The sequence below is a fragment of the Sulfitobacter sp. D7 genome (genome assembly GCF_003611275.1).
Taxonomy (GTDB): Bacteria; Pseudomonadota; Alphaproteobacteria; order Rhodobacterales; family Rhodobacteraceae; genus Sulfitobacter; species Sulfitobacter profundi.
In genome coordinates this window covers 1-104,922 of the sequence record NZ_CP020697.1, presented here as the reverse complement: position 1 = coordinate 104,922, position 104,922 = coordinate 1, and the positions used below count along the sequence as shown (strand labels likewise).

Below are 104,922 nucleotides of genomic sequence, written 5' to 3'. Positions count from 1 at the left end.
ATGCACTCCCGCAGCACGATCGAGTCTAGATGCGGCGACAAGCTATAGTGAGCGGCGAAAAAGGCGGCCCAACATATGGAACCAACGGTGCGGCCTTCTGCGCAGCACTCAACTCGAACGGCGCGGTAAAAATACTTTAACCTACTGTTTTAAAATACATTTATGTAACTGCACGGCTGTCAAACGGCACATGGCTTGAAGCGTCGAAACGCCTAGCGGATCCGCAAACACGACAGCCACGCAGCGAGCTGCATCAGAAAAGTTCTACATCTGAACCGTGGTCACTTGGTTCCGTCAAACACATCGCCCATGCCACTCCAACACATAATAAATCGTGTCAGTGCCATAGGAGACAACGAGAATCGGCTGGGTTGCCCCAGCCGATTCTTTGCGTCACGCGGCGTCTTTGGGGCCCCAGGGGATGATCGCCTGCAGGGACAGATCGTCCTGGCTTGCCGCCTTGCCGAGGTTGGCGTTGAAGCCGTGGTCGCGGATGGTCAGCGTGTAGTAGTCTGCGCCGGTCTCCTTGTTCTGCTTCTTCCAGATGCCGCCGCATTCGACCAGCTTGCCGCGCGGGGAGCGGCCGAGGACGCGGTGCGTGGGGGCCATCGGGTTCGAGCTCGCGACGGGTTCGACCGTGATGTCGAGGTCGAAGGTCAGGGTCGAGATGGAGCCGACGCCTTTGGCGGTTTCGATGTCGGCGCTGGTGAATTTGATGCAGTTCGTGGTCATTGCTCTTCTCCTTGTTTGCGTTGCAATGATGGTCAACTTGCAGCTGGCCAAGGCCCGGCCACACCGAAGGCGAAGCGCAGCGGAGAGGGGCAGGCGCCGATCTTTTTGCCGCGCGAGGATTGGCCCACCCCTGTTCTTTGGTGGGTCAGGGGAAAAAGATCGGCGACAACCTTTGTGGACGGGACGACAGCTGCGACCAGCATGTCATGCAACTCAGACATCGGGAGAAGTGCGGTGGCCGCGAAGGAAACTGGGTGAACAGCCGAGGGAGTTGCCACCAGAATCTTGGCTTCTTACTAACTCACAGAAGATGAGACATCGTCCAGACGTCAAAGTCGCATCCCCAGGATCACTAACGTGCCGATAGTCTTCGCTGAAGCGCCCAAGATGCGGAGGAGTGCTCGACGCGAACAGAGCGTGGAACGAAAGGCCGGGTCGCCACGAGACACCGCAACCATCCAATAGCCCTAAATGACAGCCCGTCTGGTTGGTTCGGTCAGAAAATGCGACAAGATATTTGGTCAAGGGCCGCCGGTACCAACGGACAGAGCATACTGCCTAGCTCTAGCATCAGTTGCCAACTTGCCCTTCCAGTGCGCATACTATACGTCATTGACACATACGCCGCCAAAACCTATATGGAACTGACGATGACGCGATTGCAGACAGTGGTCGAACTGCCCGAATTCCAAAGGCGCGCCAAGGCAATCATGTCGGACCAGGAGCGTGAGGCGGCGATCAACTTCATTGCCGCCAATCCGGAAGCGGGCGTCTCTCTTGGCGGCGGATTACGCAAAGTCCGCATCCCGAGAGAGGGGAGCGGCAAGAGTGGCGGCTTCAGGACGGTGTATGTCTTTGGCGGGACCCATATGCCGATCTTTCTGATCACGGTCTTCGCCAAGAATGAGAAAGCCAACCTGTCAAAGACCGAACAAGCTGCTGCGGTAGAGATGAGCAAGGCGCTTGTCGCGAAATATGGAGACGCAACATGAGTGCATTTGAAACCGTATCCAAGGGCCTCGAAGAGGCTCTGGCCTTCGCGAATGGCGATTTGGCCGACGCCAAAGTGCATGAAGTTTCCGTGGCGGAGGTCGATGTCGCCGAAGTCCGGCAACGGACGGGCCTGTCCCAGGCCGAGTTTGCGAAGAGCATTGGCGTCGCGAAAGGTACGCTCCTGAACTGGGAACACGGGCGCCGGCACCCGACAGGCCCAGCACAGGTTCTGCTGGCATTGATCGCCAAGAAGCCTTCCGTCGTACAGGACCTCTTGCGCGGGGCGTGAACCGGGGCCTAAGCCCCGATCCTCTTGATGCGGATTCCGAGCTTGCGGGCCTTGTCGACGATGTTCTCGGTGATGCCCGAACCGGGCGTGGCAATCAGACCCTGTGGCATGGTTTCGAGCATCTTGTCGTTGCGCTTGAAGGGGGCGGCCTTGCCGTGGCTCTTCCAGTCGGGCTTGAAGACCACCTGGGTGATCCCACGGGTATCTGCCCAGCGGGCCGCGATCATCTCGGCGCCTTTGGGCGTGCCACCATGCAGCAGCACCATGTCGGGGTATTTCGCATGGGTGGCATCGAGGACGGACCATATCAGATCGTAAGCCTGATAGTCCCCGCCTGAGAAAGCGATCCGCGTGCCTTCGGGGCAGTGCACCTCGGTCTCCTTGCGACGCTTGGCCGAGAGATAGGCCCGGCTGTCCACCACGGCGGAGGTGAGGCCGCGATGTGAGACCTTGGATCCGGTGCGGGGGAGCCAGGGCGAACCGGTGGCGGCCGAGAAGTGGTCTACGGCCAGATCGCGCATCTGCTCGAAGGCGTCGCGATGGTCCCAGAGCTTGAGCCCGATCATCTGGAGGCGCTCGAGTTCGACCGAGGCGACCTCGGAGCCGTCCTGTAGCCCCAAGCTTTCCCTGACCTCGAATTCGTTGTCGTCGAGAAGCTTCTGGATATGGGTGAGCCGACGATGGAAGATCGAGGTGAGGGACCAGAGCATCTCTTCGAGATTGTCTTCCAACTGGCTGCCAGTGAGGAGGCCGATGGTGGTGTCAAAGAGGGTCGCCATGGCGAGTTCGACTTCGTCGGGCTGGGGCAGGGGGCGGTGATCGGTCTCGCCGGGTCCCGGTGTTGCGCCGTGAAGTGCCAGGTGGTCGAGGATGCCGGAGGTCACGCCGGTCTCCTCTTGGATGTCTGTCTGATGGGGCATTGTCTGGTTCCTCTGTTTGATCTGACCCGATTTGGATGGGGCGATATCAGGACCGGCGGCGACCGGGCCGCATCCGTCAGGATCGGAGCGCAGCGGAGAATGCGCCCAAGGCCGGAAAATTGCTCCCGCGAGGAATGGCCCGAAGGGGCAGGGGAATTTTCTGGTTCGGGGGGCATTGCTGCCCGGGCGAGGGGCACTCTGCCCCGACCCGCCGGTCCATCGCTCCCCTTATCCAAACGGGATCAGATCGAACCCGCGGAACCTTTGCCCTGTCCGGCATCACCGGGGAGACTGGCGCTCATCCGTCCTCGATCTCCAGACCGTTTGCCTTCATGGCCCCTAACAGAGACCGGCGCAGCGCATCTCTGCCAAATGTCCGCAGATCATCGTTGAAATCGCCCAGTTCAGGGACGAGATAACCGCAGGAAATTCCTCGATATTCCAGTTGGTTACGCAATCTTATGGATGCATTGCGTCCGGCATCGTCATTGTCCCGCGCGATCCAGATGCGCTGAATCCCCGGCGATGGAATGAAGAGGCCGAGATGGGTGGCGGTGAGACAGGAGGCGAGGTCGAACTCCGGGAGAGCCGTTCCGATTGAGAGGGTGTTTTCGAGCCCTTCGCCGACGATGAGATCCGAGCGACCCGCGCCGGCCCAGAAGCGGATGGCATGGCCGTGCAGCTGCCCAAGGATCCGTTTGGGTCTCTCGATCGTGGCCAACCCGTCGGTAGACGGGTCGAGATAGACCCGCGCGCATCCGGTGATCTGGCCCCGTTTGTCGGTGATCTTTGCGAGCAGGGCAGGGGCCCTTCGCGGCTGATCGGGATCGTCCTCGCCCTGCCGCAGGAAGACTCGAGGGTGATAGCGCAGGGCAGGTCCAAGCCGTGTGATGCCGCGCCCCTGCAGATAGGTGGCGGCCGGGGTGCCAAGCACCGGCTTGCCAGCGGCAAAGAGCTTCCGCGCCCGCGCGATGCGTTTGGCGGAGGCTGCATCAGGGCGCTCAGCCCTTTGGGTGTCTCGAGGTGCGGCAGGGCAGGGGGCCTCGCCGAGAAAGGACCGGGCCTCCCTCAGCGTCTCCTTGAGCGTGACCGACCCAAGCCGTTCCTGCAGCAGGTCGATGAGATCGCCATATTCACCCGTCGCGAAATCTTGCCAGGATCCGGCCTTGCGCTCACCTTGAGCTTGCAGACGGATGGCGAGGCTTTGGCCCTTTGCACCGGACGTGTCGCCGACCTGCCAATAATTGCCCTGCTTACGACCCTCGGGGAAATACTGGCGGCAGAAACTCTCGGCACGGTCTGCCAGAGCGGCCGAGAGGTCTGCGATGCTGCGCCGCGCGCTCATGCGGCGACATCCGCTGCGCTGGCACCCACCGGGTGCTCAGCCAGAACCCGCGCCAGCACGTCAGTGCCATCCACTGGGATGAACACCCGAGTCTTCCACTGGATCACCTCGGCAAAACAACCCATCGCTTTCAGACGGGGCAGGGCCGCGCCCGACGCGCCGATCAGCTCAAGTCTCGGCTGTCCCATGACCAACGACCGGCGCAACTGGTAGCCGCCGAGGAGGTTCAGGGTCGTCCTGGCTTCCATCACCGCGCTGAGCACTTCCTGCGGCGACATCTCGATCTGACAATCGAGACCAAGGCGTGAATAGACATTCAGGAGCTGCTCCTGACTGACGAGACGGCCGATAGCGCGCTCCCCGTCCTCGGCCTGCAGGCGGTAAATGCGCATGTTGTCGGCAGGAAGCCGGTCCCAGATCGGCAGGAGGAGGCCGCAGATCAGCGTGATCTTCGATGTGGTGAACTGCGGCACCGCGTCGACCTCAGCCTGCCAGAGCTGTTCGAACATCGCATCGTCTATCTCTTCCCAGTGCGATTTCGAGAACTCGGTGAGGGCGAGGATCTCGGTCGCCATGGGCCGTAGCAGTTTCACCCGCAGGATCGGTACGCCATCCTCATCCATGAAGGCCGGCGCCTTCACCATCAGGGCCGCGCGTTTGGAGGTCTTGTTCCAATAGAGCGTCGCGCCTTTGTTATCAGCGCAGATGGCTTTCACGCGGGACAGGGTGAGCGGATCGTTTCGATCCGTACGCTCAACGGTCAGGGCGGTGGCCGTCGCCCCCGTCGCCTCATGTTCGAAGATCACCTTGCGGTCGACGATCTCGAATTTTTCGGCGCGCAGGGTCTCTAGCCCGACGTCCAGCGTGCCAGCCTGCCGTGCGTCCTCGATGATGGCCGAAAGTAACCCGCCGAAAGCCTCGAAGATCGCGTCCTGCATGTCGATCCGCAGTGCCAGACAGCGGTTCAGGAACTGCTGGATAGGCGGCAGATTCTCTTTCATCGTGCCATCCGCCTCATCGAGTGTCAGCCCGGTCATCTCCTGGAACCTGGCATATGAGCAGGCGTCGATCTTGCCCGCCCGCAGCTTGTAGAAGAACTGTCGCAGCGCCGCGCGTGCGTAGGGGCTCTCAAGATTGTCCTCGGCGCGGAACATGTTCTGGCCGCCGGTTTCGCGCTGCCCCTTGGTGATCGCCCCGAGCGTGTCGAGGCGGCGCGCGATGGTGGAGAGGAACCGTTTCTCACCCTTCACGTCTGTTGCGACGGGTCGAAACAGCGGCGGCAGCGCCTGATTGGTGCGGTTGGTGCGCCCGAGCCCCTGGATCGCATTGTCGGCCTTCCAGCCGGGCTCAAGGAGGTAATGCACCCGCAGGCGCTGGTTCTTGGCCCCGAGATCGGCATGATAGCTGCGCCCGGTGCCACCGGCATCGGAGAAGATCAGGATGCGCTTGGCATCATCCATGAAGGCCTGGGTTTCTCCGAGGTTGGAGGAAGCGGGACGCTTCTCGACCTTGAGCCGCCCCTCCCGCGTCTTCACGATGCGCCGTTTGCGCCCCGTGACCTCGGCCACAGCCTCCCCTCCGAAATGCCAAAGGATCTGGTCGAGAGCACCCTGTACTGGGGCGAGGGCACCGAGATGCTCGACAAGCTCGTCCCGCCGCCGCTCCGCCTCGCGGCAAATGATGTGATTGCCATCGCCATCGACGGCCGGGCGCGAGCGCAGATCCCCGCTCTCGTCGGTGTAAGGCTCGAAGAGCCGCGTCGGGAAGGAATGCATCAGGTAGTCCATGATGTTCTCGCGCGGCGTAAAATCGACCTGCAGATCATCCCACTCCGAAGGCGGGATCTCTTCGAGACGCCGTTCCATCACCGCCTCGCTGGTCGACACCACCTGGATCACCGCCGAATGTCCCGCCGCCAGGTCCGCCTCGATGGCGCGGATCAGCGAGGGGCATTTCATGGCGGTGATGAGGTGGTTGAAGAAGCGCTGCTTGTTGCTCTCAAACGCCGAGCGTGCGGCGGATTTGGCCTGAGGGTTCAAGGTGCCTGTCTCAGACGAAATGCCAGAGGCTTGTAGGGCAGCCTCAAGGTTGGTGTGGATGATCTGGTAGGCATCAGCGTAGCTGTCGTAGATCGCGACCTGGGCGGGCGTCAGCTCATGGACCAGCATCTCGTATTCGACCCCGGCATAGGAGAGGGACCGCGCGAGATAGAGCCCAAGCGCCTTCAGGTCGCGGGAAATCATCTCCATGGCGGCGATGCCCCCGGCCTCCATCGCGGCGACAAATTCTGCCCGCGTCACGAAGGGGAAATCTCCCGTGCCCCAGAGACCGAGGCGCGAAGCATAGGCAAGATTGCCAACGACCGTCGCCCCGGTGGCCGAGACATAGAGTACGCGGGCGTCGGGCACGGCGTTTTGCAGCGCGAGGCCCGCAAGGCCTTGTTGAGAGGCCTTTTTGTCGCCGCGGTCGGACTTTTCGCCGGCGGCATTGGCCATGGCGTGGCTTTCATCAAAAGCGATGACCCCGTCGAACCCCTCGCCGAGCCAGGAGGTCACTTGCTCGAGGCGGGCAGCCTTGCCCTCACGTTCAGCCGAGCGCAGCGTGGCGTAGGTAACGAAGAGGATGCCCTCGGGCAGGCGTATGTCGCTGCCTTGGCGGAATTTTGAGAGCGGCACGATATCGCTTTCACGCCCGCCGAGCGCCATCCAGTCGCGTCGCGCATCCTCGATGAGCTTGTCGCTCTTCGAGACCCAGACCGAGCGGCGACGCCCCTGCAGCCAGTTGTCGAGAATGATACCCGCGACCTGTCGCCCTTTACCGCATCCAGTGCCATCACCGAGGAACCAGCCCTTGCGCAGGCGGAAGGCGCCTTCGTCACCCTCAGCCGCTGCAATCAGTTGGCCTTCGATCTCGCCACGCTTGAACAAGCCTTTGAGATGCGTCTCGTGTGCATTGCCCGCGTAGATCACGCTTTCGAGCTGCGGCGCAGAGAGGAGACCGTCTCGAACGAGGGTCTTCGGCAGAACGGGGCGGTAGCTCGGCACGGGCGGCGGCACCGAGGCCATGGCGGCGGATTGCACAAGTGCTGTCGGATGCTCCGCCGCGCCGTCGATCCGGATCGCCTGCAGGTCATAGACCTCGTAGACCGTGTCCTGCAACGTGCCATAGGGTTCGCTCCAGGCTTTTGGCAAGTAGTCGAGCGGGGCCGTCTCGATGTCGTCGAACGGATGCTTCGCGCGTTCCTCGGCGAGCGCACGGGTTTCTTTGCGTGCTGCGTTGCGCAGGGCGTGGAGGTTGGTGCGGGTCGGCTGAGACGGGACCGAAAGGGCCGATGTGGTGGGGCAGGGCGGGGGGCTGCGGCGTTCCGGGCAATGGGCGAGTACTACGGAGAGAAGATCACTCGTGGTCGCGCAGATCGGATGATAGGCGGCGTCAATATCAGCCGGTGCGGTCTCTTCAGCACCAGCCGCGCGCTTATCGATTACCGTCAACCGCGTGTCGATCGTGGTGCCATGCCGTGCGAAGACCTTGCCGTCGATGGGGGCCGAAAACACGACATCGGCGCTCTGGCCGATCCGCTGAAATGTCGACTGGAAGGATTTCAAAGAGGGACGGAAGCTTTCGCCGGTGATGACGACAAGCCGCCCACCAGGCGCGAGGCGTGCCAGGGCGGAAAGCACATGCTGACTGGTCGCTTGCCTAAACCGGCCCTCGACATGGTTGGCAGCGGAAAACGGCGGGTTCATCACCACGACCGAGGGCGTGATCGAGCGATCAAGACGATCGTCGATCGAGGCAGCATCGTGGTCAGATACGGCGGCATCGGGGAACAACTGCCCCAGTAGGGCGCGGCGCGTGTCGGCAAGTTCATTCAGCGCCAACCGTGCACCAGCGATCTTTGCAAAGATGGCCAGCATGCCCGTGCCCGTCGACGGCTCGAGCATCAGGTCGTCGTCCCGAAACCCGGCGGCCTGCGCGACGATGGCCGCGAGGGGCAAAGGCGTGGAAAACTGTTGCAGACGGATACTGTCTTCGGAGCGGCGCGTGTGAGACGGGGCCAGAGCCGTGAAACGTTCGATCATGGTGAGGAAGGCCTGCGGCGACAGTGCCTGACGCTGCATCAGCGCGCCGTAGCGCGAGAGTATAAGGATTTGGGCGACCTCGGCCGCCTCATAGGCGTCTTTCCAGACCCAGGCACCACTTGTGTCACTGGCACCGCAAGCATCTTCCATCGCGGCGCGAAGTGCGGCGGCGTCGATGGACCTGCCTGCCTCGAAAACGGGGACGAGGATTTTCGCAGCCTGCATCAGGTTTTGGGCGAAGCGTGGGGCATCCGGCAGGGCAGGGGCTTCGGGCTCGGTTGCAAGTTGGACGGAATGGGGGTGAGCGTTCATCGGCAATCTCCGGGGTTGAGGGTTGGCCCCGAGCCCCGCGTGCACTCTCTCACCCGGGAGGGGTCACCCCTCCCGCCCTGTCTCTCACTCTTTCATGGCCTCGAAAACTGAAGTCTTGGCAGCGAAAACTTATCCACAAAATCTGGGGATGACGCTGTGGGCGTTGTCGCGCAAACCCATGCCAGGCTGCTGGGACACGGCCGTGCCTGCATTTTGGGCACCTCCAGCGAAACGGACCCGACACACAGCAAGCTCGGGGACCGAATGGTCAACGAGGAGAAATCGCAAGAGCTCAGAATGGGGATCTGCAAATAAAAAGGCGACATCCGGGAGGAGGTGGATGCCGCCGATTATTCCGGATCGGCTCAGGGAGGAGGAGAGAACCGATCACAAGAGCGAACATAGGAGCAATGCTGCAGTCGCACAATGGGCGGGCTATGACTTTTCTGCAATGCAGCAATGCATGTCCGCGATCGGGTGCTGCCCATAGTTCCGGTGTGTGGCGGCGAGTTATTCTATGGATATGCGGTCAATGCACCGGTCGCGGGTGGCGCATGGGGATCGGACCGAGGAACGGCATTCCGCGCCTCCGGCAAACAATGCGTCTCATAGGCGCCAACAAACCCCCAGCAAGCGTCGATCTCCTCGCCACCCTGTTCGACGATGTAACCATAGACACGCCCACCAAGGTAAGAATCGTAGTCGGCGGTCTCACCACGTAAGATGTCTACAGCCTGTTCGCGCAGGGCCTTGGTCACGCGTTTTACACCGAATTCCTTTCGGACCGCTTCGAGCGTCACGTAGACGTAACCGACCTGCCCAGAATCCCACGGGCAGTGGAACCCGACGGTGTTCATCGCGAGACCGGAATGGTCATAGAGAAACACAGGCAGAATGATTGCCTTCCGCTCGGCGCGGTCCCGCAGACGATCCATCGAGAGATCGCTCTGATCCGAGACGCCCGCAAGATCGCGCAGGAACGCCTCAGGGCTGTCGTACTGATGGCTGTCACCCAGCCGATAGCGGCGGTGCCAGCAGATCAGCGTACCGAGGTTGCACCACTCTCGTGGGTCCTCAGCGTCGGGGTCGTGGTAGATCTTGATCGTGTGGCCCTGGTGGACCTCCTCGTAGACGGGATCTTGCATGTCCATGTCCTTTCTCGAAACGCAATCGACCCGCCAAGCCGGTTGTGGCGCAGGCGGGTCGATCTGGATGGGATCAGATGGTTGGTGAGTTTGCCGCCCGGCGGATCAGGCGGCGGCGCGATTCTGGCGATGCTGGACGTGCTCGACAGAGACCTTGAGAAGCCAATCCTCAAAGCCAAGAATGGTCTGGTGACCCGCAACCGCCTGGACCCAGGCCGCACGCGGATCGCTGCCGATCTGCGTCGGGTCGTTGTCGATCCGGCCATTGGCCATCCACGGTTCGGGTTGTATGCGTCCGAGCCAGTCAGCCAGTGACGGGATACGCCCCTGGCAGTCTTCGCGCACATGCTGCTCGCCGATCCAGCGGATCGGAACGACCCGGCCCGCGCTGTTGATCAGGCTGCGACCGAACACCCGCTCGGCATCATAGATCCCGACCGTATGATGTTTTTGGGCTCTGTGAACAAAGAGACCTAGGTGCTCTTTAGATGAGTCAAACCAGTCATGCACATGTTGGTAATCATCTGGAACACCGCCAAATCTACGGGCCGAGCTTTCGGCGTGGTGGAGAGGATGTGCCATGTCAGAGCCCCTCATGTTCTGTGGTGTCGGTCTCGATGAAGCGGTTCGAGTGGCTGACATCGATCTTGTCCGTCTCGAGCGCCCAGGTCAATTCGCCATAGCCGCCCTCGTTGTTTTCGAAGCCAGGGCTCAGCGCATAGGCAAAGTCCCAGCCGAAATCTTCGACCCGTCGCCGCAGCTCTTCTGTCAGGGTAATCGTGTCAGGCGTCACGACGACCTCCTCGACATTGCCGGAATCGCCATAGCCTTCATATTGCACGTCGAGGCCGGTCACGCCGAGGCCGCGCAGTTCGGTGAGAAGGGCTGCGCGGGTCTCGACCCGCTGTTCGGCTGCCCGTCTCTGGGCTTCGAGCATCTGCGCGTAGAAATCATTTGCTTGTGTCATATCTTCGGTCCTTTGGAATTGAGGGAGGGTGAGGGCGACCGTCTTGCAGGCCGCGCCCCGGAGGTTTCCTTTGGGGGGCTTCAGGCCGCAGCGTCGCCGCGTTTCTCAGCCGTCCGGTCAACCAGGTTGAAATACAAATTCTCGGTCGCGCGCTTGAACCCCGGCGGTTTGCGCGGAGCGAGGCAGCGCACCGAGGCGCTGCAGCTCTCGCCGTGCTCCATCGCGAACTGCGTCACTTGGTCGATCAGATCATCCATGCCCGCGGCCTCGATGCGCTTTTCGGGGTAGTTCGCCAGCATCTGGAACTGGGTGACGACGAAGGCGCCATCGCGATGTGCGGGATAGAGGGTGATCTGGTAGTCGAGTGTCTTGGCCATCTCTGGTCTCCTGCGGCAGGCCGGACACGATCATCGCGCCCCTTGGAACCCGCCAGCCCGAAAGGACCGCCCTTTGTGCAAGGGCGATCCGTGGCGATGTCGGTGAAAAAGGGGCGTCAGTATTCCGACGGCAGAAGCAGGGTCAGGACCCGGCGCGTCTGATCAGGATCGGAGGGCTCAGGCGAGCCATAGGTGTAGTCGACGTCGTACAGGTCGATCTTGAACCAGACCTTCGTGCCGTCGAGGTCGATGACGCCCATCTCGTGCCATCCTTGCGGGTCGCTGTCAGCGTTGAACGCGTCAAATGAAGCCACGCTGCGGGTGAGAGCAAGCTGGGCATCGGGCCCAAGCGCTGCAACGCCACGGGTCATCACGAACTGGCCCTGCGGGGCATCGGTGACGAGGATATTGCCAAGGATAGAGCGACGAAAGGCGTCATTCTGCGAAGCGACGAGTGCGGCTTCCTTAACGGGATCGAGGTCAAGTGTGGTGGTCATGGGATATCTCCGGGACGGGCCCGCCGATCCGATATCGGCTGTTGGTAACCCGTCAGCCGGAAAGGGCCGCCCTCGATGTGAGGACGGCCCAAGGCTCATGTCGTGATCAGGTCAGCGTGCGGCTCGTCAAGCCGCATCCTCGCTGAGGAAGGCGGGCAAGGACGACGGTTCATCGCTCTCGGCGTCGCTCAGAGAATCTTCGGCGGACACATCCCCCTCCTCGGTCTCCGGCGCTTCGCCTGCCATGTCGGCAACAGCCTCCGCCGCACCGGCAAACACCATCCCGTCGGGCAGCCAGCGCGTCGTCCTGACAACCGTTGCGGCGTCGAACCCTTCCGTCTCGCCGGCCGTTTCCGCGAAGGCCCGCTCCATCGCGGCCGCGATATCGCCCTTACGCTCGCGATTGCGATCTTCGGCGTAATCGTCGCCAATGAGCTTGCGCGCGGTAGCGACCGCATGCCCCTTGTTGACCCGACCCCAGTAATTCTGAGCAGTCGGGCGCCAGCAGGCCGCCACATCGACGTCAAGACGCGCGCCGATCTCCTCGATGATCGGGGAGGGGCGATTGTCGGAGGAAAGCTGCGGCTTGACTGCCAGACCCGTCGCCCAGGCGAAAAGCGCCTGCTTGGCGGCAATGGGCAGCGCCGACATCGCCCGGAAGTTTTCGGGCTTCTCCAGCGTAATCCAGTCGGTGGCGAGGCCCTGCTCCAGCGCCTCGAGCATCTTCTGGGCAACAGTATCCGAATGCAGCACCTCGCGGTTCTGCGCCTGGAAGGGCCGGATCGAGATATCGAGCGCCTCGTTGTTGTAGGACCGCCCCAGAGCCTGCTCGCAGAGCGCGTAGAGCATCGCATCGAACGCCACCTCGAAATCCGCCGCCAGATGCGCCCGAAGGATATGCTGACGCGTCGCGCGCAGATCGTCGGCGAGGCTCGCCGAAATCCCGTTCGCCTTGCGCAAGGTCGCGGCCGGGTCGGAGGTGGGCACCGGTGTCGAGGAGGTTGGCGGCGTCACGTTCGGGCGGACAGGAGACGGGGCATCACCCGCGTCAGCACTATTTTCGCTCGGGACGACCGCAGCGGGGATATCTTCTGGCCGCACGAGGCCTTTCTCGACACGCAGCGCGCCGTCATGACCGATGGTCAGAACCACGCCCGCGATGGCACGATCTTCGTCCGCGTAAGGCTGCCGTTCGCGTTGCAGGGCCTCGATCTCGCGCAGGCGCGGCTCGATGGCATAATATTCTTCCGTCTCCGCGTCCGTCCAGTCCTCGCCGTCATTCTTCGCCGCCAGTTCTTCCTCGCGCGCAATGAGACGTTCTTCTTCGGTGAGCAGGTCCGGATCGGGGTCGATGTCCTGCGGATAGACCCGCCCGAAGCTGCGAAACGCGCCGTAATCCACCGAGAGATGCACCTCGACCCATTTCCACGTTCCCTCGAAGGTTTTCGCCGCAGCCTGCAGCTTTTCGATGGCGAGACGCTCTAGGAGTTCGGGGTTCTCCATATGGGCGCTGGCGCGGTCGTCGAAGAGATCGCGCAGCAGAACACCACCCGCCGCCTCATAGGCCTCAATGCCGACAAAGCGCCCGATGGCCGAGTTCGCCGAATGGGCGGTCTCGGTAAGATGGCGTTTGATGCTTTGCGGATGGATGTGATAGCCGCCCTTCACTGCGTTCCAGACCGCCAGCTGGCGATCATGGTCGTCGGTCAGTGTGAAAGCCATCACGCATTCAAGGGTCAGATCACCCGCGCGGAACTGCTCGATGATCTCGGGCGCGACACGGGCGAGTTTGAGGCGGCGGCGCACCAGGTCGACGGAGACGCCGAATTTGAGCGCGATCTCGTCTTCGCTGCGGCCCTCGGCGATCATCGCCTCAAAAGCCTCGAACTGGTCGGCGGGGTGCATCGCCGCGCGCTGGAGGTTTTCAGTTGCAGAAGTAAGGATGGCGTTGCGCTTATCATCGACGAGGCAGGGCACGGGGTGATCGGCGGGGATGACGCTGTCCTCAGCGAGCTGCTTCAGCGCCTTGAGGCGACGACCGCCGGCATCGACTGCAAAACGTGTCTCTGACAGCGCATGAACCACCAGATTCTGTTTAATTCCGGTCTCGCGGATACTGACGAGGAGCTCAGCATCGTCGCTGGCGCTGGCCGCAACTTTTCGAACGTTGAGCGGGCTCGGCTCCAACTGGTCGAGCGGGATCATCCGGATGTCGGTCCCGCCGCCAGGCACGGACAACTCAGTGGCTTCGGTTTTCTTCGCAGTGGCGGGTTTCGGGCGGGTTGTGGTCTTGGCCATGGTCAGGGTCCTTGTCACGCCGGACCCGGAAGAGCCTCTCTCTATCCTTTCAAGCCCGGCACCCGGGCTTCCCTTTCTCTGGCTTTTTCTTGTGTTCCCTTACATGAGATCGTTTTGCACAGGCTTTGCTGTCTCCAAAGCCTACAGGCCTAGCTCACTGTTTGATTTTCCGAACCCACTTCCGCGAGCAAAATCTGCCGAATTGAGCTTTCAATTTTGACTTTACCAAATGTTGAAGCATCTCGGAAAACTGACTTCGTTTCGCATTCGAAGCAAATCAAGTCATGCTGACGGCCGACAACTTTTAGACCAACTGAACTTTCCCCGACATGGACCACATAGACCTCGCATGCTAGGTTCGCGCCTGCTTTCACCGGCGCATGGAATTGTAGGTCCATAGAGACAAAAGGCATGGCCGTGTTTCTTTCCGTGAGTAGAAAAAGCCAGCCCCGGCCTGAAAGCAAATCGTCCCAGAAAGTCTCGATCGCTTCCAGCGCGAAATTCGTAATCCGGCCAGTAAAGGCGATTCCCAGCTGGTCACAGTCGCCAAAGAAAATCCTGCGTTCGAAGGCAAATCGTGGTTTAAATTCTGTTTCTGGTACATTCATTGCAGCGTTACGGGCTCAACATTTCTTTGTCTCTGGTGCGTGACAGCGATAGGAAGGAATAGTTTTCCGGTCATTATGCCATGCGCCGGAATTCGGCGGGGGTCGCGCCTGTCATTTTTCGAAAAGTTCGACTAAAATGACTCTGATCTGCAAAACCGCAGTCAAGCGCGACCACTTTCAGGGGGGCATTACCCTTTCTCAGCATCTCCTGGGCCTTCGATATTCGCTTGCGCAAAACATATGCATACGGTGCCAACCCAAACTCCGCCTTGAACTGACGCGAAAAGTGAAACTGGCTGAAACCGATAGATGCGGCCATGTCTTCCAGACTGAGGTTTTCACCTAAGCAGCTTTCAACGAGATCGATGATTCTCTGCCTTTGAGCAGGGCTGAAGTTCGAGTTTGCGTCGCTGGTCAAAGAGACCTTGGCGTACTTACGCAGAAGGTGAACGGCGATCTGGCTGCGCAGGGCGTCGATGATCAATCTCTGGCCGATTCCACCGTTCTTTAGCTCATTCTCTAGCAATTGGATGCAGTTCAGGATACAGGGGTCCTTCGCAGATAGCCAATCATTGATCTCAATGGACTTCGGGTCACGATCAAAGACCGAAAGGGCCGTGTTTTCGAGTTCGCTGTGATTGAGATAGACGTGTCTAACCGTGATAGGCTCGGACCAACTCCAAGTGGATTCCTCTGCACGCGTGAGCAAGGAAATCCTACCTTTCTCTACGCGCGCGCTTTGCCATGGGCCGCCACTCGTGCGGCGCATAGTGGTTGGCGCGCCATCATATGCAACAATCATATAGTCGCGCATGGGGGGAATTGCCGCGTCTTGTCGCTCATAACGATAGCCCTTCAGGGTAATGCCGTTCCAGTTGCACCCGGAACTGTCCAACGTAGTCGTGCCGGGAATCCATTCGGGTATCCGGTCCGGTGATATGAGCAGTCTTTCCATCTTGGCCTCCCTGAACTTTTTCACGATCGTCCGCTTGAGCTGAAATTTCGGCTTAGGTCGTCTCGCGCATCCGCGGTTCTTCTCGAACGATATCCGCTTGAGTCAATCTATCGATTTCAGCTTCTGTCAGTCCAGCCTCGCTAAGCAACTGCCTACTATGCTGCCCGAAGCGAGGCGGTGCCGCGCGAACCGCTCCGGGGGTACGCGACAAGCGTGCTGGCACGCCGGTGCCGCGGTAGGTACCAACTGATACCACCATGCCGCGATGTCGGGTGTGTGGATGCTCCAACGCTTCATTCACATTCCGAACGACTCCGGCGGGAATCCCAGCTTTCAAAAGCACCGGCTCAAGTTTGAAGGCGTCATGTTGCACCAGGCACTCTGACAAGACCTCTGTCATCTCTGACCGATGCGCAAGACGCGCGGCATTGTCGGCAAATCGTGGATCGCAGGGCACCTCAGGTAGGCCAAGCACGTCACAGAGTTTTGCGAACTGACCATTGTTACCGATAGCCAGATAGAGTTTGCCATTACTTGTTTCGAACATGTCGTATGGTACGATATTTGGATGCCCATTGCCGGTCGCCATTGGTATCTGTCCGGACATGAGGGAATTAGCCGCTTGGGGATGCATCATGCTGATCGCGCAATCATATAGCGGCACTTCGATGGCTTGGCCCAATCCGGACCGGCCCCGTTCCAAAAGTGCGGCGAGAATAGCGTTACAGGCGATCAGACCGGTGCCGATGTCCACGATGGGCGTACCCATGCGTGTCGGGCCTTCGGAGGGATTGCCGTTGATGCTCATGAGGCCCGTCATAGCTTGTACCACGGCGTCATAGCCGGGAAAACCGCCAAGTGGGCCATCGGAACCAAATCCAGTCACGTGGCAGAGTACCAGTCTAGGAAAACGTGCCCTGAGAACATCATCATAACCAAGCCCCCATTTTTCAAGAGTACCAGACTTAAAATTGTGAACTAAAACATCTGCATCCTGAAGAAACCGCAATATCAGGTCGCGCCCTTCCGGTTGCTGCAGATCGATAGCGATGGACCGCTTGTTGCGGTTGGCGCCAGAGAAATAGGCGCTGAGTTCATCATTGAAAGGCGGGCCCCAACTGCGGGTCTCGTCGCCCAGAGGCGGCTCCACCTTGATGACCTCAGCGCCATGATCCGCAAGCATTTGGGTGCAGTAAGGCCCGCCCAGCACGCGGCTGAGGTCGACCACCTTGATCCCGTCCAATGAGCCAGCCATCAAAGCGCCTCCTGATAGAGGCGCGACACATCTTCGGCTGTCATGTCGCGCGGGTTGGTCTCCAGCAATCGCGTGATACCGGTCACGACCTCATTAGCCATTCCGGGAATGGCTGCCTCGGTCACTCCGACACCAGAAAGTCGAGACTCAAGTCCGCTTTCGACTAGCATCCGTTCCATCTCGTCGATCAGGCCATGGGCCGCAGCCGCATCAGAGTTAAAAGGCCGCGAGGGCAGTAGTAACCGCGATAGACGAGCATATTCAGCTTCTGCAACGGGCATGTTGAACCTCATCACTGGTCCTGCGACCAGAGCGTTTGCGTGCCCGTGAGGAACCTTGAAACCTGTTCCCAGTGGGTATGACAAGGCATGAATCGCCCCCACGCTGGCATTAATGAAGGCCATCCCAGCCAGTGTCGCCCCCAACAGCATGGCCTCTCGCGCTGACAGGTCCGAAGGCGTTTCCATGACGATTGGTAAGTTCTGACCGAGAAGCACCAGCGCTTTGTCCGCCATTCCATCGGAAATGGGATTCTTTCTGGTGCGACTGGTTACTGCCTCAATGGCGTGAACCATTGCGTCTAACGCCGTGGCCGCTGTGATGTGACGAGGCATTCCCAATGTTAGCTTTGCATCTAGCAAGGCAACGTCAGGCAGAAGCTGCGGTGCATATACCGCTTTTTTTTCGTGGCTTTCCGAAGTCAGCACGGACACCCATGTTACCTCTGATCCGGTCCCTGCCGTGGTTGGCACCTGAATCAGTGGCAAGCGTTTATCGGTGACCTGATTGATCCCGATCATGTCCGTAATCGGTTGATCGTTGGCTACCGCCGCTGCGATGACCTTGGCAGTGTCCAGTGAACTGCCGCCGCCAAGTCCGATGATTCCGTCAGCACCAAAGGCCCGCGCGACCTCTACCGCGGCCTCGACGACAGCGATCGGGGGGTCCGCTTTGACTTTATGAAAAATCTCAACCTCGATGCCAGCAGCCCTAAGTGAGGCGGCTGCCTCGTCCGCAAAACCACAGGCCAATATGCCCGGGTCCGTCACGACCAGCGCACGGGTGCAAGACAAATCTTGCATCAGGCTGCCGATCCGGCCAAGCCCACCGCTCTCGCAGACGATCCTCGGGGTGGAAAGGAAATTGAAGTCCATAGTTTGTCTTCGCTCCTGTTAAGCTGCTGCAGTGCGGATCATATTCCGCGCGATCAGTATTTGCTGAATCTGGGTTGTCCCCTCGTAGATGCGGAAGAGACGCACATCGCGATAGAAGCGCTCGACCGCATATTCGGCCATGTATCCTGCACCGCCGTGGATTTGCACTGCGCGATCGGCCACTCGACCTACCATCTCACTGGCAAACATCTTGCAGCAGGCAGCATCAGTCGACACGTTCTGACCAGCGTCCTTGCGGCGTGCTGTTTCTTCGATCATGCAACGCGCTGCGAAGGCCTCGGCGCGACTGTCAGCCAGCATGGCTTGGATCAGTTGCTTTTCAGCGATGGGTTCACCGAATTGTTTGCGTTCAATCGCATAGGATAGGCTGTCACGGATCAGCCGTTCGGCGGCGCCCACACAGACGGCAGAAATATGCAGTCGGCCCCGATCAAGGACTTTCATTGCCGTTTTGAAGCCCTTGTTCAGACGGTCCGGCCCGCCGATGATGTTCGAGGCAGGCACGCGGACATTGTCAAGGATGACGTCGCATGTGTGCGAACCCTTCTGCCCCATCTTCCTGTCAGGCTGGCCAAGCGTTATGCCCGGCGTCCCTGCCTCGACGAGAAAAGCGCTTACGCCGGCAGAACCTTTCACCTCTGGACTGGTCCGGGCAAAAACCGTGAATAGATCGGCACGCGGCGCATTGGTAATGTAGCGCTTCGTGCCGTTCAGTAGGAAATCGTTTCCATCACGCCGCGCAGTGGTGCGCAGACCGCCAGCATCCGAACCAGCATCTGGCTCGGTTAGGGCGAAGGATGCGATCATATCTCCGGAGGCGAGAGCTGGTAGATACTTCGCCTTCTGCTCGTCGGTTCCATCGATGATGATTCCCTGCGAGCCGATCCCGTTGTTTGTGCCAACTAGCGACCGGAACGCAGGCGAAGCCTGGCCAAGAACGAAAGCGGCTTGCACTTCCTCTATCATCGACAAGCCAAGCCCGCCGAAATCCTCCGGGATCGACATGCCGAAAAGGCCCATCGTGCGGATTTCATCGACCAGCATAGGCGGAATCACATCTTCATCGGCGACGCGATCCTCGTAAGGGATTAGTCGCTCTTTCACGAAGCGGTCGAGCGCGTCGAGAAACTGGGAAAGGGTATCTGTATCAAGGGCCATTATGCTCTCTATTGTTCAGGGTGCGACCGCCGCAACGCGGCGGACAAGATCGACAAGGCGGTGCGCGACGTCGCTTTCGATCCAATCGCGCGTAAGGGTTTGCGAAGGACCGCCGCAGTTGAAGGCAATGATGGGTGAGCCGTCCGTCGGCACGAAGGGCACTGCTACTGCGTTCACATCACGCTTCCACTCCGTGAAGGACGTGCAATAACCGTACTGTTGGTAGTCTTCGATAGCTGCTTCGATTCCGGGCTGCACATTCGGCCAGTTGTCACCCTCATGTTCCTCCACAAGGGCCAGAATTCTGGCCTGCTCATCCGGGCCGTGTGCCGCTATGCAGGCGCGACCAACCGCGGTAGTGGCCAGTTTAATATGGGCACCAACCTCAATCGCCAGCGTGACGGCGTTGGTGCCCTTGCACCGCTCTAGATAGACCATCGATAGTCGGTCACGACTGGCCATGGCCGCCGGCATACCTGTGTAATCGGCTAATTCCTGCATAAAGGGCTTTGCGAGTTGCCGCAGCGGAATCCCTGCAAGGCAGGAGAAACCCAGCGAAAGCACTGGAGGGGCCAGTCGATAGCGTGCTGTATCCGGATCGTAGCTGAGGTATTCCAGCTTGTTCAGTGTATAGGCCAGCCTTGAGACCGTCGATCTGCTCAGGCCAGTGCGCTCGGCCAACTCACCATTCCCCAGAGCTTCCCCTTCCCGCCGAAAGGCCCGCAACAGCTCCAAGCCGCGCGCCAACGCCGTGACAAAATCGCGGTCCTGTCTCTCGGCGTCCTTGGTGCGGTCTTTCCTTGGTCTCACGACATCCCTCCTCGGGAAGAATTATGCGTCTTGAAACACATCTAAACGATCGATAACGTCCGCGTCAATACTGCGGTAAACTTTTCCGCTATGCGGAAAACTAAAGTCGTCCATCTGGTCCCCTTCGTGCCGGATCCTGCGGATGACACAACTGAGCGAGGGCATAACGCCATGAAAGAAATGAATTATCCGACCATCCAGCACCTCATCGGACGGGACTGGATCGCTTCTCCCACGCCGGAGGATCGTGCAGTCATAAACCCTGCAAACGGGCAAACTATCGGACAGATTCCGCAGGCTAGCGCCGCAGATCTGGACCATGCGGTTCACTCGGCCGAATCAGCTTTTCGCCGATGGAAAAACAGCTCTCCCATGGAACGAAGTGCAATTTTGCGACGGTTTGCCGACCTGCTGCGCCAAAATGACAGACTGATCGCTGGCTGGATCACTCTCGATGAAGGCAAGCCGCTGGCTGAGGCCTTGGCTGAGGTCCGCGCCTCAGCTGACCACGTCGACTGGCACGCCGAGGAATGTCGGCGCATTTATGGGCGCATCATTCCATCGCGCAGCCCGGGGGTACAGCAGCTTGTCGTGCGCGAACCGATAGGCGTCTGCCTTGCCATCACGCCTTGGAATTTTCCGCTGAGCCAAGCGGTACGCAAGGTCGCGGCGGCGCTTGCGTCAGGTTGCACGATGATCTTGAAAGCCCCGGCAGAGGCTCCGGCGGGCTGCATGGCAATTGCGCGCTATCTGCTGGATGCAGGCTTGCCCGAAGGCTGTCTGAACCTTGTCTGGGGTAATGCGGCCTTCATTTCGGAAACTCTTATTGCGCGCCCCGAGGTGCGCAAGATCACCTTCACCGGTTCGGTCGAGGTGGGCAAGCATCTGGCAGAATTGGCTGGCCGCCACATGAAGCGGGCGACGATGGAACTCGGCGGTCACGCGCCCGTATTGGTGTTCGACGACGCCGATGCCACGGCCGCGGCGCGCGCCTTGGCGGGCAACAAGCTGCGCAATGCAGGCCAGGTGTGCATCGCCCCAACCCGGTTTTACGTACAACAAGGCATCTACGACCGATTTCTGTCCGAGCTAGTTTCAGCATTTGAGAGCGTAAAGGTGGGCGATGGTTTAACCGAGGGCACACAGATGGGGCCATTGTGTCATCGCGGACGCGTGAATGCGATGGAAAAGCTCGTCGAGGATGCCCGCGAAAACGGTGCACGGGTGTTGACGGGAGGCAAAAGGGTTGGGAATCATGGTAACTTCTATGCCCCGACAGTCGTCGATACGCCCAACGACGACATCGACTTGATGCGCGAAGAACCCTTCGGCCCGATTGCTGTCGTCTCGTCTTTTCGTGAAATAGAGGACGGACTGTCGCGGGCCAACGGGCTACCCTTCGGGCTGGCGTCCTATGTCTTTACCAATTCGTTGGAGCGTGCAGATAAAGCAGCTGCGGGTTTGCAGGCAGGTATGGTAAGCATCAACCAGTTCGGCCTGGCTCTGCCCGAGACTCCGTTTGGCGGCGTAAGAGACAGCGGCTATGGGACTGAAGGCGGGACAGAAACCTTCGAAGGCTATCTCAATACCAAATTTATCTCGCGCAATCGAGCGCCAGTGCTGTGAGGATGCCCATGCCTGTTGAATTAAGCTTCTCAAATGGCGCAGCAATTCTGACCATAGACAATTCGCCGCTTAACCTAATCAACGCGGAGGTTCGGGCTGGAATACAACAATGTATCTTCCAAGTCCTCGAAACTGGCGCTACCAGGCTGATTATCACCGGCGCAGGAACGACGTTCGTCGCGGGCGCGGATGCGAAGGAATTCGGACAGTTGCCTGTTGATCCACAACTAAATGACGTGCTGTTGCAACTTGCGCACCTTCCGATTCCGACTATCGCAGCCATCAACGGGGCTGCGCTTGGTGGGGGACTAGAGATTGCTCTGGCTTGCTGCTATCGCATCGCCTCAACTTCTACCAAACTGGGCCTGCCAGAGGTAAACTTGGGGATCGTGCCTGGCGCAGGGGGAACCCAAAGACTGCCGCGACTTATCGGTATTGAAGCTGCGCTTGACATGATCGTCACCGGGAAGGCTGTTTCCGCCGAGCAGGCACTGAAAATAGGACTGATCCAGCTGCTAGCCGATGACCCGCTTGGCGCGGCCATAGCTCTCGATGACGCTGTTCTAGAGGCGGCACAGGCACCCGACAATCTTCCTTCACCAATGCCAAACCACTTCGCAGCGGAAGTCGCCCGCGCGCAGGTAGCGCGGCGTATGCCTGGCCAGAATGCCCCGCATGTTGCGGTGGACCTGGTCGCGGCCAGCGCGATGACGCCGCTGCACGACGCACTGGCCAGCGAGCGCGCTGCGTTTTTGGACCTTCGTGCCTCGGATCAGGCGCGGGCCCTTAGGCACGTTTTCTTCACCGAGCGTACCGCAACCAACAAGGGGCGCACCTACCCCCGACCTTCCCGAGATGCTGAAACCGCCATCGTGGTCGGTGGTGGTAATATGGGAGCAGCTATTGCGTACACGCTAGCGACCGCAGGGATCTCGGTGACTGTCGTCGAACGCAGTGCCTCGTCCGCAGAGTGGGCCAGAGAAAACCTGCAAAAGCTGATTGATCAGGGTATCAGTCGCGGCATTCTGTCCCCCGATGCGGGAAAGGCGGTTGAGGACCGGCTGGTTACGGTCTCAGGCTATGACGCTCTGCCACCAACCGATCTAGCAATCGAGGCGGCCTTCGAGGATTTTGCGGTCAAGAGCGCGATCTTGACCGAACTCGAAGGTGCTCTGCCGCCCGAGACGATTATTGCCACAAACACATCCTATCTCGATGTAAATCGGCTTTCTGATGGGTTGAAGCACCCAGCACGCTTTGTAGGGATTCATTTCTTCAGTCCTGCGCATATTATGAAGCTTCTGGAAGTCGTCAGGAGCGACCGAACGTCAGACGATACATTAGGTGCAGCATTTGTGCTGGCGCGCAGGCTTGGTAAAATCCCGGTACTGTCTGGTGTTTGCGATGGCTTCATCGGAAACCGAATTTTGTCTAGCTACCGTCACGCCGCTAATCGCCTTCTGGTGAAGGGGGCTATTGTCGACGAGATCGACGCGGCTATGCGCGGATTCGGTATGGCGATGGGTCCATATGCTGCACAGGACATGTCGGGGCTGGACATCGCCTACGCGAATATCCGTCGCAAGGCCGCTGCAGAAGGGAACTGCTGTGGTCACATGCCCTTGGTCGAGCGGCTGGTCGAAAAGCACAAACGCCTAGGACGCAAATCGGGCGCCGGATGGTACGACTATGGGCCGGACGGCAAACCCTCACCTTCGGAGCTGGTCGCTAGCGAAATACTCCGTGTCTCAGAAGAAATGAACTTCACTCGCCGGGAGTTCTCAGCTGACGAAATCGTAGAAAGGCTCTTGCTCGCAATGGTGGCGGAAGCCTGCGATATCCTTGACGAAGGCGTCGCAGAAAAACCGCAAGACATCGACCTAGTAATGATTCACGGCTACGGATTTCCCCGCTGGCGGGGAGGCCTGATGCACCACGCCAAAAATATCGGCAAGGATCGGTTGGCCGCGCTGTTTAGCGCGCTTGTCAAAGAGGACCCTTGCGACTGGAGGGTGCCTCGTTATTTAGAAAGGGTTTTCGCGACCTGACGGTCAAAGTCCCGCGCCATAAGGCGCTGCCCCAGCAACTTAACACAGTGCATCTTCGTCTCGACGCGGCTTAGGCGGTGATGGTCTTCCAAGACTTTGCGTTCTTACCTGGTGGGATAACGGCGTGGACGCCACGGTCCGCAATCGCGTCCTGGCATTTTCGTGTGTCATACGCACCGTCAGCCGTGACACTGCTGGTCTGCCGGGATCTGTTCAAGAAGGTTGGGTAACACTGGAGCGTCACCGATGTGGCTCCCGGTGATCTGAACAGCGCGCACTTCCAACGTTTGCTCGTCGATCCCGAGGTGGATCTTGCGCCAGACCCGTCGCTTGGGGCCGCCATGCTTGCGGGCATGCCACTCACCTTCAAGCTTGATCCCCGTGCTGTCCACCAACAAGTGCAACGGCCCTTTGGAGCCGCGATACGGGATGTTCACGGCCAGGGTCTTCTGGCGCCGGGACAGGGTGCTGAAGTCGAGCACCGTCCAGTCGAGACCGATCAGCCGCAACAGGCTCTCGACGAACCCGGTCGCCTGTCGCAAGGCCATGCCGAACAGGACCTTCATCGAAAGACAGGTCTGGGTCGCGGCGTCGCTGTAACTCTTCTGCCTGTCGGCACGGCCTCCCAGCTCATCTCGGGGTCAAACCAGATCGTCAGCGAGCCACGGCGCTTGAGCGCTTCGTTATAAGCGGGCCAGTTCATGGTCTTGTATGTCGGGGTTGTCGGTCTGCTCATGCACCTCAGCTACCACGCTGGATTCATAAGATGAGTCCGACACGGGATTTGTGCATGCATGCCCCCATTGGTGCAAGTGATTTTTTGAACGGCGCGAGCGTGTGATCGGGTGCGGTCATGTATCAGGCCTCTGTGTGCGGCGCTGATGTAACCGCGGGCCGGTATGGCGATGCGCGGACCAGAGGCATATCAACAAACCGAGCTCGGTGGCTCCTGCACAAATGCTGCTTTCTCTGACCCGGATCTGATCGATCCTTCGCCCTTACTTTTCAGTGACCTCCTCACACTCCCAACTTACCGGGACGTCGTGGCATGCCGTCTTCGCTATGCCATCGCCGCCACCGGATTCCGGTAATCCTCTTGTTTCATTATGATGGCCCAGAGGCCACGCGCCATCTTGTTGGCCAGCGCAATCGCGGCGACCCATGCGCGGCTTGCGGGTTAGTAGGCGTTTCAGCCAGCCATTATTCGGTGTGTTAAACCGCTCGACAGCCTGGAGGACAGCCATAGCGCCAGAGACCAAGAGTGTCCGGAGTCGCGCTGTCGCATCTTCGAGGTCTTCCCGAGCCGGGCTTTGCCGCCCGTCGAGTGCTGCTTCGGCACAAGCCCAAGCCAGGCGGCAAAATCGCACCCGCGCCGGAAGGTGGCCAGGTCACGGGCAAATGTCTCGATCGCAAGCGCCGTGACAGGAACCACGCCCGGCATGGTTTGTGTTCGGCGCACCAAGTCGGCTTTCTTGGCGGCACATCGCATCTTCGCGTCAAGCTCTGCAACACGCGTATTCAGCCCCTCAATCTGCCCCAGATACATCCGGCCGAGGTCACGAACCTCAGCATGCAGCGCGGTGTCATCACCTGCGATTGCGTCCGCGAGTCGCTTGAGATGGGCAGGCCCGCGGGCCGCGACCAATCCGTGTTCGGCGAGGTGGCCGCGTAAAGCGTTGATCATCTGGGGGCGCTGGCCGACAAACATCTGCCGCGTGCGAAACAGCATGGCACGGGCCTGCTGATCTTCCGTCTTCACTGCGAAAAAGCGCATGGTTGGACGCAATGCAGCCTCCAAGATGGCCTCTGCATCGGTCGCATCATTCTTCTGGCGTTTGACGAACGGCTTCACATAGACCGGCGGTATCAACCGCACGTCGCACCCCAGCTTCTCAAATTCGCGGCCCCAGCCATGCGCCGTGGCCACGCCTCCATGGCGATCATGCATTTGGGTTGCTGCGCCACGAACGCGAGAAACTGGCCTCGTGAAAGCTTTTTGCGAAACGCGACTGACCCATCATTGTACGCACCATGCAACTGGATAACGCGCTTTGCCAAGTCGACACCGATAATTTTAATTTCGGACATAGATGCTCCTTCCTTCTGTGATGGCTTTTAACGCTCATCATAGTGGCACATTGCGATGCCGTCGGGAGGGGGTATCCACGCCATCAACAGAGCCTAGTAACGGGCATATCTGCCTCACGACAGGCTGAGCACGATCATACTATTTCCAAAGCGGTATTGTTCAATACATGGCGCATTTTTCGCCCTTACTCTGAGATAATTGGCGTATGCCGTTGACCGTTTGACGTCTTCGAGATTGGCGACGTCAGTTGGTGGCTTTGCCAAATGTTATGCTTGGGAGGATAAACATGGAAATCAGTAGAGAAGCCGATACGCTGCGGGCGCTTTATCAGAATTGGACCGATCAGATGGTCGAGAACCCAGACCTGACGATCGCGAACCTGCGCAGCATGTTCGATGAATGGGGGCAGCCCGCACTAGAGCCGGAAAACGTTAGCTACAAAAGCGATCATGTCGGAGGAGTTGAGGCTATCTGGGCCCTACCAGCCGGGGCAGATACCTCGCGTGTAATTGTTTACACTCATGGTGGCGGCTTTGCCGTCGGCTCAGCCGATAGTCATCGAAAAATGGCAGGGCACCTCGCTAAGGTGCTTGGGGTTACGTCGGTGATCCTGCACTATCGGCGCGCACCCGAGCACCCATTTCCGGCGCAGATCGAAGATGCAGTAGCCGCATACAAAGCGCTGCTGGATAAGGGTTTCAAGGCAAGAAATATTCTGACGGCTGGCGACAGTGCTGGCGGCAATCTTGCCATCGCCAGCGTGCTGAAGTTACGCGAACTTGGGTTGCCACTGCCCGGAGCGGTCATCGCCTATTCGCCCTGGCTCGACATGGCGATGCGCGGGGAAACACTGGAAACCAACGCGGAAACCGATGCGCTAGTCGGCAAACCGATCCTCGAAGCGATGGCGGGGATGTTCCTCGGTGAAGGCACGGATCCGCTTAATCCGTTGGCCAACCCGCTGGAGAACGATTTCACCGGTTACCCGCCGCTCTATATCAATGCCGGAGGGGCCGAGACGCTTAAGAGCGATGCCGAACGGTTGCACGAAAAGGCCAAGGCACAGGGCGTAAACGTGACCCTGTCTATCGTCGAAGGCATGCAGCATGTCTTTCCCGCGCTTTCGGGACGCGCGCCCGAGGCAAACGAGGAACTTGGTCGCATCGCCGCATGGTATCGGGCCCTCTGAGACCTGTACTCGCACTGCATTGCGGTGCGGTGCGAGACAAACCCCTACGAAACATTCATCTAGCATCTCACCCGCAATCTGCGGGGCGGAGCGGTCTTACTCTGGGAGGAGTGATATGAACATTCAGACTGAGAATACTAAAACGGTCGGAGCGGATTTTGACGCAGTCGTCATTGGCGCGGGCTTCGGCGGGCTTTACGCTGTCCACAAACTTCGCAACGAGCAGGGACTGAACGTCCGGGGCTATGACAGCGCCAGTGACGTTGGCGGCACCTGGTGGTGGAACCGATATCCCGGTGCGCTGTCAGACACGGAAAGCTATGTCTATCGCTATTCTTTTGACAAAGAGTTGCTTCGAAAAGGCCGCTGGAAAACCCGGTATCTGACCCAGCCCGAGATCCTCGAATACATGAACGAGGTAGCGGATCATCTCGATCTTCGACGCAGCTACAAGTTCGACACCAAAGTGGATGGCGCGCACTATAATGAAAAAACCGGTCTCTGGAACGTGATCACTGATAGTGGTGAGACAGTTACCGCAAAATACCTTGTCACTGGCCTCGGTCTCTTGTCCGCAACGAATGTTCCAAAATTCAAGGGCATCGATGATTTCAAAGGCCGTATCTTACACACAGGTGCCTGGCCCGAGGGAGTGGACTTGAGCAACAAACGCGTGGGCATTATCGGCACCGGCTCGACGGGTGTTCAGGTTATCACTGCAACGGCACCAATTGCAAAACACCTGACTGTTTTTCAGCGCTCTGCACAATATGTCGTGCCGATTGGGAACACCCCGCAAGACGATGCTACCATCGCCGAGCAAAAGGCGAACTACGATAATATCTGGAATCAAGTGAAGAATTCTGTTGTGGCCTTCGGCTTCGAAGAAAGCGCCGAACCCGCCGAAACCGCCTCGCCCGAGGAACGGGAGCGGGTCTTCGAAGCCGCCTGGCAGCGCGGCGGTGGTTTCTATTTCATGTTTGGCACCTTTTGCGATATTGCGACCAGCCAAGTGGCCAATGATGCGGCCGCTGACTTCATCAAGGGCAAGATCAAGCAAATCGTGAAGGACCCCAAGGTCGCAGAGAAACTGACGCCGAAGGACCTTTACGCCAAGCGCCCGCTTTGCGGAAACAACTATTACGAGGTCTACAACCGAGACAACGTGACCCTCGCCGACGTGAAGGCCGATCCGATCGCAGAGTTCACTCCGAACGGCATTCGTCTCGAAAGCGGCGAGGAGCATGAGCTTGACATCGTAATCTTTGCCACTGGTTTCGATGCGGTCGACGGCAATTACGTCAAAATGGACCTCCGCGGACGCGGAGGCGTGACCATGCGCGACACTTGGAAGGAAGGCCCACTCGGTTACCTCGGCATGATGGAGGTAGACTTCCCTAACTTCTTCATGATCCTTGGCCCTAATGGCCCCTTCACTAACCTGCCCCCCAGCATTGAGACGCAAGTTGAATGGATCGCTGACACGATTTGCGCAATGGAAGAAGAGGGGGTTCAAAGTGTGGAGCCAACCGTGGAGGCGCGCGACGCTTGGGTTGGCACCTGCCGTGAAATCGCCGACATGACACTCTTCCCCAAAGCTGAAAGCTGGATCTTCGGCGCAAATATCCCCGGAAAGAAGAATGCGGTGATGTTCTACATGGCCGGGATTGGCAATTATCGCAATGCCATTAGTGCGGTTAAGGAGGAAGGTTATACATCCCTGATCCGCGACCGCACTGCCGAGAAGGTGTAAAGAATTCCGTCGGGCATTAAGAAAACCCGGCGGAAACAATTAAATTTGTTCATGAACACTCAGGAGAGAACTATGGGACGGGTATCCGGAAAAGTCGCACTGGTAACAGGTGGCGCCATGGGCATGGGAAAAGCCCATTGTGAAACGCTGGCACGTGAAGGCGCGCATGTATTTGTAACCGACCGTGATACGGAAGCGGGTGAAAGCGTAGTAAAAGGTATCATTGGAGCCGGAGGGAAGGCGGAATTCATTCAGCATGACGTGACGCTTGAAGAAGATTGGAAGAATGTCATCTCCACGGTGCAATCAAGTGCTGGTCGACTTGATGTGCTAGTGAACAACGCTGGCATTCTCATTCTGAAGCCGCTCCACGAAACCTCGCCTGACGAATTTGACATGACGATCAACGTCAATGTACGCGGTGTTTATCTCGGTATCCGAGCCGCGGTTCCATTGATGAAAGAGACCGAAAAAGCATCAATTATCAATATTTCTTCAATCTATGGGATTGTTGGTGCCGCTTCGGCGGGAGCCTACATTGGATCCAAAGGCGCCGTACGGATGTTGACCAAATCCTGCGCAGTCGACCTGGCCGAAAGTGGCATACGTGTCAATTCGATCCATCCCGGTGTCATCGATACTCCCATGACAAAAGATCTGCTACACGCCGACGAAGAGACCCGGCAGGCAATTCTGGGGGCCACGCTGCTCAAGCGGCCAAGCAAACCTGAAGAGGTTTCGAATGCGGTCCTGTTCCTCGCATCGGATGAGTCATCGTTCGTTCACGGAGCAGAGATTGTAGTAGATGGCGGTTATACTGCGAATTGACAGAGACACATCCCAAGTAACGGCCTGGAACCCGGGCCGTTACTGCCATTGCAAATTTCCAAGACGATAAACGCCAATGAAAATAATTGCACCTATAAAACACCTAATTGATTACAACGTGAAGGTTCGCGTTAAGGCGGACGGTAGCGGAGTTGGTCTCGCGAATGTGAAGATGTCGATGAACCCGTTCGACGAGATTGCGGTTGAAGAGGCGATCCGTCTGAAGGAAGCGGGCAAGGCGGACGAGCTTGTCGTCGTGTCGATCGGCGTGAAACAGGCGCAGGAAACGCTGCGCACGGCGCTGGCGATGGGCGCGGACCGGGCGATCCTCGTCGTGGCCGCCGACGACGTGCACCAAGATATCGAGCCGCTGGCGGTGGCCAAGATCCTAAAGGCCGTGATCGACGCCGAGGCGCCGGGCCTGGTGATCGCGGGCAAACAGGCGATCGACAACGACATGAACGCGACCGGCCAGATGCTGGCGGCGCTGCTGGGCTGGGGTCAGGCGACCTATGCCTCTGAGGTTGCGATCGAGGGCGAGCATGCCGTCGTGACCCGCGAAGTGGACGGCGGTCTGCAGACCATCAAGGTGAAGCTGCCGGCGATCGTCACCGCCGACCTGCGCCTGAACGAGCCGCGCTACGCCTCGCTGCCCAACATCATGAAAGCCAAGAAGAAACCGCTGGACGAAAAGACCGCCGCCGATTTCGGCGTCGATGTCACGCCGCGCCTGACCGTCGTCAAGACGGCAGAGCCCGCCGCGCGTTCGGCCGGGGAAATGGTTGGCTCGGTCGACGAGCTGGTGTCGAAGCTGAAAGAAAAGGGGATCGTGTAATGGCTGTTCTTCTCCTTGCAGAAATCGCCGGTGGTGCACTGGCGCTGGACGCCACCGCCAAGGCGGTGACCGCTGCCAAATCGCTGGGCGATGTGACCGTTCTGGTTGCGGGCCCCGCTGCCGCAGGCGAGGCCGCGTCGAAGATCGACGGCGTGGCAAAGGTTCTGGTGGCGGATGACGCCGCCTATGCCAACGGCCTGGCCGAGCCGGTCGCCGATCTGGTGGTCAGCCTGGCAGGCAATTATGAACATATCGTTGCTCCGTCCACGGCGAGCGCGAAAAACATCCTGCCGCGCGTCGCGGCGCTGCTGGACGTGATGGTTTTGTCGGACGTCACCGCCATCGTGGACGGGTCCACGTTCGAACGCCCGATCTACGCGGGCAACGCGATTCAGACGGTAAAATCCAACGATTCCAAGAAGGTACTGACCGTCCGCACCACCGCCTTCGACGCGGCTGGCCAGGGTGGTTCGGCCGCCGTCGAGGCCATCGCAGCGGCCGGCAACGCGGGCCTGAGCGCCTGGGTCGAGGACAAGGTCGCGGCGTCGGATCGTCCGGAACTGACCTCGGCCAAGATCGTGGTCTCGGGCGGTCGCGGCGTCGGTTCCGAGGAGAACTTCGCGATCATCGAGGGCCTGGCCGACAAGCTGGGCGCGGCGGTCGGCGCCTCGCGCGCGGCGGTGGATAGCGGGTTCGCACCGAACGACTGGCAGGTCGGCCAGACCGGCAAGGTCGTGGCGCCCGAGCTGTACATCGCGGTCGGGATTTCCGGGGCAATTCAACACCTTGCAGGCATGAAGGACAGCAAGGTCATCGTCGCCATCAACAAGGATGAAGAGGCCCAGATCTTCCAGGTCGCCGACTACGGCCTGGTCGCAGACCTGCTCGACGCCGTCCCGGATATGACAAAGGCACTCTAAGAATGACAAACGTCTACATCTGCGATTACATCCGCACACCAATTGGTCGCTATGGCGGCGCGCTTTCTTCTGTGCGAGCCGACGATCTTGGTGCAATCCCACTCAGGGCCCTGGCCAGCCGAAACCCGAAGCTAGATCTAGCGGCCATTGACGAAGTGATTTTCGGCTGCGCCAACCAGGCGGGCGAGGACAACCGCAACGTCGCACGCATGTCGCTGCTACTCGCGGGATTTCCGGATTGTGTCCCTGGCACGACGATGAACCGGTTGTGCGGATCGGGTATGGACGCCGTAATCACAGCCGCCCGCGCGATCAAAGCTGGAGAAGCCGATCTCATTGTTGCTGGCGGTGTGGAAAGCATGTCTCGTGCTCCGTTTGTGATGCCAAAAGCTACAACTGCATTCTCGCGCGAAAATTCTGCTGAAGACACCACCATCGGCTGGCGCTTCGTCAATAAACAGATGAAGAGTCAATACGGCGTCGACAGCATGCCTGAAACGGCCGAAAACGTAGCGGAAGACTTCAGCATCAACCGCGCCGACCAAGATGCCTTCGCCATGCGTTCGCAGCGAAAGGCGAGAGATGCCATGGCGAACGGTCGTTTGGCCCGTGAAATTGTCCCGGTAGAGATTCCTCAGCGAAAGGGGGAGCCAAAGATCGTCGTACAGGATGAACACCCTCGCGCGGGTACGACTTTGGAAGCGCTCGCCCAACTGAAAACTTTCGTAAAAGCGGACGGCACTGTAACCGCTGGGAATTCTTCGGGCGTGAACGATGGTGCCGCAGCATTGATCCTTGCCACCAGCGACGTCGCAAAAAAATTTGGCCTCACACCGATCGCAAGGGTCTTGGGCGGCGCAACCGCGGGCGTCGCACCGCGCATCATGGGTTTCGGGCCGGCACCGGCGTCGGAAAAGCTGATGGCGCGACTTGGACTGAAACAAGAAGACTTCTCGGTAATCGAACTTAACGAAGCCTTTGCTTCGCAGGGTCTGGCCACACTACGGCACCTGGGGATCGCGGATGATGACGCCCGCGTGAACCCGAACGGCGGCGCTATTGCTCTCGGCCATCCGCTTGGCATGTCAGGTGCCCGCATCACTGGTTCAGCGATGCTGGACCTCAAACCTGGAGAAAAGTCGTTATCGACCATGTGTATTGGCGTGGGACAGGGGATTGCAATCGCGCTCGAAGCTGTCTGAGGTGCCGCGACAACCACAAAACTAACATAAGTTCTCTTATGCGATTTTTGGCCAACCCCAAATTTCCTCGTAGAATTCGTCCTCTCCAACCTCCCTGTGGACGACCGACTGGCGGCACCGGTATTGCCGGTGTCGCCCTTTTCCGAAAGAACGATTGAACGACCCAGTATGTTTGCGAGACGGATCATCCCGTGACCTGCGTATCGGCAGGCATCCCATTCCGGCGATCTCGCGCCGTACCAAGAATTCTTCTCTGCACCTCCGAATGTAACATATATCGCGTGGCGATATTTCGCGCAGCGTGTCCGTTTCGCGGGCATGAACTTGCGGGACCGTGTAGCACTGAACATCCAGGAATTGAGACGCGCCCGCGGCCTCAGCCAAGAGGAGCTTGCTCATCGGGCCGATGTGAGCCGCGGCCATATGGGCAAGGTCGAGAACGCCAAGTTTGCGGCCTCCCTCGACCTTCTCGAACGCATCGCCAAGGCGCTCAATGTCGACCCCGAAGTACTCTTTGCGAAGCGCTAGTTCGTTTCCTGAGACTTTGATCCTATCCCCCAACACGAAAGATTCGAACGGCAAGAACGGTACGAGCGACACGGGTACATGACGAAGAGAAAGACAGGCTGGCCTTTCCAGGAAGGGTTTCTGAACGCCGGTACACAGGAGATTCACCTGTTCACCGATTACCGTTGGAATGATGGCTCGGTGAGCCGCCGCTGGCATGTCGATCCGGAACGCTTTGATGCAGATCTTGCCGAGCTTCGCTCAATTTCCCTGGTGGCATCGGACCGTTCGGATCAGTAGGAAAACCACTCCGAGTGGCCCATGTTGCCCTCGAAGTCGCCGTACTCGACCATGATGCTGCGAGAATAGAAGTGCCAACGGCCACCACCACTCGGATAGGCGATCTCCTGCCCGCTTTCCGAGACGAATGTCGCGGGCCAGGGCGTGTGGGATCCGTAGACCCGCTGGATGTAGCGGCAGGTCCGGTTCTCGCGATCGCAGGAGCGGATCGACCAATCCCACTGACGCGGCTCGTCGCGCGGCTCGTAGGAGCGCCCGGTGAACCAGATCACATGGGTCCGGTTCAGCCACTCGTATTCCGGCAGATTGGTGTCCAGCTCGCCCTCTCCTCCGGGTCCGCCCAGCTCGACCGGCACATGGGCGAACGTGCAGACCCCGAAGGGCGGCAGGCTCGGCCAGGGCGTGATGCGGTGGATCATGGTGCGATAGGCGCGCGCGCAGACCGCGCTCGGGGGGAAACCGCCCGCCATACAGAGCATGATGGCGCAATCGATGTCATAGGCCTGCGCCTTCTTAGGGGCTCCGAACACCGCCATCACTCCCATTGCAGCTGCCATCGCCTGTCGTTTCATGTCGCTCTCCCGCAAAAGTTGCGGCAACTATCGTGCAATATGTCTTTTTCTGCAATATGTCGTATTGACTCCATATGACTTTATGGCCTTAGTGTCGTGAAGTAGAAGGGCTCTCGTGGGGAGAGTCCGAACATGCCGATAGCGCGCAACCAGATCCTGATCACCATCGACGGTGTCAAAGACCTGTCCGAAAAGGGCATCGCGTTCCGCTGCCGGTATGAACTCGTGGGGTTCACGGACGATGGCAAGCCGCGCTACCAGTGCATCTACCTGCGCGAGGGCGAGCCGGAAGCCATTCTGGTCTCGACCCGGATCACCCCGCACGGGCCAGAGCCGCGGTATTTCAACATATGGCCGGGCCTCTTCAAACATCATCTCGAGTTCGGTGACGGGCGCGATCTGCGCTTTGGTCCTGATTACAGCATCACCCTCGAGGAGCGCGGCTGACGTCATCGCCTTCGGTCGCGACGGCACGGCACGGACCTCAGGCTGGACCTTTCATGGCGAACGACCTGCCTGGGCAGGGCTGGATGATAGCACTGAGACCGGAGAGGTTCTCGCCTCGCTGGATGCCACACCGCCGTCCGGACGCGACGACATCCTCTCCCTGATCCGCACGACTGCTGACCGGCACCAGGGGAACCGTGCCCTGCGGCACGTCGGTCTCGATGAGGACGACTGGCTGGTCCTTCTCCAGGCCTTGGTCGAGGCCGAAAGCAGCTACAATCCGACTGCCGTCAGCCCCAAGAGTGCCTACGGTCTTGGCCAGCTGATGCCGGATACTGCCCGTGCGCTCGGCGTCGATCCGCGCGATCCCTCTCAGAACCTCGACGGCGCCGCACGCTATCTCCTCGCCCAGCTCGCCACGTTCAAGGACATCAACCTGGCGCTCGCAGCCTACAACGCCGGGCCGCACCGCGTGGTCGAGTATTCCGGCATCCCGCCTTTCATCGAGACCCGCGACTACATCGCGCGCATCCATCAGATCCGGTCCCGGCTGTCGGGCACGCCCGTTTCCGCGCCGGACATCCGCATCGCAGATCGGGCCCCAGCCCGCGCGCCCGTCCTCATCGATCTTCAGTAAAACATGGGAACTTCGCATGCTCAGACATAGCCTCAGCCGCCTCTTGCCCATCGCCACAACCCTGGCGGCTTTCGCAACGCCCGCTCTCGCGCAAGACTTGTCGCCGATCCAGACCATGCTGGAAACTGTCGAGGCCGCGCTGACCGGTCCGATCGGGATCGCGGTCGCCACCCTCGCGGTCATCGGCACCGGCTTCATGTGCATGATGGGACGGCTGAACTGGGGTTGGTTCGCCTCGGTCATCATCGGGATCGTGCTGATCTTCTCGGCCGGCACCATCGTCGACGGCTTCTCCTGAGAACCGAATAGAGCAGTGGCAGAACGATCCCCCCTTTTTCTGGGCCTCGCCCGTCCGCCCAAGTATCTGGGTCTCCCTGTCGGATACCTCGTGGTGCTGGCGACCGGGGTCGTTCTGCCGTTCATCTGGACCAAGTCCATGGTCTTCTTCCTGATTGGCCTCGTCGCCTATCCGATCCTCTGGTTCGTCGCCGACCGCGAGCCGCATTTCTTCGAGGTCCTGCGCGTTTCCTTCGGCTCGGTGCGTCCGACAAAGAACCGGGCCCTGCATGGAGGCGACAGCTTTGGCGCTTGATGCGGGCACTCTTTCCACTCACGGATCAGCCCTGCATCAAGCGGGCGGCAGGGAGTTCGCGCGGGAGAGTTATCTCGCGGAACACCTGCCGTACTTTGCCCTCGCCGATGACGATGTGATGGTCCTCCGCGAGGGCGACCTCTTGGCGACCCTGCGCCTTGATGGTCTGAACCCGATGACAACTGAGGACGCCCGGCTCGACGCGCTCAAACGCGCGGTCGCGGCCATCGTCGCCCAGACCGGCAACGCCTTCGGTTTCTACATCCACCGGATCTCCGTGCCGCAGGATCTCGGAATGCGCCCCATCGAGGAATACAGCTTCGCCGCCGCGATCGACGCGCGCTGGCAGGCCCACGTCAAAGACCTGCGCCCGGCCAAGCGCCAACTCTATCTCAGCGTCATCCGGCGCCCCGACATCTCGGCCCGCATTCCGCTCTTGCGCGCGCTGGCCCGCAAGGCCTGGGTCAAGGACCGCGCGACACGTATGCAGGAGCTGAACGAGGTCATGGGCTTCTTCGAGGTGGCGCTTGCCTCGGCCAACCCGGTCCGACTGACCCGCACGGGCGGCGAATGGCTTGGCTATCTCAACACGCTGAACGCAGGCAGCTTCTCCCCCATCGCCTTCGGACAAAACGCTCTGCCTCTTTCACATACTTTGAGCAATTGCCGCGCGACCTTCGACGGCGACGTCGTCACCCTGAACGACGCCGTGACTGGGCGGGTCAAATACGGCGCGCTCTTTTCGATGAAGACCTACCCGGCGCTCACGGATGTCACGCTGCTCGACGCGCTCGACCTGCCGCTCGACATTGTCCTGACGAACTCCTTCAGCCCGATCCCGAACAACATCATGGCCGAACGCATCCAGCGGATCATCCGCCAGATGCAGGCTTCCGACGATGCCGCCGTCTCCCTGCGCGAACAACTCGGCCAGGCAGCAGACGATCAGGAGGCAGGACGCATCGCGTTTGGCGATCATCACCTCTCGATCGCGGTCTATGCCCCGGATCGTGACACGCTCGAACGCGCCGCCGCCCAGATCAAGCGCGTGGGCCAGGAGATCATGTCCGTCATCGTGCGCGAGAACATGGCGCTCAAAGCCACTTACTTCGCGCAGTCGCCAGGTAACTTCGGCTACCGCGCCCGCAAGACGCCGATTTCCTCGATCAACTTCGCCGACTTCGCGGCCCTCCATGGCAGCGTCGAAGGGCGTGGTCCGGACCAATCACCTTGGGGTCAGACCATTTCGGTCCTGCCCACGGTCAGCACCTCGGGCTATCGCTTCAATTTCCACGAGGCGGGAGCCCCAAGCAAGGAACCGACCGTTGGCCATACGCTGGTTCTAGGGCGCACCGGCACCGGCAAGACGCTGACCACCGCCTTTCTCGCAGCGCAGGCGCAGCGGGTCGGCGCACGGCTTTTCTTCTTCGACAAGGATCGGGGCCTCGAGATGGCTGTCCGCGCCCTTGGTGGCCGTTACAACGAAATCCGCGCCGGGGTGCCCTCGGGCTTGAATCCCCTCGATACCGAAATCGACGAACGTGGCCGCGCCTGGCTCTCGGATTGGCTTGCGACACTTCTCACACGCAATGGAACCCTCACGGGCGAGCAGTCACGACACATCCAAAGCGCGGTCTCGCAAAATGCCCATGCCGAGGGCTCGCTCCGGCGCTTCGCGAGTTTCGAGACCCTGTTTCAGTCGCTCGATGACGATGGCGAGCTACAGTCCCGCGTCGCCGAATGGGCCCCGGGCGGCCGCTACGGATGGGTCTTCGATGAGCCGGAACAGGGTGCCGGGCTTGAACTGGCCTCCGACATTATCGGCTTCGACATGACCGAAATCCTCGACATGACCACCGAGCGCATGGCGGTGCTCTCCTACATCTTCCGTCAGATCGAACGCGTGGTCGAGGATCGCCGCCCCACGATCATCGTGCTCGACGAAGCCTGGAAACTCCTGGACGATCCGTATTTCGGGGCGCGGCTGGAGAACTGGCTGGTGACGCTACGCAAGATGAACTGTGTCGTGATCATGATGACGCAGTACCCGAGCCAGCTCCGGGACAGCCGCGTTGGCAAGACCATCGTCGAGACGGTGCCGACCCAGATCCTCTTCCCGAACGATCGCGCTACGGTCTCGGATTACGACTTTCTTCGCGTGAACGCCAAGGAGGCGGCCCTTCTCGTCCAGCCCACAATCGGCCAGCGCATCGCGCTTGTCCGCTCGGCCGGCGACAGCGTCTTCGTCGATGCGGACCTCTCCGCCTTGGGCGACCTCCTCCCCATCCTTGGCGGCGGTGCAACCGGCGAGGCCCGTGTACCCGCCGATTGGCGCGCCAATCCCGATTTCTGGAGACATCTGATATGAGTTCAAAACCCCTCCTCGCGCTTTGCGCCGCCGCAAGCCTTCTCGCCGCTTGCGAAAAGTACACCGAGAAGACCTCGCCCTGCTTCGGACGCAATGGCGAGCCGCAGGTCACGCGCGCCGCGCTTTCCTTCTCGACCATGGGCGCACCAGTTCAGGAGACGACCAAACCCGACTGCCGTTTCGAACCCCTGCCCCGTCCGGAATGAGCCGCGCCGCGATCATATCCGTCGGGCTCTGCCTCGGCGCCCTGCCCGCGCATGCCCAGGGCGTGCCGACGCAGGACAATTCCGCGATCGGCCGCGCCATCGCGCGGGTGACGGCGCTGGCCGAAGATCTGGGCGTCCAGCAGGACAAGGATCGAACCGAGTCCACGCTTTCCGAGGTTCAGGCCGACCAGCTGCGCGTGCTCGAGGAGATGACGGCGGCCATCACCGGTCCGGGATTCGACATCCGTGCGCTCGAGGGTAATGCGGATTTCGGGGTGGCGGCGGTCTACCCGAACACCGATCCAAGCCCGATGAACAGCCGCCTTTTCGGCGAGGGCCGAGAGACGGTCGAGATGATGATTGTCGAAGTTGCGAGCGAGTTCGCAGGCGCTCCCGGTGTGGCCCGGGCCGGGCTCTCGGCCACGCAGTGGCGCTGCCTTTTCCAGGCGCTGATCAAGCAGGAAAGCCGGTTCAATGTCGCGGCCGAAAGCCCGGTCGGGGCCTATGGTCTCACGCAGCTCATGCCCGGCACCGCGTCTGACCTCGGCGTCGACCGCTATGACGTGAAAGACAACCTCCGCGGCGGCGCGCGCTATATCACCACCCAGCTCAACCGCTTCGGCAACATACCCCATGCGCTCGCGGCCTATAACGCGGGGCCGGGTCGGGTCATCGAATATGGCGGGGTGCCGCCCTTTGCCGAGACCCAAGGCTACGTGCGCAACATCTCGAAGTTCTACAACGAATACCTCGCCGTGGTCGGTGGCGCCGACGCGCTCGGAACACTCTCTCCCTCGGACTTTGCGCTCGCCGAATATGCCAGCATCTCCGAGGCGGGCGTCTATTACGCCGCCGACAGTTCGGCAACGACCGAGCAAGTGATCAACCGCCTCCGCGCGATCATCCTGCAGATCGATGCGCAACCCAACGCCAAGGCGGCCTGGGAGCTCAACACCTACGCCAAGGCCGAGATCGGCCGCATCCTCAATCTCCGCGTCCGACTGATGGCGGCAAACCAGCAGCGCGAGGCGGCCTATGCGCAGCACCTCGTGGCCGACCGGCTGGCCGAGCGCGACTTCATGCAGATGGGAGTTCCCGAATGAGACACCTTCTCCTGACCCTCGCGGCGGTCACCACACTCGGGTTTGCCTCGCCCGCAACGGCCCAGGGCGTACCAACCTTTGATGGCTCGCAGCTTGGTCAACTCGTGGCCCAGCTCGAGCACATGGCCAAGGACCTGAATGTTCAGATGCAGCAGCTCGCGACCATGCGGCTGGAATTGGAAACCCAGCTCTCGCAGCTCACCAACCTCGAGGCGCAACTGACCTCGCTCATTGAAGGCAGCGGGCTCGGAGAACTCTTTGCCACGGTCGAAGAATTCCGCGCGCTGCGTGGCAAGCTGGTCGCCCCCCTCAACACCGCGCAGTCCTTGGCCAGCGGCGATTTCCTGAGCGGCTTCAATCCCGGCGCGGAACTCTCGGCCTCGGTCGAGCGCGTGCTTTCGGGCAGCGGCTTTACCTCGGAACGTCTGAGCACGCTCTCTGGATCCGATCAGCCCGCCGACAAGCGCATCGCCACCTCGGCCGGGGCCAGCGCCATGTTGTCCGTCGCGGCGCAGGAGAGCCACGAAGAGGCGGGCCAAAGCCTCGAACGACTCGAGACCATGGTCGGCCTCATCGATGATCAGGACGGGCTGAAAGCCGCCGTCGATCTCAACACCCGCGTCACCGCAGAACTTGGCATCATCCTGACCCAGATCTGGCGGCTGGAAGCGGCGCAAGGCGTGAGCGCCGGCCAGCTTGGTGTCGTCGATGCCGCAACCCTCGCGGACGAGCGCAAGTTCCGCTCGATGGCGGTGGATCCATGAGGAAGTCCATGACCCACCGGTTGGCACCAATTCGGGCGCGTTGTCTCGCAGCACTTGTCCTGACTGCCCTGCCTTGTGTCGCACTGGCCCAGACTCCGAACACGAGTTCGTCTGATGACGCGCCCTTCAACTCGATGGCCATCGCGCGGGACGAGACCGATGATTGCCGGGTCCCGAAACCCCCAGTCGATCTCGCCGAGACCGCCTATCTCCGCAACGGCTACCGCGCAATCCTGCGCATCCTGATTGCCGAGGAGGCGCTCGCCTCGGAAACCTGCACCTGCCTGCTGGATCAGTTCACCTGGGATCAGGCACTCACCGCCCTGCCCCGGTTCCAGACCTCGGACAACCCGCGTCTGCCCTTCAACGTGCTCGAGCTCTACGCGCAGGCCGACGCGTTCGAGGCCCAAGTTGCGGAGGCCTGTGTAAAGTAGATGGGTGTTATTCGCGACATCCTCAGCCAGGTCGATGCCGCGGTGGATACTGTGGCGCAAGACGGCTTTGTCTCCTCGGCAGGTGCTGTCGGTGACGTGATCTCGGCAGGTGCCGCGCTCCTCGTCGTGCTGCTCGGGATCAATGCCGTGATGCAACTCCGGCCCCTGCCCTTCGGTACCGGCTTTGCCTTCGGGATGAAGGTGGCACTGGTAGGCATATTCGCACAAAGCTGGGACAATTTCAGCGTCATCTATGACATCGTCACGCGGGTTCCGGACTCCGTCGGTGCCTCGATCCTTGCCCTCACCGGCTCGGGCGACGAGGCCGGGGTCTATGAAAGCCTCGACAACATGGTCGCCCGCATCACCGCCTATGGCGATACGATCGGCGACCGCGCGGGCTGGGTCTTCGGCGCGGTCCTGGGTGCCATCTTCTTCGTGCTTTCCGCCGTATTCGCCGCTGTCACCGCCGGCATTATAGCCTTCGCCCGCATCGTCTTCGCGCTGATGATCGTGATTGCCCCCTTCATGATCGTGACCTCGCTCTTCAAGCCGACCCAATCCCTCTTCGAGGCCTGGACCCGCGCCACCATCGGTTACGCGCTGATGCCAGTCGCCGCCGCAGGGGCCGCGGGCATCATCGTTGCCATCGCCGAGGCGATCGGAGACGCCTCCGCCGATCCAGGTGACGTCGAGACCGTCAGCCTCATCCTGCCCTTCCTCGTGATCCTGATCCTCAGCGCCGGGATCATGGCCTCGGTCCCCTACATCGCCTCCAACCTCACCGGCGTTGTCGGCATTGCGTCCAATGCCGTGGGCCTCACAGGCCTTGCGCGCCAGGGGTTCGTGAACACGCGCCAGTATGGCACCGGCACGGCCGCGCGCCTCGTCACCGGAAAATCTCCGCACGAGCTGAACCATATGGCCAATACCGGCGTCGTGAAAACCGGCGAGATGATCCGCCAGAGCCCCGGCGCGCTTCTCTCCGCCGCCAAGGCCTTCCGCAAACCCTGATTTGAAAGACGACGACTTTGAAGAAGCTTGTGACCAGTTCCGCAGCTAGTGACCGCGACGCTTTCGAGGTGGATTTCATCTACGGGCCAAGACGGCGTGAGCGTTTCGCCTGGTTCGTTGCGGCGGCCGGCGTACTGGTCGGCGTCGCCGGCATGGTCGCGGGCGCGAGCCTCTTTCCCCTCAAATCGACCGAGACCTTCGTCGTCGTGGTCGACAAGGAAACCGGCCAGATGGACCGGGTCGCTGCCGTCCAGGCACTGACGCTGTCGGAAAGCGACGCCATCATCCAGGCCAATCTCGTGGCCTATGTTGACGACCGTGAAACCTACGACCTGACCGACGGCGAGCAACGCATCAACTCGGTGCTCGACCGCTCGGATGGTGATGCCGCCCGCACGCTGCGCGATCTCTGGTCCTCGACCAACGAGGATTACCCGATCACCGTCTATGGCCGCGACGCCAAGATCGAGGTGGTGATCAAGTCCGTGAACCAGATCGAGCGCGGGGTGGCCCAGGTCCGCTTCACCCGCACGCTGCGGCGCCCCCGCGACACCCGCACCGTGACCCGGTCTTACGTCGCCACCGTCGGCTACGACTTCCAACCCGAAACCCGCCAGCGCCTTCAGGACGTCTGGGCCAACCCCTTGGGCTTCGTGGTGACCTCCTACCGCGTCGACGCCGAGACCCTGGAGAACTGACCCAAATGAAATCCCTGCCTGCGCTCCTCACCACGTTTCTCCTGGCGCTTGCCCTTCCTGTTGCCGCCAATGCCGAAGCCACCCCCCAAGGCGGCCCGCTCGATATCCGCATCCGCACCGCCGTCTATAATGAAAACCAGGTCTACCGGATCGAGACCGATCTCAGGCATTCGACCACGATACATTTCGGGGCGGCGGAGCGCTTCGAGGCCGTCATAGTCGGCGACACCGAAAGCTTCCAGGTCGACCCGATCCCGGAGCTCGGCAATGTGCTCACGATCAAACCGCATGTGGCCAATGCCTCGACCAACATGACGGTCATCACCAACCGCCGCACCTATTCTTTCCATCTGCGCGAGGGCTCGATCCCGAACCGCACCGGCATGTTCTTCGAAGTCCGCTTCCGTTACCCCGACGAAGAACGCAGCGCGGCGGGTGCGACGCAGCCCAAGGGGTTCGAGGCCCCGCGCAACTACAACTACCGCGTCTCCGGCGAGGGCGACTTCCGCCCCAGCCATATCTATGACGACGGGCGCTACACATATTTTGTCTTCCCGGAGAACACCCGTCAGCCCGCCCTCTTCAAGGCCGATAACCAGGGCCGCGAGCGCACCGTTAACTGGACCCAACAAAGCAACACCGTCCGGGTGCTCGGGGTGAACACCTACTGGACGCTGCGCATCGGCGACGAGGCGATCTGCGCCTGGCGCGACGAGAGCGCCATCTATGTGAGCAACTGACCATGGCCGATCAACCCCCTCCCGACCTTCAGAACCGCCTTGATCAATTCAGCCAGCGCGGCAAGTCCAAGCGCCGCGGCAACAGCCTAGGGGTCGGCGCGCTCGCCGCCGCCCTCGCCCTTGGCGGTGCCGGGGTCGCGTATTTCCTGGCCACCGGCTTGCAGGAGGGCGACAGCGCGCTTGAGACCTCCGATGTCGAGACCTTCCAGGATCGCCGCCCCGGCACCGGTGGGCGGCTGGAGTTTCCACCCGATGAGACCGAACAACGGGTCAATGACGCGCTGATCGCCGTCGAAGAAGCGCTTGATGTGCCCGCCGCCCCTGCCCCCGAACCGAGCGCCGAGGTGCTGGCCGAGATCGCCAAGCTCCGCGAGGCCCTTGCCGCCAGCCAGGCCGCCCGCAACTCGGAAATCCAGTCCGCCGTTGCCGACCTGCGCGAAGCCTTCGATGAACAGAAGGCTGCATTGGAAGCGCTTATCGCTGAGAAAGAGGCAGAGCTTGCCAACCTGCAGCGCCAGACCGAGACCCGTATCGAGGGGCTTCAGGCCATGCTCGATGCCGAACGAGCGCAGCGCGAGGGGCTCGAGGCCGAGCTCGACCGCGAGGGGCTGATCGCAGACCAGCGCCTTCTCGAAGAACGCCGGCGTCAGGAAGAGGAGCAGCGCCAGCGCGAGGCCGAGCGGGTCGCCGAGGAACTTCTGACTGCGCAGATCAAATCCCCCGCCGTGGTCTATGCGGACGGTCCGCGCGGCGGCGCGAGTAGCGCGGCGGTGGCCGATCCGGCGGCCCCCGGCACCCAAGGGCCAACCCTCTCGGGCAATGAGCAGTTTTTGCAAAGCGCGCGCCCGCTCGAAGTGCAGGAGGCCGCCCGCCTCACCCATCCCGAGCGCACGCTGACGCAAGGCTCGGTCATCCAGGCCGCGCTCCAGACCGCCATCAACAGCGATCTGCCCGGGTCTGTCGTGGCGGTGGTCTCCGAGCCGGTTCCGGCGTTTTCCGGGGACCGGATCCTGATCCCCCGGGGCTCCCGCCTTTTTGGCCAATACCGTTCCGGGATCGAGATGCACCAGAAGCGTATCCTCATCCTTTGGACTCGCGTCCTGACGCCGGACGGCACCTCGATGGAAATCGCCGCCGTGGGCGGCGATCAACTCGGCCGCTCGGGCCTCACCGGTCTCGTCGACACCAAGTTCGCCGAGCGCTTCGGCGGGGCGGCGCTAATTTCCGTGATCGGTGCGGCACCTGCCGTTGCTGCGGAAAGCGCCAACAACGAAACCACCAGCATCGTCCTGGGCGATGTCGGCAGCGATCTGCAGGACGCAGTCGGTTCGGTCATCGCCGACCAGGTGTCGATCGCGCCCACGATTTATGTCGATCAGGGCGCCTCGGTCACCGTGCTCGTGGACCGGGATGTGGTGATCTACTGATGGATCAGGCGTCGCCAGCCTCCTACCTCGAGCGGTATCTTGACCCGTTCCGCGACCTTCTGCGCCGTGACGACGTGGTCGAGATCGCGATCAACCCGGATGGCAAAGTCTGGCTCGAGGTGGCGGGGGACGCCACCATGCGCCACGAAGGCCAGACCGTGGACCGGACCACCGCGCTCAACATGGCCCAAACCATCGTCGGTGACGCCAAGGCCCGCGTCTCTGAAAAGAACCCGCTCGTTTCCGGCAAGGTAGAATATGCGGGCCGCCCCCTCCGGGTCCAGGTCGCCGTGCCGCCCGCCATCGATCGCGGCGCCTCGATCACCATCCGTCTCTTCGCTTCGGGCAGCGTCCGGGACTACGCCCCGGCCTATCTCTTCGGCAAGGCCGTCTCGCTCGACGCGCTCCGCGCCGAGAAGATGAAGAACATTGCCAGTCTGGCGGGGGAGAACCTTGAGGCCGCGCTGCAAACCCTGGTCGAGGCACGGCTCAATGTCCTGATCAGCGGAGGCACCTCTACCGGCAAGACCACCTTCGCCCGCCACCTCCTGACGCATGTGAGCGAGCACGAGCGACTGATCACTATCGAGGACGCCTTCGAGCTCTTTCCCGGGCAGCCCAACACCGTCGCCCTTCTGGCCGACCGCGGTGCCGGTTCACAACGTAGCGCCAACGCCCTCCTGCAGGCCTCCCTCCGCATGCGCCCCGACAGGATCATCGTCGGCGAATTGCGCGGGGCCGAGGCCCTGACATATCTCGAAGCGATCAACACCGGCCATGGCGGATCGGTCTCAACCATCCACGCCGAAACCGCCGAACTCGCCATCGACCGGCTGGCGATCATGGTTCTGCAGGCTGGCACACCGCTGACCTTCGCCGAGGTGCGGGAATACATCCGGAAATCCATCGATGTGATCGTGCAGCTGGGACGGGCCGAGGGGAAACGGGGGATTACGGAGTTCTATCTGCCGGGTCGACGAAGCCATTGAAGGTTAACGGACTAATAGCAGATTAGCGACGTCTTGAGTGCAGTGATATCGGTGAAACGGTCGTTCACACATGGCGCAACGATCACCCTATGACATAGCAAGTATCTATTCCTGGCTTTGAAAGAGAAGTGGCTGTCGCCTAGACGCCGTGCTGAAAGATCGGGGGGCGCCCATTGTCCCAATCCTCTCGGTTCAAGAAGATTCGGTACCCTTTGAGGTGGAAGGCGGCATTTCCGAGATCCTTCACCGGATCTAGGGTGTCAACATGGATGAAGTGGCGATAGGCGACCCGGAATCCTTCGCCAGGTGCCGCACGGAAGTGAATGCCCTGGGGCCCGATCGTCAGGCATGCCTCTTGCTGCGGATCGTTCATCTCAGACAGCGAAGATGCCGTGAAATCCGGCTGTATTATCCAGTCGGTTCCAAAGGAGATACACCACTCGTCCGCTTCCCATTGGAATATCCGATGCCAAGTGGCTTCGCCTTCACGCCCGAAGTCAGGGTTCAATAGCAGAACCGTCGGCTTGTCGTTGGGCTGATCCAATGGTTCAGAAAGCTTAATGCCATAGATCGGTTGATGGCCGTACCTCTTGAGGAGAAACAGCGTACCCTTCGGCTCCTCGGCGAGAGCGGCTGATTTTGCGTTCAAAGTACTTCGCATGTGTGGACTCCCTCACGAGCCTTCATTCCCAACCCCTCCGGATATCGGTTCGATAACATTCGGGACAATGCACCGCGCTAGTCGGCCGCTTTTCACGGCGGGCCTCGCGACGTTCGTACTCATCAAGCACTTCGACTTCGAAGCGGTACCCACAATTGTTGCAGCGGAAATGAACACGCTCAGTCATAGCTGATACCTGCGTTACCAATGAACTCATTCCAGAGCACCTCAGCCGCTCGCTCTGGAGTCAGCCGTTCGTCAGCTCTACCGAAGACGTTCATGGTTTGAATCAGGAATTGCTCGTAATCATCGGCCGAAATGTTGAAACCGCCATTTGCTGTGTTGTCACCGGCGTTTTCGCTGAACGAGTAGTAAATATCGCCCAGGGCGACCTGCGAGCTCCGGCAGTGCACCGAGATGTGGGCCGTACCATTTCGATGTCCGCTGTTGACAACCGTTGCCCCAAAAGCGGTCGCACTTCTGTCAACGAAGCGTCCGCGCAATCCATCGATTAAGTCGATTTCGATGATCGCTCGTCGGAAGTAATCCTTGAAGGTGGCGAAGGCAGCATCGCGGAAATCACCCTTGTCGATTTGGTCGAACTGCCGCTTTGCGCGGTAGCGTGCCATCGAGGGGCGTGTGGCCGATGGCTCATCGGCTACTTTCGCCGCAGCTGTAGGTACGGCTTCAGCTTCGATGATGCGTCGAAGTTCCTGCACGACATTTAGGTAAGCGGTGTTTGGATTGGCCCAGGCGCTGATCGCCTTGCCGTCCGTCGGCACGGCCTTCAGTTGGCGCAACTCCCTCATCGCTTTCCAATCGCATTCCTCCACGATGATCGGCACTACACGGGCGGTCCCTGCGGCGTGGCGTTCAAGCGCGCGTCTCATTTCGCGCTCGACACAGTAGTCGGATGCGATGAAGTCGGGGCTCACCAGGAGCAGGAACAGGTCGGAAGCCTCAAGTTCCCGTTCAATCTCAGCGTCCAGTTCGCAACCAGCCAAGATGTTGCGATCATACCAGGTCTCAATACGCCCTTCCCTTGTAAGGTTCTTGAGGTGGACGTGCAGCCGATCAAGCGCGGCCTTGTCGCTATGAGAATAAGAAATAAATGCCCGCATCTGCTCAACTCAAATGTTTAATGTTTGTTCATGATTGACCCAAAGCGCTACCTACGTGAGACACGGCCTGTAGCGCTTGAACCCGAAACCACTGTTATACTGTTTACAGTCAGCGCTTCTTGTTCGACTGGGACAACACCGAAGCGGCAAGTGTCTTTGTCTTTTCAGAATAGCGATCGCTGCGAAGTACCTTTGACGCGAGGTCCTCCATTTCCGCTCCGGTTTGCCGATTGGTCTTTGACTGAGACAACGCCGAACCAGCAAGCTTGCGGGCGATCTGTGAAGAGCCAGGTTTGAAAAGGGTGTCTGCTGCAAGCGAGGCAACCTTGGTCGAAGTTCCTTTACGATTTACCGCCATACTATCCTCCATATGGTGTTTGGTTTGCTTCTAGTTACTAGATGTGGGATTTGAGCCAACTTTTCTCAAGCTTCATCAGTGACATTTTAAAATGGCAGCCTCGCCTCAAAAAGGTCTGGCGTGTCTTCGTCGCGCCGCCTGCTCAGGCCTTCACCAAGATGCAGGCACGGATGTTTAATACGTGTCAGGCCTTTGCCGCCCTCAAAATGGACCCACCCTCCTCTGGGCATGCCCACGCTTACGATCAGCGCCCCGCATATTGGACAAGTCCGCCTGAAGGATGCGCCCTTCTTGCTTTCACGATCGCCTCGAACTGCCCAACCTCCGCGAACGGATACCGTGCGCCCTGTCGACAGACGGCGGGTGTGTGCCTTCCTGTAATACCAACGGTCCGTCATCCCAGCCCCCTCCTTTCCTCGACCCGGCTGCCGCTTGGGGTCGAACGCACGTAGAAGCCTTGTGGAATAGCCTCTTGCACCAGCCCGACATGGGATATCAGGCCCACGGCACGACTGCCCTCTGTCAGCGCGGCAAGAACTTGGATCACCTGATCCAGTGTGCCCGCCCCATTTTCGGTGTCGAGGCTCCCAAAGCCTTCGTCGATGAATATTGTGTCCATCCGAATCCTGCCCGAAAGGCTCTCGACCACATCAGCGAGCCCAAGCGCGAGGGCCAGTGCCGCGATAAAGGTCTCGCCGCCTGACAACGTGGCTGTCGGGCGCGCCTTGCCGGTGTTGATGTCGAAGGCCTCGATTTCGAGCCCACGCTTGCCGCGACCGCCAGATGCCTCGAGCCCACGCGTTAGCCGGTAGCGACCACGTGTCATAGGGTCGAGCCTCATATTCGCCGCCTCAAGAACCTGGTCGAACATTGCTCCGATCGCGAAGGTCTCGAGTGTCATCTTGAAATCGTTCTTGCCGTTAGCCAGATCGGCCAGCCCCCGGAGCGGACCAGTCTCGGCTTCTAGCCGCTCGGTTTCGGCCAGAGCCGCGGCAAGCGATTCCTTGAATTTGGTCAGTGACGATACATCCGTTCTCGCTGTGGCAAGTGCAGCGTTGGCCGCGTTCAAGGTCTGGGTGGCGTCTGTCAACGCCAGCTGAAGCGGGGCAAGATCCGGGCGTTCACGATCTGCGCAAGCGGCTATGGCGTTATGCAATGTCGTGCGAGCAGCGATCAATCCATCGCGGTGATCGGTTACCTTCTTGCGGTCGGCGTCTAGAGTCGGGAAATGGCTCTTGCAAGCATCATATCCCGCTTTGTCCAGCCCAACCTCGGTAAGCCGAGCGACAAAATCACCTTGTGCCTTCTTCACGCGCTGCTGCTGCCCGTCGCGCGCCCGCTTCGCTGCTTCTAGCTGCTCTTGCGAACGGGTGAGCACCTCACTGGCGGCTCGGTCCTGTTGCGTCGCCACTTCCAGCGCCTCGGAGAGTTGCCTTTGCTCTCTCTGCAAAGCCTCCCGTCGAGCGACAACCGCCTCGGGCGTGCGCAGACCTTTCGGCAGGGCCTCAATCACTGTGTCCAGCTTGGCGCGCGCGCCGGCAAGAGCGGTCTCGGCTTTCCCCGCAGCGGTGCGCGCCGAAGCCTCGCCGGTTTCTGCCTCAGTCACCTTGCGCTTGAGCTCGGCCAACTGCTCCGCCATCGCGTCCAGATCAACCGCCTCTCCAAGCGTGGCGACGGTGCCTTCAATCCGCGCGATTTCGGCTTCGAGTTGCGCCAACGTGCGCTCAGGGCGCTCCTGTTCCTCCAGCGCCCGCTTCTTTTCGTCGAGCCGCATTCGGAAATTGCCGAGGTCGCTTTCGGCCCGAACTCTGGCTTCGGAGGCGATTCTAGCCTGAACCTGAGCGCTCCGAAACGCTTCTGTCAAACCAGATTGTTCAGGCGCACCATGGGCAGGCGCAGGATGATCATGGGAACCACAGGAGCTATGCTTGAATTTGGGTGACGCGCATCATCAGGCGGCGCGGTTTTCGGTGTCGTTGGTCACTTCGACACCGTCGTTGAATTTGATTCCTTCGATAACCTTTGGCAACTGATTTCTGCCCTTGAGGCGCAGCCATTTTTTCGATGCTGCCTGAATGAGGGTGAAAACCATCAGTTTTGCGGTCTTTTGTGACAGCGCCCCTTTGGTCCTCACCGTTCGGTGCCGAACAGTGGCGAACACGCTTTCAATCGGGTTCGAGGTGCGCAGATGGCCCCAATGCTCGGCTGGGAAGTCGAAGAATGCAAGCATCGCCTCTTCGTCCTTTGTCAGGCAGGCAACACCTTTTGGGTATTTGACGCCATACTTTTCGGAGAAAACTGCCAACGCAGCATCGGCTTCTGCGCGCGTTCCGGCGTGCTGGATGTCGTCCAGATCTGACTTGACCGCCGGGGCCATCTGCTTGGGAAAACAGTTCTGGACGTTCTTTACCTTATGCACCCAACACCGTTGGTGCTTTGTGCCTGGAAACGTTTTGTCCAGTGCGTTCCAGAACCCCATGGCTCCATCCCCAACCGCAATTTCCGGTGCGACGGACAGCCCGCGGCCTTTGATGTCGGTCAGCAACTCATGCCAGCTCTGCGCGCTCTCCCGCAGGCCGACCTGAAAGCCGATCAGCTCTTTCTTGCCCTCCGGTGTCGCGCCGATGATCACCAGCATGCATTCGGCATTTTCCTCCATCCGCGCCTGAAGATAAACGCCGTCCGCCCAAATGTAGACGTAGTGGCGGGCAGACAGATCCCGCCGTGCCCAGGCATCATATTGAACCTGCCATCCGGCAGTCAGACGCGAGATGACGCTTGGCGAGAGGTTGGGCGCATCCGGCCCCATGATGGCCGACAGCGCGTCCTGGAAATCGCCCGTCGATATGCCCTTCAGATAAAGAACAGGCAGCAGCGCGTCCAAGCTGATCGAGCGGCGCGCCCATTTCGGCAGAATGTTCGAGGTAAAGCGGATCTTTTCTGCCCCATCAGAGGACGCCATCCGGTCGCGCACCTTGGGCCGCTGGACATCCAGAGCACCGATCCCCGTCTGAATCTTCCGTTCAGGGCCAAATCCATGCCGCACAATCCGCTGACGCCCGTCTTCCAACTGCTCATCGGCAAAACTGGCGACAAAGGCATCAGCCTCGGCCTTCAGCGCTTCCGCCAGCATCCGACGAGCACCTTGCCGAGCAAGCTCTGTCAGCGGATCGACGATCGTTTCCGATTGGCGAAATGGCAGGATCGTTGTATCTTCCTTCATGGCGTATCGCTCCTTGTGAGGTTCTGGCCGGCTTTGACACCCGCCACGATACGCCGCACTTCAAATCACGCCATCACCCAAATTCCCGCATAGCTCGAACCACAGACAGGGCAGGGCGCCCCTTCGGTCAACTTTTCCGCGAGAATGATCGCTTGCGTGCGCGAAAGCCGTGCCTCGGCATCTACCAAGGTCGCATCAGCGGCTTGCGCCGCGTCGGTTCTTGTCGCCAGTTCACTCGATGCCGCTTCAACATTTCGTTGAGCATCCGCGACAGCTTCTTGCGCCCTAGCATACGCCGCTGCCTTGACCCTTTCTCGGTTGAACTCGGCCAGCTCACCGGTCAGCTGGCCTCGCTCCGTTTCGGTCTTTCGCGCTTGATCAAGCGCCAGATCGGTCGCATCGCGCTGAGACTTGAGCTTCTCTCGGGCATCAATGGCCTCGGTCAGAGCCTTCTTCGCTGAAGCTTCGTCCTTCACAGCGTCGTCAAACGCGCTTCTAAGATCCGCTGCCTGCCCGACCTGCTTCTCGATCGCCTCCAACCTTGTCAGGTCAGCCTGAACTTGTTGCCGTCGGTCCTCGCCAGACTGTGCCTCAGCAAGTTTCTTTTCCGCCAACTCCTTCGCGCCAGTGGCGATGTTGAGTTCCGCCTCGGCCTTCGTGACAGCCTCCACCGCTTTCAGGCTATCCTGCTCCGCATCGCACCAAGCCGTCTCAAGATCACGGGCCTGCAAGGCATTCCGGACAGCCTCAATGCGCTTGGCCAGCTCTTCGACCTCGATCGTTCTCTTTTCTAGATCATCGACAGCCTGCTGTGCCGTGTCGGCAGAAGAAAATGCCTTTTCGATTTGCTCGCCTTCGGTCAGAGCTTTGCGCGCAGCTTCGTTTGCCATCTCCGCACCACGCTGAACGCCCTGCTTTTCTTCGACTTCGGCTGCGGCTGCAGCAATCCCAAGTTCAAGCGCTTCGGCGCTCTCGAACCCGCGTTCCTCGAGGCGAGCCAGGTAGAGCGCGCGCTGGTCGCGCAACGCTCGTTCTGCCGCTGAGGCTTCTTCCTTCAGCCTTGCGGCGAGATCGCGATAGACCTTCACGTCGAAAAGATCCCGCAATATCTCGACCCGCTCATCCGTTTTTGCGGCCAGGAACGTCTCGAACTTGCCTTGCGGTAAGAGCACGATCTGTCGAAACTGATCTGCCCCGTAGCCAAGCAGCGCCTCGACCTGCTGCCCTACTAGCGAGACCTTCTTTTCCGCAATGACACGGCCGGACTGACTCGGACCAAGAGTGTCCACCGGAATCCCGGTGACGTCGAATAAAGAAGCTTCCGCCGCGTCCTCAGTGGTCCCTTCACCGCGTGCCTTCGGACGTTCCTGCGCCGGACGACGACGGATCAGGTAGGCCTTGGTGCCCAGCTCAAAGACAAATTCGACTTCGGTAGGTAGATCCGAAGCGGCGTGATCCGAGCGTAGTGAACGTGGTTCCTGATCAGTCCTAGTCGGCGCCCCGAATAGCGCGAAGGACATCGCCGAAAACAGCGTCGACTTTCCCGCGCCGGTCTGACCATAAATTCCAAACAGACCCGTCTCCAGCGCGGACCGGAAATCGACTACCTCGGTTGTGGCAAATGGCCCGAAGGCTTGAAGCGATAGGCGAATGGGTCTCATGTCTGCTCCTCCCCGGAGGCTACTGCGTGGAGCTTTTCCGCGACGATCGCGACTTCGGTGGCGTTTGGTTCCCGGCCGCGCACAACCTTCACGAAGTCGCCAATCATCTCGATCGGCGTCACAGTGGCCCGCCCGCTGCCGAGCGCCTCGGTCTCCGCCGCGCGCTCCTGCCGGGCATAGGCCAGATGGCAAGCATTGGGATAGGTCGCGCGCAACCGCTTCATCGGATCGATCAGAGGGTTCTCATCCGTCAGGATGGCCTGGATGAAATCATCAGACGGCGTTCCCTCCAGAAGTTCCGAGAATTCCCCGGTAAGCGAGCGCACTTGCCGGATCGGTCGGAACGGCACGGTGCGGATCTCGGCCCCTTCAGCCTGCAGATCGACGACAGTCATTGATTTTTCGTTTCCTGCCTCGTCGAACCCGAAAGCGAGCGGTGCGCCGGAGTAACGAATATGGCTCGCGCCCACTTCCTGCGGCTTGTGCAAATGTCCTAGTGCAACATAGTCCGCCCCGTCGAAGACATCGGAGGGAACAGTTTCGATACCCCCGACTCGCGTCAAGGCCCGCTCGGTCTCGCCAACCGCACCCCCCGCGACGAAAGCATGGGCCACGACGACCCAACGCGCCCCATCAGGCACCTGCCTCCTCGCCGCAGCGATCTGAGCGGCAACGACTTCCGCTGGCGCATTAATGCTTTCATCCCCGAACACCTCGCGTGCGGCGTATTCATAGGAAAAGGGCAGTGCGGAAAAGGCGATCTCGCCTTGCGCGTCACGCAGCACCAGTGGCGCCTCTACCGCGTCGGCAATCCCGCGCACCAGCACACGAGACGCGGTGGAAAAGACAGACATTGCCTCGATCCGGTCGCCAGAATCGTGATTTCCAGAGATCATCACCACAGCGGCTTCGGTCTCCTCCGCCACGCGCTTGAGAAAACGATTGAACTGCCGGATCGACGAATTGGGCGGCGAGGCACGGTCAAAAACGTCCCCCGCAATGACAAGAACATCGGCCCGTTCGGCCACAAGCGCTTCAAGGATCTGACCCAGGATAACCTCATGATCATCCTCGAGGCTCAACCCCATGAACTGCCGCCCCAGGTGCAGATCTGCTGTATGAAGTATTCGCATCCGATCAATCCATTTTCTATACGTATAGTAAATGTATGGACCTTGCGCGCCGAGTCAAGTACTGCTTCGTGCATGAGCCTAGAAGACCTCAAACACGCGCAACGCGAGCGAATTTTGTTCCTCGATCAATGCCTGACCTGGAGAGGTCAGGCGAACCGTCGTGACTTGATGGAACGATTCAATATCTCGATGGCACAGGCTGCCGTTGACTTTCGAACCTATCTCTCTCTGACGAACACGCCGCCAGTCTATGACGCCGGGGAGAAGGCCTACTTCTCGACCGGCGACCACTGCGCATTGACTGAGGCTGGCCCGGAACAAGTTTTCGAATTGCTCGATGGCAAGGCGGCATCGCTTGGCGCGAGCATCCCGCTTCCCACTCGCGTGATGGATTCCACCGTCGTCGCACAGCTCTACCGCGCGATGAAGGGCGAACGAGACATCCAGATCACCTACACCTCGATGTCAAGCGGCCTCTCCGACCCTCAGTGGATCAGTCCAGTTCAGTTTCATTTTGACGGAGAGGCAATCTATCTCCGCGCATGGAGCTATAAGCACAGTGCGTACCGCGATTACCTCCCAATACGAATAGCGAAACAAACTGAGATGAAAACGCGGGAGCGGCCTGCTCCCCTGCCTTTTGACACGGACTGGAATAGCTTAGTGCGCTTGTGGATACGCCCGCGTTCAGATCTATCCGATGCGCAAGCTCGAGCCGTCCGGCTAGAGTATGGCTTTGACGACAAAACGCATTTGCTGATCGAAACGCGTAAGGCGCTCGCATTTTATGTCGTAAGACGATGGCGCCTCGATGACGAAAAAGCTCGGCTAGAATTAGATAGGATGGAAGAATTGGGTGCGTAAAGTACGCCCTGCGCGAAAAAACTGCAAATTCAATGCCGAACAGGATGATATAAAACAGTGGCCCTGTCTGCATCTGTACGCCAACATGAGCCTAATGAAACTGACATAGTAAGCTGACATCTTAATTTCCGCATGACGGAGGCAAGGCATTTCGGCCAAGTGGGATACAGAACGCACGACAGACACGCCCCCTGCGCACACTATCCAAACTGCGCTGCTAACAAGCGCAACAAGCTTCAATGCGGTTGGAAAGCCGGAGCCTTTTCAGACGGCCGCCGTAGACGGGCGAGATCGAGCGTGGAATATTGAACCAAGTGCTAGATGCGAGGATGCAGAAGCAAGTGTTGAGGGAGCGTAAGTTGACTGTCAGTGTTCATAATCCCGATCAGTATATGGCGGCGCTTAGGACGATCGTCGCGCAGGGCCGGAAGCGGATCGGGCTGTTGGTTGGCGCTGGAGCTTCTGCCGGAATGGCAAAACCCGATGGCACCTATCCGCTCATCCCGGCAGTTGCGGGGCTCACGGACCAAGTTCTCACGACACTTGCCCCAACCTATCAAAAACAGATTGATGGCCTGAAAGCCGAACTCGCGCAGCATGACATCGAGACGATCCTTTCGAGGATTCGCTCTCTGAGCCAAGTGATTGGTTCGTCGAAAGTCCACGATCTCGACGGCCCAGGCTTTGCGACCTTCGGAGAAGCGATCTGCTCCGAGATAGGCAAGATCGTGGACGTCCGATTGCCCGAGACTGGATCAGCATATGCAGATCTCGTGAATTGGATCACGGGCACAACGCGTGACTATCCCGTTGAAATTTTCACCACGAACTACGACTTGTTGTTCGAAGAAGCGTTCGAATCCGTACGAGCGCCGTACTTCGATGGCTTCACGGGTGGTCGCGAACCATTCTTCGACCCCGTCTCAGTGTCGCGCAGTGATCTTCCCGCGCGCTGGACGCGGCTATGGAAGCTCCATGGATCGCTCGGCTGGCGCGCTAGCTCTAAGGGCGAAGTAATTCGCACGGGCCAAAGCTCAGCAAGTCACCTCGTCTTCCCCGAACACCTGAAATACGATCAAACACAGAAAGCGCCCTACGCAGCGTTGCTCGATCGCCTTCGTACGTTCCTGCTCACCCCCGACACGCTACTCATTTCTATCGGATTTTCTTTTGCCGATGCACACATCGCGGCCCGGATAGATGAAGCGCTCGCAGCCAATCCATCCTCCAGCGTATTCGCATTCCAGTACAAGATTCTAGATGAAGAGGGTCCGGCGTGCGACCTCGCGCGCCGTCTGCCTAACTTTAGCGTCTATGCACGTGACCAGGCCAAGGTGAACGGCACGCGCGGCGCATGGAAAGCTCCGGCCGAACTTCCGAGCAAGGATTGGGGGCCGATAAGGTCAACCTACATGGACGACAAAGGAAACTTCACGCTCGGTGCAATAGAACCCTTTGCTCGCTTCTTCGCGGCATCACGATCGGTTCAAGCATTTCCGACACAACCGGATCTTGCAGCATTGGCAGCGGAGGCGCCACCACCGACAGCCGCCACCGCGTCGGAGGCCAAATGAACGCCCCTACTCTTCTCGGCCATGTCGGCTCTGTCGCCGGTTCGACCGTAAGTGTGCGTCAATTCGAGGGCGTTGCTTCGGGCATTGCGATCATCGGAGGACGAAGCTACCGGGTAGGTCAGGTCGGCAGCTTTGTGCGGATACCACAGGGGTATCATGATCTTTATGCTATCATATCAGAGGTCGGGGCAAGTGCGACACCGGTGACGCTAGTCGATGCGCTAGACCGCGGCGAACGATGGCTAACCGTTCAGCTCATTGGCGAGATTGTCGAGGCCTCGTTTGAGCGAGGCATCAGCCAGTATCCGAACCTGAACGATGAAGTGCATCTGGTCACAGAAGAGGATCTGGCCAAAATCTACGGTGCAGAGTTTTCCGGACAAGTGATAGTCGGGCGACTTGCTAACGCCGAGAGCATTCCGGTCCGCCTGGACCTCGACAAGCTAGTCACGCGCCATAGCGCAGTGCTCGGCTCTACCGGGTCGGGCAAGTCCACGACTGTCTCTAGCTTGTTGCGGTCAATCTCGGCGCCTGACGGAGCAGGCTTTCCGAGCGCGCGGATCCTCCTACTCGATATCCACGGCGAATATGCCAGCGCGCTCGCCGACAACGCTGAGATTTTTCGGATTACACCCGGAGTCGGCGAGAAGCAGCTGGTCATTCCGTACTGGGCACTACGGCCGGCCGAAATACTCAACTTTCTGTGCGGGAAGTTGGATGATCGCGCAACGACCGCAATACTCGACAAGATCTTCGCAGCCAAAAGCGCGATTGCTCAAGCAGACAATTTGCCTGGTGTCGATCTGAATTCAATGACCGTCGACAGCCCTATTCCGTACAGCTTGCGAAACCTGTGGCTCGAGCTGATCGAACCAGAAGTCAAAACCTGGCTCGATCAGGCCAAGACACAACCGGCGATCATTCAGCCCGGCGACGCGACCACGCTTCGTCAACCAGCCTACCAGCCGCACACAACAACGAATTCAGCACCTTACCAGAACAACGTCGGTGTGCTCGGAATCCGCAAGCAGCTCGACCGAATGCGATCACGTATGCTCGATCGTCAGTTCGAGTTCCTGCTCAAGCCCGGTGAATGGGAGCCTGACCTGACGGGCCACGTAACGAACGACCTTCCATCCCTCCTCGAAAGCTGGATTGGCCACGAGAAAGCGATAACGGTGCTTGATCTGTCGGGTATTCCTAGCGCGGTTCTTCTAGATTTGATCGGGGCGATTCTGTCGATTATCTATGAAGCGCTCTTCTGGGGTCGCGAGCGCGATGAGGGCGGCCGAAAGCGGCCTCAACTCGTCGTTATGGAGGAAGCTCACCGGTATCTTGGTCGAGAATCCGACAACCCTGCGCGCGAAATGGTTCAGAGAATCGCGAAAGAGGGACGCAAGTTCGGTATTGGTGCAATGATCGTCAGCCAGCGTCCTTCGGAAATTGACGACACCATTCTCTCCCAGTGTGGGACTTTTGTCGCGTTGCGCCTCACCAATTCCACTGACCGCAGCAAGGTACAAGCCGCTTTGCCCGATAACCTGAGCGGTATCGCCGATAGCCTCTCGGTTCTAAGGACCGGCGAAGCAATAATAACCGGCGAGGCTGCACGGCTTCCAGTGCGCTGCCGCGTCACTCTCCCACCCAAAGACCGTCGTCCAAACAGCGAAGATCCGCTTGTAGCGGACAGCTGGAAGCGCCCCAGGGGCCCTGAAAACTATGATGAGCTTGTCGCGGTATGGCGTGCGCAGGATCCAAAGTGGAAGCCACCAGAAGTGGGCGAGAACGAAGACGAGAACGAGGGAGAAATTTGATGGAACGACAGCCAGTAACTTCCAGCAACTTGGCTGAGGTCGGGTATGACCCGGAATTAGAAACGCTCGAGGTCCAATTCAGGCATGGCGGCGTTTATCAGTATTTCAACGTGCCTGCCTTCATGTACGAGCGTCTCATGTCCGCTGACTCACTAGGTCGTTTTTTCAACGCGGAAATAAAGGGGCACTACCCCGAGGCGAAGATCTAGCGCGCTGCGTTGAAATGACTTTGAAGTTTTCAAGCCGCATTGAGATGCATCTCAAGCGCGCTTGTCTCCAATCAGTCCCAAGGGCAAAGCTGCCTACAAGATTGTCGCGCTCACCCACCCAACAATTCCTCGATGAAATCCTCCTGCCGGTCGAGTGCCGCCTCCCATTCCTTCGGCACGGCGGCTTCCCGATCGAGCGTCCCGGGCTCAGGCTGCCCGCGCCCAGCCTCCATCGTCCTCACGCTCATAGCGCGCGCTTCGCGACGCTGCGAGCGATCCCGGACAGGCGCGCGTTCGGCTGGTTTCGCCTGCTCGTCTGCGCCGGCCTCGTCTTCACCGTCGCTGCCCCATGGCCCCACGCCCTGCACATTCGGCGGATAGGGGAAGGGCTTGCCCTCCTGCCGGGCCAACATCTCTTTGAAGAAGGGATCGTCGTAATACTTGATCCGGCTCGCCTTGATCGGATGCTGGGGCGAGGCGAGGATGATGACCTCGTCGGGATCCATCAGGCGCGCTTCGGTCTCGGAAAGCAGCGGCCGCTCTTCCAGCCGCGCCGAGGTCGAGGTCGCGCCAAGGAACCCCTTGTTGCGACCATACATCCGGGTCACGGCCTCGCGGGTGGTACTGCCGACGGCGGCCGAAACCTCCTTTACAGTGCGCTGGTCACGCGGGGTGATGTAGAGCTTAAGCCCGGCCCCGTTCTCGAGGCTTTCGCGGCCCTCGGGCCCGTAGATCCTGTCAAGCGAAGCCAGTGACTGCGCAATCATCGCAACCCGGCCGCCGTAGCTCGCCAGCGAATGGATCGCGCGCTCGAGATAGGGCATCGCCCCCATCTGCTGGAATTCGTCGATCATCATCATGACCGGCCAGGGCTCATCCGGGCCCGGCTCGTTCAGGCGGATCGACGCGATGAGATCGGCGAACATCAGGCGCAGGAGCGGCGCCAGGGTCGCGATGTGATCCTCGGACACCGCGATGTAGAGCGACTGCGGGGTCTTCCGAAAGGTCGAGAAATCGAAGTCACTCGCCTCGGTCGCGGAGCGGACCGCCGGGTTGTCCCATTGCTTGAGACCGGCGGTCATCAGCGCCTGGATGTTCGAGGTTAGCAGCCGCGACGAGGCCGAGGCCGCATTGGTCCAGAGCTCGCGCAGGATGTCTTCCTCGGCCTCGTCTGCATAGGTCTTGTACTGGGCGTTCTTGTATTCGCCCCCGGCGACGATCTTGTTTACCTCGCCGAGGTTCGGCGTGCCACGCTGGATCGCCAGCAGGCAGGCCGCGACAAAGATCGACTTGCCAGCCTCGGAGAAGGTGTCGAGCGTCTTGTTGTCCTTGTCGAGGAAGAGGTCGGCGAGGATCGAGACCTCGGTGAAGCGCTGTGCGAAGCTCGGGGCCTTTGCGATCCGCGCGAGCGGGTTGTAGCGATGCGTGGCATTGGCCCAATCAAACGGGCTGAAGCGATAGACCTCGTCACCGTTCAGCGCCCTGAGCCGCGCGGTCTTCTCAAAGTTCTCGCCCTTCACGTCGAGCACTACGACCGAACCCGCGAAGCTCAGAAGGTTCGGGATCACGAAACCCACACCCTTACCGGCACGGGTCGGCGCCACCATCATCACATGCGGGATTATCGTCGAGGAAATGAACTCCGCCTTCGAGGTCGGCGCGCCAAGCTTGCCGCAGACAAAGCCCTTGCCGGGGGCCTGGAGCATGTCGTTCTTCTTCAGCTCCGCCTTGGTCTGCCAGTGAGCCGAGCCGTAGTCGTCGCGCTCCTTCTTCCAGGTCCAGGCCAGCGCCAAGACGCCGAGACCAATTGCGCCAAAGCCGACGGCGCCGAAGCCAACCTTGAAGGCTTCGGGATGTGCCGCGCGGGTGCCGGCGCTCGCCTTCCAGAGCGCCAACATGTCGAAGCTCTGAAACCCGGTTTTCAGGGCCAGGGTCAGGTAGAAGGCGGCAACGATGGTGCCGATGACGGCGCCGCAGATCACACCAAAGAGGAGCGCGGCCCAGAGGGGGAGTGTCTTGGTCATGGTGGTCATCTCCCCCTTAGAATTCCATATCGTCATCGAGACCGCGGTCCCGACCGAGATTACGTCCCAGCTCCTGGGCCTCCTGCTGGCCGCGCAGCCGCGCCACTTCGGTCGCCTTGTCCTGCTGCAACCCGGCGGCACGGTCGGTGAAGACCTGGTCGCCCGTTTCCTCAAACGTCATTTCGAGGAATTCCTGCGTGACGGTGATCTGGTCAAGCTTGCTCGGCAGGGCCGCATCCAGCACCTCGTAGTTGCCACGGCGTAGCTCGGCCAAGCCTTCTTCTCCCAACTCCTTGAAGAGTTCGGATTGCAGGGTCCGCTCGACGGTCTCTTCCTGTTCCTCGGTGAGCTTGCCGTCCCGCAGCATGTCGGCGAGGTCCTGCAGGTAGGGATTGGGCGTCCGGTCATCCTCGTCGATGAGGGGCAACGTCGCCTCCTCCTCGTCCGCGAGGGTTCGGCCGATCTCGACGCCCATCTCCTTCGCCCGCTCCATCAGCGCATCCATTACGCCGTCGACCTTTTCCAGCGCGACGTCGAGCTGGTCGTCACTCGCGGTCTCCACGCTGAGGCCATCCTTCGCGAGCACCGCGTTCATGTCCCGCTCAACCCAGTCCTGCGCCATGCCGTAGTTGCGCGTGCCACCCGCCGCGATCCGGGCCAACAATTCCTCGCTGTCCATGCCCACCTCCTCGGCGCGCTCGAGTACCTCGCGCAGCCCGTCGTCATTGCCGGACCGCAGCGCGGCGATCAGCACCTCGCTGCCCGCCCCCGGCGGATAGGGTTCTTCGAGCTGCTTGCCAAAGCGCGCGCGCAGGTCCGGGTCCGGCACCATCTGCGAGAGGTCCGCGATGATCGGCGCGGCCTTGGCTTCAAAAGCGGCCCGCTCGGCCGGGTCCAGTTCCTCGGCCTTGAGCCTCAACGCCTCGATCGTGCGCTCGGAATAGTCGATCGCGTCACCGACGGTCTTGATGTCCTTCATGTCTATCTCTCCTTCGGTGAAGTTCCACGGCGTGCCGGAGCCAAGCCCGTCCGCCATGCCGCGGACCGCACGTGCCATGTGGCGCTGGTCCATCCGGTCCAGCAGGTCGGCGAGGTTCTTGTAGTCCTTGGCGAAGCCCACCACCTGCGCCTGCGCGATGGCGGATTCCTGGGCCGTCATGACGATCTCGCGCGGCAGCCTTGCCTCTTCCTTCGCGCGGTAGATCTCCTCGATGCCGGCGGGCTTCTCGAAGATGCCACGCTCGAGCCGGGTGGTGGCGTCGAGCATGACACCATAGCGCTCCGCGATCTCAGCCTGCTTCTCGCGCATGAGCTGCGGCGACATCACGCCCTCCGCCCAGCAGGAGAACCAGGTGCCCTTCTCGACGCCGCGGTTGTTCAGGATGATATGGGCGTGCTTGTGCGCCCGGTCGTCATGGACCGCGAGAACATAGTCCCACTGATCGCCATATTCGCCGCTCTCAAAGAAATGCTCCGTCCAGTCCATCGCGATGTCGCGCACCTGGTCGATGGATACGTCGGTCGGGAAGGACAAAAGCATGTGTGAGGTGAACCCGAGCTTTGTCGAGCCGCGCCAGGTCCCGGCCCAGTCCTCGATGATGTCCTCTTTCTGCTCGTCGGAAAGCACCGCCGCATCGGTCAGCGCATTGGTCATCGTCGAGTAGGTATAGACCGCCTTGTCGTTGATGTAGGAAATCTGCGCCCCGAGCGAAGCACGCGTCTTGCAGCCTCCGGCTCGGATCCGTTTGAAGACCGCCGCCCGGCTCTGACCCGACGCTGCCTTCAGCGCGTTGCGCGCCGACATGGATCCGACGCGCGCGAAACTCCGTCCCTGGCGTCGTCCCGCCAGCCGGGCGTCGATCCGCGCCGCGGCCTGACCTCGGATGCGCTCATCCTCCCAGAGCCGCCCCATGACCGAGGTGTAGAGGGCGAGGGGATCAGCCATTTCTGACGAGCCTCAATCCGCGTTCGATCGCGCGCGGGCCATCCTCCAGAACCGCGCTCTCCGTCCCCTGCCCTTCTTCCTTTAGCGGCCACTCCTGATGACGCAGCACCTGCGCCGCATCCTTCATCCGACCCATCTCACGGCTCATCGACTGCGCCAGATCAAGCAACTCGATCAGCATCGCGCGGTCGGCGTCCGAGACCTCCAGCCGACCGCGATGGACCACCTTGGCAAGCACCAATCCGGCGTCGCTCACATCCTTCGCTTGACGCCATGCGGCGCAGAACTCCGCAATCAGGTCACGGGGCACATCGAGAAATCCGCACCGTCCGCGCAGCACCGCATTCAGCGCCTGGGATCGGTTGGCAAAGCCCCGTTCGCGCCAGTCCGCGTCGAAGGCATCGAGCTCGGATCGACTGGCCCGGAAGGCCACCGTCTCGCTCGGATCGCGCACCGCGAGCCCCTCGCCCGCCTCCTCTTTCGCGAGCCGGTTCACGTGGCGCGGAGAGATGCCGAACGCCGCCGCCAGATCCTTGGCACTCTCGCCCGCCGCGAAGCGCCGCGCGACTTCGATGCGCTCTTCAAGCTTCAGGTTTTTCGCTGGCCTCGGCACGGGTCAGACCCCCTCGGACAAAATGTGCAAACATTGGCCATATCCTGCCAACGTCTTCCTTCTCTCCTTCGCTTATACTTCAATACATCACATTGCGCAATATTACGTTTTGCATGTTGTGTCTTTTTGCGGGCATTGGACGCCGTCAAGACCCCGCGTCGCGGCGCGACCTGGAACGGGTCCCGCCCTCATCGATGCAGGACAACCAGGTCGAAAAAGCTTCCGAAACTTGTGTTCAAGACGCACGCGACGACAGACAAACCGAACGCTCGAGCCGGTCACGGATCGGGCGCCAGAAACACGAAAATGGCCCGCGCTGGATGGCGCGGGTCGCACCCTCTGAGGGCGTCGCGAAGCTTCTTAGAGACGGCGTCAGAGCCCTGTGGATCCGAAGACCCGCAGGGGTGTCTGGGTCAGTGACCCAGTCCCTGATTGCGTAGGTCGTCGTAGCGGCTGCGGGCGATCAGAGCCTCGGTCTCGAGGCTGTCGAGTAACTCGGGATGGGCGTCTTCATCAAAGGCGGCGAGGTAGGCATCGAAGGCAATGTCGGCTTGCAGTTCGGCGAGGTCGATGGATTGTTCGAGTGTCATGGTGTGATCCTTTCCGTTGATCGTCGTTGGACGGATCGTGGAAAAGACCGGGGGCATGAGAGCGGGCTGCACCCGGCACGGGGCGGAATGAAATGGAGCACGCCGAGGGCAGGTTTGTTGTGAGCGGTGCCTCGCAGCGCTCAAGGCGCAGCCGTCCAGAAACCTGTCCCCGGCGTTGCCGACCGCTCGACCCCGGGCTAGCGATCTGAAAGGCCAACAGGTCGACGGAAAGGCGCGCGGCGGTGGCCCTGAAGTGAGACGCTGCCCCCCGGGATGCACGACGATGATTTGCGATTTCGTTGCCTGCGGCAAAGGGTGAGTTTGCCGCCCCTTGGCGCTTCGCCTAGACGACCGTGGCGCGGGTTGCTCAACTGAGAGAAGGGGTGCGCTTGGCCTCTCTCAGCGGGCTGCCAGCTCTCCCTGCGGACATTCGGTTCCGACTTGGGTTCGCGCGATGCACGTTGTAGCTGAACAAAAGGATCGGAGCCGCGTCAGCGACCTATCCAATCTGACTATCCGCCTCGGCGTCCGCGTCCGAAATATGCGGCGTCTTTCGGACACCAATCTTGCGCCCGCCCGGGACAAGTTCCCCCGGAACGAGAAAGTGCCAGACCGCCGAGGCGGTCTGGCCCCTGGCTCAGGCTGCGTCTTTCGGACCCCAGGGGATGACGGCCTGCAGGGACAGATCGTCCTGGTTCGCGGCCTTGCCGAGGTTGGCGTTGAAGCCGTGGTCGCGGATGGTCAGCGTGTAGTAGTCGGCGCCGGTCTCCTTGTTTTGCTTCTTCCAGATGCCGCCGCACTCGACCAGCTTGCCGCGCGGGGAGCGGCCGAGGACGCGGTGCGTGGGGGCCATCGGGTTCGTGCTTGCGACGGGCTCGACCGTGATGTCGAGGTCGAAGGTCAGGGTCGAGATGGAGCCGACGCCCTTGGCGGTTTCGATGTCGGCGCTGGTGAATTTGATGCAGTTCGTGGTCATTGCTCTTCTCCTTGTTTGCGTTGCAATGATGGTCACCTTGCAGCTGGCCAAGGCCCGGCCACACCGAAGGCGAAGCACAGCGGAGAGGGGCAGGCGCCGATCTTTTTGCTCCGCGCGGAATGGCCCGCAGGGGCAGGGGAAAAAGATCGGCGACAACCTTTGTGGACGGGACGACAGCTGCGACCAGCATGTCATGCAACTCAGACAAAGGGAGAAGTGCGGGGCCGCGAAGGAAACTGGGTGAACAGCCGAGGGAGAGAAATGCCTGTGGTGGCGATATTTCTGTCCTCTCGCTCCGAGCCGCATCCCGACCAGTCGGAGCTTTGCTGACCCTGCCTCACGTGCCGCGACGGCTGGTTTCCGTGGCAACGCGATGTGTTTTCTGGACGAACAGCATGGAGACCGTCGAAGCTTCGACAACGTGTCCGGATCACTCGAATTTCGAACGGACCCTCTACGGCAGCCCGATAGCCTGCGATCCGCGCATCACGACCATCACCGACCTTCTGCCAGCTGCGGCCAATGCAATCCGGCGGTCGCCGGAAATCGTTTGCGACCCATGATGACAGGGCGGCACAGCATGTCCGGCAAAGCACGGAACAACAGCGGCCGAGACGCGACGTACGAGATCACTGATGTCACGCGCCCGCCCCAGCGACCGTAACCGAATGGCCGAGATGAAGCGTTGCCACGACCATGCGACGGCTGGTCGAGCTGGCTCCGGAGGAGACGGCACGGCCAGCGGCACGTCGCAGGGAGAGGCGGCGTTTCAGCTCGGGGAGGGCGGCTGCGTGCAGCCGACCGAGTAGGGCGCGGTCCTGACCAAAGGGCAGGAGGGGCCAAGATCATCAAATCCGGACGACTGTTGCACACAAAGTATCCGGAGCCTCTCCGCACCAAAAGATGGAAAGCTAGGACAACTCTCAACGAGAAAGACGCCGAACATTTCGTTCGCTCCACTGCAATTGGGTTGGGCCATTATCTGGAGGTTGGCTTTCTAGCTGCTTGCGATAACCTTCAGCCGCATGGCGCGCGTTTCAAGGAGATAAGTCTCCACGCTGGCCAGTAGATGCAGTCCCTCCTCTGTGACAGCCGATCGCGACAGGCCAGGCTGAACGATGCGCACATCGAATTCGTAGCGATAGTCCTGCCAATTCGCTTTCAGCTTTTTGAGGAATGCGGCTGTTCCCTGTTCGAAGCGGGAAGTCTGGCCCTTCTCCAGCCGTATCTTCTCCCGCTTCAACATATGTATGAGCATTCTGTTGGGCCGATCACGCCAGCGTGCGGATTTCTGCGCTTGCCCGCAAACTTCATAGAGATCCTTCACTCGCGCGCCGGGCGTGTCGGAACTGGAGTATTTGCAATGGTGAAGCGTCACTTGGACGAGACCTTCAGTCACTCGAAGGGTGACGACGTCCGCGATCTCTCCAGCCCCATCATCGTCGAAGATGATGTCAAAGGCGTCGCCTTCTGCGAGCAATGTCTCGATTACGCGCCGTTGCACTGAGTCAGTCCGCTTTTCAGGACCCTGCGCCTCGGCACGTATATTGGTCTCCGACCAATCCCAAACCTCGATCCGATCAGCGGAATACGGTTCCACCAAGACGCCTTCAGGCAGAGCATAAAGGTGACTGTAGATCAGCAGTGAACCATCCCCAAAGTCGATCTGTGGGGAATCCTCGCCGAAGGATTCCGAGAGCGACTTCGTCTTGCCGCTGACCTTGACGGTTGTTTTCGGCCCATAGCGCTGCGGATAGCTGGCACCCCCTTCAGCAAAAACGATTTCGAATTCGGCGATGTGGTTATCGCTGCGCACCGTGAAGCGCAATGGACCCGTGCGTTCATGATCCAGAAGCTCGATGTCGCATTCAGCGAAGGCTACGGGTTTGTCGCCGAAACTGATTTCGATCCGGTCCTCGATTTGCGTCAACAGCGATTCCGGCCAGTGGATCGCGACCGGAGGCACCTGCGGGCGTTCGCTGATCTGGCGAGGTCGCATCGCACTCTTGAAGACGCCATCGGTGGTGATCCCTGGATCTTTGACGGCTTTGCCGATATCCGCGCACCAATCGACCCAATCAGTCAGATCGCGAACCCGCGAAATCGACCAGAACTTGCCTTTGGCCGAACAGCCACGAGAGGCGGGAACACCGTCGAGGAAACCGGTTGCGAACACGTTGTTCTTGATGCGCGACTGGGACTTCGCAGTGTCGAGTCCGTCGGCGACATCGACACCCATATACATGGAATAGCGGACACCGCGTCCCTGATGGTGCGTCAGGCCAAGATTGCGCAGGATCAGGCGATTGAACCCATGCAGGCTGCGGAAGACCTCCTCGCCCTCGACCCGGCGCGCTGCCTCACCGCAGACCGCCTTGGCCAATCGGTCATACGGTCCCTTGATCGAGCTGCTGATATATAGGAGCTGACTATCGGGATCCCAATGCATCATGTGCAGGTCCCAGGTGACATTGGTCGCGTGCTGGGCCGTGGTCCAGCCGGCCTGCTCTTCGGAGCGGGTGACGAAGATGGCGACACGCTGGTGTGGGTTGACCTTCATGCCGAGATATACGCCGGGACTATATAAGTCCTCGGCCCGCAAAGGCTCCCAACCGTCGCAGTTGGTGCGATAGACGACGGCGTTCATCTTCGGTTCGAGCGTCTGCAGGGGAATGTCGCTCAAGTCGCCGACAAAGCCCTTGAACATCTCGGCACGGCGGACTTGCCGGTCGATCTTCGCGGTGCTGAGTGCCTCGACCAGCGCATTCCAGTCGGCATCCTCCGCATAGAGCTTGGCCAGCGAACGATCAATGTCGTCAATGCCGGTGTTGGCGATGACCGTGGCGTCGCCGAGGCGTGGATCCTGGCGGGTGAAGCGGCCGACAAACTGGATGGTAACGGCGATGCTCTTGTGCGGGTCGTGCAGGGCGGCGATCTTCAGTTCCGGCAGATCGAAACCTTCGCCGAGCATGTCCACGCAGACAATGATCCGGCTCTCGAAGCGCCGCAGAGCGGCAAGGTTTGCACGGCGTTCACGGATCGACTGCTGGCTATGGACGATGACCGGACGAAGTTCTGGGTACATCTCGCTGTAAAGCTGGTGGAGGGCTCTGGCGCGGTCGATAGTTTGGCAACGCGCCATGGCGAGATGGTTGAGGCTGACGTCCAGATCACCCTGGAGGACTTCGCCGAGCTTTCCCGCGATCGCGAGATCGGCGTCTGCCTGATCGAGCCCGAAGACCGCCTCGAAGCGAATCGGCTTGAAATAGCCTTCGGCCTGCGCCTTCTTGAGCGGATAGGTGTAGATGAACTCGCCGTCGACGCGCCGGCCGTCCTCACGGAATGGTGTGGCGGTGAACTGGACGATCGGGAGCGGTGGCTCACGGTCCGCGAATAGGCCCCGAAAGCGCGCCCATGTCGGGGCGCCGATGTGATGAGCCTCGTCGATAAACAGCGCCGAGGCGCGTGCCGCCATCCGCTCCTGGACCGCCGCTTCGGCGCGACCGGCGATCTGCATCGTTGTGACGATGACATTGGCACTGTCGAAGATCTCATCCACGTCGGCTAGCCTCGTCGGAATGTGCGAAAGGCGCATCACCACTGGAAATGCTGCCTTGTCTTCCAGGCATTGCTGTTGCCTCAGCACGCCGAAGGTCTCGAACTTGCCCGCGATCTGCTCTCGAAGGGCGTCCGTCGGCACTACGACCAGTAGCCTCTCGAAGCGCTGGTGGACGTTGAGCGCGAGCATGGTTTCCGTCTTGCCGGTGCCCGTCGGCATGACGATGGTGGCCGGATCGATCGATCGCGTCGCATGGGCCAAAGCCGCGTGCAGTGCGCCGATTTGAGGACGTCGCAGACCGAGCTGGGCTGGCCGCTCGTTTTCGGCTGCTCGTCCCTCGCGGAGATGAAAGGCGCCCGACCAAGATGCCGAAACCGCGGCCAGCCGTTCGACCCGCGCTTGGCGACTCAACGTGTCGATGCGGATGGGCAACGGGGCCATCCACCGGCCTTCGCCGGCGTCGAGTGCTTCTACGATCTGCGCCGGCTCACTCGCGCCGGGGACCAGAAGAATGAGCTCCGCCTCCAGCGACGTAGCGGTCTTCGCGTTGATGATCTTCAGTATCTCGCCAGACGGCAGCGTGGTTTCATGACCAGTCACACGGCGGATTGAAAAGGGACGCAGACGGCACCGTACGCGCTGCGGCGGAGCCGCCAATTGGCGTATAGGGCTTCCCAGGGCCTTGCCCTCTATCGCAAGCCGAGCAGGCAGCAGCAGTTCGACTTCGGGATTGAAGAGATCATCTTGGACGGGCTCGGTGCGCTTGCGGGAGGCCATGGTCGCGTCCTCGGCTATGCCGCAATCGTCTGGGGAGAAGGCGGGACGGTGATCACCGTCCCGTTCGTCATCAGAACGATCAGGCCCCGTTCGGCTCCGGTCATATCGAGATAGGCACGCACCTGAGCCCGATAGTGATCAAGCGTCTCCTGGGCGGGATTCACGTCGCTCTTCCAGTCGATCACGACGGCTGGCCGACCTTCCGGATTAACCGAAATCGCGTCCGCGATGCCCGCCGTCGCAACCAGTTCGGCCTCCTCTTGCTGAAAGGCATAGACCGGAAACTCAGCGAGCAATGAGGGACGCAATGCCGCCACCTCCGACAAGGCCAGCGTTCGCGTCACGCAACCGGCCAGTTCCTCAGGCGAAAGCCCGTCCGCCGGATCGGAGGAAGGCTCCTTGCCGAGCGCAGAAATGAGGTCTCCAGCACGCGCGGTGAGCGCCTCGTCGGCCTCGTTGCATTCCCCTGTCAGGACTTCTTCCATGAGCTTGTGAAGGATCAAGCCACGTTCGCGTCCGCCCCGGATGGAGGCGAGCGCGTCGGCGTCCGGCACCTGAGCATCAGCCGAACCGGCCCAGATGTCCGGTTCTTCTTCCTGAAGCACTGAACCTGTTGTCGTCTCGTCGCGGCTCGGCGCAAGCCAGGTCAGATGCATCTGCCTTTCGACAATCGCACCAGCCTCAGTGGCGAAACTCTCCCGTGTCTGACCGTTTTCTGTAGCGGCTGTCGCCGCGATCGTGTCGAGCGGCAGATGCGACACGTCAAGGTGAGGGAGATCTGTCAGGGACAGGTCCACCAGGCCGATCCAGGCTGATTTCGAAGGCGTTACGTCGAGCCGCGGCAAGACCAAGAGTTCCCGGGCGCGGGTTGCTGCGACATACCAGAGCCGGACCCGCTCGCAGTCCAGTTCATCCTTCTCTGCCTGCCGCGCCGCGTCATAGCCGGACGGAGGGACACCCAGAACCGGGCAGTAGAAGGTATCAGTCTGGCGATCGGTCACAGCGCTGTCGGGCGCCATTACCCCTGTCATAGTGTTGATGGGGATGACGACCGGCCATTCAAGACCTTTCGCGGCATGCATCGTGTAGAGGGCGACGGCTTCTTCCTGCGCATCGGGCCGGCCTTCCACCGCGCGGGCCTCATCCGCCCATGCCGCCGTCATTGCCTCGGAAAAGGCCCGCAGACCCCGTACCGCATAGCTGACGGCGAGGCTGAGATAGAGATCGACATTGGCAAGTGCTCGTTCTGCCTGACCGCGATGCCGCTCCAGAAGAACCGGGCGTACCCGAAGGACGTCGACGGCCTGCGAAAGAAGATCGTGTGGTGTCGTGCTTTTGGCGCGTTTCTGGAGCCCTTGCAGCCGCTCGATCACATCGCGCGCCAGCGGATGCACTATTGCCGCGAGGTCGACGCCGAGGTCGAGCCGTGGGATCCGGACGGGTTCTTCTTCCGAACGCGGAAGCGCCCAGACGATGTCCAGAAGCTCCTCTTCGCTGAGCCCGACAAGCGGGCCGCGCAGCAATGCGCCGAGCGCCAGCGTATCACGACGATCGGCGAGAACTCGCGTGATCGCGATAAGGTCCTGCACTTCCTGCCGGCGAAACAGACCTTTGCCGGCCTGGGTTGCGACCGGGATGCCCCGGAGCTCAAGGGCTTCTTCATAGCGCCAGAGTTCCGCGCCGGTCGGGGCGAGCAAGGCGATGTCGCCCGGCTGGCAGGGGCGTTGTGCACCGGCTTTGCGATCCTGGACCGGATGGCTGCCGATCAAGCGTGCGCAAAGTTCAGCCACCGCTTCGGCTTCGGCGTCGCGTCGTTGCTCGGCACTGGCCTTGCCGTTCTCGTCAGCGACCGCGATATCGATCGCCGAGACGCAGACGCCGTCTTCCGGATCGTCGTGGAAGGGATCAAGCGCTGTGAAGCCGGGCTGGCCATCAGCCGACAGGACAGTCTCGAACCGTTCGTTGACGAAGGTGAGGATCGAGGCACAGGAACGGAAATTGGTCGAGATCGAGACGAGGCCGTCCGCGTCGTGTGTCGAGAAGGCCGTGCGAGCCTGGACGTAAGCGCCGACATCCGCGCCGCGGAAGCGATAGATTGCCTGCTTGGGGTCGCCAACCAAGAAGAGTGCGCCCGGCCGAATCCGGAAACGCGTCCAGTCCTGCGGATCATCACCGGGATCACCGCATAGACGCCAGAAGATTTCGGCCTGAAGCGGGTCGGTGTCCTGAAACTCGTCGACCAAGACCTTTGAATACCTCTGGCCGAGCGCCTGTCGCACAGTTTCATGGTCGCGCAACAGGTCGCGCGCGGCGTAGATGAGATCGTCAAAATCGAGCTGGGCGCTGGCGCGCTTGTGCTCACGATAGCGCGCAAGGATTGTGCCTGCTTCGTCGATCAATGTCGTGAGGACCTGGCCGGAAACCACCTGGAGTAGTGCGGCCCATGCGGCACAGCACGCTTCGTACAAACCGCTGGCCGTATCGTTCAGCCTGTCGCCGTCTGCCTTGGACAGCCCTGCCTGCTTTGCCGCTGCCGCCCATTTGCCCTTCTTGCGGTAGGCGTAAAAGCTGCCCGTCCCGGTCGTAAGGTCGGGATGCGGGCGTGCAACCAGCAACCCGACGAGCCCGGCGGGCGTGGAACCATCTGTAACCGATGGAAGGGCGGCCGCCATTTCAGAAAAGCGCACGGCGAAGACCTCCGTTTCCGGCTCATCAACGCCGGCGCCTTGCACAAAGGCCGAAAGTTCGTCGGCCGCCTGCTGGAAGGCTTGCAGGTGACCTGCAAAGGGCATCGCCTGCGGTGCGACCAGTTTCCTCGACCGCCGGAGGGCTTCGGCGATCTTGTGCATCAGAGCGACGGTCTCTCCCGGGTTATGCAGCACCATCTCGGCGAGGACGCCGCCCTGATCGCCAGACAATCGCTCGCGCAGCCAGCCTTCGACGATTTCGAGGAAGTTGAGATCGGCCTGGTTGCGGTCGATGACCGCTGCGCCCGGATCGATATCCGCTTCCGCCGGGTAGGGCTTGATCAATCGCTGGCAGAAGCCGTGGATGGTCGAGCAGGTGATTTCGTCGATCGCCGTGCTGGCCGACATCAGATTCTCGCGCTGTGCCGCAGACAGTCCCTCCGGCAAGCCGGCGCGGAGCTCCGGTGCGATATGGCCGGCGGCGAGATCTTCGACGAAATCCCGAACCCGCAGGAGGAGCTCGCTGGCCGCCAGTTCGGTAAACGTGACTGCCGCGATGGAACTTGGCGCGACACCCTGCGCCAGCATGACAGCGATCCTGCCGGCCATCACGGCGGTCTTGCCCGATCCCGCGCCGGCCTCAACCAGAATGGATCGGTCATGACGGCTGATCGCGTCATGCCGGGCGCCATCATCATTCAGAACTTTCACGCTGCTCATCATTCCGCCTCCCAGATCGGCGCGACCTCACTGAGCCGCTCGGTCGAGGCGGCTTGTTTGCGTTTGCAGTAGGTGGCGCCTGCGTTTGCCGGCAGGGCAAAAGCGAGATCGTCGTAGTCGCCTCCGGTATCCGGCCCGGGCAGTGCCGCGCCGCTGGCCAATGCGGTTCTCGCCGCCCGCAGATATGCCTTGATCTCCGCCAGGACGATGTCCGGCTCGTCGAGCTGGAGATCGAGCGGTTCACGCGGATAGAGCAGCGAGGCGCTGATCGCGATGTGGTCGCCCAGGAGCGCCTTGACGGCGAAGGCATAAAGGCAACGCTGAAGCTCGCGGCCGCCGTTTACACGGATGTCGCCTTTGGGCGGCTTGCCGGTCTTGTAGTCGCGCACGAGTGCCCGGCTGCCGTCATCAGCGATGTCGAGCCGGTCGATATAGCCGGCAATGTGAAATCCGGTGTCGGGGATGATCACCGGCACACTGGCGTCCCAGGGCAATGCCGCCTCCGACTTGGGCTCGGACCCGCCGAACGGGACCTCGCCAAAGGATCGGCTGCCCGGCAAATGATCATTGCCATAGGCAAGCGCCTGTCCGGCAAGAGCGCGCGCATCCCCGAGCGTGCGGCCCCAGATAACAGCGGGTGGAACGGGCCGCTCGCTTTCCCACTCGGCCGCCACCGCACCAGCGGCTTGGTCCACCGCAGCCTGAATGGCAGCCACGTCGGCCGACGCCAGGCCGCCCGTCGCTTCGAGGTTTCGCAGGGCGCGGTCGAGCACCAGATGGATGAGGTCGCCGGTTTGCAGGGCGTCAAGCACGAGCGGCTCGGCACTGCTTTGCGGGGATTTCCAACCGAGAGCATAGCGCCAGAGGAAATTGAGGGGGCTGCGCAGCAGTGTTTTGAGCGAGCTAGCCGACTGAGTCCGCCCGAGGATCGCGAGAACCAAAGGATGATCGGACCTGACCAGGCCATCATGAGCTGTCACATCGGCCATGCGCCAATCGCGCCAGCAGGAACGCGCACTCAATGCCTGGGGATCGGCAGCGAATTCCTGCGGCCGCGCCATCAGCCGGTCGGTTTCACTGAAGGCATGGGCGGGAACGGCGTTGCGCCGCAGATAGGCATCCTCGTCATAGGTGGCGAGGACGGGGCTGCGACCCAGCAATCTGCCGTCGCTGTCGCGTCGGGCGCGGGAGAGGACGACGTCGTTGCCCGTAGTGGCGAGGATCGTATCAAAGTCACGGCGATCTGCCAGATTGACGGGAAGCGGGTCGAGCTCGCCCGTTGGAATAATGTGGTCCGGGATCAGCCGATCTTCGGCGATCCCGCGTGGCCAGCGGGAGGAATTGAGACCGATCAGCCGAGCGAAGCGTCGCGGCGACGCGGCGAGCGCGCTGGCCGGCATCCAGGCCACGGAGACGGAGGCCTCGAGCCCGTCATCCTGTTTCAGTGTTTCCAGCGTGCTGTCGATCGCGCCGGCGGGCCCTGCCAGAAGGGCTTTGCGCCAGATGGACAATGCCCGGCCCTTGAGGAAGGCTTCGCCGATTTCCTGTGCCGCGTCCGGTCCCTTTGCCAGCAGATCGACCGCAGCACGCAGCACCGGGGCGTGATCCATGCCGTCGGGCCAGTCGTCTGGCGCGAGGCGCGCCAGCAGTTGGTTCCAGGCGGACGGTGTTGACAAGGGTGCATCGCTTGGAAGGACGCGCATCCAGTCATCGGGAAGGGAAGCCATAGGTGCAGAATCGCCGCACAGGGCGGCGAGACGGCGCAAGCGCGACTGCGAAAGGCCGCGCACGATGATGTCGGCGAGTGCCGCTGCCGCTTGTCCGTCACGTGTGGTGACGGCCGGGACGCCATGAACGAAATGCAGATCGATATTGGCATCGGCGCGCAACGCGAGAAAATGATCGTCGTAGTCGGCCGGCGACGCGGTGGCGATGGCAATGTCGGCGGGCGGTACGCCCGACGCGAGCAGCGACCGGACCCAACGCAGTGTCTCGACTGCCTCATGGTAAGCGGTCGCGGCACTGACGGATCGAATGGCCGGCGCCTCAGCATCGCCTCGAGCGACAGGAACGCCGCTTTCCTTGAGCCAGGCCGGGACAGGGCGGGGACCTGACGTCCATTGCATGGGGGTGTGCTCGGCGAGCGCCTTCAGTAGAGGCCGCCAGCAGGGAGACAGTTCGGTCAGTCCGGCGATTTCCATCGAGCCGAATATGGCGGGCGCATAGGTGATCCGGCTGATGGCTGCGGCGACAATATCGACCGGCCGCATCATTCCGCCCGGAAGTTCGGCAAGGACAGCGGCCTCCAGGCGAGCGATGGCTTCAAGCCTTGGATGATCACCTAAACGGGAAGCGAGATCGATACCGGCCCGCCACGCCTTGTGCAGTGTGTCGGCGGCCGCACCGATCATGCCCGGCAGCATCTTGATATCTTCCAATTCGCCCATCGGTGTTTCAGGGAGGACCGTCTGGATCGCCGCGCGCAGGCTTTCTTCGTCGATTGCGCGGGCGAAACCGCCCGCGAGCCGCACCGCGGCTTGTTCGAACGACATGATCTGGAGGCCATGTTGACCGCTGCGGGCTGCCACAAGGCGGGCCTCCCGCATTGCGTGTTGTCCATAGACAATAAGCGTGGACCGGCACGTCGTGGACATATTCAAGTTCCTTTTTGAAGAATAGCTTTGACCAAATCGGGAAGTGCTTGTGTCGAAAGCTTTGAGGATTCAGCGTCCCGAACCAAAAGTTCGATAGTAAGAAATTGATGGAACTTATCTGATATCAGATTGCCTGCGCCTGCGAACAAATCGACGGGTGCGCCAGATCGAATATCTTCCAGCGCCGATCGAAGATCGGGCGTTTCGTCCCCGGCCTCTACAATCAGAAACCCGTCATGCTGTTCGACCGAAAACCCTTGACTTCTGAGTGCGAGCGCGAGGGTTGATGTCTTCACCGTACCGACCCGCGTCGCAATGACTGATGTATGCTCGCCGATGCTGTGCATGTTATTGGCCCTAAACCCCAGCTGTTCATAGTGAGCACGCGCTTCCTCGAGCATCATCAAAGAGACTGTGTCCATGTAAGCTGGGCTGGATTCCCCCTCGAGCACGGCGAACATTCGGTCGATCACCTTGTCATGAATGTCCCCCGCATCGCCGCCGAAGACTGGAGGCACACCAGCCTTAGCGGGTTTCACGACGATGACCTTTTCCCGATCATGGATTTCTTGAACTATCCAACGCCGCCCAGAAAAAATCAGCAGCATCCCAGGAGCAAGAACATTGTCGATCGGCAGGGTTCCAAGATCCCGCCCCTCTGCGACCAACCGGAACTCCTCAGGCGTCTGGAACACCGCATAGAAGCTGTAATGCTCAACCAGCTTTTCGCCCGCGGGTCCCAAAAGTAGCAGCCCGCTGCCGGCCTGTTCGATCAAGCCGGTTACTGGGTGGCCGATTGCACGCAACACATCTGCGAAGACTTCGGTTGTGACCTTCCGAAAGGGGCCTTCGCGGCAGAGCACGTTGTAGACCACGCTTGCAGACGCACCGCCGCGCTGCGCTATGACTGACAGTATCTGATGGACGAGTGTCGAGAGATGAAGCGCCTGAGGTTTTGGCGGTTCGCACCAGCCTTCAAGCAGGAGGTCTATCATCGCGATGGACCTGATCAGGCCGAGCCGAAGGCGATCCACGAAACTGCTCTCCGGCGTCAACTTGGCTTCGATAGCGTACTGCCTCAGAATGGCCGGCTGTCCTTCACGGCGGCCTGATCGGCCAAGCCGTTGTCGCAACGCCGCGACGCTGAATGGCGCACCGATTTGAGCCACGCAGGTCACGTCACCGATGTCGATTCCAAGCTCGAGCGTCGACGTGCAAACGGCGGTCGTCGGTTTCGCAGGGTCCTTCAAGCGCCGCTCAACGAAGTCACGGTGTTCTCGGGAAAGGCTCGCGTGGTGGGGATAGAATTCCTGCGGCAGGTGCTCCCGTTCGCAAAGCTCCCGCAACCGATCTGCGTAAATCTCGACCCGTTGGCGCGCTCCGGCGAAGACCAGGTTTTCGCTGCCTCGAAGATGCTTGAACAGATGGGCTGATATCGCTTCGGTTGCGGATGGGCTGTTTTCATCTTCATCGCCTGAGAGGTAACCACGAAGCTGAAGCCTCAATTCAGCCTCGCCGCCATCTGCTTCGATCAGCTGGACAGCGTTTGCGGCGTCAGGGCGAAGATAGGCCTTGGCGAGGTCCATGTCGCCTAGCGTAGCTGACAGACCTATCCGACGGATTGGGCGCTTTATCGCGAGCTCTAGCCGTGTGAGCAGTGAACGGAGCTGGACACCGCGTTCGCTATCCAAAACCGTGTGCAGCTCGTCGATCACGACTGCCCGCGTGGCCCCAAACAGGCGTGCAATTTCCAAACCGCGACGAATGAAAAGCGCCTCAAGGGACTCTGGGGTTATCAGCAGGATCCCTTTTGGGGATTTCAACGCGCGCGTCTTGATCGATTGCGAGACATCCCCGTGCCAGGGAACAACCGGAATCTCTGCTTCCTGGCAGATGCCCTCCAGCCGCATGGCCTGGTCCGTGATCAAGGCTTTCAGCGGACCGATGTAGAGCAGGTCGAAACCGGTGCCGCCCGACGGCTCGTCAAGCACCTGTGAAATCAACGGCAGGAACGCCGCCTCGGTCTTTCCGCCCGCCGTAGTAGCTGCAATGATTAAATCGTCATTGGTTTCGCAGATCGTCCGGATGGATCGCGCCTGGATGTCGCGAAGCTCGCGCCATCCTTGCTGACGTATCCATTTCTGCACAGGCCTCGCCAGTTTGTCGAACGCACTGCTCATCGGCGTCAGAGCTTGAAGCTGATCAGATCATCGTCACCAAGGTCTTGGGCACCAGTCGACTCGTCTACCTCGGTCATGTCTTCGCCGAGGTCTTCGGAGACTTCGATCTTTTCGATCAGATCGCTCCACTCGACACCGGGGTTTTGCTCGAGTACGGAAAGCAGGTTCACGAAGGCCGTCACCGTATTGCGCGGGGTGCGGAAGTAAGCTTCACCGATCCGGTCCGAACAATGCGCCATGAAGGCCTCGAGCGCGTCGTCCGGCAGAGCACCGGCATCGTCCTGCATGATCCGCCGCACATTGGCCAGAAGAACGAAGAGATCTTCAGGGGTCAGGCTGGCCAGCCGGACAACCGGTCCTGAAAGGTCGACCAATCCGTCTCGCGCGAAGGTGTTCTCGGCCAAACGCGATTGAAGGGCTTCGTAGCTATAGAGCCCTCGACGGGTGTTCATCAGAAACTCCGGGGTTCCACCCATAAGGAATCCGAGGTTCTCGGCGCTACCCTGCAGCACATCGTTCAGGATCCGGAGGATCTGTTCGTAGTTTGCATTGCGGGCCTGCGACGAAGTGAGCTTGTAGAGGTTCACCATCTCGTCGAGGCCGACCAGCAATCCTTTATACCCGGCCTCGCACACGAATGCCGACATCAGCTTCAGATGGTCATAGACACTGGCGTCGTCGATGATCGTTCGCACACCAAGCGCCTTGCGCGCGTCGGTGCGTGTGGCGAATTCACCACGCAGCCATCTCAAGGCAGCGGATTTCAACTCGTCGTCGCCGGTCTCATGGCCTTCCCAATATCGCCGGATCACCTCTGCGAATTCAAAACCCCCGGTGAGCTCTTCGAAGTGACCAAGGCGTTCACGAATGACAGACCCCGTGGGCGCATCGCGTTCCTCAGCATCGCGGTGTGCCTGGCTGACGAAACGCTCCACCACGCTGGCCAAGGCCCCGCCATCTGGCTTTGTCCGTGTCGACAGGTTTCGGGCCATCTCTGCATAGAGGCCTCGAGCTTGACCACCGGTCGCGTGAATGCGCCGGTCGGGCGCCAGGTCCGCGAACATCACCACCAGACCCTTTTCAAGCGCGACAAGACGGATCAGATTCATGAAGAACGTCTTTCCCGATCCGTATTCTCCAATGATGAACCGGATCGCCGATCCGCCGTCGGATATCCGGTCCATGTCCTTGACGAGCTCTTCAATCTCGCGGACGCGGCCGACCTGGATGTGACGCAGGCCGAGCTTGGGCACGACCCCGGCCCGAAGCGCCTGTACGATTGCATCGCGTTCACGTGGTTTCAACTTCGACATCCCTGCCCTCCGCACTCATCTTTTCTTTTACTGCCTCCGCAATCTCCGGAGACACGTCATATCCATCATACTCGTCGAGCAGCGCTTCATCGTAGGTCTCAAAAGCCCATTCATTCACGACTTCCAAAGCCCCGGATACCATCAAACCATGCGAGGCGCAGATCTTCTCGAACTCGGTCTCAGACCAATGCCCCCGGGTAAGTACTTCGAGGACAAGTGCGCCGTGTTTCGGGTCAAGCCCTGCCACCTGGCTTTGGTAGTCAGGCGTGGAGGCACCGCTTTCTTCCTCTTCGACATCGAAAATCTGACCGAGGACGGACGACACGCGCTCGGTGTCCGAACGGATTGCTGCGATCCGCGTAGCGTCGAGCTTGGGTCCGCTGGCTTTCTCAAGATCGGGTATCGCTTCGCCCGGACGACCCGGTTTCGAGGCACGAACAGTGCGAGGACCATCCGCAACTTCGCCAGCATGCAGGTCTGAGTAGGCAAGCGCAGGATCTAGACCCAAAGCCTTGTAGATTTTCTCGATGCTTGCAACTTCGTCGGAGTGAATAATGCCATCAGCATGTGCTGCACCAACCAGCGCTGCCCGCATAGCGGCCTGGCTGTCTTGGCCCACCTCCTTCAGTTTCCGCCGCAGAAGTGCCATGTCCGGTGGCACGGCCAGGAACCATTCAAGGTTTGCACGCAGCCTGCGGCGTTCCTGATCGCTGAGGGACGCGGCAGAAACCTGATCCTCCAGTGCCCTGCGTTCAGGATCCGCGATGCGACCATCCGCATGAGCAACGAACGACCCAAGTGCCAATTCAATCAGAGCGCTTCGATAGCTGTCGGAAACTTCCTCCAGTCTTTCGATGGGTTCGCCCAGGCTGAACAGGACAACAGGCTCCTCCGCCTTGGGCGACCGGAGCGCAAACCGAGGGTCGGGCGCCAGACCGAAACCGAGGCGGGCGAGCGCATCGGCCGCTCCTGTCATCTGCCGTTTCCCGATTTTCTCGCTCGTTTCTCCCTCCAGACGTCCGATCACCTCCTCAAGCGGCACCAATCCCCCCCGATCGACGATAGTGCTTGCCCAAGATTTCAAGCGGTCCATTTCCTCGGATGGGAAGGCATCCCACAGTTCAGAAGGCAGCAATGCATGAGCTTCAACGCTTCCGCGGCCATCAGGGTTTCGGCCCAGGAAGCGACTGAGCTTGTCGAGGTCGGTCATCACCTCGTCAGCCAACTCCTGGGCAATCTCAACCGGCTTGCGCAGGCCGGAAATATCGGGAACCGGCTTGCCGTCGACGGTTGGGTTGGCGGACCCCTGAAACTCGCTGGAGGCGGCCCGATAGGATGCCGTGAGAGATTTCCGGGGCTTTGTAACTTTGAGCCCATCAGGAAAACGCCGATCAAACCGCATACGGAAAAGAGCGACGAACTCGTCACGACACCGCGTCGCGGGAGTTCTCAGGTTTGTTTCCGGATGGCAGATGAACCAACTCAGCAACCAGTCAGCTGTCAGGTTCTCGCCTTTGTCGATCCGAGCTCCGATTGCGTATTTGAGTGAGAACGGAAGTTCCCAGCTCTGCCTCTCGAAAATCGGCTCGATAGCGTCGAGGTCGGTTTCGGCAAGCATCGCAATGTCGAGGAACTCGCCCAAATAGCGCCTGACGGAGTGGTTGTCAGGGTAAAGTGACTGCAGCCGCCGGACTTCCTGGACGATATCCTTGGCATCTTCGTTGGACTGATCGACGAAGAAGCGACGCTCCAGCCCGTAGAAGTACAGGAACATGTAGCCGGGGTTGTAGGAGGCGTCGTTGCGCCCGCTGGCCAACCAATCGAGGTAGGTCGCCCGGCACTGAGGTGAGATATCCGAGTATCCGGGCCAGTAGGGCATACCTTCACCAGCTTTGTCGGCTCCAGAGCGCGCGACAGACAGGGATGGATCGATATAGGCTCGGCACTTGTCACGATACCCGTAGGTGTTCAGCAAGGGAGGCGTGCCAACATAGACCATCCCTCCGATGGCGCGGCCGGCCACGCTAGCTGTTTCATTAGACGGGACCCACTCGCTTTTCGATGATCGGGCCGATGCGCTCGATGCCACTCGCGAGGGCTGGTTTCGTTCTGCGGCCGCGGCAAGTGCCGGCGCCGCAGACTTTCCAGCCCGAACGATTTCAGCGTAGTCCTGCTTTGGTGGGGAGTAAGCCTGCACGGCAGCCGGCTGTTTGGACGCGTTGGCTTCGCGGGTTCGTTCGCGCTCACGCTCGATACGCTTGTCGTAGGCACTTGGGCGCGGCACCGGCTCAGGTCGGGAGGGTAGGTTTGCGGAACTCCCCTCAGCTTGCGCCTTTGCAGCGACTTTCCGCGATCTCCGTTTTTCTTGCCACCAGACCAGAATGACGGGAACACCAAATGCAAACAACATCTGGCCGCCAATCGGCCAAGCCTGAAGCATTGTGGTCACCACGACCATGCATAAGAAAAAATATAGGACGAGAAAGAATGTAATTCGGAAAAACTTGATTATTGAAGACATTATCGGAACCCTCTTCGAACCACACTATTTTGCACAGCCATCTTTGCAACGACTAACGTCATGGTTGAAGCATTTCCCATGCTTTATGCTTGATTGGGCCGATGGCCACATACATCTGTTCGCACCGTTAAGGGCACACCCCCGCCCCAGTGACCGTAACCGGAACGGCCGAGATCGAGCCTTGCCACGACCATGCGACGGCTGGTTGGGCCGGCTCCGGAGGAGACTGCACTGCCAGCGGCACGTCGCAGGGAGAGGCGGCGTTTCAGCTCGGGGAGGGCGGCTGCGTGCAGCCGACCGAGTAGGGCGCGGTCCTGACCAAAGGGCAGGAGGGGCCAATGTTCCCCTTGAATGCTTCAGCTTAAGAATCAAAAATTACTTGAACGGCAGGGCCATTGAGACAGGCGGAACACACTTTGATTGAGCTGAAAATCGAACTTATTGGCATCAAACCACCGATCTGGCGCCGGATCCTCGTGCCGAATGACATCAGCTTGGACATCCTGCATTCCGTTCTCCAGGGCGCTATGCCTTGGCAAGACTATCATCTGCATGAGTTCGAGATTGGCGAAGACAGGTTCGAGGCCCGCGACGAAAGTGACGACAGCTGGGACCCAAACGATGGCCGGAAGGACGAAAAGAAGTTTGCTCTTGGAGAGCTGGTCAAGAAAGGCAGTCAGTTCACATATACTTATGATTTCGGCGATGGTTGGCGGCATCTCGTCACCGTTGAGAAGATTAGCAAACCAACCGGAAGACCAGATCTGGACTTCCCCGCCTGTGTTGCCGGAGAGCGAGCGTGCCCGCCAGAGGATAGTGGCGGGCCCTATTCTTACGAAGAATTTCTCGACGCGCTGACCGACAAACACCACCCGGAACATCGCGATACAAAGCAATGGGCGGGCGCGTTCGAACCGGAAGTGTTCAGCGTGCAGCAAGCCAATGCTGCCGTCGGTGCGATGTTTGTATGGGCAAAAGAACGCCACAATCGAAAGTGAAACCTGACTCTGGTTTGGCGCAGCGGCTTCGACAGGGGCACATAGCTTCGACTGTTCGATCCGAATGGCCGGATGTCTTCTCAGCCCTCCGAGGGCATCCACGCCCTGCTTTGCTGGTGAGCTTCAGAGTTGACAACCACCAGTCTCTTTGAAAATTCCAGAATTTGTCGATCCTTGACGGACTATCTCACAGGTTTTCACAGAAACATGTGGCCTCCTCTTTAAAAATATATCATTGTGTCGCGCATGAGTGGACAAGAACACGAAAAACTAAAGAGCCTTCTTGAGGCTGTTCCCACGGGGTTCCTCGTGGACTCCGCCTGGCTTGAGCACCACGGGATAGGCCGGCGTTCGTCCTACGCCTATGTCCAACGCGGCTGGCTAGAACGCCTTGGCCGCGGCGTCTTCCGCCGCCCGGCACCAGGCAACGCCACCACGAACACGCTCGACTGGAAGACCTGCCTGCTCTCGCTCCAGCACATCATGCACTACCCTGTCCATATCGGCGGGGTGACGGCATTGGGCCTGCAAGGCTATGCGCACTATCTCTCCCTCGGCGACAAGAGCACAGTCTGGCTCTACGGCTCAAAAATCCCCAACTGGCTCGAAAAACTGCCGCTCAACGCCGAACTCCGCACACGCAGCGTATCACTGTTCTCCGATCTTGAATTGGGTGTCGATGGCGCACGAAGGAATCCCGACGAGACAGCATCGTCCCTGCCCTGGGACTGGAAACTGGTGATGTCTTCGCCGGAACGCGCGGTGTTTGAGGCGCTGGACGAGTTGCCGGATCAAGAGAGTTTTCACAACCTCGACATGGCGTTCGAAAGCCTGACGACGTTGCGCCCGAGAACCCTCTCGGCACTGCTCAGCAGTTGCAAGAAGATCAAGGTCAAACGCCTGTTCTTCGTGTTCGCCGACCGCCACGACCATGCCTGGCGCAAGCGACTCGATCCGGAAGAGTTCGACCTCGGCAGCGGGGATCGCGCATTGGTCAAAGGCGGCAAGATACATCCGCGCTACAGGATCATGGTGCCCGAAGAGTTTGTAGGAAAGGAACGTGGTCATGGCGCATGAGGACTATGTCGCCCAAGTGGCGCTGCTCGTGCGGATACTGCCGTATGTCGCAAAGGAGAAAATATTTGCGCTCAAGGGTGGGACGGCCATCAACCTCTTCTATCGCGATCTTCCGCGCCTCTCGGTCGACATCGATCTGACCTATCTGCCTGTCAAGGACCGCGCCGAAAGCCTCGTCGAGATCAACGACGCGATGGACCGGATTGCCGCCGCCATCGAAAGCGGAATCACCGGCGCCAAAGCGCAGCGCATTTCCGGGGGTGGCGGCGGCGCCACGCGTGCGCTCGCCCGCCTCGGCACAGCCGAAATCAAAATCGAAACCTCCCCCGTTACCCGGGGCGTCGTGCATGATCCGGAACAACGCGAAGTCTCCGAAGCCGTCGAGGAGGCGTTCGGATATGCGACGATGAACATCGTTTCCTTCGAGGATTTGTTCGGCGGCAAGCTCCATGCGGCCCTTGATCGCCAGCATCCGCGAGACCTTTACGACGTCAAGCTGCTCTACGAGAATGAAGGCTTCACGGACGAGTTGTTCCGCACTTTTCTGATCTACGTCGCGAGTTCACCACGCCCGCCGCACGAATTGCTGAACCCAAACCTGATCGATCTGGATCAGCCCTATGTCAGGGAATTCGAGGGCATGACGAAGGAATCCGTCGACCTTGCGGAATTGATCTCAACGCGCGACCGCCTGATCGCGGACATCCAATCCCGCATGGATGAAGACGCGAAGAGGTTTCTGAGAACCCTGCATAAAGGGAAAACAAGCGCCGCAACAGCGACGAAACGCTTCTGAACATCCGCCTCGACTACCCGGTTGGCGTCACCGATCTGGTTGCCTTCCCGTAGACCAACAGCAGTGTATTCTGGATCACGAACCCCAAGGCAAAAGATGAAATCATCATCGCCACAGGCGTGGCATTGCGCATGTGCCTGAAGACAAAGAACTCGGAGGCGACGGCGATTGCAGCGCCGATCAGCAGCAGCAGCGGGATCAGCAAAATCGCCGGCGCTTTGCCCAAGAACATGACGGCAACTGCGTCCGTCGAGGGCACAATCAATGCAAAAACGCAAAAGGCGATGTATTCGCCGTGGGCGAAATTCACCAGTTTCATCACCCCGAAGATCAGAGCAATCCCAAGTGCGGCCATGGCATAGATGCCCCCAAGGCTCAGCGCATCAAAGAGCAGCTGTGGAACGGCGTTCATGTCGCATCCTCCGACTGGTTTTGCCCAAAGTAGGCTTCCTTAAGCAGATCGCTTTCCGCAAAGCCTGCCGCATCGCCATCGCCGGCAACATGACCCCCGCGCAGCAACACCATGCGCCCGCCAACCCGGGCCGCGCGGGCCGAGCTCTGTTCAACGATGATCAGGGTCAAGCCGCGTTCGGCCTGCAGATTGACGAGCGTTTCATAGACCTGATCGACAATATTCGGAGCCAACCCAAGCGAAGGTTCATCCACCATCATCAGTTTGGGATTGGTCATCAAACCGCGCCCGATCGCCAACATCTGTTGCTGTCCGCCGGACAGTGCTCCGGCATTGGCATGCCGCCGCTCACCCAGGATAGGAAAGCTCTGGTAGATCCCGTCGATATCCGTTTCAATCGCCGCCTTGTCCTTCCGGATGCCCGTGCCCACACGCAGGTTTTCCTCGACTGTCAGCGTTCCGAAAACCTCGCGGCCTTCCGGAACCATAGTCAGACCCAAACGCGCTATCGCTTCGGGCGAGCGGCCATTCAGCACATCGCCGTCCACCTCAATGCGGCCATGGGTCGTGGCAACGGCTCCGCAAATCGCCTTGAGCAGAGAGGACTTGCCCGCCCCATTCGGCCCGGAGATGAACAGCCTCTCACCCTCTTGAACAGTAAAGGAAACATCCGACAGTGCAGGCACTTTGCCATACCGAACCGCGACATCGAAAACACCCAGCTTTGACATCACGCGTGCTCCATGTTTTCTGGCGCATGCTCTGCGCCCAGATAGGCTTCGCGTACCGCCTGGCTGGCCAGGATCTCGGTCTTGTCGCCCTCTTCGATGATCTTGCCCGCGTCCAGAACATAGACGTGGTTTGACAATGACAGGACAAGCCCGACGTTATGCTCGATCAACAGGACACCGCAGTTCAGCTCATCCGCGATCCGCCTGATGATTTGTGCCAGATCATCCGCTTCGGTTTCGGACATGCCTGCGGCGGGTTCGTCCAGCAGCAGGTAATCGGGGGCAAACATCAGCGCACGCGCAATGCCGACCCTGCGCTCGTCCGTATAGGGCAGCCCGGCTGCGGGCAGTTCGGCAAGATGCCCGGCCCCCATCCAGGACAACACGCGCAGCGCTTCGTCTTCGGAGGCGCGCCGCGAATGGCCAAGGCCCACCCCGGTCACTGCAAGATTGTCCAGTACATCCAGCCCGGAAAACAAGCGCCCGGCCTGGAACGTGCGCGCAAGACCCCGGCGGCGAATGTCATAGGGCGCTTTGGCGTTGATGTCCTGCCCATCCAGCATGACCGTGCCTGACGTGGGGTCCTGAAAGCCTGTGATGATGTTGACGCAGGTGGTTTTGCCTGCTCCGTTGGGGCCGATCAACCCGACAATTTCCGCCTTCTTTAGCGAAATCGTCACGTCATCCAGAGCCTTGAAGCCACCAAACGCAACGCTGATTGATTCCAGTTCCAATGACAAAATCTTATCCTTCGCGTTCCTGTTCCGACCGTTGTGCGCCACAGCCGCCAACCGATGGCGGCTGTGGGTCCTGGTGATGCTCACTAGGTCCAGTGCGCCACGCTGCGCCGCTCGAAACTCTCGCGGAACTGTTCGATCGTCTTGGGCAGCGGCTCGCCGGTTTCCCAATCCAGGATCACCGCATAGCGTCTCACGGCGTCCATCGCGTCGATCTCGCCTTTGCGATACATCTCGGCAACCTTTTCAGGATCAATGCGGGCCCAAGCCACGCGGTTTTCACGAATATGCGCCCGCAGTTTCTCGGTCTCGGCCTCATCGACCTCATATTCACACAAGTCCGCATCAATCTCTTTGATCACAACGCCATAGTCCAACGCGGCTCGTTTGATAGAGACATAGTCATCCACCACATCCGTCAGAACAGCCTCTGTCTTGCGTTCAAGTGGGTCGCCAAAGCCGCCGCCCCCCGCGGTCGGGCGCGCAAACTCATCTCCCGAATACATCGGGAAGTCAGAGAAGACAGACCCAAGCCATTCGTGCGTGTCCGAGCCGGCGCGTTTGATGGTCAGACCATGCGGCATGGAGGGCAAACCGCCATCAACACCCCAGACGACGGCGCGTTCGCGGTCGCAGACATAGGACATGACGGATTTTTCACTTTCCAGAAGCAGGGAGGTTTTCTGCACCCCTGTCCCTCCGCGCCATTTGCCCGGGCCTGCGCTGTCTTTTTTGATCTGAAATTCAAGCGTCCGGGTCGGGTTGACCCGCTCGTTGCCTTCGTTGGGCTGAGACATGAGCCCGGTTCCGAAGCAGGCTGTGGTGACGTCGCTGCCATCCTTACCGCGCCGTCCGCCCCAACCGCCGGGGAGCCATTCGTAGAACATGAATGTAGAGTCCTCCTCGCGCCGCTTGTCCGTGCCCCCCGCCAACAGGTATTCAAGGTTGAATGCACAGGCGATGGCGCGCTCCGGCATGATCTCCGACCACATCTCGAAAACCGAGTTCATGATCTTTTCAAACGGCATCAGGAAGCCGGTGACCGCCGTGGGCCACTGGGCACTGACCACCGAATTTTCCGGCGCAGCGACAGAGAGCATCCGATAGAAGCCGGAGTTCAACGGCAGGTCAGGAAAGAAGGTCTTCATCCCCGCGACGACAGCCGAGAATGTGGCTCCCGGCGCGGAATTGTACATCGAACCAATCGTCGGGTGGCTGCCTTCGAAATCGTAGTGAATCTGATCACCCTTGATTGTCATCTTGATGTGGATCGGGATCATCCCCTCGCCACCTGACGGGTCCCGGTCGATGTAGTCGACGGATTTCCATGTGCCGTCGGGCAGCGCCGCAATACGCTGGCGCACGGCGCGTTCAACGTAGTCCTGCACCTCGTTCATGCCCTGCTTGACCTGCTCGCGCCCGTACTTTCGCACCAGCCGCAGGATTTCACGTTCGGCCACCTGCGTGGCCTGTGCCTGGCTGTGGATGTCACCGATAATCGACGCGGGGTCGCGTGTGTTGTTTGCGATCAGGTTGGCAACGTCGGAACAAAAATCGCCGGCACGGAATAGCCGGACAGGTGTGATCCGAACCGCCTCGCGGAACATGTCTTTCGCCGTCACATCAAACGAACCGGGCACAGAGCCACCCAGATCAGACCAGTGCCCGTTTGACTGCGAAAACCCGATCAGCTCGTCTTCATCAAAGATCGGCCGCACCAGACGGACATCGCTGAAGTGCGTGCCACCTGCGTAAGGATCGTTGATCGCGTAGACATCGCCGGGCATCATGTCGCCCTTGAAGACGCGAATAACGTCTTTGCAGGTAAAGTGCAGCGTGCCGACGTGCACCGCGATGTCATCGTTGCCCTGCGCAACCGAATTGCCTTCGGCATCATGCAGCGCGTTAGAAAAGTCTCGGTTGTAGATCACAAAGGAGTAACAGGTGCGCAGCATCTGCTCGGCCATCTGGTCAACGGATGTGATGAAGGAGTTCTTGAGAACTTCAAACGTGACGGGATCTAGGGCTTTTGAATCACTCATAGTATTACTCCTGCACTCGGATGAGAATGTTCATGTATTGATCGACTTCAGCAGTCGTGTTCGGCGGAATTACGGTGGTTGAATCGAACTGCTCGACAATGGCGGGGCCATCAAAGGTCGCACCGGCGGTCAGGTTTTCACGCTCGAAAATCATCGCCGTGTGGGCCTTGCCGTCAAACCAGACATCGCGTGTCTTGTCGGTCTTGGGCTTGTTCTTCCTCACCTCGTGCTTTTGCAGCTCGGCCTTGGGAACCATACCCGTCGCCGTCAGCCCCACACGGAAGATCGACACCGGTGCGTCATCCCGGCGGAAGTTGAATTCGCGCTGGTGTTCGCTGTGGAACCCGTCGATCAAGGCCTCAATATCGGTGACCTTGGACGGCGCAGATACTGCCAAGGCACGCCATTGGCCCTGATACATCATCTCGACCGTGCGCTGCATGACAATGTCCTTGGGCGCTACGCCTTCGTGCTTCAAACGATCAGCGGCCATGGCCTCCAGCCGCTCGAAGGCGGCCTCCAAATCCTCCGGCTTGGTATCAGCCGCAGCAGCCATGAAGCTGTCTGAGAAGTCGTGCTGGATATCGACCAGCAGGCAACCCAGAGCCGATGTCACACCCGGATTGGGCGGGATAATGACAGTCGGGATCGACAACTCCTTGGCAATTGCCGCACCATGCAACGCCCCGGCTCCGCCAAACGCCACAAGCGCGAAGTCCCGTGGGTCATAACCTCGGCTAATCGACAGCAAACGCACCGCATTGGCCATATTTGCGTTTGCAACCGCAACCACGGCTTCGGCGGCTTCGTGCAGCTCCATTCCGAAAGGCTCGGCCACAGTCTCTCTGACCGACGCTTCGGCCAGGGCGGGATCAAGGGTAATCTTGCCCCCCGCGAGCGATGTGCCAAGGCGGCCCAGCACAACATTGGCGTCCGTGTTTGTGGCCACTTCATTGCCGTTCTTGTAGCAGGCAGGCCCAGGGAAGGCGCCCGCAGATTGCGGTCCGTTGCGCAGTGACCCGCCTTCGTCTTTCCACGCCAGAGATCCGCCGCCCGCACCAATGGTCAGCACTTCGATCGACGGGAACCGGATCGGATAGCCATATTCGATATACCAGTCTTTGGTGACACGCGACTTGCCTTCATACACCAAGGATACGTCCGTGCTGGTCCCGCCCATGTCAAAACCGATAGAATTGTCAAACCCGCAAAGGTTGCCAATAAAGCGGCTGGCAATCGCGCCCGCGGCAATGCCCGACCCTGCCAGACGCGCGGCAAAGTCTTTAACGCTGGCCGGGGTCATCACGCCGCCGCCCGTGTGCAGCAACAGCAGATCGCGTTCGTAGCCGCCGTCAGCCAGCTTACCCTCAAGGCGCGCTACATAATCAACGACCGAAGGCGACACGACCGCGTTTGCCATCGTTGTCGAGAAACGCTCGTGCTCAAAAATCTCCGGCAGGACCTGTGAAGAGATCGACACCGGCACATCCGGCATCACACTCAGCAGAATGTCTCGCATCCGCTCTTCATTGGCCCCATTGGTGTAAGAGTTCATAAAGCAGACAGCAACAGAGGCGACTTTGCGCTTCTTCAAAACATGCGCGATGCGCAGCGCTTCTTTTTCGTCCAGCTTTTCCAGAACCGTGCCGTTCGCGTCGACGCATTCACGGACGGTCAGACGGTCCCGACGCGGGATGTAGGGCTTGGCCACATCTTTGTAGGTGTCCCACAGATCCTCCTTGTTGGCCCGGCGGATTTCGACCACGTCGCGGAACCCTTCGGTGCAGATCATCGCAGAGCGCGCCAAATTACGTGTGATCAGCGCGTTTGTTGCCACGGTTGTCCCGTGCGAAAACATCGACACCTCGCTGAGGTCGATGCCGCCCTGATCAATCCCGTTGAGAATGGCAACCATCGGGTCATCCGGTGTCGATGACGTCTTTTCGATGCGGATCGCACCCGTTGTTTCGTCCATAATGACGACGTCGGTAAACGTCCCACCCACATCTACGGCAACTCTTGTGTTCTTCATGTCTACATCCTTCAAAAGACAACAGGGCATCAGGAAGGCGCCGGCGAAAGCCGACCCTACTTGGGGGTTTTCGGTTTTAGCTAAGGGTTACGGAGGGGCCGTCTTCTGGCCTTGCTGCGCGGCTTTGCGCGTTTCGGTCGGTGTGCAGCCGAACTGCGCACGATAGGCTTTGTTAAACTGGGATTGATCCGAAAACCCCCACCGATGGGCTATCTCGGCAATTGTGATGGGCCCTACGACGCTCAGGTCCTCGCGCGCGCGCACCAGACGCTTTTCGCGGATGAACCCGGAAACCGACCTGCCCGACTCCGAGAACAGTTGTTGCAGATAGCGCTGCGACACATTGCAGGCCTCTGCCACAAGACTTGAGGAGAGATTCTCATTGAAGAGGTTGTTGCGGATAAACTGTTCTGCGCGGTGCAGATGTGCTGCGCGGATTGTCGAGGTTTCGCTGTCCAGCACACGGTCATCTTTGCGGATTGAGAGGCACAGCAGATCAAGGATGTGCTTGCCAGCGGCCGCGCGCGCCTGCTCATCAAGCAAATCGACGTGCAGCGCCGTTGTCTTGACGGTATCCAGAAAATAACTGGCCACGCCGGCTGTGCCATCAAAACTCAGCGCGCCCAAACGGTCTGTTGGGCCGATGCGGGCCCGCACGCTTTCGGAAGACACCTTCAGCACCAACAGCTCGTTCGTCTGTTCATGCCAGAACTCGTAGGGCAAATCGCCCCGTTCTACCAGAAACTCGCCCGGTGAACATTTCGCCTGGCGGGCATTCTGGTCAAAGCCGACCGTCCCCAATCTTGGAATGGTAATCAGCAGACTGCTTTCAACTTCGTCCAGAAAGTGCCGCTTGTGCCTTTTGTAGAGAATGCCATCGCAACGCATCTGCGACAGACCGACGATACCGAGGTTCCAAGTATTGAGATCACCTGAAAAGGACTGGTCATCCGCCATCGTGGTCTCTAGGGGAAAGAACGTATCTGAGACAGCCGCCTGCCACTGGGTGGCAGTCATGAGCTTGTTTGCAGTTTTGTCCTTCTGATTCATCTAACGTCCCCAAAACACAAATGGCGAAAACACAACTGTCTCATGTGTTAAAATGATCGTAGCACCGTTCCGGCCAACCACTTTGGCAAAAAACGCACAAACTCTTGTGTCACGTGTCAATTCGCGCACTTGCGATTCTTTCATCGGGCCCAGAAAGGCCCTGGAAAATCCTAAATATCTAACTAAAACATATTTTTACCAACCATTTGCAGCGCGAGAACACCGCCAAATCGGGTCTTGGTTTTGTGAAACGGAAAGCTGCGAAGGCAACAACCTGAGCGGGATTGGGCCGCATTTTCCCCAAGATTCACGGCCGCTGCGCTTCAAAAAAACGAAGCATCCAAACAGAATCACAGGATGGAAGTGTCCTCAAACCACGACCGAAATCCCGGCGGGCGTTTCTGCTTCAAATGGGCGGCCTCGCTGGCCCGCAGACAGGATGCTCGGAACAAAACTGCTTGCTAAAAGCAAGAAAGCGGCGATAGCACTGAGGGCAAATCGCGGCCCCCTGCCGCGTGAAAAACGCCAACTTACAAGAAGTGATGCCTGCCATGGATGTGCGACCAAATTCAGACGAAGCCCGTGATATCGCTTATCATTTTCACAGCTATACCAATGCCGAAGCGCATGAAAAAATTGGTCCGCTGATCATTGAATCAGGCGAGGGAATCCACGTCACCGACTCAAACGGCAACCGCTATATCGAGGGCATGTCCGGCCTTTGGAGCGTGGCAGTCGGGTTCAACGAACAACGCCTTGTGGATGTCGCCAGCCGGCAAATGCAAAAGCTGCCTTACTACCACAACTTCTCGCACCGCTCGCATGGTCCGGCGATTGATCTTGCTGAAAAGCTGATCGAAATAGCCCCCGTGCCAATGAGCAAGGTTTTCTATACCAACTCGGGCTCCGAGGCGAACGATACGATCGTCAAGATGGTCTGGTATCGCTCGAACGCGCTCGGCAAGCCCGAGAAAAAGAAGATCATCTCGCGCCTGCGCGGCTATCACGGCGTGACAGTCGCAGCCGCGTCGATGACGGGTCTGCCCTATAACCACAAGTCCTTCGATCTGCCGATGGAGGGCATCTTGCACACCACTTGCCCGCACTACTGGCGCGAAGGTCAGGACGGCGAAAGCGAAGAAGCTTTTGCGTCACGCTGTGCCCAAGATCTTGATGATATGATCCAATCAGAGGGCCCCGAAACTGTAGCCGCATTCATCGCCGAGCCTGTCATGGGCGCGGGCGGTGTTGTTGTTCCTCCGGCGACCTACTGGGAGAAAATCCAAGCGGTTCTGGCGAAATACGATATCCTTCTTATCGCAGATGAAGTGATTTGCGGTTTTGGCCGCACGGGCAACATGTTTGGCTCTACAACCTTTGACATAAAGCCCGACATTCTCACCATGTCCAAGCAGATCACCTCCAGCTATTTCCCCTTTTCGGCTTTCATGATCAACGATCGGGTCTATCAGCCAATCGCCGACGAAAGCGGGCGCATCGGTGTTCTGGGGCATGGCTATACGGGCGGTGGCCACCCCGTCGGCGCAGCCGTAGCGCTGGAAAACATCAAGATTATCGAAGAGCGCGATCTTGTGGCCAATGCCGCCGAACGCGGTGCAGAATTGCAAGCTGGATTGACCGACCTGACGTCCCACCCTCTCGTTGGAGAGGCACGTGGCATTGGCCTCATAGGCGCACTTGAATTGATCGCCCCAGAGGGTAAATCAGGCGATTTTGCCCCTGGAAAACTCGGCGCCCAAATGAACGCAATCATGCTGCGCAACGGCCTCATCTCACGTAATATGACAGACGCGATGGCATTTTGTCCGCCATTGATAGTGGGCGCGAATGACGTGCGAGAAATCATCCAGATCACAAAAAAGAGTCTGGAGGAACTGGCCGCAGACATAAACGGGGCCGCCTAGTCAGGGGAACGACAAGCCAGAACTCTTACCCTTTCCCATCCGGGAAAAACTTGGGTCGGCCTGTCTACACATTTTCCGGGTGGCGCCTGTCACGCGAGCTGATCTTTACAAATCTCGTTCAACCAAGAGCTTCTTCGGGTGAACCTTTGCTGAGCGGCTTTCAGACCGGCGAGACTCCGTTCTTGTTGACGGCCTCTTCGTTGCTTTGGTGCGTTGCGGCGGCGCGGGCCGAGCTGTGACGCGCAGGACGCGGACGACATGCGCGACGCGCTTCTGCATGAGGCGGCAGAGGCGCGCCGCTTGCCCTCTGATCCTGACTGGGACGTCATCGAAAACTCCGGCCTCACCTGGGGCGGGCCGATCAGGGAGCAGGGTGGACCGTGGTAGGATCACCTGGAACGATTGGGCGGTTTGGGAGAGCGCACGCCCGACAACTTCAAGACGTTCGATTTCTTCGACGAAGATCGAGGCCTTGCCACAAGCGCAAAGACGCTCGAAACCCGCGCGCCGGGATATGCGGACCGGCCCAGCCGTATCTTTGGTGCATTGAAGCGCTATATTGATCAGATCGACAAGTTTGGAGGGGGTGTCGTAGGAGAAACAGTAATACTGCAAGCTCTCTGGGATTTCACCGTAAAGCCCTTCATCTACAAACTTCTCGGCCAGCTCCCGCAATGTCTCGACATGGTAGATGTCAATGTCATGCTGACCGAGCATTTCCTCGAAAGTGTATCCGCATTGTAAGCATCCAGGGAAGCCCCTCTGCACTGTGATCATAGCAGCTCGTTGATTGTCATTCGGCGCTAATGATTGGCCGTGGTTCCGACCAGTTTCAGCCCAACAATCCCAGCAACAATCAAGAGAAGACAGGCGACACGAGCCAAGTCTTTTTGCTCTCCCAAGATGGTCATTCCAATAATAGCAACGCCCACAGCCCCAATACCTGCCCAAACGGCATATGCAGTACCTACGGGAATGTCTTTCATTGCTTCAGCCAAGAGCCAGAAGCTTGCGATCATTGCGAGCACGGTCAGGACAGATGGCTGAAGTTTCGTGAAGCCTTGAGTGTATTTCAGACCAATTACCCACCCACATTCAAGAAGACCCGCAAAGAACAAGTAAACCCAAGCCATTTTACCTCCATAGGCGTCAATGAAAAGTTTGATCAGGCGGCGTGTTGATCCCCGACCTCAGCATTCTGCGCGTTGATCATGCCCTGAGATGCCCAAGGTAGCAACAGGGGGATGCGATTGACGGGATGATCCTGGATGCGTTCGAGCACCCAAGCGAGCCAGGCTTCGGGATTGACGTTGTTCATCTTTGCGGTCTCGATGAGAGTATAGGCGATTGCTGCGGATTTGCCGCCTGCCTCTGACCCCATGAAGAGGTAGTTCTTTCTTCCAACGGCCACAGGACGCACTGCCCGCTCGGCTGTGTTATTGTCGATTTCCAAGAAGCCGTTGTCGAGATAAGGCCGTGCCTTTGGCAGGCGCGCGAGGGCATATCGGATGGCCTTAGCCAGTGGCGTCTTGCCGGAGATTTTACCCAACTGCTCCTTGAGCCAGATCTCCAGATCATCAAAGATGGGCTTGGCGAGTTCCTGACGCAGGGCCACGCGCTCATGGGGTGGTAGGAACCGTGCCTGTGTTTCAACGTCATAGAGCTTTCGAATGCGCAAGACCGCTTCGCCCGCCACAGGCAGCTTCAGGCTTTCATACAGGGCATAAAACTCCCGTCGCACATGGGCCATACAGGCCATCTCCTTGATGCGCCCCGTGCGGTAGGCATCGTTATAGCCTGCATAGGCGTCCGCATGGGCGTAGCCCGTGTAGGATTTGAGATGTTCGCTCGGGTGTTCCGCACCTCGGTTGGTGGAGAACTGATACCACACGGCGGGTGGCGCGGCCCCGGACCAGGCGCTCTCATCTCGGGCATAGACCCATAGCCGTGCGGTTTTGCTCTTGTTTTTGCCACGCCCTTTGCCCTTCTGGAGCAGCTTGACCGTGGTATCATCCATGAAGATGGCTTGTGCCTCAAACACATGGTCACGGATGGCATCTGCCACGCGTTCAAGCAGCTTGGTGCATTTGCCCACCCAGAGGGCCATGAGCGATCCGCTCAGGTCGATGCCTTCGTTCTCAAACATCTGGCTTTGGCGATAGAGCGGCAGGTGATAGCCGTATTTGCAGCACAGGATATGCGCCATCAGCGCGGGACCCACAAAGCTCTTGGGGATGGGGCGGCTTGGCATCTCCGCCTGAACCACCTTGTCACAGCAGCTACAGGCCAAACGCGGGCGGTTGATCTGATTGACGATGTAATGGCCTGGAACATATTCCAACTCTTCCAGAACATCTGTTCCCAGCTCCCTGAAGCGGCCACCACAGTCTTCACAGGTCTCACCGGGGGTGATGGTCTTCTTGACCCGCTTAAGCCCCTTTGGGAAAGGCTTGCGTTTGCGCGGGGTGCGCGGCGGCTTTGGGACGTCTGCCTCGGAAGACGTCTGGCCCTCACCATCACCTTCAGTCTCTGCGGCTTGCTCGATCTCCAACTCTTCGAGGATCAGTTCCAGCGCCAGTTGCGCGCTGCTTTCCGACTTTGACCCAAAGCGGTGCTTTTTGTGACCATGCAATTGCAAGCGCAGATCAGCAATGAGGGTATCTCGGCTCTGGATGGCCCGCGCATGGGCGGTGCGCTCGGCAGCAAGGGCGGCTTCCATCTCATCCTTGAGGCGTTTTTGGGCGGAGGCATGGCTCAACGATTGGCCCAACAACTCCGCATCCTTACGGGCCAGTTCCGCCGCTTGTGCGGCTACAAAGGCCTGCACGTCAGGTGGCAGATCAGCCAGATTTGGAGGGGTCTTACGCATGCCATTCCATAGCAAAATCGGACATCAGGGGGAATCCCAAAACAGCAAGAAAGCCCATAAAACATTGCCTCAGCCCACCATCGCGGGCCGCCATGTCTTCTGCGGCATGCGCCAGTCTATGCCTTCCATCAGCATGGCCAACTGCGCGCGGCTCAGGTTGATTTTACCCTCGCTGGCCGTGGGCCAGACAAACCGACCCCGCTCCAAGCGCTTGGTGAACAAGCATGCACCCTGACCGTCCCACCAGATCATCTTGATCTGATCACCTCGCCGTCCCCGGAACAAAAACAGATGGCCGGAATAGGGATCGCCCGCCAGAACCTGCGCGGTCTGTGCCGCCAGACCGTTGAACCCACGCCGCATGTCCGTCACACCCGCCGCCAGCCAGATCTTCGCATCCGCCAGAACAGGGATCATGCCGCCAGCCCCCGCGCCAGTTCCAGCACAAAGCCAGCATCAACCCCGTCGCTAACGCTCAGCTTGCGCCCATTCTCCAGCGTGATCTCTATCCGGGAGCTGGCTGTAGGCCGCGCTTCCGGCAGCATCGGTACTGCATCGTGATCGCCGCCTGAAATCTCAACAGGCATGAACCCGGCATCATCAGACCCATCGGGTTGAAACCTGTCATCGCTGCGCCACGAATAAATCCGGCTTGTCGGCACGCCATGACGGCGAGAAACCATCGGCACACTGACACCATCGGCTTGGCTCTCTGCCACCAACCGCCGCTTGAACTCATCCGAGTATTTGGAACCCCGCCCAACCCGCCGTTTACTCATCTCAAAACCCTCATATTGCGCCAGTCAAATCGCCAGCCTCGCGCAATAATCGCACCTCAAATCAGCCCAAAATAGAGGGGGTTCCCTTGATGCTTACCATAAAGGCGATCCCGACTTCGACGCGATCGGTCGCCCTCAAGCGGCGGAGCTTCCAGCGGTCAGATGGAAGCTCATCAACGTGAACAAGCTGAAAGCAGAGAACCCCGAGAAGCACACCGCCCAAGGCGAAGAGTTAGAGAAAATCCTCGGCTGAAGATCGATCAGTGGTGACAGATTACCACGGACCGCTTAGCACGTCCGGCGGGAAATAAAGTAAACTACCATCGCCGACAGTACCGTATGCCTTTGCGATAACACCCACCGGTCTTCTCCTCACAAGAACGACTGGTACTCGTCCATGAAGGTTGCGACCTGCAACAAGCCCTGCGCTTCGGACTTGTGGATCAATGTCGCGACATCGAGCGCCGGATTCTTGAAGCGCTCCCTCATCCGGCGCAGGGCCATTATGGCCTCGGAGGGATCCAACTCGATTGTATCGGCGATGAAGTCGTCGGCGGAAATCGCCTGGATGGAGTGCGGGTCCAGAACCGCGGAAGGAAAGTCGGCAAGATTGTCCGTCACGATGACTGAAGCAGACGTCGCGATGGCCGCTGCCAGCACGTGGTTGTCGTTGGGGTCGGGTAACGCGAGCTTGTCTTCGAAGATCTCATAACCAGTCACCAGAGCTTCAGGGAATGCTGCCTCGATTGCCGCCCTTTGCCGGGACCCATCGGTTTCGCCCTTGGTGATCTGGGTGATCGCTTTCTGAGTCTCGTCAAGGATGCGACTGCTCCACCGAGGCCGGAACAAACCAGCCTCGGCCAGGCTCAGGAGCATGTTTCTGCGAAGCGCTCCGCCCAGGACGCAGGCATCGAGGAGCGCCGTGAACCGATCAGCGTGTCGGCTCATACAAGACCTTCTTCCGCATCCATTGCAGCAAGGTCACTCAAAGCATCAGAGCGAGACGCGTCACGCTTCTCCTTGTAGGTAAAGAGGTCGTCGGCACGAACCCGGCGATGACGGCCGGTCTTCGCAAAGGGAATCTCGCCTTCCTCGAGAAGCTTCACTAGGAACGGCCGGGACACATTGAGAAGGTCCGCCGCCTGCTGCGTGGTCAGCTCTGACTCGACGGGGATCATCCGAAACCCGCGACCGCTCGAGACAAGCCGCAGCACTTCGAGTAGCGAAGCCGTCAAGGCCGGCGCAAGCGTCACGGTGCGAACTTCGCCGTCTTCCAGGGCGAGCGACAGCTTTGTCGGTTCGCCTTCCTTGATCTGGGAGGCCACAATCGTTCTGAGTTGTTCGGCGTTCTTGATCTCTACCTCGTCGGGCAAACGATCAAAGAACGCCTCTTTTCTGAGGGCGTTCATCTTCTCTCTCCGGTTCTATCGTCTCGTGTTGGATATAGGCTATCCGTCCTTCGAAACAATCGCAACACTCGAAATATTCGAAATTCGTTTAGATCGTGTAAACGGGTCACAGCATGCGAACACCGCATCGCTCTCACGACGAAGCGACCACCACGGCCTTCGCCAGTTGCTCCCGGTCGCAAAGGTCTTCCAGCCCAAAACAGACGAAGAACTGCTCGCGAGCGTACGCGACAACATCCTCTCGACCAGAATAGAGCAAGTGGACGTCTTCACAGGTCTGCAACGATTATCACATTGAAATTGTGAATATTTCTGGCTCTCCGCATGAATCGTTGCACTGCGGATGAAACGATAAGCAGAACTACCGAGTTTGTGTCAGGCATGGCAATGGAAACCGGCAACGCGTTACCCGAAATCGACTTGTGAAGCTTCCGCCACAACCCCCGCATCCTCCAGCTGCTCCCGATCGGGAAGATCGCGCAGGGACTCCAATCCGAAGGCAACCAGGAACTGCTCCGTGGTGACGAAGGTATAGGGAGCGCCGCGTCGCGGCGACCGCGGCCCAGTCCCGATCAGGTCGCGCGCATGCAGCCGTCCGATCAGGTCACGGCTGATCTCCTTGCCGAAGATATCCTTCAGTGCGTCGCGGGTGATCGGCTGGTGGTAAGCGATGGCGGCCAGGACCGCGACGTCGAATTCGCTCAGGTCCAGCAATTGGTCCCCGATATCTGCCGCCGCGCGGATCGCGGGGGCGTAGGTGGCGCGCGTGCGGAATATCCAGCCGCCAGCGACCCACGCAACTTCAAAAGCCCGCCCCTCCAGCTCGGCGGCGAGGTCCTCGACGAGCAGGTCAACCGAGGCCCCCTGCCCCACGACCCGCGCCAGATCCTCGCGCGGCACCGGCGAGGCAGAGGCAAAGAGCACCGCCTCGATCCGGCGCATCCACTCCCGCCAGCGCAGCTCCGGCGGCAGGTCGGCCAATTCGAGGTCCAGGTCAGGTTCCGAGCGATCCTTCGCCATAGCTACACCCCATAGAGCCGGAAGGTATCGCGCCCGGTCAGCTCGCGCACCGCGCCGAGGTCGACCAACCGGTCGCAGAGCCGCCGCGCGGCGCGATCCGGCAAGGGCAAGGCCGAAGGCGCCACCGCATCGCGGGTCAGGAACATGTCAACCGCGCCCCCTGCCCCCTTGGCCCGCAGCTTCAGCGCGACGGCTTTCAGATGCGCAGCTCGGCGCGTGAGGTCGGCGGCCTGCCGCACCGACTCGATCGCCGAAAAGATGAGTGCCCGATGACAAGCCAAGCGAAGGTCGTCGCCATGCTTGCGCAGGTCAGCGCGCTTCAGGCCCGCAGCCAGCAGCGGCACAAGATGCCCCCAACCAAGCGCCTGCGCGAGCGCCGCATCCGCGAGGATCAGCGCCGACACATCGGCACGGGGCCCCTCCGTCAGCACCGCCTCCAGCACCATTGCCGCACGGGTGACTGGCGCCCCCTGCCCCGCGTCGAGCCAGCCTGCTATCTGTGCAACCTCCTGTCCGCGCAGCGCGCGATGCAGAGCCTTGACTGACACCGGCCGTTCCGCCGCGCGGCGCCAAGCCAGGTAGGTTTCCCCCGCCGGTCCGGGCAGATCGCCGGGGCGCAGAAGGTGCACGACGTCGCGCAGCTCCCCTGCCCGCTCCGGTCGGCCGGAAAACGCGACACACGCTTCGGCCGCGCGCAGCGCGAGCCGGTCCGACAACAAGGCTTGGGGCACCTCCACGCGTCCCAACACAAGATGCAGGTGGTTCAGCGCCGCGCCCGACAAAAACGCAACATCTTCAAGGGTTTCAGCGCGTGCAGAGGTGACCCAGGCAGGCATCCGGGGTAACGTGTCGAGGTCGCTGGTGTGATCTGGTCGGGAAAAAGTCATGCCTGAAGCCTACATCAGCGCGGCGCTTTCGTCCACAATATGATGTGCAAACCGCCTCGCTTTGCAGTTCCTCGTTATGTCCAATAAGTTTGTATTATCGGACATAAAAAGATACGCTGAAAATCAGTTTAATTTCATCGCTGGATTCACTGGAAAATGGCCGCAGAGGACGAGAAATCGACATCATCAAACTCTGATGCAAGTCATAATGCTCAGGGCGACGCGAGAAATCAAGAAAAAAGCGATGGGATCGCCCTGCCCTCCCATGTCGCGGGCTCCGGCAGCCTTGATCGCCTGGTCGACACCGCCCGCGACTATGCCCGCGCTGCAGCGTCCGACAACACGCTGAAGGCCTATGCCAAGGATTGGGCGCATTTTGCGCGCTGGTGCCGGATGAAGGGAGTGGAGCCCCTGCCCCCCTCATCCGAGATGATCGGCCTTTACCTCGCCGATCTCGCCTCCGGGTCAGGCCCCTCCCCTTCGCAGTGGGCGTCCCGCCCCCTGTCGGTCAGCACGATCGATCGCCGCCTCTCCGGCCTCGCCTGGAACTATGCGCAACGCGGATTCACCCTCGATCGTAAGAACCGCCACATCGCGACGGTGTTGGCTGGGATCAAACGCAAGCACGCGCGCCCGCCGGTGCAGAAGGAAGCGATTCTGGCCGAGGATATTCTGGCGATGATCGCCGCCCTGCCCTACGACCTGCGCGGCTTGCGGGATCGGGCGATCCTGCTGATTGGCTACGCGGGCGGTCTGCGTCGGTCGGAAATTGTCAGCCTCGACGTTCACAAGGACGACACGCCGGACTCGGGCGGCTGGATCGAGATCTTCGACAAGGGCGTCGTACTGACCCTGAACGCAAAGACCGGCTGGCGCGAGGTTGAGATCGGCCGCGGCTCCAAGGACCAGACCTGCCCTGTCCATGCACTCGAGCAATGGCTGCACTTCGCCAGGATCGACTTCGGCCCTGTCTTTGTCGGCACCTCGCGGGATGGCAAACGCGCCTCTGACAAGCGGCTCAACGACAAACACGTTGCGCGGCTGATCAAGCGCACGGTCCTGGACGCGGGCATCCGGTCGGACCTGCCTGAGAAAGACCGCCTCGCTATGTTCTCTGGCCACAGCCTACGCGCCGGTCTCGCCAGCTCCGCCGAAGTCGACGAGCGCTATGTCCAGAAGCAGCTGGGGCACGCTTCGGCCGAGATGACTCGCCGCTATCAGCGTCGCCGAGACAGGTTCCGGGTGAACCTGACGAAGGCAGCCGGGTTGTGATGTGGATCAGGAGTCTTCGGACTTCAAAGCCGAAAGTGAGGCAACATGGCGAGGGAGATCGCTGCGGGAATGGAGGATATCCACGATGATGACCTCGTCCGATCGATCCAGAAACACAAGGAAATGTTCCCCTGCCCTTATGAACCGCAGGTCTTCGACATCATCAACGAGAACTGCGCAACTCCGGCTATGGGCCTGGCCGTTCAGAATTCTTTCACAGCAGTTGAGCAATTCGGCCTCGTAAAGCTCCGCTTGGCGCAGCCCGAAATTCTCGATCGTCCATCTGCCGATTTCAGTGAGGCTAGCTTCCGCACGACGAGTCAGCCGGAAGGATCGGCTCATGAACGCGCGCGCGCAGTCGCAAAGGCCCTACGGATCGCATCTTTGCCGCTTCCCTCCGCAAGATCGCCCGCCTTGGCCTGCGCCAGACCTTCAATTAGACCTTTCCGGATCCCGGCTAGTTGTGCTTCTTCCTGCTCCAGCAATCTCAGGCCAGCGCGCATTGCTTCACTCACGTTCTGGTAGCGCCCGGATGCCACCAAGGCTTGAACCAGTTGATCCTGAGGTTCGGTCAGGACAACGTTGCGTGTCACCATGTGTCAGATCTCCTTTGTTGGCAATATATGCCAATGCCACTTATTTATCAATACGTCACGCCGCCTGCCCGCTGAGCCTGCCATAGAAACTACGCTCCAAATGCAGCTCTCCTGCCCCAGCCTTCTCGACCATGCCCCGAAGATATCCGCCCGGCGAGGCAACCTCACCGACACTGTGCTTCTCGAAGACGAGCGCAAATGCGGCCGTGGCCACTTGGGTCCCCATTCGATCCTGCGCTACGTTCCAGGCATGCTCTGAGATACCGATCATCGGCCTGAGTTGCCCGGCAACGCGGTGCAGGTCGCCCCAATCCTTCAGGAATCCACCCATATTGCGCGCCCAGGACGCGAATTCCGGACAGGCCTGCATGATTGTCGGCAGATCGAGCGCCGTCCGCTTCTTGCGCACCTCGGCAACCCAGTCTTCCAGCTCCCTATCAACCCACTCTTCGGGTGGAGCATTGGGTACCACGCCCGCCGCTTCCTCTTTTTTAGAGGAATTACTAGTTACAGGATTAAGTTGATTTGTAATTAGTATATGAGGTTCAGAAATGACCTCCCTGGGGTCCATTTCTTGAGTCTTTTTTGTGATTTGGGTGTCTTTGTTACCGATGTTTTCCACAGGTTTTGTCGCACCAGTCGCCTTGAGATAGGCCGCTTCGACCCGTTCCTGAAGTTCCTTGAACCACAACAGTAGCCGTTCCAACTGCTCAGAGGCTTCATGACGACGCGGAAGCCGGTCCAGAAGTTCCTCAAAGAGTCCAGTGAATTGGCTCCAGGGCCCGCGCAGCGCGCTGCTGATAGCCGCCTCAATCCGAGCGCGGATCATCCGGCGTGCCACCGTAATCTGACGCTTCAGGCGCTGGCAGAGCTCGCGCTCGGCCTGCAGCTCGGCATGAAGCTCCTCGAACTCCTCGACACGGGCTGAAAGCGGCGACAGATCGAAGCCATACGCCTCAACGATGCGCCCATCGGCGTCCCTACGGCCCCACCGCTTGCCATTCGGGCTGTCCTGAAAGGAAATCACGCCGATCTCGGCCAGGCGCCGCGCATGGCGCTTGAGCGCGGAGAGCGAAAAGCCCGTCCGCTCCATCAGATAGGCGTTCGACGCCCAGACGATCGGGCGCTGCCCCTCCTCCCAGTCCTGGGCCTGGGTGAAGGCCCCGAGCGTGTCGAGGAGCATCATGTCGCCAGCCTTCAGGCCGATATGTGCACCAACGCGCTTGAGCGCGACAAATGCTCGTGTTTTGGGTACTGCTACCCGTTCACCGGCTTGGGCAAGTTGCTCAGCAACCCCAAGACCCGGTGTCGGCTTGCGCCAACCTGTATGTTTCATGCCTGTATCTCACCTCCGGTTATGTGGAGGCAAAAGAAAGCCGTTCGCTCAAAAGCGTTCATCGTTGACAGTGATTCGTGGGAGAGGTATCTTCTAAGCGACCAAACTTTTCAGATTAGCTCTCAGGCCACGCTGCTTGGGGGCTTTTCTTTTGCCTAGATCATTGTTCCGACTGCTCCTCTTTTGTTGCGAGGAATTCGCTGTAGAGCTGATCCAGTCGACCGGAGAGAAAGTCTCCGAACTCGGTTGAATCCTGTGCTGTCAGCGAAATACTGAATGCCCTTCCGGACCGGCCGATTACCCCTTTGATGCGGCCTTTGCCGGCGGTCCAGGTGCGCTTCTTGGGTGCCATGCGCGTCTTTCTGCGCTTGGGTGTCCTGCCCGCCTCTGCCAGTCTGCTGTGCAGGAGCTCGAACCTTGCATCGCTATCCAGCTCGTGAAACCCTTCGAGTTCCAAGGCACCTTCAAGGACCTTTTGGTTCGCAGACTCCGAAGCCAGCTTCTTGAAATCCTCCCAGCGGTCACGGCCAATCTGCTTAGCGGGACCGATCCGCTCAATCACATGCCTCGGGATGTTCTGCGCGACAGACAACATGCGCGACAACAGCGTTCCATCAATGGTCAGCGCCGACTGGATCACATCCTTCGCCTGCCCCATATCAAGGAGGCTTTTTGCGAAAAGCGCCTTCTCGATGAATGAAAGATCCGCGCGCGCCGTGTTCTCTTGCCCTTGGGCGAGAATGTGCGCCACATCGTCCATTGGTTTGACTACAGCGCGAACCTTCCGGCCAAGGGCTGACGCCACGCGCACACGCCGATGGCCGAAGACGATCATATAGCGACCGTCCAGATCCGGGTGCGGGCGAAGCAGTACTGGAGTGTCCTGGCGACCAGTTGCAATCGACTCCTTCAGCTCGTTGAAGGCCTCGTCGTCGTCGCTGAGACGATCCGAAATGAAGGACACATCGATCAATTGGGGATCGATTTCGACGATGGTTTCCCCTTCGAGCAAGCGCTTCGAATTTTCGGCAAGATTGTCAATCGAGACCTTCATGGACTTTGATGCGCCACGCATCGCATAGCCTGATCGGCCAGAGTCCTTCGGCTGCTCGGAAGAACTGGCCATCACATTTTTCAGGAGGTCTTTACGAGCCATCAAACTGTCTCCTTCTGGGCGATCATAGACGTGAACACTCTGGACAAATGGCTGTCTGCACGGCTGTCAAAACTATCAATCTGCACGGCTGTCAAAGACGTCGTCATTCGCGCCCCCATGCTTTGTGGATCAGCTCCGAAACCTCATCGTTCACGTCGTTCAGTGAAGTGATTGCCCGGTCATAAGTTGTGCGAACAAACTGGGAGCGCTCGACCTCGTAGAGTGTCTGTTTAGTAATCCCAGCGTCGGAGATCGCCGTGGATTTCAAAACAGGCGCGGTAAGCATCTGGTTCGGGAACATCGCCTGCAGAAACCCGACCATCTGCTTCTGAGGGCCATCAGTGGGTTCAAACCTGGTAACCAGATAGCGAAACCATTTCAGTCGCATGTTCGCGCCAGCGTCTCGTATTGTCTTCATGATTCCGCCAAGCATGAGCAGAAATTGACTCATCGACATAACGTCCAGCATCTGTGGGTGGACGGTGACGATGACTGACGACGAGGCTGTCAGTGCGGTCAGCGTGAGATAGCCAAGCTGCGGTGGGCAATCGATCACCACGACATCATAGCGATCATCGACTTCGTCGAGCGCCTTAGAGATCCGAGTGAAGAAAAGGCGCCCCTCGTGGGGGTCGCTGCTCGTCAAGGCAACGGGGGTATCGTACTCATACTCTTGAAGTTCCAAACTTGCAGGCACGATATCAAGGTTAGGAAAGTTCGTTGGTCGGATTACTTCGATAATTGGCTTGCGTTGATCATCGTAGCGGAGCGTCTCGTAGAGCGATGGAACATTATCGAGCTCCGGCTGAATACCATGCAGAGCTGTCAGTGATGCCTGCGGGTCAAGATCGATCGCCAGTACACGATGCCCTTTCAGCGCCAAGTGCTGAGCCAGATGAGCCGCAGTCGTCGTCTTTCCGGACCCGCCTTTGAAGTTGACGACAGAAACTACATGCAGTTCCTCACCTTCACGCCGATGGGGCACATACCGCCGCTTTCCAGGCCGACCATGCTTGTCCAAATACGCCCGCAGTTCGAGCATTTGCTCAGCTGAATAACTACGCCTCCCCGACGACGAGGTTTCGGGATCAGGCCCCTTACCTTCTAGGTGGAGCTTCTTGATTGTCGACTGGGTCACGCCGAGATAATAAGCGACCTCCGCCAGCGAAAACTGACGTAGACCTTTCTGGGCATCTGGAGGATACTGTTCCTGCCGCAACATATTGAGACGGTCAGAAATCAGCTCTCCCTGTTGAAGGATGATCTCGTCGAAGGGTTGATCCTTCGTATCAGCCGTAAATGACCTATCTCGCATCCGCCTGCCCTCTAAATATCGCTTTTTCAGCAATTTATCCCTTTAAAGTGTCATCTACACGGAAAAATGAGTCTTAACAACGATTTTCACGCGGTGGCTT

Annotated in this window: 90 protein-coding genes and 2 pseudogenes; 36 read left to right on the top strand and 56 right to left on the bottom strand. The window is 59.9% G+C overall.

The window, feature by feature from the left end; genetic code table 11:
* Positions 1–393: 393 nt before the first annotated feature.
* Positions 394–732: a DUF736 domain-containing protein gene (locus B5M07_RS18530; RefSeq protein ID WP_065331090.1), complete on the bottom strand. Its 339-nt coding sequence runs from the start codon at positions 730–732 to the stop codon at positions 394–396.
* Positions 733–1,382: 650 nt separating this feature from the next.
* On the opposite strand from B5M07_RS18530, the gene B5M07_RS18520 reads away from it, so the two are divergent.
* Both B5M07_RS18520 and B5M07_RS18515 read left to right on the top strand, forming a co-directional pair.
* A complete protein-coding gene (locus tag B5M07_RS18520) occupies positions 1,383–1,724 on the top strand; it encodes a type II toxin-antitoxin system RelE/ParE family toxin (protein WP_064225051.1) in 342 nt (113 codons plus the stop codon).
* Positions 1,721–2,014 (top strand): helix-turn-helix domain-containing protein, encoded by a 294-nt coding sequence (locus B5M07_RS18515; protein WP_064225043.1) that lies wholly within the window; start codon positions 1,721–1,723, stop codon positions 2,012–2,014. Before B5M07_RS18520 ends, B5M07_RS18515 begins: the two co-directional genes overlap by 4 nt.
* 8 nt (positions 2,015–2,022) lie before the next feature.
* On the opposite strand, the gene B5M07_RS18510 is transcribed toward B5M07_RS18515, so the two are convergent.
* The 15 genes from B5M07_RS18510 to B5M07_RS18440 all read right to left on the bottom strand — a co-directional run bounded on the left by B5M07_RS18510 (position 2,023) and on the right by B5M07_RS18440 (position 19,918).
* Complete coding sequence (locus tag B5M07_RS18510; RefSeq protein WP_064225044.1) at positions 2,023–2,934, bottom strand: DUF2493 domain-containing protein; 912 nt, start codon at positions 2,932–2,934, stop codon at positions 2,023–2,025.
* Positions 2,935–3,232: 298 nt separating this feature from the next.
* Positions 3,233–4,279, bottom strand: a complete 1,047-nt coding sequence (locus tag B5M07_RS18505) for a DUF7146 domain-containing protein (RefSeq protein WP_064225045.1) — start codon at positions 4,277–4,279, stop codon at positions 3,233–3,235.
* Positions 4,276–8,673 carry a strawberry notch-like NTP hydrolase domain-containing protein gene (locus B5M07_RS18500; protein ID WP_037930959.1) on the bottom strand — a complete coding sequence of 1,466 codons (4,398 nt, stop codon included), beginning with the start codon at positions 8,671–8,673 and terminating at the stop codon, positions 4,276–4,278. The genes B5M07_RS18505 and B5M07_RS18500 overlap by 4 nt, the downstream gene beginning before the upstream one ends.
* A gap of 515 nt (positions 8,674–9,188) precedes the next feature.
* On the bottom strand, positions 9,189–9,818 hold the full coding sequence (locus tag B5M07_RS18495; RefSeq protein ID WP_037931030.1) for a hypothetical protein: 630 nt from the start codon (positions 9,816–9,818) through the stop codon (positions 9,189–9,191).
* Positions 9,819–9,923: 105 nt separating this feature from the next.
* Entirely contained in the window at positions 9,924–10,400 is a 477-nt protein-coding gene (locus B5M07_RS18490; RefSeq protein WP_037930962.1) for a DUF6915 family protein, read from the bottom strand.
* A 1-nt stretch (position 10,401) separates the two neighbouring features.
* The gene (locus tag B5M07_RS18485; protein ID WP_009804230.1) at positions 10,402–10,785 is read right to left on the bottom strand and encodes a DUF6878 family protein; all 384 of its coding nucleotides are present in this window, start codon (positions 10,783–10,785) and stop codon (positions 10,402–10,404) included.
* A gap of 80 nt (positions 10,786–10,865) precedes the next feature.
* Positions 10,866–11,162 carry a hypothetical protein gene (locus B5M07_RS18480; RefSeq protein WP_009804229.1) on the bottom strand — a complete coding sequence of 99 codons (297 nt, stop codon included), beginning with the start codon at positions 11,160–11,162 and terminating at the stop codon, positions 10,866–10,868.
* Between the two features lie 116 nt (positions 11,163–11,278).
* Positions 11,279–11,659 (bottom strand): DUF3768 domain-containing protein, encoded by a 381-nt coding sequence (locus B5M07_RS18475; RefSeq protein ID WP_009804228.1) that lies wholly within the window; start codon positions 11,657–11,659, stop codon positions 11,279–11,281.
* A gap of 126 nt (positions 11,660–11,785) precedes the next feature.
* On the bottom strand, positions 11,786–13,957 hold the full coding sequence (locus tag B5M07_RS18470; RefSeq protein WP_009804227.1) for a ParB/RepB/Spo0J family partition protein: 2,172 nt from the start codon (positions 13,955–13,957) through the stop codon (positions 11,786–11,788).
* Between the two features lie 149 nt (positions 13,958–14,106).
* A complete protein-coding gene (locus tag B5M07_RS18465) occupies positions 14,107–14,565 on the bottom strand; it encodes an acyl-CoA thioesterase (protein WP_007120589.1) in 459 nt (152 codons plus the stop codon).
* A gap of 73 nt (positions 14,566–14,638) precedes the next feature.
* Positions 14,639–15,520, bottom strand: a complete 882-nt coding sequence (locus tag B5M07_RS18460; protein ID WP_254694020.1) for a helix-turn-helix domain-containing protein — start codon at positions 15,518–15,520, stop codon at positions 14,639–14,641.
* A 52-nt stretch (positions 15,521–15,572) separates the two neighbouring features.
* Complete coding sequence (locus tag B5M07_RS18455) at positions 15,573–16,775, bottom strand: CaiB/BaiF CoA transferase family protein (RefSeq protein ID WP_037930974.1); 1,203 nt, start codon at positions 16,773–16,775, stop codon at positions 15,573–15,575.
* Entirely contained in the window at positions 16,775–17,929 is a 1,155-nt protein-coding gene (locus B5M07_RS18450) for an iron-containing alcohol dehydrogenase (protein ID WP_037930977.1), read from the bottom strand. Before B5M07_RS18450 ends, B5M07_RS18455 begins: the two co-directional genes overlap by 1 nt.
* Before the next feature lie 18 nt (positions 17,930–17,947).
* Positions 17,948–19,108: an acyl-CoA dehydrogenase family protein gene (locus B5M07_RS18445; protein ID WP_037930980.1), complete on the bottom strand. Its 1,161-nt coding sequence runs from the start codon at positions 19,106–19,108 to the stop codon at positions 17,948–17,950.
* A 15-nt stretch (positions 19,109–19,123) separates the two neighbouring features.
* On the bottom strand, positions 19,124–19,918 hold the full coding sequence (locus B5M07_RS18440) for an IclR family transcriptional regulator (protein ID WP_037930983.1): 795 nt from the start codon (positions 19,916–19,918) through the stop codon (positions 19,124–19,126).
* Positions 19,919–20,089: 171 nt separating this feature from the next.
* Here B5M07_RS18440 and B5M07_RS18435 point away from each other — a divergent pair, with 171 nt between their 5' ends.
* Positions 20,090–21,544 carry an NAD-dependent succinate-semialdehyde dehydrogenase gene (locus B5M07_RS18435; RefSeq protein ID WP_224769585.1) on the top strand — a complete coding sequence of 485 codons (1,455 nt, stop codon included), beginning with the start codon at positions 20,090–20,092 and terminating at the stop codon, positions 21,542–21,544.
* Positions 21,545–21,552: 8 nt separating this feature from the next.
* Positions 21,553–23,592, top strand: coding sequence for an FAD-dependent oxidoreductase (locus tag B5M07_RS18430; protein ID WP_037930989.1), 2,040 nt, complete (start codon positions 21,553–21,555; stop codon positions 23,590–23,592).
* Here B5M07_RS18430 and B5M07_RS18425 read toward each other — a convergent pair.
* Positions 23,580–24,328 (bottom strand): annotated as a pseudogene (locus B5M07_RS18425) (IS5 family transposase); the annotation flags it as partial. The gene B5M07_RS18430 and the pseudogene B5M07_RS18425 sit on opposite strands and share 13 nt — an antisense overlap.
* Before the next feature lie 324 nt (positions 24,329–24,652).
* Positions 24,653–25,680, bottom strand: a pseudogene (locus tag B5M07_RS18420) (IS110 family transposase).
* 287 nt (positions 25,681–25,967) lie between these two features.
* Between B5M07_RS18420 and B5M07_RS18415 the strand changes: the two are divergent.
* From B5M07_RS18415 to B5M07_RS18380, 8 genes are all read left to right on the top strand, one after another.
* Positions 25,968–26,870 carry an alpha/beta hydrolase gene (locus B5M07_RS18415; RefSeq protein ID WP_017468330.1) on the top strand — a complete coding sequence of 301 codons (903 nt, stop codon included), beginning with the start codon at positions 25,968–25,970 and terminating at the stop codon, positions 26,868–26,870.
* Positions 26,871–26,985: 115 nt separating this feature from the next.
* Positions 26,986–28,623: a flavin-containing monooxygenase gene (locus B5M07_RS18410; protein ID WP_009804217.1), complete on the top strand. Its 1,638-nt coding sequence runs from the start codon at positions 26,986–26,988 to the stop codon at positions 28,621–28,623.
* Between the two features lie 72 nt (positions 28,624–28,695).
* Positions 28,696–29,451: an SDR family NAD(P)-dependent oxidoreductase gene (locus B5M07_RS18405; protein ID WP_009804216.1), complete on the top strand. Its 756-nt coding sequence runs from the start codon at positions 28,696–28,698 to the stop codon at positions 29,449–29,451.
* A gap of 76 nt (positions 29,452–29,527) precedes the next feature.
* Positions 29,528–30,286, top strand: coding sequence for an electron transfer flavoprotein subunit beta/FixA family protein (locus B5M07_RS18400; RefSeq protein WP_009804215.1), 759 nt, complete (start codon positions 29,528–29,530; stop codon positions 30,284–30,286).
* Positions 30,286–31,206, top strand: a complete 921-nt coding sequence (locus tag B5M07_RS18395; protein WP_009804214.1) for an electron transfer flavoprotein subunit alpha/FixB family protein — start codon at positions 30,286–30,288, stop codon at positions 31,204–31,206. Before B5M07_RS18400 ends, B5M07_RS18395 begins: the two co-directional genes overlap by 1 nt.
* A 2-nt stretch (positions 31,207–31,208) precedes the next feature.
* Entirely contained in the window at positions 31,209–32,408 is a 1,200-nt protein-coding gene (gene pcaF, locus B5M07_RS18390) for a 3-oxoadipyl-CoA thiolase (RefSeq protein ID WP_009804213.1), read from the top strand.
* Between the two features lie 318 nt (positions 32,409–32,726).
* Complete coding sequence (locus B5M07_RS18385) at positions 32,727–32,936, top strand: helix-turn-helix domain-containing protein (protein ID WP_081285328.1); 210 nt, start codon at positions 32,727–32,729, stop codon at positions 32,934–32,936.
* A gap of 78 nt (positions 32,937–33,014) precedes the next feature.
* Positions 33,015–33,215: a hypothetical protein gene (locus tag B5M07_RS18380; protein ID WP_065331048.1), complete on the top strand. Its 201-nt coding sequence runs from the start codon at positions 33,015–33,017 to the stop codon at positions 33,213–33,215.
* Here B5M07_RS18380 and B5M07_RS18375 read toward each other — a convergent pair.
* Positions 33,209–33,787: a hypothetical protein gene (locus B5M07_RS18375; RefSeq protein WP_065331049.1), complete on the bottom strand. Its 579-nt coding sequence runs from the start codon at positions 33,785–33,787 to the stop codon at positions 33,209–33,211. The two genes, B5M07_RS18380 and B5M07_RS18375, sit on opposite strands and share 7 nt — an antisense overlap.
* A gap of 132 nt (positions 33,788–33,919) precedes the next feature.
* On the opposite strand from B5M07_RS18375, the gene B5M07_RS18370 reads away from it, so the two are divergent.
* The 14 genes from B5M07_RS18370 to B5M07_RS18305 are packed head-to-tail and all read left to right on the top strand — an operon-like array spanning position 33,920 to position 45,206.
* Positions 33,920–34,234, top strand: a complete 315-nt coding sequence (locus B5M07_RS18370) for a hypothetical protein (RefSeq protein WP_008335576.1) — start codon at positions 33,920–33,922, stop codon at positions 34,232–34,234.
* Positions 34,194–34,871, top strand: a complete 678-nt coding sequence (locus tag B5M07_RS18365) for a lytic transglycosylase domain-containing protein (RefSeq protein ID WP_319822678.1) — start codon at positions 34,194–34,196, stop codon at positions 34,869–34,871. Before B5M07_RS18370 ends, B5M07_RS18365 begins: the two co-directional genes overlap by 41 nt.
* Positions 34,872–34,887: 16 nt before the next feature.
* Complete coding sequence (locus B5M07_RS18360; RefSeq protein ID WP_065331050.1) at positions 34,888–35,169, top strand: TrbC/VirB2 family protein; 282 nt, start codon at positions 34,888–34,890, stop codon at positions 35,167–35,169.
* 15 nt (positions 35,170–35,184) lie between these two features.
* Entirely contained in the window at positions 35,185–35,463 is a 279-nt protein-coding gene (locus B5M07_RS18355) for a type IV secretion system protein VirB3 (protein ID WP_009574107.1), read from the top strand.
* Positions 35,438–37,831 (top strand): type IV secretion system protein B4, encoded by a 2,394-nt coding sequence (locus tag B5M07_RS18350; RefSeq protein ID WP_204353406.1) that lies wholly within the window; start codon positions 35,438–35,440, stop codon positions 37,829–37,831. The genes B5M07_RS18355 and B5M07_RS18350 overlap by 26 nt, the downstream gene beginning before the upstream one ends.
* A complete protein-coding gene (locus tag B5M07_RS18345; RefSeq protein ID WP_065331052.1) occupies positions 37,828–38,037 on the top strand; it encodes a hypothetical protein in 210 nt (69 codons plus the stop codon). The genes B5M07_RS18350 and B5M07_RS18345 overlap by 4 nt, the downstream gene beginning before the upstream one ends.
* Positions 38,034–39,140: a lytic transglycosylase domain-containing protein gene (locus B5M07_RS18340; RefSeq protein ID WP_065331053.1), complete on the top strand. Its 1,107-nt coding sequence runs from the start codon at positions 38,034–38,036 to the stop codon at positions 39,138–39,140. Before B5M07_RS18345 ends, B5M07_RS18340 begins: the two co-directional genes overlap by 4 nt.
* On the top strand, positions 39,137–39,904 hold the full coding sequence (locus tag B5M07_RS18335) for a type IV secretion system protein (RefSeq protein WP_065331054.1): 768 nt from the start codon (positions 39,137–39,139) through the stop codon (positions 39,902–39,904). Before B5M07_RS18340 ends, B5M07_RS18335 begins: the two co-directional genes overlap by 4 nt.
* 8 nt (positions 39,905–39,912) lie before the next feature.
* Positions 39,913–40,338, top strand: coding sequence for a hypothetical protein (locus B5M07_RS18330; protein WP_081285329.1), 426 nt, complete (start codon positions 39,913–39,915; stop codon positions 40,336–40,338).
* Entirely contained in the window at positions 40,339–41,352 is a 1,014-nt protein-coding gene (locus tag B5M07_RS18325) for a type IV secretion system protein (protein WP_065331055.1), read from the top strand. It abuts the gene before it with no gap.
* Positions 41,353–41,369: 17 nt separating this feature from the next.
* Positions 41,370–42,050: a virB8 family protein gene (locus B5M07_RS18320; protein WP_065331056.1), complete on the top strand. Its 681-nt coding sequence runs from the start codon at positions 41,370–41,372 to the stop codon at positions 42,048–42,050.
* A 5-nt stretch (positions 42,051–42,055) separates the two neighbouring features.
* Entirely contained in the window at positions 42,056–42,790 is a 735-nt protein-coding gene (locus B5M07_RS18315; protein ID WP_065331057.1) for a TrbG/VirB9 family P-type conjugative transfer protein, read from the top strand.
* A gap of 2 nt (positions 42,791–42,792) precedes the next feature.
* Entirely contained in the window at positions 42,793–44,217 is a 1,425-nt protein-coding gene (locus B5M07_RS18310; RefSeq protein WP_065331058.1) for a TrbI/VirB10 family protein, read from the top strand.
* Positions 44,217–45,206, top strand: a complete 990-nt coding sequence (locus B5M07_RS18305) for an ATPase, T2SS/T4P/T4SS family (RefSeq protein ID WP_065331059.1) — start codon at positions 44,217–44,219, stop codon at positions 45,204–45,206. The genes B5M07_RS18310 and B5M07_RS18305 overlap by 1 nt, the downstream gene beginning before the upstream one ends.
* 139 nt (positions 45,207–45,345) lie before the next feature.
* On the opposite strand, the gene B5M07_RS18300 is transcribed toward B5M07_RS18305, so the two are convergent.
* From B5M07_RS18300 to B5M07_RS18265, 7 genes are all read right to left on the bottom strand, one after another.
* Positions 45,346–45,867 carry a hypothetical protein gene (locus B5M07_RS18300; protein ID WP_065331060.1) on the bottom strand — a complete coding sequence of 174 codons (522 nt, stop codon included), beginning with the start codon at positions 45,865–45,867 and terminating at the stop codon, positions 45,346–45,348.
* 179 nt (positions 45,868–46,046) lie between these two features.
* Complete coding sequence (locus B5M07_RS18290; protein ID WP_065331061.1) at positions 46,047–46,988, bottom strand: toll/interleukin-1 receptor domain-containing protein; 942 nt, start codon at positions 46,986–46,988, stop codon at positions 46,047–46,049.
* A gap of 109 nt (positions 46,989–47,097) precedes the next feature.
* Positions 47,098–47,346, bottom strand: coding sequence for a hypothetical protein (locus B5M07_RS18285; RefSeq protein WP_065331062.1), 249 nt, complete (start codon positions 47,344–47,346; stop codon positions 47,098–47,100).
* A 394-nt stretch (positions 47,347–47,740) separates the two neighbouring features.
* Positions 47,741–49,120 carry an SbcC/MukB-like Walker B domain-containing protein gene (locus B5M07_RS18280; RefSeq protein ID WP_120352556.1) on the bottom strand — a complete coding sequence of 460 codons (1,380 nt, stop codon included), beginning with the start codon at positions 49,118–49,120 and terminating at the stop codon, positions 47,741–47,743.
* Positions 49,121–49,297: 177 nt separating this feature from the next.
* Entirely contained in the window at positions 49,298–50,569 is a 1,272-nt protein-coding gene (locus B5M07_RS18275) for an IS256 family transposase (RefSeq protein ID WP_120350436.1), read from the bottom strand.
* Positions 50,570–50,634: 65 nt separating this feature from the next.
* The gene (locus B5M07_RS18270) at positions 50,635–52,230 is read right to left on the bottom strand and encodes an AAA family ATPase (protein ID WP_120352555.1); all 1,596 of its coding nucleotides are present in this window, start codon (positions 52,228–52,230) and stop codon (positions 50,635–50,637) included.
* Positions 52,227–53,318, bottom strand: a complete 1,092-nt coding sequence (locus B5M07_RS18265) for an exonuclease SbcCD subunit D (RefSeq protein ID WP_247740487.1) — start codon at positions 53,316–53,318, stop codon at positions 52,227–52,229. The genes B5M07_RS18270 and B5M07_RS18265 overlap by 4 nt, the downstream gene beginning before the upstream one ends.
* On the opposite strand from B5M07_RS18265, the gene B5M07_RS18260 reads away from it, so the two are divergent.
* The 4 genes from B5M07_RS18260 to B5M07_RS18245 all read left to right on the top strand — a co-directional run bounded on the left by B5M07_RS18260 (position 53,292) and on the right by B5M07_RS18245 (position 57,824).
* Positions 53,292–54,227, top strand: coding sequence for a WYL domain-containing protein (locus B5M07_RS18260; protein WP_162619162.1), 936 nt, complete (start codon positions 53,292–53,294; stop codon positions 54,225–54,227). The genes B5M07_RS18265 and B5M07_RS18260 overlap by 27 nt on opposite strands.
* A gap of 359 nt (positions 54,228–54,586) precedes the next feature.
* Entirely contained in the window at positions 54,587–55,801 is a 1,215-nt protein-coding gene (locus tag B5M07_RS18255; protein ID WP_081285333.1) for an SIR2 family NAD-dependent protein deacylase, read from the top strand.
* Entirely contained in the window at positions 55,798–57,615 is a 1,818-nt protein-coding gene (locus tag B5M07_RS18250; RefSeq protein ID WP_081285330.1) for an ATP-binding protein, read from the top strand. The genes B5M07_RS18255 and B5M07_RS18250 overlap by 4 nt, the downstream gene beginning before the upstream one ends.
* Positions 57,615–57,824 carry a KTSC domain-containing protein gene (locus tag B5M07_RS18245; protein WP_065331067.1) on the top strand — a complete coding sequence of 70 codons (210 nt, stop codon included), beginning with the start codon at positions 57,615–57,617 and terminating at the stop codon, positions 57,822–57,824. The genes B5M07_RS18250 and B5M07_RS18245 overlap by 1 nt, the downstream gene beginning before the upstream one ends.
* A gap of 110 nt (positions 57,825–57,934) precedes the next feature.
* Here the strand turns inward: B5M07_RS18245 and B5M07_RS18240 are convergent, their stop codons facing one another.
* The 11 genes from B5M07_RS18240 to B5M07_RS18190 all read right to left on the bottom strand — a co-directional run bounded on the left by B5M07_RS18240 (position 57,935) and on the right by B5M07_RS18190 (position 80,383).
* Entirely contained in the window at positions 57,935–59,848 is a 1,914-nt protein-coding gene (locus B5M07_RS18240) for a type IV secretory system conjugative DNA transfer family protein (RefSeq protein ID WP_120352558.1), read from the bottom strand.
* A gap of 16 nt (positions 59,849–59,864) precedes the next feature.
* Entirely contained in the window at positions 59,865–61,793 is a 1,929-nt protein-coding gene (locus B5M07_RS18235; protein WP_065331069.1) for a relaxase/mobilization nuclease domain-containing protein, read from the bottom strand.
* Positions 61,786–62,406, bottom strand: coding sequence for a helix-turn-helix domain-containing protein (locus tag B5M07_RS18230; protein WP_065331070.1), 621 nt, complete (start codon positions 62,404–62,406; stop codon positions 61,786–61,788). The genes B5M07_RS18235 and B5M07_RS18230 overlap by 8 nt, the downstream gene beginning before the upstream one ends.
* A gap of 413 nt (positions 62,407–62,819) precedes the next feature.
* On the bottom strand, positions 62,820–62,996 hold the full coding sequence (locus tag B5M07_RS19530; protein WP_162931915.1) for a hypothetical protein: 177 nt from the start codon (positions 62,994–62,996) through the stop codon (positions 62,820–62,822).
* 637 nt (positions 62,997–63,633) lie between these two features.
* The gene (locus B5M07_RS18225) at positions 63,634–63,972 is read right to left on the bottom strand and encodes a DUF736 domain-containing protein (RefSeq protein WP_017470241.1); all 339 of its coding nucleotides are present in this window, start codon (positions 63,970–63,972) and stop codon (positions 63,634–63,636) included.
* A gap of 997 nt (positions 63,973–64,969) precedes the next feature.
* Complete coding sequence (locus B5M07_RS18215; RefSeq protein ID WP_120352554.1) at positions 64,970–68,308, bottom strand: DEAD/DEAH box helicase; 3,339 nt, start codon at positions 68,306–68,308, stop codon at positions 64,970–64,972.
* Between the two features lie 14 nt (positions 68,309–68,322).
* Complete coding sequence (locus tag B5M07_RS18210) at positions 68,323–71,718, bottom strand: UvrD-helicase domain-containing protein (RefSeq protein WP_065331073.1); 3,396 nt, start codon at positions 71,716–71,718, stop codon at positions 68,323–68,325.
* Positions 71,715–74,369 (bottom strand): PD-(D/E)XK nuclease family protein, encoded by a 2,655-nt coding sequence (locus tag B5M07_RS18205; protein ID WP_065331074.1) that lies wholly within the window; start codon positions 74,367–74,369, stop codon positions 71,715–71,717. Before B5M07_RS18205 ends, B5M07_RS18210 begins: the two co-directional genes overlap by 4 nt.
* A gap of 2 nt (positions 74,370–74,371) precedes the next feature.
* Positions 74,372–76,549 carry a DEAD/DEAH box helicase gene (locus B5M07_RS18200; RefSeq protein ID WP_065331075.1) on the bottom strand — a complete coding sequence of 726 codons (2,178 nt, stop codon included), beginning with the start codon at positions 76,547–76,549 and terminating at the stop codon, positions 74,372–74,374.
* Between the two features lie 5 nt (positions 76,550–76,554).
* Complete coding sequence (locus B5M07_RS18195; RefSeq protein WP_065331076.1) at positions 76,555–77,862, bottom strand: ATP-binding protein; 1,308 nt, start codon at positions 77,860–77,862, stop codon at positions 76,555–76,557.
* Entirely contained in the window at positions 77,840–80,383 is a 2,544-nt protein-coding gene (locus B5M07_RS18190) for a TerB N-terminal domain-containing protein (protein ID WP_081285331.1), read from the bottom strand. The genes B5M07_RS18195 and B5M07_RS18190 overlap by 23 nt, the downstream gene beginning before the upstream one ends.
* A gap of 416 nt (positions 80,384–80,799) precedes the next feature.
* On the opposite strand from B5M07_RS18190, the gene B5M07_RS18185 reads away from it, so the two are divergent.
* The 3 genes from B5M07_RS18185 to B5M07_RS18175 all read left to right on the top strand — a co-directional run bounded on the left by B5M07_RS18185 (position 80,800) and on the right by B5M07_RS18175 (position 83,254).
* Entirely contained in the window at positions 80,800–81,381 is a 582-nt protein-coding gene (locus B5M07_RS18185; RefSeq protein ID WP_227511479.1) for a plasmid pRiA4b ORF-3 family protein, read from the top strand.
* 246 nt (positions 81,382–81,627) lie between these two features.
* Positions 81,628–82,458: a type IV toxin-antitoxin system AbiEi family antitoxin domain-containing protein gene (locus B5M07_RS18180; protein WP_065331078.1), complete on the top strand. Its 831-nt coding sequence runs from the start codon at positions 81,628–81,630 to the stop codon at positions 82,456–82,458.
* Entirely contained in the window at positions 82,448–83,254 is an 807-nt protein-coding gene (locus B5M07_RS18175; RefSeq protein WP_227511480.1) for a nucleotidyl transferase AbiEii/AbiGii toxin family protein, read from the top strand. The genes B5M07_RS18180 and B5M07_RS18175 overlap by 11 nt, the downstream gene beginning before the upstream one ends.
* 13 nt (positions 83,255–83,267) lie before the next feature.
* Here B5M07_RS18175 and B5M07_RS18170 read toward each other — a convergent pair whose 3' ends face one another.
* From B5M07_RS18170 to B5M07_RS18145, 6 genes are all read right to left on the bottom strand, one after another.
* Positions 83,268–83,666, bottom strand: a complete 399-nt coding sequence (locus tag B5M07_RS18170) for an ABC transporter permease subunit (protein ID WP_227511481.1) — start codon at positions 83,664–83,666, stop codon at positions 83,268–83,270.
* Entirely contained in the window at positions 83,663–84,397 is a 735-nt protein-coding gene (locus tag B5M07_RS18165; protein ID WP_007120582.1) for an ABC transporter ATP-binding protein, read from the bottom strand. Before B5M07_RS18165 ends, B5M07_RS18170 begins: the two co-directional genes overlap by 4 nt.
* Positions 84,397–85,137 (bottom strand): ABC transporter ATP-binding protein, encoded by a 741-nt coding sequence (locus B5M07_RS18160; RefSeq protein ID WP_007120581.1) that lies wholly within the window; start codon positions 85,135–85,137, stop codon positions 84,397–84,399. Before B5M07_RS18160 ends, B5M07_RS18165 begins: the two co-directional genes overlap by 1 nt.
* Positions 85,138–85,220: 83 nt before the next feature.
* Complete coding sequence (locus tag B5M07_RS18155; protein ID WP_120352553.1) at positions 85,221–87,176, bottom strand: hydantoinase B/oxoprolinase family protein; 1,956 nt, start codon at positions 87,174–87,176, stop codon at positions 85,221–85,223.
* Between the two features lie 4 nt (positions 87,177–87,180).
* Complete coding sequence (locus tag B5M07_RS18150) at positions 87,181–89,208, bottom strand: hydantoinase/oxoprolinase family protein (RefSeq protein WP_007120579.1); 2,028 nt, start codon at positions 89,206–89,208, stop codon at positions 87,181–87,183.
* 87 nt (positions 89,209–89,295) lie between these two features.
* Entirely contained in the window at positions 89,296–90,258 is a 963-nt protein-coding gene (locus tag B5M07_RS18145) for a helix-turn-helix domain-containing protein (protein ID WP_065331080.1), read from the bottom strand.
* Between the two features lie 551 nt (positions 90,259–90,809).
* Here B5M07_RS18145 and B5M07_RS18140 point away from each other — a divergent pair.
* Together B5M07_RS18140 and B5M07_RS19525 are read left to right on the top strand one after the other, a co-directional pair.
* Complete coding sequence (locus B5M07_RS18140) at positions 90,810–92,183, top strand: aspartate aminotransferase family protein (RefSeq protein ID WP_040701702.1); 1,374 nt, start codon at positions 90,810–90,812, stop codon at positions 92,181–92,183.
* A gap of 402 nt (positions 92,184–92,585) precedes the next feature.
* A complete protein-coding gene (locus B5M07_RS19525; protein ID WP_065331081.1) occupies positions 92,586–92,927 on the top strand; it encodes a hypothetical protein in 342 nt (113 codons plus the stop codon).
* 59 nt (positions 92,928–92,986) lie between these two features.
* Here the strand turns inward: B5M07_RS19525 and sugE are convergent, their stop codons facing one another.
* The 8 genes from sugE to B5M07_RS18090 all read right to left on the bottom strand — a co-directional run bounded on the left by sugE (position 92,987) and on the right by B5M07_RS18090 (position 99,147).
* Entirely contained in the window at positions 92,987–93,316 is a 330-nt protein-coding gene (gene sugE, locus B5M07_RS18130; protein WP_017467358.1) for a quaternary ammonium compound efflux SMR transporter SugE, read from the bottom strand.
* A gap of 32 nt (positions 93,317–93,348) precedes the next feature.
* A complete protein-coding gene (gene tnpC, locus B5M07_RS18125) occupies positions 93,349–95,052 on the bottom strand; it encodes an IS66 family transposase (RefSeq protein WP_065331082.1) in 1,704 nt (567 codons plus the stop codon).
* A 69-nt stretch (positions 95,053–95,121) separates the two neighbouring features.
* Positions 95,122–95,469 carry an IS66 family insertion sequence element accessory protein TnpB gene (gene tnpB, locus B5M07_RS18120; RefSeq protein ID WP_017467473.1) on the bottom strand — a complete coding sequence of 116 codons (348 nt, stop codon included), beginning with the start codon at positions 95,467–95,469 and terminating at the stop codon, positions 95,122–95,124.
* Positions 95,466–95,831: an IS66-like element accessory protein TnpA gene (tnpA, locus tag B5M07_RS18115; RefSeq protein WP_065331083.1), complete on the bottom strand. Its 366-nt coding sequence runs from the start codon at positions 95,829–95,831 to the stop codon at positions 95,466–95,468. Before tnpA ends, tnpB begins: the two co-directional genes overlap by 4 nt.
* A 372-nt stretch (positions 95,832–96,203) precedes the next feature.
* On the bottom strand, positions 96,204–96,779 hold the full coding sequence (locus tag B5M07_RS18105; protein ID WP_065331084.1) for a PIN domain-containing protein: 576 nt from the start codon (positions 96,777–96,779) through the stop codon (positions 96,204–96,206).
* A complete protein-coding gene (locus B5M07_RS18100; RefSeq protein WP_120352552.1) occupies positions 96,776–97,240 on the bottom strand; it encodes a helix-turn-helix domain-containing protein in 465 nt (154 codons plus the stop codon). The genes B5M07_RS18105 and B5M07_RS18100 overlap by 4 nt, the downstream gene beginning before the upstream one ends.
* A 405-nt stretch (positions 97,241–97,645) precedes the next feature.
* On the bottom strand, positions 97,646–98,260 hold the full coding sequence (gene scpB / locus B5M07_RS18095; protein ID WP_065331086.1) for an SMC-Scp complex subunit ScpB: 615 nt from the start codon (positions 98,258–98,260) through the stop codon (positions 97,646–97,648).
* Positions 98,261–98,262: 2 nt separating this feature from the next.
* Positions 98,263–99,147: a DUF1403 family protein gene (locus B5M07_RS18090; protein ID WP_065331087.1), complete on the bottom strand. Its 885-nt coding sequence runs from the start codon at positions 99,145–99,147 to the stop codon at positions 98,263–98,265.
* Positions 99,148–99,303: 156 nt separating this feature from the next.
* Here B5M07_RS18090 and B5M07_RS18085 point away from each other — a divergent pair, with 156 nt between their 5' ends.
* The gene (locus B5M07_RS18085; RefSeq protein WP_065331088.1) at positions 99,304–100,419 is read left to right on the top strand and encodes a tyrosine-type recombinase/integrase; all 1,116 of its coding nucleotides are present in this window, start codon (positions 99,304–99,306) and stop codon (positions 100,417–100,419) included.
* A 6-nt stretch (positions 100,420–100,425) separates the two neighbouring features.
* Here B5M07_RS18085 and B5M07_RS18080 read toward each other — a convergent pair whose 3' ends face one another.
* The 5 genes from B5M07_RS18080 to repA form a co-directional block, all read right to left on the bottom strand.
* Entirely contained in the window at positions 100,426–100,761 is a 336-nt protein-coding gene (locus tag B5M07_RS18080) for a type II toxin-antitoxin system RelE/ParE family toxin (RefSeq protein ID WP_064225037.1), read from the bottom strand.
* Positions 100,758–101,015, bottom strand: a complete 258-nt coding sequence (locus B5M07_RS18075) for a type II toxin-antitoxin system ParD family antitoxin (RefSeq protein ID WP_064225038.1) — start codon at positions 101,013–101,015, stop codon at positions 100,758–100,760. The genes B5M07_RS18080 and B5M07_RS18075 overlap by 4 nt, the downstream gene beginning before the upstream one ends.
* A gap of 55 nt (positions 101,016–101,070) precedes the next feature.
* On the bottom strand, positions 101,071–102,351 hold the full coding sequence (gene repC / locus B5M07_RS18070; protein ID WP_065331089.1) for a plasmid replication protein RepC: 1,281 nt from the start codon (positions 102,349–102,351) through the stop codon (positions 101,071–101,073).
* 160 nt (positions 102,352–102,511) lie between these two features.
* On the bottom strand, positions 102,512–103,507 hold the full coding sequence (gene repB / locus B5M07_RS18065) for a plasmid partitioning protein RepB (protein ID WP_064225040.1): 996 nt from the start codon (positions 103,505–103,507) through the stop codon (positions 102,512–102,514).
* A gap of 103 nt (positions 103,508–103,610) precedes the next feature.
* Entirely contained in the window at positions 103,611–104,822 is a 1,212-nt protein-coding gene (gene repA / locus B5M07_RS18060; RefSeq protein WP_064225041.1) for a plasmid partitioning protein RepA, read from the bottom strand.
* Between the last annotated feature and the right edge of the window lie 100 nt (positions 104,823–104,922).

Coding starts and splice junctions, on each gene's coding strand:
- tnpA (WP_065331083.1), bottom strand. CDS start 95,831: ATGAGTAAACGGCGGGTTGGGCGGGGTTCCAAATACTCGGATGAGTTC.
- B5M07_RS18200 (WP_065331075.1), bottom strand. CDS start 76,549: ATGAGCAGTGCGTTCGACAAACTGGCGAGGCCTGTGCAGAAATGGATA.
- B5M07_RS19530 (WP_162931915.1), bottom strand. CDS start 62,996: ATGACACTCGAACAATCCATCGACCTCGCCGAACTGCAAGCCGACATT.
- B5M07_RS18145 (WP_065331080.1), bottom strand. CDS start 90,258: ATGAATCAGAAGGACAAAACTGCAAACAAGCTCATGACTGCCACCCAG.
- B5M07_RS18180 (WP_065331078.1), top strand. CDS start 81,628: ATGAGTGGACAAGAACACGAAAAACTAAAGAGCCTTCTTGAGGCTGTT.
- repB (WP_064225040.1), bottom strand. CDS start 103,507: ATGGCTCGTAAAGACCTCCTGAAAAATGTGATGGCCAGTTCTTCCGAG.
- B5M07_RS18225 (WP_017470241.1), bottom strand. CDS start 63,972: ATGACCACGAACTGCATCAAATTCACCAGCGCCGACATCGAAACCGCC.
- B5M07_RS18080 (WP_064225037.1), bottom strand. CDS start 100,761: ATGAGCCGATCCTTCCGGCTGACTCGTCGTGCGGAAGCTAGCCTCACT.
- B5M07_RS18505 (WP_064225045.1), bottom strand. CDS start 4,279: ATGAGCGCGCGGCGCAGCATCGCAGACCTCTCGGCCGCTCTGGCAGAC.
- B5M07_RS18415 (WP_017468330.1), top strand. CDS start 25,968: ATGGAAATCAGTAGAGAAGCCGATACGCTGCGGGCGCTTTATCAGAAT.
- B5M07_RS18370 (WP_008335576.1), top strand. CDS start 33,920: ATGCCGATAGCGCGCAACCAGATCCTGATCACCATCGACGGTGTCAAA.
- B5M07_RS18430 (WP_037930989.1), top strand. CDS start 21,553: ATGCCTGTTGAATTAAGCTTCTCAAATGGCGCAGCAATTCTGACCATA.
- B5M07_RS18330 (WP_081285329.1), top strand. CDS start 39,913: ATGACCCACCGGTTGGCACCAATTCGGGCGCGTTGTCTCGCAGCACTT.
- B5M07_RS18305 (WP_065331059.1), top strand. CDS start 44,217: ATGGATCAGGCGTCGCCAGCCTCCTACCTCGAGCGGTATCTTGACCCG.
- B5M07_RS18385 (WP_081285328.1), top strand. CDS start 32,727: ATGAACTTGCGGGACCGTGTAGCACTGAACATCCAGGAATTGAGACGC.
- B5M07_RS18290 (WP_065331061.1), bottom strand. CDS start 46,988: ATGCGGGCATTTATTTCTTATTCTCATAGCGACAAGGCCGCGCTTGAT.
- B5M07_RS18280 (WP_120352556.1), bottom strand. CDS start 49,120: ATGCGGCTCGACGAAAAGAAGCGGGCGCTGGAGGAACAGGAGCGCCCT.
- repA (WP_064225041.1), bottom strand. CDS start 104,822: ATGCGAGATAGGTCATTTACGGCTGATACGAAGGATCAACCCTTCGAC.
- B5M07_RS18435 (WP_224769585.1), top strand. CDS start 20,090: ATGAAAGAAATGAATTATCCGACCATCCAGCACCTCATCGGACGGGAC.
- B5M07_RS18335 (WP_065331054.1), top strand. CDS start 39,137: ATGAGACACCTTCTCCTGACCCTCGCGGCGGTCACCACACTCGGGTTT.
- B5M07_RS18245 (WP_065331067.1), top strand. CDS start 57,615: ATGGAACGACAGCCAGTAACTTCCAGCAACTTGGCTGAGGTCGGGTAT.
- B5M07_RS18530 (WP_065331090.1), bottom strand. CDS start 732: ATGACCACGAACTGCATCAAATTCACCAGCGCCGACATCGAAACCGCC.
- B5M07_RS18470 (WP_009804227.1), bottom strand. CDS start 13,957: ATGGCCAAGACCACAACCCGCCCGAAACCCGCCACTGCGAAGAAAACC.
- B5M07_RS18215 (WP_120352554.1), bottom strand. CDS start 68,308: ATGGCCTCCCGCAAGCGCACCGAGCCCGTCCAAGATGATCTCTTCAAT.
- B5M07_RS18090 (WP_065331087.1), bottom strand. CDS start 99,147: ATGACTTTTTCCCGACCAGATCACACCAGCGACCTCGACACGTTACCC.
- B5M07_RS18380 (WP_065331048.1), top strand. CDS start 33,015: ATGACGAAGAGAAAGACAGGCTGGCCTTTCCAGGAAGGGTTTCTGAAC.
- B5M07_RS18270 (WP_120352555.1), bottom strand. CDS start 52,230: ATGAGACCCATTCGCCTATCGCTTCAAGCCTTCGGGCCATTTGCCACA.
- B5M07_RS18375 (WP_065331049.1), bottom strand. CDS start 33,787: ATGAAACGACAGGCGATGGCAGCTGCAATGGGAGTGATGGCGGTGTTC.
- B5M07_RS18455 (WP_037930974.1), bottom strand. CDS start 16,775: ATGGCTGGCTCATTGGACGGGATCAAGGTGGTCGACCTCAGCCGCGTG.
- B5M07_RS18250 (WP_081285330.1), top strand. CDS start 55,798: ATGAACGCCCCTACTCTTCTCGGCCATGTCGGCTCTGTCGCCGGTTCG.
- tnpC (WP_065331082.1), bottom strand. CDS start 95,052: ATGCGTAAGACCCCTCCAAATCTGGCTGATCTGCCACCTGACGTGCAG.
- B5M07_RS18235 (WP_065331069.1), bottom strand. CDS start 61,793: ATGGCTGATCCCCTCGCCCTCTACACCTCGGTCATGGGGCGGCTCTGG.
- B5M07_RS18210 (WP_065331073.1), bottom strand. CDS start 71,718: ATGATGAGCAGCGTGAAAGTTCTGAATGATGATGGCGCCCGGCATGAC.
- B5M07_RS18190 (WP_081285331.1), bottom strand. CDS start 80,383: ATGTCTTCAATAATCAAGTTTTTCCGAATTACATTCTTTCTCGTCCTA.
- repC (WP_065331089.1), bottom strand. CDS start 102,351: ATGAAACATACAGGTTGGCGCAAGCCGACACCGGGTCTTGGGGTTGCT.
- B5M07_RS18350 (WP_204353406.1), top strand. CDS start 35,438: ATGGAGGCGACAGCTTTGGCGCTTGATGCGGGCACTCTTTCCACTCAC.
- B5M07_RS18340 (WP_065331053.1), top strand. CDS start 38,034: ATGAGCCGCGCCGCGATCATATCCGTCGGGCTCTGCCTCGGCGCCCTG.
- B5M07_RS18445 (WP_037930980.1), bottom strand. CDS start 19,108: ATGGCCCTTGATACAGATACCCTTTCCCAGTTTCTCGACGCGCTCGAC.
- B5M07_RS18195 (WP_065331076.1), bottom strand. CDS start 77,862: ATGTCGAAGTTGAAACCACGTGAACGCGATGCAATCGTACAGGCGCTT.
- B5M07_RS18490 (WP_037930962.1), bottom strand. CDS start 10,400: ATGGCACATCCTCTCCACCACGCCGAAAGCTCGGCCCGTAGATTTGGC.
- tnpB (WP_017467473.1), bottom strand. CDS start 95,469: ATGATCCCTGTTCTGGCGGATGCGAAGATCTGGCTGGCGGCGGGTGTG.
- B5M07_RS18410 (WP_009804217.1), top strand. CDS start 26,986: ATGAACATTCAGACTGAGAATACTAAAACGGTCGGAGCGGATTTTGAC.
- B5M07_RS18515 (WP_064225043.1), top strand. CDS start 1,721: ATGAGTGCATTTGAAACCGTATCCAAGGGCCTCGAAGAGGCTCTGGCC.
- B5M07_RS18285 (WP_065331062.1), bottom strand. CDS start 47,346: ATGGCGGTAAATCGTAAAGGAACTTCGACCAAGGTTGCCTCGCTTGCA.
- B5M07_RS18465 (WP_007120589.1), bottom strand. CDS start 14,565: ATGAATGTACCAGAAACAGAATTTAAACCACGATTTGCCTTCGAACGC.
- B5M07_RS18310 (WP_065331058.1), top strand. CDS start 42,793: ATGGCCGATCAACCCCCTCCCGACCTTCAGAACCGCCTTGATCAATTC.
- B5M07_RS18085 (WP_065331088.1), top strand. CDS start 99,304: ATGGCCGCAGAGGACGAGAAATCGACATCATCAAACTCTGATGCAAGT.
- B5M07_RS18140 (WP_040701702.1), top strand. CDS start 90,810: ATGGATGTGCGACCAAATTCAGACGAAGCCCGTGATATCGCTTATCAT.
- B5M07_RS18510 (WP_064225044.1), bottom strand. CDS start 2,934: ATGCCCCATCAGACAGACATCCAAGAGGAGACCGGCGTGACCTCCGGC.
- B5M07_RS18315 (WP_065331057.1), top strand. CDS start 42,056: ATGAAATCCCTGCCTGCGCTCCTCACCACGTTTCTCCTGGCGCTTGCC.
- B5M07_RS18150 (WP_007120579.1), bottom strand. CDS start 89,208: ATGAAGAACACAAGAGTTGCCGTAGATGTGGGTGGGACGTTTACCGAC.
- B5M07_RS18165 (WP_007120582.1), bottom strand. CDS start 84,397: ATGTCAAAGCTGGGTGTTTTCGATGTCGCGGTTCGGTATGGCAAAGTG.
- B5M07_RS18475 (WP_009804228.1), bottom strand. CDS start 11,659: ATGACCACCACACTTGACCTCGATCCCGTTAAGGAAGCCGCACTCGTC.
- B5M07_RS18205 (WP_065331074.1), bottom strand. CDS start 74,369: ATGTCCACGACGTGCCGGTCCACGCTTATTGTCTATGGACAACACGCA.
- B5M07_RS18395 (WP_009804214.1), top strand. CDS start 30,286: ATGGCTGTTCTTCTCCTTGCAGAAATCGCCGGTGGTGCACTGGCGCTG.
- B5M07_RS18155 (WP_120352553.1), bottom strand. CDS start 87,176: ATGAGTGATTCAAAAGCCCTAGATCCCGTCACGTTTGAAGTTCTCAAG.
- B5M07_RS18100 (WP_120352552.1), bottom strand. CDS start 97,240: ATGAACGCCCTCAGAAAAGAGGCGTTCTTTGATCGTTTGCCCGACGAG.
- B5M07_RS18405 (WP_009804216.1), top strand. CDS start 28,696: ATGGGACGGGTATCCGGAAAAGTCGCACTGGTAACAGGTGGCGCCATG.
- B5M07_RS18520 (WP_064225051.1), top strand. CDS start 1,383: ATGACGCGATTGCAGACAGTGGTCGAACTGCCCGAATTCCAAAGGCGC.
- B5M07_RS18460 (WP_254694020.1), bottom strand. CDS start 15,520: ATGGAAAGACTGCTCATATCACCGGACCGGATACCCGAATGGATTCCC.
- B5M07_RS18260 (WP_162619162.1), top strand. CDS start 53,292: ATGATCATCCTCGAGGCTCAACCCCATGAACTGCCGCCCCAGGTGCAG.
- B5M07_RS18400 (WP_009804215.1), top strand. CDS start 29,528: ATGAAAATAATTGCACCTATAAAACACCTAATTGATTACAACGTGAAG.
- B5M07_RS18105 (WP_065331084.1), bottom strand. CDS start 96,779: ATGAGCCGACACGCTGATCGGTTCACGGCGCTCCTCGATGCCTGCGTC.
- B5M07_RS18450 (WP_037930977.1), bottom strand. CDS start 17,929: ATGGACTTCAATTTCCTTTCCACCCCGAGGATCGTCTGCGAGAGCGGT.
- B5M07_RS18495 (WP_037931030.1), bottom strand. CDS start 9,818: ATGCAAGATCCCGTCTACGAGGAGGTCCACCAGGGCCACACGATCAAG.
- B5M07_RS18325 (WP_065331055.1), top strand. CDS start 40,339: ATGGGTGTTATTCGCGACATCCTCAGCCAGGTCGATGCCGCGGTGGAT.
- B5M07_RS18275 (WP_120350436.1), bottom strand. CDS start 50,569: ATGAAGGAAGATACAACGATCCTGCCATTTCGCCAATCGGAAACGATC.
- B5M07_RS18500 (WP_037930959.1), bottom strand. CDS start 8,673: ATGAACGCTCACCCCCATTCCGTCCAACTTGCAACCGAGCCCGAAGCC.
- B5M07_RS18300 (WP_065331060.1), bottom strand. CDS start 45,867: ATGCGAAGTACTTTGAACGCAAAATCAGCCGCTCTCGCCGAGGAGCCG.
- B5M07_RS18265 (WP_247740487.1), bottom strand. CDS start 53,318: ATGGGGTTGAGCCTCGAGGATGATCATGAGGTTATCCTGGGTCAGATC.
- B5M07_RS18345 (WP_065331052.1), top strand. CDS start 37,828: ATGAGTTCAAAACCCCTCCTCGCGCTTTGCGCCGCCGCAAGCCTTCTC.
- B5M07_RS18170 (WP_227511481.1), bottom strand. CDS start 83,666: ATGAACGCCGTTCCACAGCTGCTCTTTGATGCGCTGAGCCTTGGGGGC.
- B5M07_RS18240 (WP_120352558.1), bottom strand. CDS start 59,848: ATGACCAAGACACTCCCCCTCTGGGCCGCGCTCCTCTTTGGTGTGATC.
- pcaF (WP_009804213.1), top strand. CDS start 31,209: ATGACAAACGTCTACATCTGCGATTACATCCGCACACCAATTGGTCGC.
- B5M07_RS18480 (WP_009804229.1), bottom strand. CDS start 11,162: ATGGCCAAGACACTCGACTACCAGATCACCCTCTATCCCGCACATCGC.
- sugE (WP_017467358.1), bottom strand. CDS start 93,316: ATGGCTTGGGTTTACTTGTTCTTTGCGGGTCTTCTTGAATGTGGGTGG.
- B5M07_RS18175 (WP_227511480.1), top strand. CDS start 82,448: ATGGCGCATGAGGACTATGTCGCCCAAGTGGCGCTGCTCGTGCGGATA.
- B5M07_RS18485 (WP_009804230.1), bottom strand. CDS start 10,785: ATGACACAAGCAAATGATTTCTACGCGCAGATGCTCGAAGCCCAGAGA.
- B5M07_RS18075 (WP_064225038.1), bottom strand. CDS start 101,015: ATGGTGACACGCAACGTTGTCCTGACCGAACCTCAGGATCAACTGGTT.
- scpB (WP_065331086.1), bottom strand. CDS start 98,260: ATGGCGAAGGATCGCTCGGAACCTGACCTGGACCTCGAATTGGCCGAC.
- B5M07_RS18360 (WP_065331050.1), top strand. CDS start 34,888: ATGCTCAGACATAGCCTCAGCCGCCTCTTGCCCATCGCCACAACCCTG.